79 protein-coding genes, 1 other RNA gene and 1 pseudogene are annotated in these 94,286 nt (G+C 42.6%); 32 read left to right on the plus strand and 49 right to left on the minus strand.

The window, feature by feature from the left end:
• Positions 1-369, plus strand: a 369-nt coding sequence (locus H5185_RS00850; RefSeq protein WP_182741081.1) for a GDYXXLXY domain-containing protein, incomplete at its 5' end; no start/stop codon positions are given.
• Between the two features lie 381 nt (positions 370-750).
• Here the strand turns inward: H5185_RS00850 and H5185_RS00855 are convergent.
• A complete protein-coding gene (locus H5185_RS00855) occupies positions 751-1,500 on the minus strand; it encodes a putative porin (protein ID WP_182697555.1) in 750 nt (249 codons plus the stop codon).
• Between the two features lie 631 nt (positions 1,501-2,131).
• On the opposite strand from H5185_RS00855, the gene H5185_RS00860 reads away from it, so the two are divergent.
• The gene (locus H5185_RS00860; RefSeq protein WP_259396135.1) at positions 2,132-3,325 is read left to right on the plus strand and encodes a serine hydrolase; all 1,194 of its coding nucleotides are present in this window, start codon (positions 2,132-2,134) and stop codon (positions 3,323-3,325) included.
• A gap of 252 nt (positions 3,326-3,577) precedes the next feature.
• On the opposite strand, the gene H5185_RS00865 is transcribed toward H5185_RS00860, so the two are convergent.
• Positions 3,578-4,501 (minus strand): GyrI-like domain-containing protein, encoded by a 924-nt coding sequence (locus H5185_RS00865; RefSeq protein WP_182741082.1) that lies wholly within the window; start codon positions 4,499-4,501, stop codon positions 3,578-3,580.
• Between the two features lie 423 nt (positions 4,502-4,924).
• On the opposite strand from H5185_RS00865, the gene H5185_RS00870 reads away from it, so the two are divergent.
• Positions 4,925-6,286 carry a sensor domain-containing diguanylate cyclase gene (locus tag H5185_RS00870; RefSeq protein WP_182741083.1) on the plus strand — a complete coding sequence of 454 codons (1,362 nt, stop codon included), beginning with the start codon at positions 4,925-4,927 and terminating at the stop codon, positions 6,284-6,286.
• A 198-nt stretch (positions 6,287-6,484) separates the two neighbouring features.
• Here H5185_RS00870 and H5185_RS00875 read toward each other — a convergent pair whose 3' ends face one another.
• Positions 6,485-7,996 carry a S41 family peptidase gene (locus H5185_RS00875; protein WP_182741084.1) on the minus strand — a complete coding sequence of 504 codons (1,512 nt, stop codon included), beginning with the start codon at positions 7,994-7,996 and terminating at the stop codon, positions 6,485-6,487.
• A gap of 377 nt (positions 7,997-8,373) precedes the next feature.
• Between H5185_RS00875 and H5185_RS00880 the strand changes: the two genes are divergently transcribed.
• The 5 genes and pseudogenes from H5185_RS00880 to H5185_RS00900 form a co-directional block, all read left to right on the plus strand.
• The gene (locus H5185_RS00880; protein WP_182741085.1) at positions 8,374-9,276 is read left to right on the plus strand and encodes a nuclease-related domain-containing protein; all 903 of its coding nucleotides are present in this window, start codon (positions 8,374-8,376) and stop codon (positions 9,274-9,276) included.
• A 151-nt stretch (positions 9,277-9,427) separates the two neighbouring features.
• Positions 9,428-10,534: a hypothetical protein gene (locus H5185_RS00885; protein WP_182697560.1), complete on the plus strand. Its 1,107-nt coding sequence runs from the start codon at positions 9,428-9,430 to the stop codon at positions 10,532-10,534.
• A complete protein-coding gene (locus tag H5185_RS00890) occupies positions 10,531-10,881 on the plus strand; it encodes an STAS-like domain-containing protein (RefSeq protein ID WP_182697561.1) in 351 nt (116 codons plus the stop codon). The genes H5185_RS00885 and H5185_RS00890 overlap by 4 nt, the downstream gene beginning before the upstream one ends.
• Positions 10,872-11,336, plus strand: a complete 465-nt coding sequence (locus tag H5185_RS00895; RefSeq protein ID WP_182697562.1) for a hypothetical protein — start codon at positions 10,872-10,874, stop codon at positions 11,334-11,336. The genes H5185_RS00890 and H5185_RS00895 overlap by 10 nt, the downstream gene beginning before the upstream one ends.
• Before the next feature lie 144 nt (positions 11,337-11,480).
• Positions 11,481-11,668 (plus strand): annotated as a pseudogene (locus H5185_RS00900) (IS4 family transposase); the annotation flags it as partial.
• 112 nt (positions 11,669-11,780) lie between these two features.
• Here H5185_RS00900 and H5185_RS00905 read toward each other — a convergent pair.
• From H5185_RS00905 to H5185_RS00935, 7 genes are all read right to left on the minus strand, one after another.
• Positions 11,781-12,437 (minus strand): hypothetical protein, encoded by a 657-nt coding sequence (locus tag H5185_RS00905; protein WP_182697563.1) that lies wholly within the window; start codon positions 12,435-12,437, stop codon positions 11,781-11,783.
• Between the two features lie 349 nt (positions 12,438-12,786).
• The gene (gene gcvP, locus H5185_RS00910; protein ID WP_182741086.1) at positions 12,787-15,675 is read right to left on the minus strand and encodes an aminomethyl-transferring glycine dehydrogenase; all 2,889 of its coding nucleotides are present in this window, start codon (positions 15,673-15,675) and stop codon (positions 12,787-12,789) included.
• Between the two features lie 175 nt (positions 15,676-15,850).
• A complete protein-coding gene (gene gcvH / locus H5185_RS00915) occupies positions 15,851-16,240 on the minus strand; it encodes a glycine cleavage system protein GcvH (RefSeq protein ID WP_124015465.1) in 390 nt (129 codons plus the stop codon).
• 82 nt (positions 16,241-16,322) lie between these two features.
• Positions 16,323-17,417, minus strand: coding sequence for a glycine cleavage system aminomethyltransferase GcvT (gene gcvT / locus H5185_RS00920; RefSeq protein ID WP_124015464.1), 1,095 nt, complete (start codon positions 17,415-17,417; stop codon positions 16,323-16,325).
• Positions 17,418-17,636: 219 nt separating this feature from the next.
• Positions 17,637-18,860 (minus strand): FAD-dependent oxidoreductase, encoded by a 1,224-nt coding sequence (locus H5185_RS00925; protein WP_182722633.1) that lies wholly within the window; start codon positions 18,858-18,860, stop codon positions 17,637-17,639.
• Positions 18,861-18,884: 24 nt separating this feature from the next.
• Positions 18,885-20,171: a 2-octaprenyl-6-methoxyphenyl hydroxylase gene (gene ubiH / locus H5185_RS00930; RefSeq protein ID WP_182741087.1), complete on the minus strand. Its 1,287-nt coding sequence runs from the start codon at positions 20,169-20,171 to the stop codon at positions 18,885-18,887.
• A 28-nt stretch (positions 20,172-20,199) separates the two neighbouring features.
• Positions 20,200-20,775, minus strand: coding sequence for a UPF0149 family protein (locus H5185_RS00935; RefSeq protein WP_124015461.1), 576 nt, complete (start codon positions 20,773-20,775; stop codon positions 20,200-20,202).
• 244 nt (positions 20,776-21,019) lie between these two features.
• Here H5185_RS00935 and H5185_RS00940 point away from each other — a divergent pair, with 244 nt between their 5' ends.
• The 3 genes from H5185_RS00940 (at position 21,020) to H5185_RS00950 (ending at position 22,257) form a co-directional block, all read left to right on the plus strand.
• Positions 21,020-21,319, plus strand: a complete 300-nt coding sequence (locus H5185_RS00940) for a cell division protein ZapA (protein WP_101086040.1) — start codon at positions 21,020-21,022, stop codon at positions 21,317-21,319.
• A 51-nt stretch (positions 21,320-21,370) separates the two neighbouring features.
• Positions 21,371-21,552, plus strand: a non-coding RNA gene (ssrS, locus tag H5185_RS00945) — 6S RNA.
• Positions 21,553-21,561: 9 nt separating this feature from the next.
• Positions 21,562-22,257 carry a 5-formyltetrahydrofolate cyclo-ligase gene (locus H5185_RS00950; RefSeq protein ID WP_182741088.1) on the plus strand — a complete coding sequence of 232 codons (696 nt, stop codon included), beginning with the start codon at positions 21,562-21,564 and terminating at the stop codon, positions 22,255-22,257.
• A 476-nt stretch (positions 22,258-22,733) separates the two neighbouring features.
• Here H5185_RS00950 and H5185_RS00955 read toward each other — a convergent pair whose 3' ends face one another.
• The 4 genes from H5185_RS00955 to folX all read right to left on the minus strand — a co-directional run bounded on the left by H5185_RS00955 (position 22,734) and on the right by folX (position 26,135).
• The gene (locus tag H5185_RS00955; protein ID WP_182741117.1) at positions 22,734-24,026 is read right to left on the minus strand and encodes an O-acetylhomoserine aminocarboxypropyltransferase/cysteine synthase family protein; all 1,293 of its coding nucleotides are present in this window, start codon (positions 24,024-24,026) and stop codon (positions 22,734-22,736) included.
• Positions 24,027-24,161: 135 nt separating this feature from the next.
• A complete protein-coding gene (folM, locus tag H5185_RS00960) occupies positions 24,162-24,890 on the minus strand; it encodes a dihydromonapterin reductase (protein WP_124015459.1) in 729 nt (242 codons plus the stop codon).
• 192 nt (positions 24,891-25,082) lie between these two features.
• Entirely contained in the window at positions 25,083-25,751 is a 669-nt protein-coding gene (folE, locus tag H5185_RS00965; RefSeq protein ID WP_124015458.1) for a GTP cyclohydrolase I FolE, read from the minus strand.
• A 21-nt stretch (positions 25,752-25,772) separates the two neighbouring features.
• Entirely contained in the window at positions 25,773-26,135 is a 363-nt protein-coding gene (gene folX / locus H5185_RS00970; protein WP_124015457.1) for a dihydroneopterin triphosphate 2'-epimerase, read from the minus strand.
• Positions 26,136-26,314: 179 nt separating this feature from the next.
• Between folX and H5185_RS00975 the strand changes: the two genes are divergently transcribed.
• From H5185_RS00975 to H5185_RS00985, 3 genes are all read left to right on the plus strand, one after another.
• Positions 26,315-26,704 carry a thiol-disulfide oxidoreductase DCC family protein gene (locus H5185_RS00975; protein ID WP_124015690.1) on the plus strand — a complete coding sequence of 130 codons (390 nt, stop codon included), beginning with the start codon at positions 26,315-26,317 and terminating at the stop codon, positions 26,702-26,704.
• A 37-nt stretch (positions 26,705-26,741) separates the two neighbouring features.
• Positions 26,742-27,584, plus strand: coding sequence for an SDR family NAD(P)-dependent oxidoreductase (locus H5185_RS00980; protein ID WP_124015456.1), 843 nt, complete (start codon positions 26,742-26,744; stop codon positions 27,582-27,584).
• Between the two features lie 301 nt (positions 27,585-27,885).
• Complete coding sequence (locus H5185_RS00985; protein ID WP_182741089.1) at positions 27,886-28,686, plus strand: 3-hydroxybutyrate dehydrogenase; 801 nt, start codon at positions 27,886-27,888, stop codon at positions 28,684-28,686.
• Positions 28,687-28,862: 176 nt separating this feature from the next.
• Here the strand turns inward: H5185_RS00985 and H5185_RS00990 are convergent, their stop codons facing one another.
• Together H5185_RS00990 and H5185_RS00995 are read right to left on the minus strand one after the other, a co-directional pair.
• Positions 28,863-29,819: an alpha/beta hydrolase gene (locus tag H5185_RS00990; RefSeq protein ID WP_182741090.1), complete on the minus strand. Its 957-nt coding sequence runs from the start codon at positions 29,817-29,819 to the stop codon at positions 28,863-28,865.
• The gene (locus H5185_RS00995) at positions 29,819-30,991 is read right to left on the minus strand and encodes an MFS transporter (RefSeq protein WP_182741091.1); all 1,173 of its coding nucleotides are present in this window, start codon (positions 30,989-30,991) and stop codon (positions 29,819-29,821) included. Before H5185_RS00995 ends, H5185_RS00990 begins: the two co-directional genes overlap by 1 nt.
• A gap of 167 nt (positions 30,992-31,158) precedes the next feature.
• Between H5185_RS00995 and H5185_RS01000 the strand changes: the two genes are divergently transcribed.
• Positions 31,159-34,665 (plus strand): sodium:solute symporter family transporter, encoded by a 3,507-nt coding sequence (locus H5185_RS01000; RefSeq protein WP_182741092.1) that lies wholly within the window; start codon positions 31,159-31,161, stop codon positions 34,663-34,665.
• 190 nt (positions 34,666-34,855) lie between these two features.
• Here the strand turns inward: H5185_RS01000 and H5185_RS01005 are convergent, their stop codons facing one another.
• The 4 genes from H5185_RS01005 to mdh form a co-directional block, all read right to left on the minus strand.
• Entirely contained in the window at positions 34,856-35,527 is a 672-nt protein-coding gene (locus H5185_RS01005) for a response regulator transcription factor (RefSeq protein ID WP_182741093.1), read from the minus strand.
• A 134-nt stretch (positions 35,528-35,661) separates the two neighbouring features.
• Positions 35,662-37,941 (minus strand): TonB-dependent receptor, encoded by a 2,280-nt coding sequence (locus H5185_RS01010; RefSeq protein WP_182741094.1) that lies wholly within the window; start codon positions 37,939-37,941, stop codon positions 35,662-35,664.
• Positions 37,942-38,139: 198 nt separating this feature from the next.
• Entirely contained in the window at positions 38,140-39,102 is a 963-nt protein-coding gene (locus H5185_RS01015) for a PHB depolymerase family esterase (protein WP_182741095.1), read from the minus strand.
• Between the two features lie 253 nt (positions 39,103-39,355).
• Entirely contained in the window at positions 39,356-40,291 is a 936-nt protein-coding gene (gene mdh / locus H5185_RS01020) for a malate dehydrogenase (RefSeq protein ID WP_011638612.1), read from the minus strand.
• Between the two features lie 532 nt (positions 40,292-40,823).
• Here mdh and H5185_RS01025 point away from each other — a divergent pair.
• Positions 40,824-41,273, plus strand: a complete 450-nt coding sequence (locus tag H5185_RS01025) for a GNAT family N-acetyltransferase (RefSeq protein WP_182697576.1) — start codon at positions 40,824-40,826, stop codon at positions 41,271-41,273.
• 119 nt (positions 41,274-41,392) lie between these two features.
• Here the strand turns inward: H5185_RS01025 and H5185_RS01030 are convergent, their stop codons facing one another.
• Positions 41,393-42,181 carry a ribonuclease H family protein gene (locus tag H5185_RS01030; RefSeq protein WP_124015446.1) on the minus strand — a complete coding sequence of 263 codons (789 nt, stop codon included), beginning with the start codon at positions 42,179-42,181 and terminating at the stop codon, positions 41,393-41,395.
• Between the two features lie 173 nt (positions 42,182-42,354).
• A complete protein-coding gene (locus H5185_RS01035) occupies positions 42,355-43,164 on the minus strand; it encodes a hypothetical protein (protein WP_182697578.1) in 810 nt (269 codons plus the stop codon).
• A gap of 272 nt (positions 43,165-43,436) precedes the next feature.
• On the opposite strand from H5185_RS01035, the gene yjjX reads away from it, so the two are divergent.
• From yjjX to H5185_RS01065, 6 genes are all read left to right on the plus strand, one after another.
• On the plus strand, positions 43,437-44,009 hold the full coding sequence (gene yjjX / locus H5185_RS01040; protein ID WP_182741096.1) for an inosine/xanthosine triphosphatase: 573 nt from the start codon (positions 43,437-43,439) through the stop codon (positions 44,007-44,009).
• Entirely contained in the window at positions 44,002-44,523 is a 522-nt protein-coding gene (locus H5185_RS01045) for a GNAT family N-acetyltransferase (protein WP_182741097.1), read from the plus strand. Before yjjX ends, H5185_RS01045 begins: the two co-directional genes overlap by 8 nt.
• 122 nt (positions 44,524-44,645) lie before the next feature.
• Positions 44,646-45,686: an NADP(H)-dependent aldo-keto reductase gene (locus H5185_RS01050; protein ID WP_182741098.1), complete on the plus strand. Its 1,041-nt coding sequence runs from the start codon at positions 44,646-44,648 to the stop codon at positions 45,684-45,686.
• A gap of 117 nt (positions 45,687-45,803) precedes the next feature.
• Entirely contained in the window at positions 45,804-47,042 is a 1,239-nt protein-coding gene (locus H5185_RS01055; protein ID WP_182741099.1) for an aminotransferase class V-fold PLP-dependent enzyme, read from the plus strand.
• Positions 47,043-47,107: 65 nt separating this feature from the next.
• Positions 47,108-47,563, plus strand: a complete 456-nt coding sequence (locus tag H5185_RS01060) for a SufE family protein (protein ID WP_182697582.1) — start codon at positions 47,108-47,110, stop codon at positions 47,561-47,563.
• Between the two features lie 27 nt (positions 47,564-47,590).
• The gene (locus H5185_RS01065) at positions 47,591-48,757 is read left to right on the plus strand and encodes a membrane dipeptidase (protein ID WP_182741100.1); all 1,167 of its coding nucleotides are present in this window, start codon (positions 47,591-47,593) and stop codon (positions 48,755-48,757) included.
• Positions 48,758-48,881: 124 nt separating this feature from the next.
• Here the strand turns inward: H5185_RS01065 and cysC are convergent, their stop codons facing one another.
• The 5 genes from cysC to cobA are packed head-to-tail and all read right to left on the minus strand — an operon-like array spanning position 48,882 to position 54,563.
• Positions 48,882-49,505 carry an adenylyl-sulfate kinase gene (cysC, locus tag H5185_RS01070; RefSeq protein WP_124015435.1) on the minus strand — a complete coding sequence of 208 codons (624 nt, stop codon included), beginning with the start codon at positions 49,503-49,505 and terminating at the stop codon, positions 48,882-48,884.
• A 43-nt stretch (positions 49,506-49,548) separates the two neighbouring features.
• Positions 49,549-51,273 (minus strand): SLC13 family permease, encoded by a 1,725-nt coding sequence (locus tag H5185_RS01075; RefSeq protein WP_182697584.1) that lies wholly within the window; start codon positions 51,271-51,273, stop codon positions 49,549-49,551.
• A gap of 3 nt (positions 51,274-51,276) precedes the next feature.
• Positions 51,277-52,719, minus strand: a complete 1,443-nt coding sequence (gene cysN / locus H5185_RS01080; RefSeq protein ID WP_182741101.1) for a sulfate adenylyltransferase subunit CysN — start codon at positions 52,717-52,719, stop codon at positions 51,277-51,279.
• Positions 52,720-52,779: 60 nt separating this feature from the next.
• Positions 52,780-53,688, minus strand: coding sequence for a sulfate adenylyltransferase subunit CysD (gene cysD / locus H5185_RS01085; RefSeq protein WP_124015432.1), 909 nt, complete (start codon positions 53,686-53,688; stop codon positions 52,780-52,782).
• 56 nt (positions 53,689-53,744) lie between these two features.
• A complete protein-coding gene (gene cobA / locus H5185_RS01090; protein WP_124015431.1) occupies positions 53,745-54,563 on the minus strand; it encodes a uroporphyrinogen-III C-methyltransferase in 819 nt (272 codons plus the stop codon).
• Between the two features lie 282 nt (positions 54,564-54,845).
• On the opposite strand from cobA, the gene H5185_RS01095 reads away from it, so the two are divergent.
• Positions 54,846-55,736 carry a phospholipase A gene (locus H5185_RS01095; protein ID WP_235781606.1) on the plus strand — a complete coding sequence of 297 codons (891 nt, stop codon included), beginning with the start codon at positions 54,846-54,848 and terminating at the stop codon, positions 55,734-55,736.
• A gap of 78 nt (positions 55,737-55,814) precedes the next feature.
• On the opposite strand, the gene H5185_RS01100 is transcribed toward H5185_RS01095, so the two are convergent.
• From H5185_RS01100 to H5185_RS01115, 4 genes are all read right to left on the minus strand, one after another.
• On the minus strand, positions 55,815-57,539 hold the full coding sequence (locus H5185_RS01100) for a hypothetical protein (protein WP_182741102.1): 1,725 nt from the start codon (positions 57,537-57,539) through the stop codon (positions 55,815-55,817).
• An 819-nt stretch (positions 57,540-58,358) separates the two neighbouring features.
• On the minus strand, positions 58,359-59,150 hold the full coding sequence (locus H5185_RS01105) for a phosphoadenylyl-sulfate reductase (protein WP_182741103.1): 792 nt from the start codon (positions 59,148-59,150) through the stop codon (positions 58,359-58,361).
• Complete coding sequence (gene cysI, locus H5185_RS01110) at positions 59,143-60,834, minus strand: assimilatory sulfite reductase (NADPH) hemoprotein subunit (protein ID WP_182741104.1); 1,692 nt, start codon at positions 60,832-60,834, stop codon at positions 59,143-59,145. Before cysI ends, H5185_RS01105 begins: the two co-directional genes overlap by 8 nt.
• A gap of 79 nt (positions 60,835-60,913) precedes the next feature.
• Positions 60,914-62,704: an assimilatory sulfite reductase (NADPH) flavoprotein subunit gene (locus H5185_RS01115; RefSeq protein ID WP_124015426.1), complete on the minus strand. Its 1,791-nt coding sequence runs from the start codon at positions 62,702-62,704 to the stop codon at positions 60,914-60,916.
• 465 nt (positions 62,705-63,169) lie between these two features.
• On the opposite strand from H5185_RS01115, the gene H5185_RS01120 reads away from it, so the two are divergent.
• The 4 genes from H5185_RS01120 to H5185_RS01135 all read left to right on the plus strand — a co-directional run bounded on the left by H5185_RS01120 (position 63,170) and on the right by H5185_RS01135 (position 68,437).
• Entirely contained in the window at positions 63,170-64,699 is a 1,530-nt protein-coding gene (locus H5185_RS01120; RefSeq protein ID WP_124015425.1) for a Re/Si-specific NAD(P)(+) transhydrogenase subunit alpha, read from the plus strand.
• Between the two features lie 11 nt (positions 64,700-64,710).
• Entirely contained in the window at positions 64,711-66,195 is a 1,485-nt protein-coding gene (pntB, locus tag H5185_RS01125; RefSeq protein WP_124015424.1) for a Re/Si-specific NAD(P)(+) transhydrogenase subunit beta, read from the plus strand.
• Positions 66,196-66,290: 95 nt separating this feature from the next.
• A complete protein-coding gene (locus H5185_RS01130; RefSeq protein ID WP_182741105.1) occupies positions 66,291-67,307 on the plus strand; it encodes a sensor domain-containing diguanylate cyclase in 1,017 nt (338 codons plus the stop codon).
• Between the two features lie 428 nt (positions 67,308-67,735).
• The gene (locus tag H5185_RS01135) at positions 67,736-68,437 is read left to right on the plus strand and encodes a DUF3581 domain-containing protein (protein WP_182741106.1); all 702 of its coding nucleotides are present in this window, start codon (positions 67,736-67,738) and stop codon (positions 68,435-68,437) included.
• A gap of 217 nt (positions 68,438-68,654) precedes the next feature.
• Here H5185_RS01135 and H5185_RS01140 read toward each other — a convergent pair whose 3' ends face one another.
• The 3 genes from H5185_RS01140 to hldE all read right to left on the minus strand — a co-directional run bounded on the left by H5185_RS01140 (position 68,655) and on the right by hldE (position 71,776).
• Entirely contained in the window at positions 68,655-69,125 is a 471-nt protein-coding gene (locus tag H5185_RS01140) for a TetR/AcrR family transcriptional regulator (protein ID WP_182722613.1), read from the minus strand.
• A gap of 236 nt (positions 69,126-69,361) precedes the next feature.
• Complete coding sequence (locus H5185_RS01145) at positions 69,362-70,342, minus strand: hypothetical protein (protein ID WP_182741107.1); 981 nt, start codon at positions 70,340-70,342, stop codon at positions 69,362-69,364.
• A 3-nt stretch (positions 70,343-70,345) separates the two neighbouring features.
• A complete protein-coding gene (gene hldE / locus H5185_RS01150; RefSeq protein ID WP_124015419.1) occupies positions 70,346-71,776 on the minus strand; it encodes a bifunctional D-glycero-beta-D-manno-heptose-7-phosphate kinase/D-glycero-beta-D-manno-heptose 1-phosphate adenylyltransferase HldE in 1,431 nt (476 codons plus the stop codon).
• Between the two features lie 103 nt (positions 71,777-71,879).
• Here hldE and H5185_RS01155 point away from each other — a divergent pair, with 103 nt between their 5' ends.
• The 3 genes from H5185_RS01155 to H5185_RS01165 all read left to right on the plus strand — a co-directional run bounded on the left by H5185_RS01155 (position 71,880) and on the right by H5185_RS01165 (position 74,108).
• On the plus strand, positions 71,880-72,806 hold the full coding sequence (locus H5185_RS01155; RefSeq protein ID WP_182741108.1) for an LpxL/LpxP family Kdo(2)-lipid IV(A) lauroyl/palmitoleoyl acyltransferase: 927 nt from the start codon (positions 71,880-71,882) through the stop codon (positions 72,804-72,806).
• A 352-nt stretch (positions 72,807-73,158) separates the two neighbouring features.
• Positions 73,159-73,833: a nucleoside-diphosphate sugar epimerase gene (locus H5185_RS01160; RefSeq protein ID WP_182741109.1), complete on the plus strand. Its 675-nt coding sequence runs from the start codon at positions 73,159-73,161 to the stop codon at positions 73,831-73,833.
• Between the two features lie 104 nt (positions 73,834-73,937).
• The gene (locus H5185_RS01165) at positions 73,938-74,108 is read left to right on the plus strand and encodes a helix-turn-helix domain-containing protein (protein WP_124015416.1); all 171 of its coding nucleotides are present in this window, start codon (positions 73,938-73,940) and stop codon (positions 74,106-74,108) included.
• 201 nt (positions 74,109-74,309) lie between these two features.
• Here the strand turns inward: H5185_RS01165 and nqrF are convergent, their stop codons facing one another.
• The 9 genes from nqrF to H5185_RS01210 form a co-directional block, all read right to left on the minus strand.
• The gene (gene nqrF / locus H5185_RS01170; protein WP_124015415.1) at positions 74,310-75,527 is read right to left on the minus strand and encodes an NADH:ubiquinone reductase (Na(+)-transporting) subunit F; all 1,218 of its coding nucleotides are present in this window, start codon (positions 75,525-75,527) and stop codon (positions 74,310-74,312) included.
• 24 nt (positions 75,528-75,551) lie between these two features.
• Complete coding sequence (nqrE, locus tag H5185_RS01175) at positions 75,552-76,160, minus strand: NADH:ubiquinone reductase (Na(+)-transporting) subunit E (RefSeq protein ID WP_124015414.1); 609 nt, start codon at positions 76,158-76,160, stop codon at positions 75,552-75,554.
• 9 nt (positions 76,161-76,169) lie between these two features.
• A complete protein-coding gene (locus H5185_RS01180) occupies positions 76,170-76,790 on the minus strand; it encodes an NADH:ubiquinone reductase (Na(+)-transporting) subunit D (protein ID WP_124015413.1) in 621 nt (206 codons plus the stop codon).
• A complete protein-coding gene (locus tag H5185_RS01185) occupies positions 76,791-77,558 on the minus strand; it encodes a Na(+)-translocating NADH-quinone reductase subunit C (RefSeq protein WP_182722607.1) in 768 nt (255 codons plus the stop codon).
• Entirely contained in the window at positions 77,548-78,762 is a 1,215-nt protein-coding gene (locus tag H5185_RS01190) for an NADH:ubiquinone reductase (Na(+)-transporting) subunit B (protein ID WP_124015411.1), read from the minus strand. The genes H5185_RS01185 and H5185_RS01190 overlap by 11 nt, the downstream gene beginning before the upstream one ends.
• Positions 78,762-80,141 (minus strand): Na(+)-translocating NADH-quinone reductase subunit A, encoded by a 1,380-nt coding sequence (locus H5185_RS01195; protein ID WP_124015410.1) that lies wholly within the window; start codon positions 80,139-80,141, stop codon positions 78,762-78,764. Before H5185_RS01195 ends, H5185_RS01190 begins: the two co-directional genes overlap by 1 nt.
• A 363-nt stretch (positions 80,142-80,504) precedes the next feature.
• A complete protein-coding gene (locus H5185_RS01200) occupies positions 80,505-82,199 on the minus strand; it encodes a heme ABC transporter ATP-binding protein/permease CydC (protein ID WP_182741118.1) in 1,695 nt (564 codons plus the stop codon).
• Positions 82,200-82,234: 35 nt separating this feature from the next.
• Positions 82,235-84,013, minus strand: coding sequence for a heme ABC transporter permease/ATP-binding protein CydD (locus H5185_RS01205; protein ID WP_182741110.1), 1,779 nt, complete (start codon positions 84,011-84,013; stop codon positions 82,235-82,237).
• Between the two features lie 325 nt (positions 84,014-84,338).
• Entirely contained in the window at positions 84,339-85,397 is a 1,059-nt protein-coding gene (locus H5185_RS01210; protein ID WP_182741111.1) for a DUF3626 domain-containing protein, read from the minus strand.
• Between the two features lie 337 nt (positions 85,398-85,734).
• Between H5185_RS01210 and H5185_RS01215 the strand changes: the two genes are divergently transcribed.
• Positions 85,735-87,165 (plus strand): DEAD/DEAH box helicase, encoded by a 1,431-nt coding sequence (locus H5185_RS01215; protein WP_124015407.1) that lies wholly within the window; start codon positions 85,735-85,737, stop codon positions 87,163-87,165.
• A 162-nt stretch (positions 87,166-87,327) separates the two neighbouring features.
• Here the strand turns inward: H5185_RS01215 and dbpA are convergent, their stop codons facing one another.
• Both dbpA and H5185_RS01225 read right to left on the minus strand, forming a co-directional pair.
• Positions 87,328-88,731: an ATP-dependent RNA helicase DbpA gene (gene dbpA, locus H5185_RS01220; protein WP_182697604.1), complete on the minus strand. Its 1,404-nt coding sequence runs from the start codon at positions 88,729-88,731 to the stop codon at positions 87,328-87,330.
• 324 nt (positions 88,732-89,055) lie between these two features.
• Positions 89,056-89,922 carry a pirin family protein gene (locus tag H5185_RS01225; RefSeq protein ID WP_124015405.1) on the minus strand — a complete coding sequence of 289 codons (867 nt, stop codon included), beginning with the start codon at positions 89,920-89,922 and terminating at the stop codon, positions 89,056-89,058.
• Between the two features lie 409 nt (positions 89,923-90,331).
• Between H5185_RS01225 and H5185_RS01230 the strand changes: the two genes are divergently transcribed.
• The gene (locus H5185_RS01230) at positions 90,332-90,997 is read left to right on the plus strand and encodes a hypothetical protein (protein WP_182741112.1); all 666 of its coding nucleotides are present in this window, start codon (positions 90,332-90,334) and stop codon (positions 90,995-90,997) included.
• 47 nt (positions 90,998-91,044) lie between these two features.
• Here the strand turns inward: H5185_RS01230 and H5185_RS01235 are convergent, their stop codons facing one another.
• From H5185_RS01235 to H5185_RS01250, 4 genes are all read right to left on the minus strand, one after another.
• Positions 91,045-92,595, minus strand: a complete 1,551-nt coding sequence (locus H5185_RS01235) for a PAS domain-containing methyl-accepting chemotaxis protein (RefSeq protein WP_182741113.1) — start codon at positions 92,593-92,595, stop codon at positions 91,045-91,047.
• Positions 92,596-93,110: 515 nt separating this feature from the next.
• Entirely contained in the window at positions 93,111-93,353 is a 243-nt protein-coding gene (locus H5185_RS01240) for a hypothetical protein (protein WP_182741114.1), read from the minus strand.
• A complete protein-coding gene (locus tag H5185_RS01245) occupies positions 93,319-93,801 on the minus strand; it encodes a hypothetical protein (RefSeq protein WP_182741115.1) in 483 nt (160 codons plus the stop codon). Before H5185_RS01245 ends, H5185_RS01240 begins: the two co-directional genes overlap by 35 nt.
• A gap of 24 nt (positions 93,802-93,825) precedes the next feature.
• On the minus strand, positions 93,826-94,074 hold the full coding sequence (locus H5185_RS01250; RefSeq protein ID WP_182697610.1) for a hypothetical protein: 249 nt from the start codon (positions 94,072-94,074) through the stop codon (positions 93,826-93,828).
• Positions 94,075-94,286 lie beyond the last annotated feature (212 nt).

The following is a 94,286-nucleotide window of genomic DNA, read 5'->3' on the forward strand; positions in this document are numbered from 1 at the left end:
GCCCCCGTCGATCCACGCTCCCTAATGCAAGGCGACTATATGGAGCTAAATTATGATATTGCGACTGCGATCAGCTGGTCAGTCGAGCAAGATTCCGATAACCATGATGGCTTTATGATTGTCACTCTCGACCACAATCGCATTGCCCAATTTGACAGCATTTATCGTGGCGCGGTATTAACACCCGCCCAGCGACTGGTTCAGTACCGCATTCGTGACGGCAGAGTAAAACTTGCCGGTAACGCATTTTTCTTTGAAGAAGGCCGAGCAGAGGAATTTGCACAAGCAAAATATAGCGAATGTAGAGTCAATCAAGCAGGACAATTGCTCGTCAGTAATCTGCTCGATAAGGATTTTAAGCGGATTTAAGCGATGGCGAGTAATGCCACAAGACAAGGTTAAGCATCCTGTGTTTCAGACTCAAGGCTAACTTTCGTGGTATCGGAAGGATTAGCATTTTCACTCTTTACAACAATGTGGACCCAAGCAACCGACAAACAAAGTCAAAACCTGGATTCCGGCTCAAATGCATTACCGGAATGACAAAGATGTAAGTATTAGCAGAATGCGTAATGCTAAACGTGACCCAAATGACGTAATACTTATTGCTGCTTAATGCTTTGCATAAGGATTAAAAAATAAATAGCCGCATAACCAAACAATAAAAAAGGAGCCTAAAAGGCTCCTTAATTTTTATATTAATCATCGATGTATATCAACAATTACATATCAATCATTTCTAACTAGCGCTTAGAAACGACCAACAACACCCACACCAACAAACAAACCGTCTACGTCAGAATCAAGTACTTTTCCTAGCTCAAATGTAGCTGAAAAAGCATCTGACATACGTAACCAATAAGCTGTTTTGGCGGTAAAGTTATCGTCTGAACCGTTATCGTCATAACCTAAACCAACAGACCATGATTTAGTTACATACCAATCAGCATTAACGTTGAAAATATCGTCAGCATCGGTATGAGTCCACTTAGCACCTAAATCAACACCAGTAGTGTTTTTTAGATCGATAAAGCTGCGAACTTCAAGACCGTAGATTGAATCAATATCACTACCATCAACATAGAATGCAGCAACTTTTGAGCTGTCGTTGAAGTAGTAACCAAGATCAAGTTGATAAGTGTCAGTATCAAAACTACCAACATCATAACGTTCGATTTTAGCGCCAACAAACCACTTTGAATCGAAAACATAAGTGCCATCAACAGAGAAAATATCAAGGTCGATATCATCTTGCATTTTATAGCTAGCACCAACATTGGTAGATTGTGCTAAAAAGCCATTTAATGCATATGGACCTTTTTCTTGTGATACAGAGTCAAGATAGAAACGGTAGTTAAGGTCCCATAGACCATCACCGAATTCTTCAGTATTAGCAGAATATCCTAAACCCGCTTCGTGGTGAAATGGTGCATCTTGTGCAGCCATAGCTGGTAAAGCCACAAAACCTAATACTAGTGCTAATGCAGTAACGTTTTTCATCAATCATTCCTTTATTTGATTATTTTACGCTAGGAGGTTCAAGCAGATATAAAGCATGGATAAATCATCAAAAGTGGGGGTTATCCATTAACTCAAATGTAGCCTAACCTTACCGTCGGGCTAACCTGCTTTCCTAGCGGCGCATACTCTAAAGTAATGAAGGGCTAAAATAAACAAACAAAATGAAGTTATTGATATTTTTCAACAAAATACATCACACATAATGTATTACGCGCTGCCAACACCTACTTTAGCAATAGAGAAAAACGTAACAAAATCGTCAACTGAACGTTAATTTAAAACACACAGTAAATAATATCATCAATAACCACGAGGATAATCAAACAAAACTTGGACACAACCGCGATTTTAGCTCTGCAACCAAGCGCTGTAATTACGGAGCAAATTGAACCGCTGTGTCTAAATAGAAATAGACAGCTGCAACTTACCATTGCTGCACCACGGTGAGGATATTATTTCTACAGATTCTAAGGATTTAACATTACGATCTATTGCATGGTTCACATCACGTTCAAGGGCGACAACGGCCTGCTTGTTAAGCATTTGATTTATGTCGATAATCGCTATAGGTTATTGTCATTACATCAATTTTATCTACCAGGAAACGTCAATGTCGACTGTGTTTAAGTTCATCAAAGCTGTCTTATTAAGCATTTTTATTATTGTCATCATCCTTGTCGCGTTTAATTGGCAAAGCGTTACTCGCTTATACAGCGTGGTCAGCTTATTTGATGAGGCACTCGTGGTAGATAATTTTTCCAATATGAAGAATGTCTTTTTTAACAAAAAAATCGTCAAACAAGGCGATCCCTATGTGTTCGACGTCGACTTAGCCGCCTTACCTGAATCATTTCGTTATAGAGGTCACGTCACTAATACTGAGGATTTTCTCACTCGTAGGGCAACAACAGCATTACTGGTGCTTAAAGACGACAACATAACCTTTGAGCAGTATTTTCTCGGCACGAAAAGTGATGACAAACGCATCTCGTGGTCAATGGCCAAATCATTTGTATCGATATTGTTCGGTATGCAGGTTGATGCTGGCAAGATTGATATCGAAAAAACCGTCGGCTTTTATCTGCCCGAGCTTGCCACATCTGGTTATGGTAATGTCAAAGTGAAACACGTACTGCAAATGTCATCTGGAGTTAAGTGGAACGAAGACTACCTAGACTTCTACTCTGACATTAATAAAATGGGCCGGGTATTGGCGATTGGCGGCTCGTTAGATCAAATGACCAGCGAACTGGTTAATGAGTCAGCTCCAGGCCAAGCATTTCATTATGTCAGCATGGACACCCACGTTATTGGCATGATACTCAGGCGAGTGAGCGGTAAATCATTAGTCGAGCTTTTACAGCAAAATATTTGGAACACCATTGGCATGGAAAGCGATGCCTATTGGCTTACCGACTCCCAGGGCACTGCCTTTGCCTTAGGCGGCTTAAATGTTACTACCCGTGACTACGCCCGCTTTGGCCGCTTATTACTGAACAATGGTGCATTTAATGGTAAGCAAATCGTGTCAGCAGCCTGGATTAAAGCCGCCACCACACCACAAGCTGATTACCTACAACCTCAAGTCGGCAAATTAGGTTACGGCTATCAAATCTGGCTACCGCCAGAAGCCGAACAAGGTGAATTTTTCTGTGTCGGCGTATACGGGCAATATATTTATGTAAACCAAAAACACAATGTAGTGATAGTTAAAAACAGCGCCGATTTGGGCTTTCTTGATGAGTTGAATTCAAAACAAGAAACCATCGCATTTTTCCGTGAAATTGTAGCGTCATTGCAATAAACATGGTCACTGACTTACCCACGGTTCATTTAAGTGGTTAAGGCTAAAGCTGCATTTTTCAACCAACAAAAAAGCGACCATTCGGTCGCTTTTGTTTTACAGTGATTTAAATTTAAGGATGAAATTATGCTAGGAATGCTTAATAAGTCAGCCATAGAGCTATATTTCACCTATACATGAATACAATCACTGGTAAAACCTAAACGACAAAAAGTGAGGCAGGTTCTGCCCACCCCACTTTTGTAACCACAATTAAATGGTCTTAACTTTGACATGAATTTCCATCTCAACATAACCGTCAACTCTGGCGTCATTCAAATAATGTTCTAACATCGGAAAATTATCAGGTTCAAATCCGCTATTTGGCAACCAATCAGAGTACAGACCCAGTTGAGCCTTGATCGTGTCTTCAGGCATGCCCTTAAAATAAAGTACCGCATACTTACCTTTGGGGATTTCTGATGTGGTAAACGGAGGATTAACTTTTATGTTACTACCAATGACTATCGCAGCATCATAACGGCATTTATCCGCTGGCGTTATCGTTGGATTATCATAAGCAAATGCAAAGCGTTGTTGCGCATCTTGCGTTATGCCATTGCTTGCTGCCCAATCAATCAGTTTGTCCCATGCGGTATATATCGACTCAGGTTCATAACCGCGTTTTGAAGCCAAAATACATACACGTCGGCTATCAAAATCTCTCACTTCCACTTTCATATTGGTATCCTCTAAATTAGGGCTCTTCGTCACCTCATTGGTGATACGACTAGGATACAAATCAGCAGGGCAAAACACTTTTCCATACTTGCTGTATATTTTTCCAATCTTGCTATCTTTTATTTTATCTGGGTTTCTTATTTCAGTCGGGCTAAAGCCAAAATAGAGTTTTACCGCTTTAGAAAAATTAGCACTGGATGAAAAACCACAGTCTAACGCCACCTGAGTGATAGGAAGTTGAGTTTTAAAAATCAATATGTTGACCGCCTTCTCAAGCCTGCGGCGCACAATGTAATCATTAACTGTCTCCCCCATAATGGCAGAGAAAATACGATGAAAATGATAAGGCGAAAAATAGCTGACGTTTGCCACTTCTGTTAGTGAGATCTGATTAGTCAGATTAGCCTCAATATATTGAAGCACCCGATCGATCCGTACTTGGTATTCTTTATTCATGGGTTCCTAATCATTAAGCAGGCAAGTCGTGAACTAAAACCGTCAGGTAAGAAACATAACGCAGCGCTATCGTTAATACAAAGCCAGTACTTCGCTTAACGCCCTACCCGTTTTGATGTTTATTGAGGCATTTTACATAAAACTGGAGACTTGAGTTAATGTTAAAAGTTTACTCTGGCCACGTATTCTAGACAAATGGTTAGGCCGTAAACATGTTTTAATTCAGCCATAGTGGCTTTGCATAATGACACTGATAAACCGAGCACCTAACTAGCATCAACGAGGGGATAAAACGCTTAAAAGCCAAATAGCACTGAGCCACAGATGATCACTTTACTGATGGGTCTTTGGGTACCAATGCTGGTAAATACATGGATATTTTCCTATAGTGGCCACATAAACACATTCGATTAGCGAGCTGTAGTGCCGGGCATTTATCCTTTTGTATCCAAACAACCACATAAACGGGCGGCTTTTTTTGTCGCCTCATTATTACTGATCTCAGCGCTGATAATTAGCCCTTTTATTTCAATACCTTTGGTCGATATTGCCCCTTTTTTGCCGGTATATAGCACTTCAGTGGTATTGCTTGAAAGTATTACGGCCTATTTACTGCTGTCGCAGTTTGCCAGTAACCGGCAGGTTTTCTCTGGTTTTGTTGCTTGTGCTTATTTATTCCTTATCCCTATAGTGACGGTGCAGCTTTTAGTGTTTCCAGGTGTTTTTTCGCCTAGTGGTTTACTGCATGCTGGGGAGCAAAGTGCGGTATGGATTTGGGTATTTTGGCATGCATCGTTTCCGATCTTGCTCTTGCTGGCATTAATTGCCCCGAAAAAAATCATTAACCAAAACCCTGCCGATCTCAATATCAAATATTGGCTGATTGCCTTTGTATTTATTTCCCTACTGGTTAGTTTAGGTTTGGCCTTATTCGCCACATGGGGTAGCCATTTATTACCCGTATTAATTGATAAAGACAGCTACAAGCAGCTATTAAATAGCCCTTATGCCTTAATGGTGTGGGGATTAAATGTGCTGGCATTATTCTTTATGGTAAGACGGGCACGCAGTAACAATGTGCTTTATACATGGCTGAGTGTGGCGTTGCTGGCCAGCCTGATTGATGTCACGTTAACCCTATTGGCTGGCGCCCGCTTCAGTTTAGGTTGGTATGCTGCAAGAGTGAGCAGCTCGGTTTCTTCTATGGCGTTACTGTTCGCCTTGTTATGGGAGGTCAACCGTCTGTATGTCGCAGCCCACAGGGCCAATGAATCCTTATATCAGCAAAGTGTCAAAGATACATTAACAGGCCTATTTAATCGCCGTTATCTAGAAACACAACTGGCAATAGACATAGACCACGCCAAAAGATACCAAGAGCCACTGTGTTTGTTGGTTGTCGATGTTGATCACTTTAAAGCGTTTAACGATAAGCACGGTCATTTGAGTGGCGATCGCTGCTTAGTGGCCGTCGCCAAACAATTGCAACTAAGCTTAAATCGCCCCGCAGATTTTGTTGCCCGTTATGGTGGCGAAGAGTTTGTGGTGGTGTTGCCCCACACTGAGGCAGAAGGCGGCATGCTGATAGCTGAAAAGTTACGCCAGAAAGTCAGTGAGTTAAGAGTTGAAGATAAGGGCCAATTACTTAGCGTCACCATCAGCATAGGTTATGCAATATTACATCATAATGAAGACACCGCCCAAGGCTTGCTGATAGCTGCCGATACCGCCCTATATCAAGCCAAAGCCGCAGGACGCAATTGCGTTGTCGCTGCGATTCAATAACCCTTGTAGGGAATTAACTCATCAACATAATACCGTTTCGCACAAGTCATTATTGTGTAATGACTTGTGCAATCTAAACATCTCAAAAACACTTAAAAGTGATTGATAAAGACTGTGAGCGGATTTAAAGCTATTGCTAATGTGATGGCTTTAAGTGAGGGGAAAATGTTCTCCCCCACTCATAGCAAACCTAAGCCACTATTCCTGAGCGATCAAGCTTAAAACCCAGTGTTGTAATCCCTGTGTATCCGTCATTGAACCATTAAACTGATACTGTGGAACAAAACTTTGGTTATGGCCTCTTTTTCGATCTCGATATACTTTTTGCGCCAGTGAAAAAGCGCCAAGTTTGCTAGGTAAATTAATCCCGCGAACATCCATATACACAGTATCGGCAGAGGTTTCTTGGCCAGCATGAATAAGCTGCGGTATTGATAAACTCAAATCGGCGAAATCTAAACACGCACTGCCGCAAGATTTATCGGTAAGTAAAATCGTACGACCTTGATATAGACTTTTCTCAGCCTGATGGCGATTAACAGCAGCAGCCTGCAAAGCTTGGCTATTGTTAGGTAACGCTTCTTTCACCAATGATTGTTGATTATCTATCGCTTGCTGCATATCTAAAGTGGTTTGTAAAAACGAAGTAGTGATATCGCTGTCAGCGCCAAACTGACGAATTAACATAGGTTTCAAGCTGACAAGATAAGCATGATTATCTTCACTTGCACGCCACATAGCGTAACTATTATCTGGGTTATTTTGCATTACTTGCGCGATATAAGCTTTACCATAAAGGCTACTCATTAAATCTTGGCCCCACTGCGAACTGCCGCCACCATTGCCACGCACATCAAACACCACGAGTTCTGCATCACGCAAACCAGCAAGCGCAAGTACCATCGCTTGCAATTTGGTTTCATCAGCACCCGATGGATAAAAACTGGGCAACCGGACCCAATAATGCTTAGGTGTAAATTCATCAATACTAAATTCTTTGGGTAACGCCACAGGAGTGAGTGTTTGGTATAAATCATTGCGATCAATTTTTTGCCAATGCAATGAAAAGGCAGTTTGCTCACCCTTTGACTCAAACACACAACTATTTGGTCTAGTGAATTCACCAATTTTATCATCGATAAGTAACTTTTTAGCATAAGACACTTTGCGCGCATTCAATTGATTGTTGTTGAATCGATATTTAAGAATATGCTCATTCATCATGGTATCGACGGCAATATTGTCACAAGAAATAAGCTTGGCACCAACCGCAGGAAGCCGCCCGCCCCAATCTTCGGCAGTGTAATAGACTTTATAATCCTGAAATTGTTTTTCAATACCTATGCCAGCCCAAGACTGCATATCAGGGTGTTGATTAAACGCAATGCCAAAATGACCATCAGCAAAACCAGCCACAAAATAGCTCAAACTATTGGTTACATCCTGTAACGATGTCGCTTTTTTTGCCCGTGCTAACCCCTCACGATAACCTTGTTCTAACCACTGTGAAAAATATAGATTTTGATCATCTATGGCACCGGGATGATTAGCCTTAACCGTTTGGTAGATATAGGTTAAGTCCGTTTGAGCAATCTGAGCCCATGGATTGGCTTCAGCCAACACAGGTTTAATGGGTTCTGCTTGAGCATAAACCGCAGAACTAAACACGCTGATGAGTAGAGTTAAAATAACTAAGCTTTTACCGTGCATCTAAATATAAATCCATTTGTTATCTAAAAGTTAAGGCAAAGTCTACCGTATTAGCACTGATTACACAGCATTTTTTGATATTTCAGCAGTAAGCACCAAAGCGTAACGATACATTATTGATGCTTTCGAATCATAAAATAAAGCAAACAGTGGCAGCACTTAATCTCAGCCATAACCACAAAAAGCCCGCATATGTTAGCTAGCATCAACTCGTGCAAACGCGTCATCTCCAGTGACAATTAGAGCTAAAGCACAAAAAATCACATTTCGGCTACTTTTTATTACATTTTTGTAAAACTGGAGTATATTAATCAAGCCATATAATGGATTTATATTAGCAACCAATTGTATAACCACACTAAATTTCAAGGATGACAATGGCAAACCTGTTCACTAATGTACTCGCCACCATCATCTTGCTTTCGGGTATGTTTTTGATGGTGTTGATTATGCACCTAATGCTTAAATACCGTGACCACACGGTAAAACTGCCTGTCGATCGCGAACAACTCCAGCGAATCCCCGCATATGGCTTACAGCAACAAATTCAAGACTTACAGTTTGATCTCGTCGCCGGCCTAACGATGGCAGTTATTGTTGTAACGTTCCCGTTTGCCTACGAAAGTATCGTTAAGCATATTAGCGACAGCTCATTCCCAATCGCTTTCGCACCGATTGTCATCCTTGGTCTAGGATATTGCGGCCACAAAACGCGGAAAAACTTTTCCAAACTCACAAAATTACGTTTAGGCCACACCGCAGAAATCGCAACTGCCAATGAGCTCATCGGCTTACAAGCTTTGGGCTATCAAGTGTTTCACGACATCCAAGCCGACGGCTTTAACATCGATCACTTAGCCATAGGTAAAAATGGCGTATTCGCCATCGAAACCAAAGGCCGCCACAAGCGCAAACGCGACAGTAAAACGACTAGCGCGACCCAAGGTAAAGACTACCAACTATTTTATAAAGACGGCCGCTTATGCTTCCCTTCTTGGACGGAAACCAAACCAATCGAACAAGCCGAACGCCAAGCAAAGTGGGTCAGCCAATGGCTCACCAAAGCCACAGGCCAACCAGTGTTCGCCAGTCCAGTACTGGTCTTCCCCGGCTGGTACGTCAGCAGCCAAACACGGCCACCATTCCCCATTTTAAATCACAAACAGCTGGTCAAAACCTTGCCCTCGATGAGGACTCAAACACTCAGCCAACAACAAGTCGACGCGATTGTGTATCAAGTCGCGCAGCGGTGTTTGAGTAAAAGCGAGGTGGGGAAATGATGGTTAAGTGAACCAAATAAAAACGGGGCGTTGAGTCAATCTTAAAAAAGTTTACCCTGACTTATTTAAAGCATTTCAAGCGAATAAATATCAATAACCATGGGTAGCCATGTTATACATTTAAACTATCTAAAATAGAATAAAGTCCTCAATGAAAAAGATAACGTTTAGAGAAAGACAAAGAATAATTAGTCATAATATACAAATGAGAAACCTTCCTACTAGCAAAAGGGTTATTATTAAACACAAAATAAATCCAGTACTTGCTATAAAAAAATGGGTCAATGACAATCAGGAATTTATTTCTGTTTTGGATTCTAAAAAATATACTTATTCAATTACCTTTCCAAAAAGGCTTAACTTTTCAGATAACTATCAAAAATCAGTACGATCAATTAACTCAATAAGAAAACTTATCGGTTTAAACGGAGTTAGGCATAGATTAAAAAATATTAACCTTAATAATATTGAAAATATTTCCACTTCAGCTAGCTTGGTGTTGACTGCAGAAATAGATAAATGGAATGACAAGGTTGGAAGAAGGTTAGTTCCACAAACTGAGGAATGGAATGACTCAGTAAAAGCTCAACTTTCAGATTTAGGTTTCTTTGAGCTATTCAACTTCGAAAAGTGTAATTTTGAAGCAAAACCGACTAAATTGAATATTGTAAAATTCATAAAAGGTGCTCCTGGTGACGAAAAAAAAGCTAAATACTTAAGAGAGAAAATAGAAGAGATTGTTGGTAATAGGGTAAAACGTCCACCGTTATTTCAAGCATTATCAGAAGCGATTACAAACGTAACTCATCATGCTTATCCTCAAGAAACGAAGATAAATAAACACTGGTATATGACAGCATCATTTTGTGATGACACTAGGGAGTTAAAAGTAGCTTTTTATGATCAAGGTATTGGTATACCGTCAAGTTTACCACGCTCTAAACTTTGGGAAAGAGCAAAAGCTTACATGAGCTCAATTAGTGTATATAATGACCACCCTTCACTTATAGAGGCTGCGGTTGAAATGGGTCGAAGCCAAACAGACCAAGAAAACCGAGGGAAGGGCTTACAAGACTTACTTGAGTTCATCAAACAGTATGGAAATGGCTATATGTCAATTTTAAGCCAAAAAGGGCTATATAAATTCAGCTGCATAGATAGAAATCACCATACAAAAAAAGAAGCCTTAAAATATCCAATACTAGGCACATTGATTGTGTGGAGTGTTAAAATCCCAGAAAAAGGAGGCCGTTCATGAATTATAATATTGGTTTACAGTTTTCTGACACACCAGCAGGAAGGTACTTTGATGATGGTGACTATACCGGTGAGCATTTCAGAGAAAATGTACTTAAGGACTTAGTCAATAACCTTCAAGAAAATGAAAAACTCATAATCACAATTGATGATGTTGAAGGTTTTGGATCATCATTTTTAGATGAAGCATTTGGTGGGATGGTAGGTAAAGGATATATTGAACCTGATGAGTTTTTAGATTTACTAGTCATTGACTATGAGGATAGTGAAGATGTTAGCTCTTTTGCTTTTTTCGCAAAAAAAATAAAAGAATATATATCTAAGGCTAATTCAAAAACATGGAAATAGTCGATAGAGTAATTGCAGGTAGCATCGCTGCAATATTAGGTGCCTTTTCGGCATACTTATTTAATAGATTAAACTGGAAAGAAACCTCAAAAAAAAATTCAATATTATCAATAGAAAGTGAATTAATAGAATCACTAAACTCGTTAGCGGATTCTGCATTAGAGTATTGGTCATATAATCAGGCAGATCTTAAAAACTCAAAGTTATTAGAAGCCAAAATAAAAATGAGATTCTCCAGTTTAAACCCATTATTTCAACAACTTACATTCATTCACGGTTCATTTACATGTGGTGAATCTTTAAAGATAACAAACGAAATAGAACAGCTTTTCGAACATGTTACAGATGGTAATTTTGAATCAAAAAAACGAAATGCATCACCTAAAAAGTGTTTAAAAATCTCAAATTCATGCAACAAAATAAAAATTAATATACGAAAAGTAATACATAGTTAAAATATTTTAATAAATGGGTTAGAGCCTGAGGGGCCCCCACCGAAGAATGAATAAAAATAATGAGATAGATTAACAACTGAGGAACATTCATGGCATTTGGTGATCAAATTTATCGCCAAACGAAAATTATCACGAGTAAATGCCATGAATGCAAAACAAGTTTTATCAAAATGCCTCTCACTTGTCCCCCCCCGTTAACGCAAAAAATGCACAAAACTCGTCGCTTTAGTTTGTTTGCTGCCATTGAAAGCGCAATGTACGGTGGCTCGCTTTCTATCACAGGACTTGGCCGGAATATAACGAATAAAGCAAAGGAAAAACATAAGATTAAATAAATGGGGTCAGAGTCTGAGGGAGCCCCATTTTTCTATGCTTCACTAATACGATAATGGCGTTACTGTGATGATAAGGTAATGAAGTTTAAAGGTTACGTAATTAAAATGGCTACGTCTTAGGCATCCACAGTTCTTTTGATTGATTCAAAGCTGACAACAAAGAGTAGTATTTCACTTTATAAGGCCATTGGTTTGATGGATGCCAAAAATCTACAAAAAAATAACCTTTTGCATAATACAGCCATTCTGCACTAGGATTAGATTTAACTAGTTTGGATTCGATCAAAGGATATGTTGCACCGCAGATGATTAAATCAGGATTAATACTTTGAATTTGCTCCATAAGTAAATCCCAATCGCTGTCTACGTAAGTTGATAAGTCGTCACTGGATGAAGAGCTGTTACCACTACTCTTTTTAATATTTATTATCGCGCAGCTATGGAATGCCTCTTCCATCTTAGGATTCGATTTGTAATCCTTATCGAACGAATTTACCTCACCCGTTTCAACAAGCTTATTGATCCCATCAACCCACTGCGCCATAGACCACCACATGGTCTTACCTAGTTCATTTAGCTTTTTCCCAGCTAAATAATCATTTAGAGCCCACTCTTCAATTACATTCGAAGAACTTTCATAAGCCTCTTTCATCAGAAACAGTACTTTCACAGGAGCCTTATCCCAAAGACTTCTATTAATTATTCCATCAGTAATGAAAAACTTATCTCTGTGTATCTCACGTTCTTTCCATGATACAAAATCCATTTTTATTTCCTTTATTATTACTTAAATCATGATAATTGTTTGTTCATGCCTGGTTAGGAATTGATAATATTTTTATTTTATCAATCATTGAATAAATAAATATTGATATTACAACTAGAGCCCGAGTAAATATTCTCTCGAACAAAAAAGCGACCTTTCGGTCGCTTTTTAATGCTTTAGATTCCCGCTCAAAAACCTTGCGGGAATGACGATTAGTGCATTACCACCATAATTGCGTCGCTGGCGATGATAAGACAATGAAGTTTGAGGTTTTCGCCGCGGAGTTGACTGGTGTCAATGAGCAGCGAAAACCTTAAACTGAAGCAGTATTATCAAGACTAAGCAGCAATTATTCGTAGTCAGATAATGGGACGCAACTACACATCAAATTGCGGTCGCCATACACATCATCAATACGGTTCACCGTTGGCCAAAACTTATTCGCCTTAACCGCAGCGCTTGGGAACACGGCCACTTCACGGCTATACGGACGTGAATCAAACTCGGTGTCCATAATGTCAGCCAGCGTATGCGGTGCATTGTGCAGTGGGTTATTGTCCACTGGCCACTCGCCTGCTTCTACCTTGGTAATTTCACCGCGAATAGAAATCATCGCTTCGATGAAACGATCCAGCTCAACCTTAGACTCAGATTCAGTAGGTTCAATCATCAAGGTTCCCGCTACTGGGAAGCTCATGGTAGGTGAATGGAAACCGTAGTCGTTTAGACGCTTAGCGATGTCCATTTCGGTTACGCCAGAAGTTTCTTTTAATGGGCGTAAGTCGATAATACATTCATGGGCAACGCGCTCATTACGGCCAGTAAATAATACTGGGTAATGTGGGGCGAGCTTTTTCATGATGTAGTTAGCGTTTAATAGCGCAGTTTGGGTAGATTGCTTAACCCCTTTAGTGCCTAACAACTTAATGTACATCCAGCTGATTGGCAGGATGCTGGCACTACCATACGGTGCAGCAGATACGGCGCCGTTATGGTCGCTTTCGCGCCCTGGCTTAACCACTACGTGACCGGCTACAAATGGCGCAAGGTGTGCTTTAACACCAATTGGGCCCATACCTGGACCACCGCCGCCGTGCGGGATAGCAAAGGTTTTGTGTAGGTTTAAATGCGATACGTCAGCACCGATAAAGCCTGGTGATGTTAAACCAACCTGTGCGTTCATGTTCGCGCCGTCTAAGTAAACTTGACCGCCATATTGATGGACGATTTCGCATACTTCGCGGATAGATTCTTCATACACACCGTGAGTCGATGGGTAAGTGATCATGATGCACGATAGGTTACCAGCAAGCTCAGATGCTTTAGCACGTAAGTCTTCTAAATCGATGTTGCCTTGCTTGTCACAAGCAGTCACCACCACTTGCATACCAGCCAGTTGCGCTGATGCAGGGTTAGTACCGTGAGCAGATTGCGGGATTAAGCAGATGTTACGATGCGCGTCGCCGCGAGATTCGTGGTATTTCTTAATCGCTAACAGACCAGCATATTCGCCTTGCGCACCTGAGTTTGGTTGAATACACACAGCGTCATAACCGGTGATTTTCACTAAAAACTCAGACAACTCGTTAATTAACTGGGTATAACCTTGTGCTTGGTCTAGTGGGCAGAATGGGTGCATGTTAGCAAATTCTGGCCAGCTTACCGGTAGCATTTCCACTGCCGCATTGAGCTTCATGGTGCATGAGCCTAACGAGATCATGGAGTGGTTTAGGGCTAAATCTTTGTTTTCGAGACGCTTGATATAACGCATCATCTCGGTTTCGCTTTGGTAGCGATTAAACGTTGGGTGAGTTAATACGGCGTCTTGACGTACTAAGGCTTCAGGGATTGACTGACTGCCGTTAGCAATGATGTCTGCATCGAGTGCTGCTACGTCTAAACCATGGCCTGCGCCTAAGATTACGTCAAACAAGACTGCGATGTCGGCACGGATAGTGATTTCGTCTACGCTGATACCAAATACGCCATCAGCATCGATACGCAAGTTAACTTGTGCCGCTAACGCACGGGCATTAATGGCAGCAAGGTCGGCACCTTTAACACTGATGGTGTCAAACCAAGTAGTGTTAACCAGTGATACGCCTTTAGCGGTTAAGCCTGCTGCTAAAATGTCGGCAAAACGGTTAATGCGTGACGCTATGGTTTTTAAGCCTTGTGGGCCGTGGAATACTGCGTAAAACGACGCCATATTGGCGAGTAAAATTTGCGCAGTACAAATGTTTGAGTTGGCTTTTTCGCGGCGAATATGTTGCTCGCGCGTTTGCATGGCCATACGTAATGCGCTGTTACCACGGCTGTCTTTTGACACACCAATAATACGACCAGGCATTGAACGTTTGTGCTCGTCACGGGCAACGAAGAAAGCTGCGTGTGGTCCGCCGTATCCCATTGGTACGCCAAAACGTTGCGCGCTACCAAATACCACGTCTGCACCCATGGCGCCTGGAGATTTAAGTAACATCAATGACATGATGTCGGCAGCCACAGTCACGATGACTTTGTTGTCACGTAGCTTAGCAAATAGCTCAGTGTAATCGGTAATTTGACCAATACGGTTGGTGTACTGGAACAAGGCACCAAATAATTCGTAATTGACAGACTCGTTTGCTGGACCAACAACCACTTCAAAACCAAAACATTCAGCGCGAGTTTTAACTACGTCTAATGTTTGTGGAAATACATCATCGGCCACAAAGAAGATGTTTGCTTTTTTAGCTTTAGACACCCGTTTGGCTAATGCCATGGCTTCTGCTGCTGCAGTGGCTTCGTCCAGTAATGAGGCTGACGCAAGGTCAAGACCGGTAAGGTCCATTGACACTTGTTGGAAGTTTAAAATCGCTTCTAAACGGCCTTGGGCGATTTCTGGCTGGTATGGCGTGTAAGCCGTGTACCAACCTGGGTTTTCAAATACATTACGCAAAATGACATTAGGGACTTGCACGCCGTAGTAACCCATACCGATATAGCTTTTAAATACGGTGTTTTTGTCAGCTATGTTACGGATATAGGCGATACCTTCGGCTTCGCCACATGAGTCACCTATGGTGAGATCTTGGGGTAAACGAATTTTGCCAGGAACGGTTTGGGCGGTGAGATCTTCTAGTGACTCTGCTCCAATAAAGTTCAACATTTCTTGTTGTTGTGCTTCACTTGGGCCGATGTGGCGAGTCAGGAAAAGTTCGTGCTGTTCTAGTTGTGTCAGGGTTTGCTTGGTCATGTTAAACCTTGTTCCAAATCGACCAGTTTTGGCTGTAGGGCACAGAACTGGATTAGGGTGAAAATGGGTAATACGTGAATAACCTGTTTAGGGTTTATTATGTTGCGCGCTCGTCATTGTTTTTAGCTGCACATAACAAAGAAGCTCCCTAGGGAGCTTCCTGTGTCATTGGCGATTATTCTTCGTCAATCACTTCTTGATAGCCTTCGGCATCAAGCAGTCCATCAACTTCTGATTCGTCAGAAGGCATAACGCGGAAGAACCAGCCTTCACCAAAAGCATCGCTGTTAACAAGCTCTGGTGAATCTTCTAGAGCTTCGTTTACCGCAATCACCTCACCAGAAACCGGTGCGTAAATGTCTGATGCTGCCTTAACTGATTCTGCTACGGCGCAATCTTCACCGGCAGTGACAGTGTCGCCGACTTCTGGCAATTCGACAAATACCATGTCGCCTAGTAACTCTTGAGCATGCTCTGTAATACCCACTGTGTAACTTCCGTCTGTTTCTTTACGGATCCACTCATGTGAAGATGCATATTTCAAGTCTGCTGGAATAGTGCTCATTATTGTTGTTCCTTAATCAGATGTTCTAATACTTAATCAATAAATTCTTTTTGGGTAAACCGCAACTCATTTTATTGAATCTTTAGAAAGCTTGTTTACCGTTACGTACAAAACTTGGGGCGATGACTTTTACGTTAACACGCTTTTTACGCATTTCAACTTCAGCTATCGCACCAATACCATTAGGTACACGGGCCATGGCAATAGAATAGCCTAATGTTGGCGAAAACGACCCGCTGGTGATCACACCTTGATGTTCAACACCCTCAGCGTCGGTAAAAAACACAGCCATATCATGGCGTAATACGCCCTTTTCTTCCATGACTAAACCGACTAATTTGTCAGTGCCAGCCGCTTTAATTGCAGTAAGTGCGTCACGGCCAATAAAGTCACGATCGCTTGGCTCCCACGCTACGGTCCAGCCCATGTTAGCGGCTAATGGATTAATTGACTCGTCCATGTCTTGACCGTATAGGTTCATGCCCGCTTCTAAGCGTAAGGTATCACGCGCACCTAGACCACATGGCTTAACGCCTGTATCTAACAGTGCTTGCCATAAGGCTTCAGCTTCGGCTTCTGGCACTATGATTTCGTAGCCCGCTTCACCAGTGTAACCTGTGGTGGCAATAAATAAGCTGCCAGATTGCACACCAAAGAATGGCTTCATGCCTTCAACGGCAGCATTTTGCTCAGCAGAAAATACGCTAGCCGCTTTGGCTTTAGCATTAGGGCCTTGCACGGCAATCATCGCAAGCTCTGGACGTTCAGTCACCACCACATCAAATGCTGCAGCTTGCTTGTTGATCCAAGCCATGTCTTTGTCGCGGGTTGCGGAGTTAACCACGACACGGTAATGAGTGTCGGTTAAGTAGTAGGTGATAAGGTCGTCGATGATGCCAGCGGTTTCGTCTAGCATTCCGCCGTAAAGGGCTTTACCTGGTACGGTAAGCTTGGCGACATCGTTAGCAAGTAACTTACGTAAAAAGGCACAAGCATCGCTGCCGGTAACGTCAACTACCGTCATGTGAGACACGTCGAACATGCCTGCATCTTGACGAACTGCGTGGTGTTCTTCGATTTGAGAGCCGTAATTAATCGGCATGTCCCAACCGTGGAAATCAACCATTTTGGCTTTAGATTCTAAATGCTTGTTAAAAAGTACGGTTTTGCTAGCCATTATTATCCCTTTTTTTGAGGCCTTTCTTATATAGGTTTTTGATAAAATGCGACCAAAATTATACTCCGCAGACCTACTTTGTATACAAAAAATTTTTCTAATCCGAGTCCTGTCGCATTAGTTTAGCTAATCTATTGTTGTAATTTATTTACATAATTTTTTACAATAAAAACGCCGACTTAGCTGTATAGACTGATATTAAACAAGTTTCTATATTCGCTACGATGAAATTGGCTCACGACAAAGTTTAGGTAATGTCATTTTGTTACCCATAGCCTGTTTGATGAACACTGTTTTCAGCCCAGCGACATTATCAACTAGGGTTAGGCCTATGTCGCGCATGGCTTTCTTAAGCGGATTGCTGCCGGCGAACAATCTTTTGAAGCCTTCCATGGTGGCAATCATCTCCATGGCTTCAGCTTTACGCCAACGTTCAAGGGCGCGCAAATGACTGTATTCGCCTAAATCTTTGCCTTGTTCGTGCAATTGGCTAAAGGTGTCGATAATACTGGCGGCGTCTAAAAAGCCAAGGTTAACCCCTTGGCCAGCAAGCGGATGAATAGTATGGGCAGCATCACCAGCCAGCACTAATCGATGGCGGGCAAAATGGCGCGCATAACGCATACGTAATGGGAATGATTGCCGCTCGCTAATCACCTGGCACAGGCCTAAACGGCCATCGAGCGCGGCGGTTAACGTTTTGCCAAATTCGATATCATCTAATGCTAATAATTGCTCGGCTTGATCGGGCGATACCGACCAGACGATGGAACATAAATTATCGTCATACAAGGGCAACATAGCTAGCGGACCACCGGGTAAAAAGGCTTGTCTGGCGGTCGCATCGTGGGCTAACTCAGTGCGCACAGTAGCCACTATGGCATGGTGGCCGTAGTCCCAGAATGTCAGCGGAATATTGCATTGTTCACGCACCCAAGAATTGGCTCCGTCGGCGGCCACCACCACTGCGGCGCTGATGTTGTCGCCACCGGCTAAGGTTAGCCAGGCTTCACGTTCACCAAAGGCAATGCGTTCAAGGCGTTGACCTTGTAAATGAGTTAGATTGCTGATTTCGCTGGCGCGCTTAGCCAGTGCATAGCTAATGGCATCATTTTCGATAATTGAGCCTAAATAGGCTTCGCTAATACTGTGAGCGTCAAATTCAATTTTGCCTAGACCGTCTTTGTCCCAAACCGACATTTTTTGGTAAGGGCTAACACGGCTGTCATCAAGGTATTGCCACGCTCCGAGATTTTCGAGCAATTGTTGGCTGGCTTTGTTAACGGCACTAACACGCAATTTGGGCTCGCCACTCACGGCTTGGGTTTCGCCAGCATCAATGACCACCACATTAAGGTCGGCATTCGCTAACCCAATTGCCGTTGCCAGCCCGACCATACCACCGCCAACAATAGCAACATCATATGTTTGAGTAGAAAACATGCTCAATCCTTACCTTAAAATGAGTTAACGCCAGCCCATTGCGGTTTGTGCGATGGGACGTTTTAACGGTGGTAGCCAAGACAATAGGCGTAAACCAAGATTGCGACCCGCTACCATCGGCCAATATTGGTTGGAAAAGCCACGTACTAAAAATTCGATATTACTCAGCGTGCTGTCGCGATCCGCTTGGCGCGCGGCTAAATACTGATGCAAGATAGCATTACTGCCGACATCGACCTCGGTTGAGGGATTGGCTAATTGATACGTACTGAAAGCCTGTTTCAGTACATCCAGTAAGCCCACTACATCACGCAGGCCAAGATTAAAACCTTGTCCGGCAATCGGGTGTAGGGTTTGCGCCGCATTACCAATAAAGATGCAGCGATGGTAAATCGGTCTTGGCATGTACGATAACGTCAGTGGATAACTGCTGCGCTGACCGACATCAACGAAGCGACCAACGCGATGGCCAAAGGCTTGTTGTAATACGGCTAAAAACTCGGCTTTGTCGGCATGTTTTAGTTGCTCTGCTTGAGCGGGCGGTAATGCCCACACTACGGAAAAACGCGACTGAGCAGCGCTGGCTGACACGGCAGTATGCGCCGCAGCGGTCATGGGCACTGAACTCATAGGCAGCAGAGCTAATGGCCCTGTTTGGGTAAAGCGTTCGTAAGCCCAATGCTGGTGCGGCTGGTCAGTACTCACATTGGCGACAATGGCCGTTTGATCGAAATTGATTTGTTCTGTGGGTTGGCCAAGATGTTGACGCACCACGGAATTAGCACCATCGGCAGCAACTAATAACTGGCAATGCAATTGCGTGCCGTTATCTAAAGTTAATAAGTGACCATTGGTTTGAGTCTGTAACTCAGTCACGGTAGCCGGACAAAACACCTCAACAGATGATTTAGCCAATTGCTCAAACAACACTTTGCCCACTTGGGCTAACTCAACCACCTGCCCTAATGCTCCTAAGCCAAGCGGTTTAGCGTTAAGTTCGGTCATACCAAAGTGGCCGCGATCAGAAACATGAATATTTTCGATCGCCGTGCCTAGATGCTGCAACTTGGGCCAAATACCTAAACGAGTCAGTTCGAAAATAGAACCGTGCGCAATGGCAATGGAGCGAGCATCAAAACCTGGGTGATTGTTGCTCGCTAGGTGGGCTTCGATTAAGACGATGCGCAGCGGACGCGACAAGGTGGCAGATAACTTAGCTAGCCCGAGGGCTAAAGTGGCTCCGGCCATGGCGCCACCGACAATGGCAATATCAACATTAAGCTGTGCTGTGATGGTGTGTGCTGTGGTCATACGCTGCGTTGCTGCCTATACCAAAATGTTAGTGGAAAGTTGAAGACTCATCAGTGTCATTCAATGGCATGTCTAAGCCAAACTCTGAGTAGCATAAAATAGCTGACATTCTGACAAACTCTTGTAGTTCAAAGTAAGCAACTTCTGACTCTTCGTCATCACCAACATCAAATTCTACTTGAGCAATATCGGCCAGATCTTTAATCACTTCACGTACATCTGGCGATGCTTTGGCTAGCTGTGGTTGAATAATGGCAATGCCGGTTAAAAAGCTTTGAGTCCACAGGGCTAACGCTTCGACGCGATCGCTTAATGACGCTTCTTCTTCTGGCAACAAGAGGGTAAAACCAAATTCGAAATCCACTAAACGATTAACCGTATCTTGATACAATTCGCTGATCAGCAGTTGTAAATTAGGCTCTAACGGTTGCCCATCGTTCATTAACTCAACTAACGGTGTTAACCAGGCTAAATTTTCTTGCTTAACGCCACCACAAATAAGCCCAACCAGTGCGCCGTGCACTTCTACTGGATGCTGGCCAACTTCTGCGTAATCTAGGGCCTGTTTTAGTTTTTCAATACATAATGAAGGTGGGGTTGCCATGGTTAATTCCTAATAGCGCAATATCTGCATCAATGCTAGCAGAGTTAGGATGATGCTCCAAATGCTAGTGTGTAATGTGGTTAAATTTGTGAGCCATAAAGTGACTATAATAATTGACAATGAGTGTATTTGTTCAGACAACCAGCAAATAGTTAAAAAGGCGCGTTGTTGCCTTGCTCTTTTAAATTCAGCCCTATATAGTTCGCCACATGCTTGAGTTTAACTAAGGATCTGTGGCGACATTATGAGTAACAGTGCTGTTGATATCACCCTATTAGGGCGCACCTACTCTATCGCATGTCCAAAAGGACGCGAAGATGCCTTGCGCACGGTAGCCAGAGAAGTTGAAAACCAACTGACAACCTTAAAATCTCGTACTAACAATTTGAGCCGTGAAGAGCTGGCCATTATGGCAGCATTAAACATTGGTAATGAACTGTACGAAGAAAAGCAAAAGAATAAGCAGTACATGGCGCAAATGGATGAGCGTATTTCGTTATTGCAATCAACCTTGGAAACATCGTTGGTTGAACGAAGCCGCTAGGAAGGCTAGACTAAGATTTAAGAATGAAGCAAAGCTTGATTCAACCAGTTTTGCTCCCTGAGATATTCGCCAGTTGGCTAAGTCCCTGTGCCGATAATTACAAACCCAGGGTGAATGCTTTTGTTGACATTGTGCATGCTCGGCTCGTACCGAGAAGCCTTAGGAAATGAACATTTACCCGCCTTGAACCTACGGTTCAAGGGCTACGCCGGCAGCGGTATTTTGGGGAGCATTCTAATTTTATGACCATCACTCGTTTTATGACTAACACAGAAAATCGTCCGGTTACGTCAACATCTTCGGCACGTATTAGCTACTTTGCCACCCCTTCTGAGTTTCAAGAACCGCTGTTCGATAGCACAGACATGAGCCGCGACAACATTCGCCGCCATGTTCGCCAAGAGCGAAATAGCCTTAGTCCTGAAGAACAAAGCCAATTAGCCTTAATTGCTAGCCGCCACATGCTTGCTGAAATTCAAGCTCAGTCGGCTAAGCATGTGGCCCTGTATTTTACCCAAGACGGTGAATTAGCGACTCAAAAGCTGATTGAAGCATTATGGGATCTCGACATTAACCTGTATTTGCCCCGGCTTCATCCGTTCAGTAAAGGCAACCTACTGTTTATTCGTTATGATCGCGATTCTGTGATGCTTGAAAATCAATACGCGATTAAAGAACCACAATTGAATGTGCAGCATGTTATTACTGTCGATAAACTCGATATGATCATCACCCCTTTGGTGGCATTTGATGAACACGGTAACCGTATGGGCATGGGCGGCGGATATTACGACCGCACTTTGGCACAAGTGGTCGATAACAAGCCCTTAGCAGTAGGCTTTGCCCACGATTGTCAGCAAGTGAGCCAAGTTCCTACCGAGTTTTGGGATATACCTTTACCAGTAATTATTACCCCAACGAGACGATTAGCTATTTAAAATAGCTTAATACTATTAAGGTTGTGGCGCTTCGCCCACACCAGACCAAGAAGGGGAAAACTGCTTCCCCTCTTAGATCTCCCCGCCAGCTCCGGCAAAATGTTAGTCCTCATAGCATAATAAAAATCACCTAACGACTCAGATGGTACATCTGATGTGAATGGACTGACGAATGTCGTGATGACATGGATGTCAAAAAACGACCATGCCCCCCGAGCCTGTTACATATCTGCAAAACAGAAGTCTACATACCTTGAAACACAGGCATGTGTGATAAAGGCCATGATGTCACTACGGCATTTTCATCATGCTATTTCAGACACTTTGGACGCAGACACCTTGATACTGCAGGTTCCTCTTATATACCAACTAGACTTTGTAAAAGGTAGGAATTAAACATAACAGAATAAAAAAAGCCCCATCAATAAACGCTATTGATGGGGCTTTTTCATTATATTGCTTAGGTAAAAATAGGCTTACACAATTGCTTTCTCTAATGCTTGGCTAACATCGGCGATGATGTCGTCTATGTGTTCAATACCCACAGATATCCGCACTAAGTCTTCTGATACACCTGCTTTAGCTAACTCTGCGCCGCTCAGTTGGCGATGAGTGGTACTGGCTGGGTGACAAGCCAGCGATTTAGCGTCACCGATATTGACCAAACGAAGCACCATTTGTAATGCATCAATAAACTTACCACCAGCCACTTTACCCGCTTCAGCATTGGCGGCTTTAATGCCAAAACTAATGATACCAGAGGCTTTACCGCCAGTGATTTTTTGGCAAGTTGCATGGTGTGGGCTGTCAGGTAATGCGGCATAGTTTACCCAACTAATGCTTGGGTGTTGCTGCAAGTATTCCGCTAGTGTGAGCGCATTACTGCAGTGACGTTCCATGCGTAAACTTAGGGTTTCTAAACCTTGAAGTAATAAAAATGAACTGTGTGGCGACAATGCTGCGCCAGTATTGCGCAGTGGCACAACTCGACAGCGACCAATAAATGCCGCGGGGCCAAAGGCGTCGGTATAAACTACGCCGTGATAAGACGGATCTGGCTGATTAAGTATCGCAAAGCGTTTTTTATTGGCGACCCAATCAAATTTACCCGAGTCGACAATTACCCCACCAATAGTGGTGCCGTGGCCGCCAATGTATTTAGTTAATGAGTGAATGACAATGTCGGCGCCATGATCAAATGCGCGGCACAACACTGGCGTGGCCACAGTATTATCGACAATTAACGGCACCCCATGTTTGTGGGCAATATCGGCCAAACGCTGTAAATCGACAATATTGCCGGCAGGGTTACCAATTGATTCACAAAATAATGCTTTAGTGTTGTCATCAATTAACACATCGAGGCCATCGAAATCATCAAAGGCTGCCATACGCACTTCAACGCCTTGGCGCGGTAATGTATGGGCAAATAAGTTATAAGTTCCGCCATACAATTGGCTAGTACTGACAATGTTGTCGCCTACTTGAGTTAACGCTTGAATAGCATAAGTAATGGCCGCCATGCCAGAAGCTACAGCCAGTGCACCAATGCCGCCTTCTATCGCCGCTAAGCGCTGTTCCAGTACACTGGTTGTGGGGTTCATTATGCGGGTATAAATATTACCGGCGACTTTTAAGTCGAACAGATCCGCCCCGTGTTGGGTATCGTCAAAGGTGTAAGAGGTGGTTTGGTAAATTGGCACTGCAGCAGCTTTAGTGGTTGCTTCTGACTCGTAACCATAATGTAATGCCAGTGATTCCAGTTTCATGTTTGCTGCAGTCATAGTAACTTCCTTCAGGTAATAGGCTGTGTGATATTGCACTGATATCCACACTAGCAATTAGCCATCTAGAAGTCTATGTTAAATTATCGCTTCACACTTTTTAATGATGATGTTGACTGGCTATTTTAATTGTCTGCCGCCATCAACCGCATAACTGCGACCCGTAACATAATGACTCGCATGCAAATAATCGATTAAGGCGATGATTTCATCATTACCCGCTTCTTTTGGCAAAATCGCTTTGGCTAACGCTTTTACTTTATAAGCATCATCGTCATGGTCGTTAAATAAGATCATCGCTGGGGCAATAGAGTTCACTTTAACGTGCGGTGCTAACAAGCTGGCGAATGACAGTGTCATATTATGCAGTGCAGCTTTACTGGCAGCATAAGCAATATGCTTTTTACTGCCCTTTTCGGCGACATAATCGGTAATATGAATAATGTTACTGGCACCAATACTATCGTGATTGATTTTAGCCGCGCTAATAAGCAATGGCGCTAAAGCAAGGTTGATTTGATAAGGCGCAGTGACGTGAATTTGCATCATTCTCGCCATGGTGTCACTCGGGCTTAAACCGCTGTTGTCGGGCAACCAGTCGGATGCATTATGAATAATGGTATCGAGGCGATCGTGATGCTGATTGATATGGCTAATTAAGCCATCAATGGCGCCTGCATCGGTTAAATCGCATGAATGTAAACTCGCGCCTAACTTACCCAACTGTTCAATACTGTCGTAGTGAGTGCGATAAGTGCCAATAACATGGTGACCTTGAGCCAAATAATACTTAGCCAGTGCATAGCCAATACGCTTACCTACGCCAGTGATCAGTATTGTTCGTTCCATAATGTTGCCTTTATTGGTTGTCGCTCTGATAACGTGTGACTTTATCATAAGCAAAATTAGATGGTTATCTCAAAGTAATGGATAATAAAACATTTACCCTACCGACTAATAATGACAAAAGATAGTCGGTTAAATTATAAAAAAATGACTCCACTAGTGGGAGTCATTCAATCATAATGATACCGTGGTTTACTAGGCTAAAAATTCAGCGCGGCTAGCTGGGTTGGCTTTAAAGCAGCCACCAAGGGCAGTGGTTTGAGTGCTTGATGAGGTATCCATGATGCCACGAGATTTTACGCAATAATGGGTGGCATTAATGCTCACGGCGACATCTTCGGTGGCAAGCAAAGTTTGCAACGCCACTAAAATCTGCTGAGTTAAGCGCTCTTGAACTTGAGGACGCTGCGCAAAAAAACGCACGATACGGTTAATTTTCGATAGGCCAATAATGTTGTCTTTAGGGATGTAGGCCACCTTGGCGAGCCCGTCAATAGTAATAAAGTGATGCTCACAGGTACTGACCACACTGATGTTACTGATCTTAACCATCTCTTCAACACCCATTTTATTATCAATTTGGGTGATTTTAGGGAAGTTAGCATAATCAAGACCTGAAAAAATCTCGTTAACGTACATTTTAGCAATGCGATGTGGCGTTTCAGCCAAACTGTCGTCGGTTAAATCGAGCCCTAAAGTAGACACAACCTCAGTCATTAAACCTTTAATACGCTGATATTTTTGCTCGCTAGTCATGTCACTCGGTACCAAAGGGGTTTCCAGTCCGTGAGCAACTAACGCTTGTTGTACTTTTAATGCTTCTGCAGACAACTCTGCACGGGTTATGTCATTAATGGTCGTCATAATAACATCCTTAATATTGGGTTAGGCTTGATACTCTAAAGATAACGATACAGAATCTGCGAATCGCAATGCATGCGGCTTATCAATAGTGACCCGAGCTAAAGTAACAGTTGGGTGTTCACGGCAAATATCTAACACGTCAGCAACCAATTTTTCCAGTAACAAGAAACGCCCTTCTTCTACATGCTGAATCACTTTTTTGGTGATGATTTTGTAGTTTAGCGCATCGGCAACGTCGTCGGTTTGAAACGATCGATCGGCTGGATAATGGATCTCAATGTTGATCACCACATCTTGCTGTTTTTCGCGCTCGTCTTGGTTAAAACCAATAAAAGTGCGTAAACGTAAATTGGTGACCTTAATAATGGCTTGGCTTAATGGCATTATTTAGCCCTTGTGAATTGTTTTGAATAGATACGCGAGGGTGCAATAAAAAGATCATAAATATTGATTTTGATCGGTTGAACCGCCTGTTGCATTAAGGTGAGAACATAAAGGTAAACTAGCTGGGCCTATTGTGCGTACAATGATTTATATACACATTAGTTCGAACGAGGTTAATGATGGAACTGACAGTTTTTTACGATGGCACTTGCCCGCTTTGCCTCAATGAAATGAAGCAATTGAAGCGTTACGATAGCTTAGATCGCATCAAGCTTGAAGATATTAATGCCGATGATATTAATGATCGTTTTCCTGATTTAGACGTGGCACATGCTAATACCGTATTACATGGATTGCAGGCTGATGGCAGCTGGCTTTATGGTTTAGATGTTACGGCTAAAGCATGGGGCCTAACCGGTAAACATGGTTGGATAAAACTGTTGCGCTTGCCATTGATAAAACCGCTTGCTGATATTGCTTATTTAGCTTTTGCCCGCAATCGCTACCGGATATCTTATTTACTCACTGGCCAAAAGCGCTGTGATAATGGCAATTGTAAGGTTAAATAAGCGCTTCATTTATGAAAAATAAGGTATGAGATTAGCTATGAGTGAGTCAACTTCAACACAGACCTTGGTAGTTATTGGGGCATCATCGGCTATCGCCCAAGCCTTTATCGACCATGCCATTGCTGCTGCTTTGAAGGGGCTTGCTGACATGGCAGAACAAACTGATGATTTAGCCTTAAATGTTATTACTGTTAGCAGACAATCCGAGCTGACATTAGCCAATCTAAGTAACAAGATTACCCACCAGCATTTTTATTGTAATTACCAGCAAGCATCGATTATTGATTGTGTTAACAGTATCGGCAAGGTCGCAGGCAAAATCAGTCGCATTGTGATGTGTAATGGTATTTTGCATTCACAAACAGCTGACGTGCAAATTCAGGCTCAACAACCTAGCTTGATGCCAGAAAAACGCATTGAAGATATTAATGCTAATGCCCTAGAGCAATTATTTTATGCCAACAGCATTGTGCCCATGCTGTGGCTGAGTGCATTGACGCCGTTATTATCGCAAGCCCGTCATAAGGTAGACGCTGACAATAAGTGTGTGATCAGTATATTGAGTGCTCGGGTCGGCAGTATTTCTGACAATCGTTTGGGTGGTTGGTATGGGTATCGCGCTTCAAAAGCGGCGTTAAACATGCTGATTAAAACCACAGCCGTAGAATATGCAAGACGACTTAAGCGAGTTAAGTTAATTGCGTTTCATCCAGGCACCACTGACACACCATTATCAAAACCTTTTCAAGCCAATGTACCTCAAGGTAAATTATTTACCCCAGAGTTTGTCGCCAGCCAGTTGTATCACATTATGGCCAATATTGAGCCAAACGGTGAAGCCAGTTACTTGGATTGGCAAGGGCAACAGATTAGTTGGTAAATGAGTTGCTAGCGGACTCATTAAGGAGTCGGTTAGCCTCTTGCTCATGGCCAGTATTCAACAATCTCTGCTGTCTATAAGCAAACTGTCATCAACACGATTAACCCACCATCTGTAACAAATGACGTTTCCCTATGGTACTAAGGTGCCAAATAAATAGTGCTGTAATTGCTTTATTCTGAGAGTACTGACTCGGATTGTAGTGAAACCATGTCGTTGACATCACTTTGCTATGAAACATCACACTATGGGCGATCACATATGCTGTCATTGCCGCTATTGAATTGAGGAAACCGATATTATGTCGACGTTACAAACAGGACTACAAGGCAAAGTGGCGCTTATTACTGGCTCAACTAGCGGTATTGGTCTAGCGACTGCACATGTGCTGGCTGAGCAAGGTTGCCATATCGTATTGCATGGCCTGATGGATCATGATGAAGGGCAAACTTTAGCTGCTGAGTTTCGGGCACAATACCAAATCAACACCTTTTTTAGCAATGCTGACTTAAGAGAGGCTAACTGCATACATGAGTTTATCGACAATGCGGTTAATGCCCTAGGCAGTATTGATATTTTAGTGAACAACGCCGGCATTCAACATACACAAGATGTGGCTCATTTTCCGATAGAAAAGTGGAATGACATCATTGCGATTAACTTGTCTGCTGCTTTTCATACTATTAAACAAGTTATCCCTGCTATGGCTGAAAAAGGCTGGGGCCGGATCATCAATATTGCCTCAGTGCATGGTTTAGTCGCCTCAGCAAATAAAGTGGCTTATTGCGCGGCAAAGCATGGGATTGTGGGCTTAACAAAAGTGGTCGCGATTGAATGTGCTGAACAAGGCATTACCGTTAATGCAATTTGCCCTGGTTGGGTTGATACCCCGCTTATCGGTAAACAAATTGACAGCATTGCAAGCGATAAAAGCTTGAGTTATGACGAGGCTAAATACCAACTGGTAACCTCAAAACAGCCATTACCAGAAATGTTAGCTCCCAGACAAATCGGCGAGTTTGTTTTATTTCTTTGTGGTGGTGCAGCAAGAGGCATTACAGGATCAGCGCTGCCGATGGACGGTGCCTGGACGGCGCAATAAGCTTAACTAACCTTAGCTTTAACTATTAGCATTCGGTTTAGCCTTAGCCTTATATAATCACGTCAACCCGCACTCACTGTCTGTGAGTGCGGGTTGTTTTTATTAGCAGAGAAGACTTGGCCAACTGAGCCACTAGCCAAGATAATGGTGCAGTTAACAGACTAATATGAGATCAATTAGGCCTTGGCCATAAACGCAGCTATGTGTTGATAGGTTGCCATACATTCCTCTTTGACTAAGTCGTGCAGCAACATATAGGCATGGATCATGCCGTCGAACGCATGGTGCTCAACCTCCACACCCGCAGCAGTTAAGGCATTAGCATACGCTATGCCCTCATCCCTAAGCGGATCGCAACCTGCGGTAAAAATTAATGTTTTCGGTAAGTGAGCGTTAATGGGACCAAGCAAAGGTGAAGCCTGTTTAACTTGCTCTATCTGTTGCTTTGACAATGATTCGGGCAGTTGAAAATACTGCTCAAAATACCACTTTATACGAGGTGTTTCGAGTAAGAAGCCGGTGCCATTACTATCAAGTGATGGGCTGCTTAATGTGTAATCGACGCTGGGATAGATCAAAATTTGTTGATCTATCTTAATCTGTTTATCAGTTAGACTTTTCATGCTTAAGCTAGTGCAAATAGCACCACCAGCACTGTCACCAATAATGGTGACTGAGTCTTGATGGTTAACATCATCGAGTAACTCGGCATAATGGATCAGTGCATGTTCACAGTCATCAAGCCCTGCAGGGTATGGAAATTCAGGCGCGAGTCGGTATTCAACCGATATCACCACGCACTGCACAATACTGGCTAGATGACGGCAAATCGGATCGTACAGCGCCACACTGCTACACATATGACCGCCACCATGAAAGTGCACCAACACAGGCAAAGGCTGCTCTGGTGCAGGGCTATACACTCTGATCGGAATAGCTCGGTCGGTTAACGTAAACGCCTTATCGGCAATATAGTTCACTGAGGGGGAGTCACTCATTAGAGCGCCAAGTTTATTGAGATTTTCGCGTAATATTGCTGGGGTAAATTGGACATTATTTTGTTTAGCCAAGGCAATATTGCTGTTAGCTAACGCTAGAAAATCAGTCAGCTTAGGGGAAACGGTTCCTCGCATTAGATTAACTCCTTTGGTTTGCCTGTTTCTGGTAGAAAATAACTGCCCACAAACACAGTGCCGCTGAGTATGGTAATCATCACAAATGAGCCAAAATAACTGCCATCGCCTAAATCAACCAGCTTACCAAATACCCACAACACGATAGTAGAAACCAGATAACTGATTGACCAAAATAGGCTAAACACCACGGTGATTTTTTGGCCGGTCATCATAGGCAGTTCGTGAGGGATAGACACTAAAGCTGTCACGGGGAAAAAGATAAAAAAGCCCAAGACTATGGCACATAAAACCTGTAACCAAGGCTGAGTACTAAAGGATAATCCCAAAACGGTGATAACAATAATCAAGCCACTCCAGCGAATAATCGGCAGGCGTAACGGATTTTTGCGACTATAAAGCATCCCCGCAATCGTGCCGACAATCCCAAAACCAATCACCCATTTGCTTTGACTTATTCCCGCTTGAGGATAAAAAGTAAATAAACAGATGTAAAACGACAATAATCCTGAATAAGTAAACGCATAAGCCCAATTAAATTGATCTTTTAATCCCTCAAGGTAACCGTATATTGCGGGCTCTGCACCTGCTGAATGACCAGTGGGTGCTGGAGTATCAAACTTAACCAGTAACCAGAGTATGGCTAATATCAGGCTAGCGGCAGAAAATAACACTAAACTGCTTTGCCAACTGCCCGTAATAGCGTTAATACCTGTCATGCCCCATAAAATAATCGCCGTGCCGACGTTAAATGCCACCGCATTTAGACCATTAATGACTGGGCGATCTTCTGGTGCAAACCACAGCATCACAATGGGGTTAAAGTACACAATCATAAAGGCTCCGCCTAAGCCCATCAAAAAGCGGCTCACCAGCAGTAATTCATAATTGGTCGCAAAAGGAGTCACTATACCGACGACAATTAATAGCGCCGCGAGTAAAAAGGCATACTTTATACCAAACTTTACTGCCACATAAGCGGCGCTAAAGGTGCCGACAATTTTAGCCAAAGTGACGGCACCACTGATAAAACTTGCTGAAGCTAAACTATCTATGTGCATCGATGCCATGATGCTGCCCATACTCGCGGTGCCGCCAACCCATGCCATGGCAAAGAGAACATAACTCGTAAAAACCAGACCTTCAACCAAATATCTATGGGTTATTTTCATAGGCGTAATGTAAACCTTCAATGACACAAATGTAGGTTAATCATGTTATCTGATGGGTATGGATAAATAAGTACTACCTTAGTTCACCGCGATATTAAAAATCTTTATCAAACAGGACGTCTAGTGTAGTTTCGCTAACATATAAGAAAAAATGATTGGGGAATCACTTGCAGGCTTGGTTATCTATTGACACTTGGTTGATCAGTTCCATTTCGATTGCTTATCTTGCAATGCTTTTTGTGGTGGCGCAGTGGGGACAAAATCGCGCCATAAAAAAGTTAAGTCAGAAGCCATGGGTCTATAGCCTATCCTTAGGCGTGTGCTGCACTTCATGGGCATTTTATGGCACTGTGGGTCAAGCAGCAACGACAGGGGCTTGGCTTGCTCCCATTTACATTGGTTCGATAATTTGTTTAGTGCTTGCTTGGCCAATGTTAATGCGCACTTTGCATATCATTAAAAGCCAAAACCTGACCTCAATTGCTGACTTTATTGCTTGCCGTTTTGACCGTTCACCTAAAATTGCTGCCAGCGTCGCCATAGTGTCACTGCTAGGAACGATTCCTTATATCGCCTTGCAGTTAAGGGCTATCAGTACCAGTTTCGACTTACTGACAGGCACCTTCCAGTCGGGCATTAGTACCGCATTTGTGGTCACTATCGTATTAATTATTTTCAGTATTTTATTCGGCACACGTCAATTATCGGCCAGTAAACATAACCAAGGCTTAGTTCTGGCGATCGCGTTCAGCTCTATCGTGAAATTGTTTGCCCTTACCGCTGTCGGTATATTTGCCACGTTTTATGTTTTCGATGGCTTTAGCGACCTACTCAGCCAAAGCCAAAACATTACCGAAACCACCCATGCAGACTCTACTTACCTTGTTATTTCTCAGGTGATTTTAGGCGCGATTACTATCTATGCATTGCCGCAAGAATTCCACATGATGATGATAGAAAATAATCATCACCAGGAGCTTAAATCCGCTCGTTGGATGGTGCCGCTATATCTGTTACTGATCAATATTTTTGTATTACCTATCGCCTTGGCTGGGCAGCTTAGCTTCCCCGGTGGTAGCGTGGGCGCCGATACCTATGTACTCACACTGCCGCTATTTTATCAGCAAGCTTGGTTAGGCATATTGGTTTATATCGGTGGACTTGCCGCCGCAACGGCAATGGTTATTGTGGCCGCTATTGTGCTAAGCACCATGATTTCGACAGAAATCCTCACGCCATTATTATTACGTCTGCCGAAGTTTAATTCCCAGCAAAAAACCCCACAACTGGCGGGAATGTTATTAAATTTAAGGCGCATATCTATCGCGGTCATCTTGCTATCAGCCTTTGCATTTGAACGTTTTATTAATCAGCAAAATCATTTAGCCAGTATCGGCTTACTATCGTTTGTATTGTTATCGCAGTTTGCACCAGCCGCAGTTGGCGCCTTGTATTGGCGCAGTGCAACCACTCAAGGCGCATTTGTAGGGTTAATTATGGGCAGTATTGTTTGGCTCTATACCCTACTCTTACCGGTTACGTTCCCTGATGCCCAATGGGTTCACCTTGGCTTATTTGGTATCACTTGGTTAACACCGACAGCATTGTTTGGCTTAACGGATTTAGACAACATCAGCCACGGGGTGTTTTACAGTTTAGCGGCTAACATCGGCTGCTTTGTGATCATTTCACTGGTTAAAGAGCAAAGCATTGGCGAGGTGCTGCAAGCCGATTTATTTGTTAATCGAAAACCCGTTCAGTCAGAGCGTCACTTGTCTGTAGATGATTTAGCCAGTTTGCTAAATCGGTTTATTAATAAAGATGAAGCTGATGCCCTGCTCGCCGAATCCAAAAAAATCGCTGGTAAAGATCAACAGCAACAGCTAGTTGATTACACGCGTTTGAAACTGTCTGGGGTGCTCGGTTCTGCCTCAACACGCATGGTAATGAGCGCTGCATCTCGCACCCAACATGTTCCCTTAGAAGATGTGGTGAGCATTGTCGATGAAGCCAGCCAAATATTTGAGTTTAACCGTGAACTACTGCAATCTGGCGTTGAAAATATTGAGCAAGGCATTAGCGTTGTCGATGCTGATATGCGCTTAGTTGCATGGAATCAACGCTATATTGAACTGCTTAATTACCCTAAACACTTTGTCAAAGCGGGGCTTCATGTTGAACAGCTGATTCGATTTAACATCGACAGAGGCATTATCGTGGGTAACGAAGCCCAGGAACTCATCGAAAAGCGCTTAGAGCATATGCGCGGGGGTAGCCCGCATCATTTTCAGCGAACTATGCTCGATGGAAAAGTATTAGAAATTCGCGGTCAAGCCATGCCTGGCGGTGGATTTGTGAGTACTTTCACGGATATTACCGCGCATATTGAAGCAGAAAAAGCCTTACAACTGGCGAATGAAACATTAGAAAAACGGGTAGAAAGCCGCACCAAGGAACTGGAAAAAGCCAAAGCAGAAGCCGAAGCGGCCAATAGCAGTAAAACCCGCTTTTTAGCCGCAGCAAGCCACGATTTAATGCAACCTTTTAACGCATTAACCTTGTTTACTGAGATGTTAAAACAAAGAGTTAAGTCGACTGAACTGCATGATTTAGCAACTAATATTGAAGATTCTCTAAACGTAGTAGAAAGTTTACTATCGGATCTGGTTGAGATTTCACGCTTAGACAGCAATTCGTTAAAAACCGAAAAAAGCCAATTTGCCATTGATGATTTACTGTCCACACTGGTTAATGAATTTAAAGCATTATCGGTGCAGCAGGGTATAGATTTTAACTATCAAGTCTCTTCCTGCTTTGTACACAGCGATCAAAGGCTATTACGGCGTATTATTCAGAACTTTTTGTCGAATGCATTTCATTATTCACCTTCAGGCAAAACGCATCATCAAGTCATGCCAGATGATGCTAAACCACACCATAAAACAAAAAATCCCCATAAGCACAGTGAGTTTGTGCCTAAGGTGTTATTAGGTGTGCGGCGGACTGAGAACGCCTTGTTGATACAAGTTTGGGACAATGGTCCGGGGATCCCTGTTGATAAGCGCCAAGCCATTTTTTGTGAATTTGAACGCTTAGAGCTGACTCGCGAAATTCCGGGATTAGGCCTAGGTTTGGCGATATGTGACCGTATCTCCAAATTACTCAATGTTAAAATATCACTGCATTCAGAAGTGGGAAAAGGGACTTGCTTTAGCGTTGAAATACCGCGAGTGTCGCAGCAGAAAAAGCCGGTGCATTTATTAGACATTGCCGAAGAGGAGATCAGTCGCGACAACCTAAATATGACTGTACTGGTTATCGACAATGATGACCTTATGTTGAAAGCGATTTCTTCATTACTCAGTGGCTGGGGATGCCATGTGATTACCGCTAAAGATCAACCCAGTGCTATACAGCAGCTGGCCGATAATCCACAGCCAAAATTAATTATTGCAGATTATCACTTAGAAGATGACAAAAATGGCGTTGATTTGGTGCAGTACTTATTAGCTCAGCATACCGATAGCATTAACAAGCAAACCACCTGTGTTATTTGCTCTGCAGACCCTTCAGAAGCGGTTAGACAACATACTAGCAGCGCTCAATTTAGTTTTGTACGCAAACCGCTTAAGGCGATTGCCTTAAAACGGATTATTAAACAACTTATGCCTTAGAATTGATGACCTAGATTTGATGACATAGATTTGATGACATTGTATTGATGAAATTGTATCGACAGCATAATGCTCACGACATGTTTAAAGTCGGTTGATTAGATCCTGTCATTGTAGATGCCGATTAGCTAAAAAACGCCTCAAATTGAGGCGTTTTTTTATGTTGGTATTTGACAATATCTACTTGATATTAAGCATTTAGCTGCTGGTTTTCGCTGGACGTTATCATGAGTTGTTGGAACACCAGTCCTGCCTGAGTGCGGTTGTACACCTCAAGCTTTAGCAAAATAGCCGAGACATGCTTTTTAACCGTGGTTTCTTTAATGTTTAAGTCATAGGCTATTTGCTTGTTTAAGCGACCATTAGCAATATTAGCAAGTACAGTGTATTGCTGAGGAGTTAACTGGGCGAGTTGTTTCGCTAAGCGTTGATGCTCAGCAGCTGTATGCTGATCGGCAGTGATATTAGTGTGTTCTGGTAACCAAACATCTCCTTCAAGCACTGTGGCTATGGCGGTCGAGATTTGGGTTAAATTAGCAGACTTGGGAATAAAAGCACTGGCGCCAAAATTGATGGCTTTGCGAATAATTTCTGGTTGATCGTCAGACGACACCATAATAACGACAATATCGGGGAAATGATTTTGTAGTAAGGTTAATCCTGTAAATCCATCGTTTCCAGGCATGTGCAAATCGATAAAGATAATTTCGATGTCGGAATGCTGTTCCACTATGCTGATTAACTCTTGGAAGTTTTCCGCCTCTAACACTTCAGCATCATTGAAATTTTTAAGCACCGCTTGTGTTAAGGCGGCACGAAATAGCGGGTGATCATCTGCAATTGCCACTTTTATTTGAGACATACTCGGCTCCTAAAAAATTGCGCGGGTTTTGTTTATTATTTTTTAAATCGCGCAAACTTCATTCTCTATAAAAAAGAATAACCGGTTCTATAGGGAGCCGGCTATCCTTTAATAGACAATTGATTCATTAATGCTTAGAACTGGTAGCCAACCGTTAACGAAATCGTTTCTGGATCGCCATAATAGCCAATTAAAGTATTATCCCCACCAAGCCCTGGAGTAAAATCTCCGTTGCCTGTCGGCGTCACAAAAGCGTAGTTACCGACTAAATACTCCTCGTCAGTGACGTTTTTCCAATGTAATCCAGCATTCCAATGGCCGTCATTACTATACCAATTGACACCAAAGTTGAGTAACCCGTATCCATCTTGACTCAGTAAGTTATCCACTACCGCTAAGTCATAATCACCACGGTAATAGTAATTACCATTAATGATAAAGCTGCCAATATCAGCTTCAATATTATAGCTGAAACCAAGGTTTGCAGTGGTATCTGGCGTATTAGTAATAGTGTAAGTGTCACTGATATCAATTTTGTTGCCAAGTTCATCATAAGAAATTACTTCATCGAACGTAGCATCTATTAAGCCCAGATTGGCGAACAAGTTAAGTGAATCTGTTGCAGCATATTCAACTTCAAGCTCTAGTCCGCTGGCGGTAGACTTACCTATGTTACCTAAACGCTGATTTAGGTCTGAATTATCTTCACCAGGTAACACGGAGACGAATTGTCGGTCTTTGTGGTTGAGATAAAATAGCGTTGCATTAACGCGAAGATTATCATTCCACTCACTCTTGATACCCACTTCATATGAGTCGACGGTTTCAGGTTCAACAGCAGGTTCAGCACCGGTCGCCCTAGGATTGAATGTGCCCGATTTGAATCCCTGTGAATAACTGGTAAAGAGCATCATGTCGTCGTTAACTTGATACTCTAAACCCACACGAGGATTGAATTTAGACCATGTTTCTTCATCATCAAGCACTTTAGGGACTTGCGCTTCAATTAACGCTTCATCACGCACAAACCCAGGATACCATCCGGTTTCAGGATAAATACTGTCAAATATAACGCCGTTATAAACCGTAGCGTCTTTCGTTTCACGAGTATAACGACCGCCTAATGTCATCGATAATTTTTCAGTAAAGTCATAAGAACCTTGCACGTAAGCGGCATAACTTTCGCTATTATTACACCCACTAATCTCACGAGTAAGGCCGCCGAATGCTTTAAAGGCTTCTTCTAAAATAGCATCGAAAAGCCCACAGGAATCACCTTTAAAATAGTAAAGGCCAGAGACTAACGTAAGATTGTCACCAACATAGTTTGCTTGAAACTCTTGGCTAAATTGTTCATCTTCATAAATGGCGGGCACGTCAAAAATACGTAAACTGGTGTTATCAAAGTCGATGTTTGTTGGTGAGTAACCTTCACGTTTAGCTGTGACAGACTTTACACTCCAATTTTCATTGAGGTTATACTCAATTGTTGCTCCCCACCCTTCTGTTTCGACCTTATTCCAAGTAGGCATACTGGTATAAGAATCATATTTACTGTCTGGCACTGGGGCATCGGTTAATAAACTAGGCAGTAGACGGTAGCCCCCCTTTGAATTTGATTCATCTTGAGTTTTGTCATAAGTAAAACGCATAAACAGGTCATCAGTAGGCGTATATTCAACGCTTAAGCGACCGGCCATAACATCCTTATTATAGTTTTCAGTGTCTTGGCCATCTAATGCAGAAGTTTTAAATTCACCAAAACCATCGCGATTTAAGCTAGCAAAGGCAAAACCAACATAGAGTTTGTCATCGATAAGCGGTAATTGTCCTGCAACTTTAACATCCTTTTGGCCATAAGTGCCGACAGTACCTTTAAGGCTCAACTCTCCGTCACCAGTCATTTTCTTCGTAACGTATTTAATCGCTCCACCGATAGTATTTTTGCCGTATAAAGTACCTTGTGGCCCGCGCAGCACTTCAATGCGTTGCACATCAAGAATGTCTAATACCGCGCCTTGTGGGCGTGCAATGTACACATCATCTATGTATATCCCCACACCTGGCTCATAACCCCATAGCGGATCTTCTTGACCCACGCCGCGAATAAACGCGGTTAGCGTAGAGTTAGTACCTCGGCTAGATTGTAATGTCGTGTTGGGAGAGAATTGTTGCACTTCAGTCATCACACTGATGCCGTTTTCTGACAGCTCTTTTTCACTAACAGACGTCACTGCAACAGGCACATTTTGTAAACTTTCAACTGTTTTACGTGCGGTTACTTCAATGCGTTCTAAAACTGCGGGCTTATCAGCGCTGCTATTTTCTGTATCTGCGGCATTGGCAAACGAAGCGGTTAACGCAGACGAAATTGCTAGGGCAATACAACTCATTTTAATAGTATTCTGTTTCATACAGATCCCCGTTGTAATATTTATTATTAATGGTTTTTACTGCTTATTTTGGTTTACAACAAACTGTTCACATATTGACTTTATAGTATTTTCAAGTGCATTGAATCGGTACTATAGTAGTATGTGCTTTGGTCTATAGGTGTTGAAAATAAACCTGGTATTACATATTAAAAACAAAAAGTTATGTGAAGACCTTGATTAAAGCCCCCAAAGCTTAATTATCTCAGTGACACTACTTATTGGTGCTTTGAGTAGAAAGTCACTTTCTACTCCGCCATTTTTAATATCTGGATTAACGGCAATTCCATGGCCGAAATTTTTAAGAGTGACTAGCTCTATTACTGTGTTATTTTGAGGGTCTTTCCAGCGCGAAATACTGTAGCCAGACTGAGTGTTGACTTCTGGTTTGGCGCCAGATTGAGTCAATATTTGCCATTGAGAAGCAAGCATCTGCGCATTTTTCGCGTCGACGACAGTGTCACTGTCACCGGTCCAAATGGACAGTGAAGGCCAACTTTTTTGCTGTGGGTGTACGGCTTGAGCAAATTGAGCTAACTCTTCGGCAGACTGAGCTGGGCCACGCTTCATGCACGATATCGCTTTAATTAAATTATCAGCACATGGATATGGCAACCCAGCAATGACAGCACCGCGTTGAAATAGATCAGGGTAATTGACCAAGGCTGCACTGGCCATAGCCCCACCCGCGGATAACCCAATCACGTAGACATGCTTTATCCCAAGCTTTGCTTGAGTGGCTAAGATCATGTTTTTTATTGACAGTATTTCACCGCTATCGAGTTGTGTATCTTGACTAGCAAACCAGTTAAAACACCGTTTTACGTTATTGTCATAACTTTGTTGTGGCACTAATACCGCAAAATGATGCTCTAACGCTAAAGCGGTTAATCCACTCTTGTTAGCCAGTTCGACGCCATCTTGAATACAACCATGAAGTAACACAATTAACGACGAATTAGCGCTATCAGAGGTATCTAGGTCTTCCGTTAGCGGAAGATAAAAGCTGGTTAACGCACCAGGATTATCACCAAAATCGGTTAGTGGAAGATAAGGTGTTTCATTAGCTTGAATAGGTTGGATTAAAAAAATCCACCACAGTAAAAACACAGATTTAATTAAGCTGTATGGTTTATTGCTCATTTCAGCGGTTTCCAAATTTAACATAACCATAACTTGCTCAATTTTACTGCAAACAGCAATGGCACTTTAGATCCACATAGGGCATTTGGGGCGAATATGTCGTCATGGATTGGGATGATAGCGCGGGAAACTCACATAGGTTGACACGGCGGGATGCTGGAAATAAAGGCGGTATTGATTGCGGTACTAGTCATGTTAAATAAAAAAAACGCGAAGCCTTAGCTTCGCGTTTTTAGATCATTGATAGTGTTAATTACTTAACAAATTCAACGCCTAATTTGATATCACCTTTAAGGGTATCTAACATTGCATCACGAGCGTTAGCTTCAAATGCACTGATTTCACCGTAAGGTAATACTTTTTCTACGCCATTTTTGCCAAGTAAAATTGGCTGGGCGAAGAATGTCGCGTGCTCACTGCCGCCGTCAACATAGGCACATTCAACAACGTTAGCTTCACCTTGAAGACCACGTACCAATGATAAACCAAAGCGACATGCCGCTTGGCCCATTGATAATGTTGCGCTACCGCCACCGGCTTTAGCTTCAACAACTTCAGTACCTGCGTTTTGAATGCGAGTCGTCATTGCTGCCACTTCTTCGTCAGTGAAAGTCACGCCTTCAACTTGAGAAAGTAATGGAAGAATGGTCACACCGCTGTGTCCGCCAATAACGTTAACTTTAACGTCAGCAACATTTAAGCCTTTAAGCTCAGCAATGAAGGTTTCGCTACGGATAACGTCAAGTGTTGTGATACCGAATAAACGGTTTTTATCATAAACACCGGCATTCTTTAATACTTCAGCAGCAATCGCAACGGTAGTGTTAACTGGGTTAGTAATAATACCCACTAATGCTTTAGGACAAGTTACTGCCACTTTTTCCATTAGGTTACGTACAATACCTGCGTTGATATTGAATAGATCAGAACGATCCATGCCTGGTTTACGCGCAACACCAGCAGACATTAATACGACATCAGCACCAACCAATGCATCTGTTGGGTCTTGACCAGCAAAACCTTTTACTTCTACGTCTGTTGGGATGTGACTTAAGTCTACCGCAACACCAGGAGTAACAGGTGCGATGTCATACAGAGACAACTTTGAGCCCGCAGGCAGTTGAGTTTTTAACAGTAAAGCTAGCGCCTGGCCGATACCACCAGCAGCACCTAATACAGCAACTTTCATAATTATCTCCATCAATTTATGCAGTTTGTGACATTCATCTAAATTGTCGTGGCGTCACATTACTGCATCGTCACAATAATTTCAATTATACGTTAGTGGACAATCTTAAATAAATCAGCCCTAATCCATGCATAGACTGGCGTGTCGCCGTACATTATGAGTATTAACACACGTAAAAATGGTCCCATGAACAGCTTAAGTGGATTATTTTTCAACATGCCAATGTCGCTATCTTTTTATATTATGGACAATCTCATGTTGCACAAAATTAATTCAGCTGTTTTATTACCGGCCTGTAAACATGCTATCAAGCGGATTGAACAATAGTTGAATGTTTATATTAAGGGTTGAAACCTAGAGCTAATGCAGAGAGAGCTCGACGAGACCACACTCAAGCATTGACGCTGTAAACATGCGCTAGATATTATGTCACCCGTTATTGGCGTACACATTTACTGACGCAACAGGCCAATACATTTATTAAGTGGAAAGGTATGATATCCACAGAACATCCTATAAAAACGAGAAATTCATGACAATAAGAATAGGCCAACATGCCGACCTACAAGCTCTAGTTCAGTTTAATCAAGCTATGGCAATGGAAACCGAAAACCTTTCATTAGACACTGAGCAATTAACCCGCGGGGTTGAAGGCTTGCTGAACCATCCAGAGCGCGGAGTATATTTAGTCGCTGAAGTTGATGGTGAAATAACTGGTTCTTTGATGGTCACTTACGAGTGGAGCGACTGGCGCGCAAGTAATTATTATTGGATCCAAAGCGTCTATATACGCCCGCAAAATCGTCGTCAGGGTATTTACGCCAAACTGTATCAAGCAGTAAAAGACTTAGCGGCAGAAAATGGCGGCACTGCGAGCTTCCGCCTATATGTTGAACATGACAATGAGATTGCTCAAAAAACCTATGAGTCACTGGGTATGCAGCAAAGCCATTACTTAATGTACGAAGAAAATACTAAGTAACGCTGAGAAATCATAAGATAAATGCAAAAAGCCGGAATTATCCGGCTTTTTTGTTTTTTGTTTTGTTTTTTTTGGGGGGTCAATAAACCGCTGTTATTGAGAAATTATCGCGACAATCGCTAACCAGTGCGTAACCCTAGAATCTTGCTGATATCCATTGGCGCAGGATATTGGCTAAAGCTTTTATGTTGTTGATCGATAGCATGGATCGACATTCTGTCTGCCAACTCATTCCCTTCAATGCCAATATGGGCTGCAACATGCTGTAATACCAAATCCGCTTTCATTGCATCATATAGCTCATGTGCTTGCTTGATAATTTCAAGGTTCGCTATTTCGCCGGTTTTTCGCGTCCAGTTTTTAGCTTTCCAACCATATGCCCACTCACAAACACATTTAATTGAATACTGTGAGTCACTCATAATTTGCACAGTTTCACCCGCAGCTATGACCTTTTTAGCGACAATTAATGCTTGGTGTAACGCATTCAGTTCAGCGGTATTATTGGTACCATTTGGATTATATAAACCAAACCATAATTCGGCTAACTCGCCTTTGCGATATATCGCCATTCCCGACCCGGCTTTACCTGGGTTAGGTTCACAACCGCCGTCGGTATAAATGACCACATCAAATTGGCTTAACACTGCTTGATTGGCACCTTGAGTTTTGGTTGATACAGATCCAGCAGATGTCACTGTTGCTGAGCCTGCCGCTTTTTTAGCGGGTGCACTTTTACCAATACTGTTTGCCGGTGATTGAGCAAACGCAGTTTTGGCTTCCGCTTCGGTGGCAAAGGATTTGTATTTGGCTTGTGGATATTTATCCACTGCACGCTTAGTGACATCCCAGCTGGTAAAAATGCCCGTTTCTCGGCCGGCCCATACTACATAAAACTTCTTTGCCATGATGAACTCTTACTTATCTAATGCTAATTGACTCATATCGGAGAGACATGATGCCATGATTAAACTTGGCGTTAAAACAAAAATGCACCTGAGCCGGTTTGATTAGCGTTAATGTGAATATCTTGAGCTAAAAACCTTATCTACGCTCATCTCAATTAAATATTAAGGGCGAATTAGTCGAGTATCAATGGGCCATCGATGTCATGATAATTAACACTGCCAGAACCGGCATTATGTATGGTTAAGCCTTTAGTGTTAGCAACATTAATGCTACCGGAACCATCTTCAATTTCAACCTGTCCCAATACTTGATTAACCTTGATTGAACCAGAGCCATCATTGATAGCAACATCGCCAACAACATCACTAATACGAATAGATCCCGAGCCATCTTGCAACCTAATAGCGCCTTTAGCATCGGTAATATCAATCGACCCAGAGCCATCAACTAATACCAATTTACCAATACGGTTGATGACAATACTCCCAGAACCATCGGTTAAATCAATATCGGCACTGATATCATCTATTTGAATGGCACCTGAGCCATCATTTATTTTAAGGGCTAGTGTGGGTGGCACTTTAACTAATAAATCGATAAAAGGTGATTCACCTATAACATGATCACTGTGGATTTCTGATAGTAAATAGGCTTGGTTACCTTTGCGGGTCAAACTGAGTTTAATTTCAACATCATCTTGATCTAATGACGGACTATAAATATCGGCATGCACCACGACTTCGTTTAAACCTTTTACGCCAACAACCGTTAACTTACCCGCTCCCGTGTTGGCTACTAGCTCAGTTAACGACCCAGCATCAAGATTCAATTGTTGCTGTACCAAATTAAGATCCGTATGAGTGACTAGCGACGGTTTTAATGATGAAAATACAGACTCAGCTTCACTTTGCGACGCACCAAAGATTGTTGCCCCTAAAATAAGTCCGGCCGTGACACTAATGGTTGCGATACGTATAGACATATGACTAATTCCTTTTATAAGAATAAAAATAAGCTTGGCCGCTACACAAATGTGATTAACAGAGTTAACTGTTACAGGCATGGCTAGCAGCAATTAATCATTAATTAGCAGGTTTCATACCAACTAAACAAAACCATTATTTACAATGGCTTACAATTATCAGTAATAAAATTCACTCATCCATCAAACCAAAAAGCACGAAAATCCAATACAATGTGGTTAATTTCACTAGCGTGAACATCACGATTAACTCAAAAAAAAGAACTCTCCCTATGCCGATATCACTTGCAGTACCGCAAACGTTAGAGATTATTGTTGGTTCAACCAACCCAGTTAAAATCAGTGCAGCACAACAGGCGATTAAATTATATTTTCCTGATGCTCAAATCCGTTGTCATGGCATGCATGCCCCATCATTAGTAGCAGAACAGCCCATGACCGAAGCAGAAACTAAATTGGGGGCGATTAATCGAGCTAAGTTTTGCCAAGACAACGCCCATATCACCAACCAAAATGCGGACTTTTATGTGGCGATGGAAGGTGGGGTTGATCAGTTTGATCACGGCCCCGCCACTTTTGCGTATATGGCCATTATTCATAACGATAAATTATCTGTCGGTCGCAGCGCCAACTTACCGCTACCAAAGAATATTTTTAACGCTTTACAAGCGGGTGAAGAACTGGGCAAAGTAATGGACCGAGTATTTAATACCCATAATATTAAGCAAAAAGGTGGCGCGATTGGCTTGTTAACTCGAGGTTTAGCCACCCGAGAAAGCATTTATACCCAAGCTTTAGTGCTGGCAATGGCTCCTTTTATCAATGCGGAATTATTTAATGACTAACAATGACCCAAAAAATGCAATCAGTGCCAACGCTCAGCCTCCCATAATTCGCGCGCTACACGCTGACGACAATGCTGCCCTAGCCGCAGTGATCCGTGAAGTATCAGCAGAATATGGTTTAACACCAGATAAAGGCTTTAGCGTAGCAGACAAAACCCTCGACTGTTTAAGCGAGGTTTATGACGCACAAGGCTCACAATACTGGGTGATTGAATACCAAGGCAAAGTGGTCGGCGGCGCTGGTGTAGCCCCGTTACCTGGCAATGATGGTGTATGTGAATTACAGAAAATGTATTTTGCCCGCACTATTCGCGGCCAAGGTATAGCGAAGGCAATAACAGGCCAATGTATTGAATTTGCTAAACAGCAAGGCTATCAATCAATGTATTTGGAAACCACGGCGGTATTAGTTGAAGCATTGGCCCTGTATGAAAAGCTTGGGTTTAGTCATTGTCAGCATTTAGGCGAAACTGGCCACGATGCCTGTGAGATCGCTATGATAAAACCAATTTAGTGATTTAAAACACTCATATTGCACATTTTTTACTCACTCTTTCTCTCTGCTAAATGATAGCGCTTTGCAAGGACACAAAAGCTTGTTAGCCTCAGATTAAGCACATTCCATAGGAGGATGAAATGGAATATCAACGTATCGCACATTCTAGCCTTGAGGTCAGTAAGATCTGTCTCGGCACCATGACTTGGGGTGAACAAAATACTCAAGCAGAAGCTTTTGCTCAACTCGATTATGCTATTGGACAAGGCATTAACTTTATTGATACCGCAGAAATGTACCCTGTACCGCCTAAAGCTGAAACTCAGGGCGACACTGAACGAATTTTAGGTAACTACCTCAAAGCCCAGGGCAACCGTGATAATTTAGTGATTGCGACTAAAATAGCCGCACCAGGTGGTAAAAGTGATTATATCCGCAGTGATATGGCACTCGATTGGCGCAATATTCATCAAGCTGTTGATGATTCATTATCACGCTTGCAAATCGACACTATCGATTTATATCAACTACATTGGCCGGATAGAAACACTAATTTTTTCGGCGAAATGATGTATGAGCATGACAAAGAAGAACATTACACTCCTATTTTAAACACCCTTGAAGCCTTAGCTGAAATAATTAAGCAAGGTAAAGTGCGTTATATCGGTATTTCAAATGAAACCCCTTGGGGGTTTATGAAATACCTAAAATTAGCCGAAAAGCATGATTTACCCCGTATTATCAGCGTGCAAAACCCTTATAACTTGCTTAATCGTAGTTACGAAATCGCGATGTCTGAAATTAGTCATCGTGAAGATGTGCCGTTATTAGCCTATTCACCTTTAGCCTTTGGCGCATTAACCGGTAAATATGAAAATAATCAGTGGCCAGAAGGTGCACGCCTGACTTTATTTAAACGTTTTGCCCGCTATAACAGCACCCCTATGGCGCTAGAAGCCACACAGGCTTATATCGATTTAGCTCGTGAGTTTGGGTTAACACCTACCGAGATGGCCTTGGCATTTGTGAATAGCCGCAAATTTGTCGCCTCTAATATTATTGGCGCCACTGATTTACATCAGCTAAAGCAAAATATCGACAGCCACAAGGTGAGCTTATCGGCAGAGTTGATGGGCAGAATTAATGAACTATCGGCTTTATATCGCTTCCCTTGCCCTTAAGTTTATTAGCCTACGCGCAAATGCGATATTGAGCTTATTGCCACAAAACCTTGCATTAGGCATCAAGATCACTGAAGATCTTGATGCCTTTTATTTTCAATATAGAAACCCCTATTTATGAAGCTTGCCTCGTCTGTTGTTTTATTTGATCATCAAGCGTTACGCGATCAATTCCCAGCGCTAAAACAGACCATTGGCGATCATCCTTTGTGCTACTTAGACACAGCGGCAACCAGTCAAAAACCCCAAGTGGTGATTGACGCGATGAACGAGTATTACCAATTCAATAATGCCAATGTGCACCGCGCGGCTCATCAATTGTCGACAAGAGCGACTCAGCAATATGAAGCCGTACGTTTGCAAGTAACCGACTTCATTAATGCATCGCAATCTCAAGAAGTTATTTTCACCCACGGCACCACTGAATCGATCAATATGGTGGCCTTTGGGCTGACGTCACAGATAAAAGCGAATGATGTCATTTTAATTGATACTGCAGCTCACCACGCCAATATCGTGCCTTGGCAAGAACTAGCAAAGCGCACAGGTGCAGTAATTAAACCGATACCACTCACCGCAGATGCCCAACTTGATATGACAGCATTTGAGCAACTATTGCTGCTTAAGCCTAAAGTCGTCGCCATCTGCCATGTATCAAATGCATTAGGCACAGTAAATCCGATCAATGAGCTCGTCGCCAAAGCCAAAGCTGTTGGTGCCTTAACCTTAGTGGATGGCGCTCAGGCAGTTGCCCATTTATCGGTGGATGTACAACAGATTGATTGTGACTTTTATGTGTTTTCTGGCCATAAAATGTATGGTCCAACTGGTGTGGGGATTTTATATGGTCGCTATAAACAACTCGATCAACTAACTCCAATGCTCACTGGTGGCGAAATGATCAAAACAGTGAGCTTTAATCGTACTGTATTTGGTGCACTACCTAATCGCCTTGAAGCTGGCACTCCAGCCATTGCTGAAGTGATTGGTCTCGGCGCCGCCATCAGCTTTTTGCTCCAATTGCCGCGCGAACAACTGCTCGCACATGAACAACAATTGATGCAATACTTACAGCAACAATTACAAAAGCTGGGCGATATTGAATTGTATGGTATTGCCCCTATCAATGTGGGTGCTGTGGCCTTTAATTTACAAGGTGAACACCATCAAGATGTGGGGATTTTACTCGATCAACAAGCTGTTGCGGTTCGCTGTGGTCATCATTGTGCCATGCCACTAATGGCGAGCCTTAATTTAAATGGATGTTGCCGAGCATCGATTGGCATCTATACTAATAAGCAGGATGTTGATCAATTTATTCATGCACTTAATGCTGTAAAAGAGTTATTGTTATAGCCATAAGGCACAACACGCTGATCCTAACGCATCTTTTATCTACAGCCGAGGTTAATTGAATTACCATGTTAAACCCAAGCACCACACCTTCAGCGCAGTTATTTTTACCATTATCAGATGAATTAGTTGATGCTGTTAACCTCATTGAGCAAGCGAATAACTGGCAAGATAAATATCGCCAAATTATGTTACTCGGTAAATTAATACCGCCACTAGCGGCAGAATTTAAGCACCAAGACGCACAAGTAAAAGGCTGTGAAAGCCAAGCTTGGTTGTACCATTACAGGTTAAACGAGCAGCATTTTTATATCGCCGATAGCGATGCTCGTATCGTAAAAGGCTTAATGGGATTATTACTGGTTGCTTGCCAAGGTAAAACCGCAGAGCAAATACAACAATTTGATGTAAACCAGTATTTTGCCCACCTTGGACTCAGTGGCCAATTAAGTCCATCTCGTACTAATGGTTTAACAGCATTAGCGCAGGCCATCGTGGCCTATACACACGATGTTGGCACCTGAAACACTCGCCAGCACTAAGGAATAATAATGCCTCAAAAAGTCTGTAACCAAGCTCGCCGTCATATCTTAAAAGGCCTTGGAGCAGCCACATTATTAAGCCCTTTAAGCTCCTTTCCAGCATGGGCAGCTAAACCACACCGTTTATACGTAGATGGGTTATCTTTTTTACCTACCGACATCAATGATGTAAAGGCCTCAAAACTCGATGCCTTTATTGCCGATATTTCAGCAGTAGAAACCATTGAACAAGCCGATGGCACTAAAAACTATAAACGCACTTATCAAGCCTGCATCAACAGCATTAAACAAGCGGCTGACTCAGTCATAGCCAATCCTGATGTGTATCTGCAAGGACTTACAGGGACAGATATAAGTAAAGCCAGAACGCAACAAAAAACAGCGGTGTTTTTTCAAATTCAAGGGGCTGATTGTGTTGAAGATGATGGTTTAAGCAATGAATGGCGGCAATTAGACAATTTACATCAACAGGGTTTACGGGTACTGCAACTGACACACCATTATGGTAATCGTTATGCTGGTGGTGCCTTAGATAATAACGGCTTAAATAGTTTAAATATGCCATTAACATCTGCAGGCAAAGAGCTGATAACAGAGCTGAATCGTAAAAATATTCTTATCGATGTCAGTCACTCTAGTGCTCAAACAGCCCTTGATACTGTTAAAGCCAGTCAATCTCCTATTATCCAAAGCCATGGTGCTGCGCGCGCGATTGTAAACAATGCCCGCTGCTCACCTGATGAAGTGATCCGCGCTATTGGCGATAGCGGTGGTGTTTTTGGGGTGTTTATGATGAGCTTTTGGCTGACGAACAAGCCTGTACCCACGATTGAAGACTATATCAATCAACTGGCTTATATTGCTAAAGTTGGCGGATTCGACAGTGTCGCCATTGCCAATGATTTTCCACTTCGCGGCCAAGAAAATTTATTAGCGTTAGACAACGATAACAGCGAAGGAATAAAAGAATACTTAGAATGGTGGCACAGCCTAGAAGACAAAAATGTATTAGGGTTTGATGTTGAGCCAAAGCATGTGGTTATCCCCGAGCTCAATAATATTGACCGCATGAGCCGTATCGACGACGCCTTGAAAAAAGCCCGTTTTAAAGCCACTGATCGCGATCGTTTTATGGGTGGAAACTGGCAAAGAGTATTAAAGCAAGTACTGGTTTAGAGCGGCAAAGTTTAAGGCGTGACTGCTGAGATTAACTGCAACTCAACAATAAAAAGGGCTGAATAATTAGCCCTTTTTTTGTCGATTGATTAGGTTATCAATTTAATTGTCGATTTAGTGCAGTTTAAATACCAGCTCCCGCGATTTGTCTTGCTGGGTTGAGCACTTCAATGGCTTTTAAATAAGCCAATAAACCATTCACTTGCGTGCTTAAATCACCTTTACTGGTATCTATGGTTAGCTCCGCAGATACTGGTACTTCGTAAGGTGATGAAATACCAGTAAAGTTACTAATTTCCCCCTTACGAGCTTTAGCATATAACCCTTTAGGGTCTCGTGACTCACACACGCTCAATGGAGTAGATACATGCACTTCAACAAATTGGCCTTGGGGAAATAACGCCCGGACACGATCACGCTCTTCACGGGTAGGCGAGATAAATGCCGATAGCACTACTAGGCCTGAATCCACCATCAATTTAGCGACTTCGCCGACACGACGTAAATTCTCATCGCGATCATCAAGGCTAAAACCTAAGTCTTTACAAAGACCATGACGAACATTATCACCATCGAGCAAATAGGTATGAAAACCGTGTTCAAATAACGCTCGCTCTAATGCGCCTGCAAGGGTTGATTTTCCTGAGCCAGATAATCCAGTAAACCATAATAGCACTGGATTTTGGCCCTTTTGGGCTCCACGGGCAGCTTGGTCAATGGCATGTTGATGCCAAACAATATTGCTCATCACTACTCCTATCGAGTGGTTGTGACACCACACTAAATACTTTTTAAAACGGAAAGAAATATGGGATCGAAAAGATAACCACTAGGGAATATACAATTGATAACGGTAAACCTAAGCGAACAAAATCACTGAATTTATAATTACCAGCATTAAATACCATAAGATTGGTTTGATAACCGTAAGGCGAAATAAAGCTCGCACTGGCGCCAAATACCACTGCCATAATAAAGGGTCGGGTATCGACACCAAAACTGGTTGCAACAGCAAAGGCGACTGGGAACACGAGTGCAGCGGCGGCATTATTGGTAATTAACTCTGTAACAATTAAGGTGATCAGATAAATGCCCACAAAAGCGGCAAACACACCATAACCATTAAACACACTTAACATCGCTTGCGCCATGACATCTGCTAAGCCTGTGGTAATCATCAAGTTAGCTAAGCCCAAGGCACTGCCTACAATCACCACGAGTTCTAATGGGAAACGACGTTTAAGCTCAGTTAAGGTTATTGCGCCAATCGCCACGTAGCTAAGTAACAATAAGACTAAACCTTTAGCTAAAGGCAATACTTCTAAAATACTCGCCGTAATGGTGAGTGCAAACCCGATCAAGACCCAATTACCGCGCTTACTATCTAAACGGACGCTTAACTCTAAGCCACTGATAGCAGCAAAGTCGGTGGTCAAATTAGGACATTTAGAAAAACGGTCACCAGGGGTTAAGAGTAATACATCACCCGGTTGTAATACTATGTCGCCAAGCCCACCTTTTAACGGCAAATGTCCACGACGAATAGCCATTACGGCTGCATCAAACACTTCACGAAAACGCGAATCTTTTAAGGTTGTGCCAACTAGGCTCGATGATGGCGCTAATACGGCTTCAACCAGATTTTGGCCTTTTGCATGCTGCTTACCGAACCATTCTAAACCATCAAACTGATGCAATAACTCAACCGACTCAACCGCACCACTAAAACGTAAAACGTCATCAGCTTGCAGCACCATTTGTGGTGGCACAGGGCAAATACGTATACCGCTACGTTCTAATTCAACTAAATAGAGCTTTTTCAGCGCCCGTAGACGATTTTCGAGTACGCTCTTACCCACTAAACTCGACGTTTTAGCCACATGCGCTTCCAACAGATAAGGCAGAGACTCATCTTCGTTTTCTTCACGTCTGTCAGGTAAAAAGTTGGCCATAATGGTCAGCACTATTAAGCCACTGATGACCACTAATGAGCCGACTTGTGAAAACTCAAAAAAACCTAGAGGCTCAAGGCCAGCATTTTCAACAAAGGAGTTAACAATCAAATTGGTGGAAGTACCAATGAGCGTAAGCGTACCGCCCAAAATGGCGGCGTAGTTTAACGGCAGTAACAACTTAGATGGCGCATGCGCTTGATTACGGCGCACCACACCAATTAACGAGGCGACTACTGCAGTGTTGTTAGTAAACGATGACAACAGGGCTGTCGATACACCTAACTTAGCTAGAGTAGAAAATAACGAACCTTTACCTATCACATGGCTTAATTTGCCTAATAATGAGGTTTTTTCCAGTGCTGTAGCGGCAAGCACCAACAGCACTAAAGTGATCAGTCCGTTATTGGTAAAACTACCCAATGCGACCGTTAAATCAACAAGCCCGAGCAGATAACAAAGTAATGAAGCGAAGAAAAACATGGCAGCCGGTTTTGCAAGCCCAGCAAGAAGCCCACCGACCAGTGCTAACAAGATAATCGCTAACAACCACATTTCGCTCATTATTTATTTTCCAAGTACGCTAATATCGCGCGCGTTCCAATGTGGATAATGCTTACGTACTAACGCATTAAATTCGACTTCAAATGCACTAAACTCAGTATGACTTTGCTTGTCACCTTGATGACCACTCACAACCATAGCGGCGGCTACAGTGGCATTAGATAGGCGATCAATTAAAATCATGCCACCTGTATCACGCACTAGGCTATAAGCATCTAACACTATTGATTCAGTTAGATCTAACTTAACTCGTGCAATGGTGTTTAAGCTTAATGTCGATGCTGCACTGCGTTCAAGGGTATTCACATCGGTGATGTATTCAATCTCACTCACCACGGCTTGAGTTTTCTTACCCGCGACTTTCACATCATATAACTGACCGATTTGTAATGGTTTTTCATCCATCCAGACTAAGTCTGCCACAATATGGTTAGCAATGTCTGGCGCAGTTGCTGGATGAGCCAGTAAATCACCACGAGAGATATCAATCTCATCTTCAAGGGTAATGGTAATGGCTTGGCCTGCTACCGCTTCTGGTAAATCACCGTCAAACGTCACAATACGCGCAATTTTACTGCGCTTGCCCGATGGCAGAGCGACCAGCTCGTCACCCACTGTAATAATGCCTGACGCTAAGGTGCCCGAGAAACCACGAAAATCGAGATTAGGACGCAGCACGTATTGCACTGGGAAACGAACCGGTAATTCGCTCAGTTCACGCTGGGTATCAATAGTTTCAAGTAACTCAAGTAATGTGCCACCTTGATACCAATCACACTGAGTGCTGCGATTAACCACGTTGTCACCATTCAAGGCGGATAACGGCACGTAGTGAATATCTAAATCACCAAAATCTTTTACAAAGTCAGTAAAGTCAGCTTGAATTTTTTCAAACACAGTTTGATCAAAGCCAACCAGGTCCATTTTATTTACCGCAACGACAAAGTGACGTAATCCTAATAAAGAGGCAATAAAGGCATGGCGTTTAGTTTGGGTTTGCACCCCATAACGTGCATCAACCAAAATAACCGCTAGGTCACAGGTAGATGCACCCGTTGCCATGTTACGCGTGTACTGTTCATGACCTGGAGTGTCAGCAATAATGAACTTACGTTTTTCACTGGAAAAATAGCGATAAGCGACGTCGATAGTAATGCCTTGCTCACGCTCAGCCTGTAATCCGTCTACCAATAACGCGAGATCAATAGCTTCACCAGTAGTGCCCATTTTAGCGCTATCACTTTTCAGGCTTGCAAGTTGATCTTCATAAATCTGGGCGCTGTCATGCAGTAAACGGCCAATTAAGGTACTTTTACCATCATCGACACTGCCACAAGTTAAAAAACGCAGTAAGCCTTTATTCTGCTGTAATGCTAAATATTCTTTTACACCGTGTAGTTGGATCTCTGCCGCCATGCGGTCAGTATTAGTTTTTGCTTGGTCCATAATCTTTCTCACTCAAATTCGTTCGCATGCTGGATAGGTAAAATAACCCTGTTCAATGACTTAGAAATAGCCTTGACGCTTTTTCTGCTCCATTGATGCACTTTGGTCTGAATCAATTAAGCGCCCTTGACGTTCACTTGAGCGAGTTAACAGCATCTCTTCAATAATTTTCTCTAAGGTATCAGCTTCTGATGGCATCGCCGCGGTTAACGGATAACAACCTAAGGTTCTAAAACGAACTCGTTCAACCGATTCAACATCACCCTCTTCAATAGGCATACGATCGTCATCTTTATAAATGAGCTGACCGCCTTTGTTCACTACGGTACGAGGCGCAGCAAAATATAACGGCACAATTTCGATGTTCTCTTGATAGATGTATTGCCAAATATCCAGCTCGGTCCAGTTTGATAATGGGAACACACGAATACTTTCGCCCTTATTTACCGCGCCGTTATAAGTGCGCCATAACTCTGGACGTTGGTTTTTTGGATCCCAGCGGTGGTGTTTGTCACGGAACGAATACACCCGCTCTTTCGCGCGAGACTTTTCTTCATCACGACGAGCACCGCCAAAAGCAGCATCAAATCCATACTGATTTAACGCTTGCTTTAAACTTTGAGTTTTCATGATATCTGTATGTTTAGCACTGCCATGGGTAAATGGGCCCACGCCTTGTTCAACGCCTTCTTGGTTGGTGTGAGTCAACAACTCAAAACCAAATGCTTTAGCTTGCGCGTCACGAAACGCGATCATCTCTTTAAATTTCCAACCGGTATCAACATGCAGTAATGGAAATGGAATTTTACCTGGGTAAAATGCCTTACGCGCAAGATGCAACATAACCGATGAATCTTTACCAATAGAATAAAGCATCACAGGGTTACCAAACTCAGCTGCAACTTCACGAATAATCTGGATGCTTTCAGCTTCCAGTTGTTGTAAATGGCTTAACGAACGGCCTGCCATGATGATTCTCCATTACCTAAATATGCTGCAAAAAAGCAGCGGGTTAAATTATTTGACTACAGCGCCTTGGCGACTGAGTCTAAATCTGTTTTTTGTTGCGCTGTAAGTGGGTCAAACCAATTCAAACTGTCAGCTAATTCAACGACTTCACCAATAATCATCAGTGCAGGCATCTGCAAGGCAGGATCGGCGGCTAGTCGTGCCAGCTCACCTAATTTACCGATAAACCGCTGTTGTGATGAGGTGGTGGCGTTAGACACTATCGCTACTGGCGTATCAGCACTGCGGCCAGCATTAATCAAACCATCACTGATAATATTAGCGTTTAATATACCCATATATACCACTAAGGTGTTGTTAGAGTTAGCATAACCTTGCCAATCCATCGGGCGGCTCGCTAACTGGCAGTGACCCGTAATAAAGGTAACGCCTTGAGCATAGTCACGATGTGTTAGGGGAATACCGGCGTAAGCTGCAGTGCCGCTGGCCGCAGTAATGCCAGGAACCACCTCAAAAGCAATACCCGCTGCCACTAAGGTTTGTAACTCTTCGCCACCGCGGCCAAAAATAAACGGATCGCCACCTTTCAAGCGCACAACATTTTTACGGGTAAACGCTTTCGTCACTAATAGCTGATTAATGTCTCCTTGAGCAGCACTGTGTTTACCTGCGCGCTTACCCACAGCGATTTTTTCAGCATCACCAGGGATTAAATCTAAAATATCTTGGCTCACTAATGCGTCATACAGCACAGCATCAGCATTCTTTAGGATGCGATAGGCTTTTAGCGTTAGCAGTTCAACGTCACCAGGACCTGCACCAACTAACCACACTTTGCCTTTGGCTTTTTGCCCCAGCATAGATACTAATTCCATCACATTTACCTCAAGATATTTGACCATGATCGAATATAGCGTTTTCTATATTCCATATACAATAGTTAATAGTTAGTTTTTATAACTAAATAGAATATGAGATTATTTGTTTGCTGTTTAATCGATGTCATATGCAAAAATGTATAAAATGATCTACTAGAATCAAAACAATTGTTAACTTAATTCGACAAATCTCTAGCAATTGATGACAATGAACTTCGAAAGATACTCATACTAAGAATCACATTAAAATTACTATTAATTATGCTTATGGATGATGCAATGATAAAAAGCACACAATATCTTGGACTCTCGTTGTTGTTATGGGGTTATAGCTCGATAGCCCTTGCAGAAGATTCTTTAGTCGACGAACGTGTAAAAGGAGAGCTGGCAACATCTGAAAAGCCGTTTGTGATCACTCCGCACAAAGCTAATTATCTACTTCCTGTTACCTACCAAACCAGAACCAACTCATTGCCATTTGAAATTAAATACCCAGATGAAGATTTCAGCATTGATAACTTAGAAGCAAAGTTCCAAATCAGTTTTAAGTTTCCGATTATGTATAACGTTTTTGGTGATAATGGCCATTTGTTCTTTGCCTACACCAATCAATCATATTGGCAAGTTTACAATGAAGAAGCTTCATCGCCATTTCGTGAAACCAATCATGAACCTGAAGTATTTATGTTATTTAATAATGATTGGAAAATTGCTGGCTTTACCAACTCATTTTTAGGTGTGGGGGCTGTGCATCAGTCTAATGGTCAAACCAATCAATTATCGCGCAGCTGGAACCGAATATACGGCAGCGCAATATTCGACCGTGGTCCTTTCGCTCTCGGACTTAGAGTGTGGTGGCGTATCCCTGAAGATGCAAAAGAAGACATTAATTCAGCTAAAGGCGATGACAATCCAGACATCGGCAGTTACATGGGTAACTTCGAACTGACGGGAGTATACGGCTTAGATGAGCACCGCTTTACCATGCTACTGCGTAACAACTTACGCGATAATAATCGCGGTGCAGTTGAATTGACCTGGAGCTACCCGATTATTGGTACTTTGCGTGTTTATACTCAATATTTTAATGGTTACGGTGAAAGCTTAATTGATTATAACCATCATAATCAGCGAATTGGTATCGGTATTGCGTTAAACGATTTGTTGTAACACAGCCACTCAATATCAAAAAGGTGACCACATGGGTCACCTTTTTTATTACTAATTTGTTGAAATCACCAAGTGACCTTATTTTGTATTGGCTTTACTGTTGACCTTAGAACCAATGACTAAGCCTTTATCAGTAAAGTCTACCGACATCTGTAAACGCATGTTGTAGTCTTTTAACATAAGCATTTCTTCTGGCATTGGTTCGCCACTCATTTCGACCATATCAACTAACGGGGCAAACATTTTCTGATAATCAACCGCCATGTTAAAGAATCCGTTAGACTCAAGCGATTGCTTATACATTAAATCAGCAAGTTCTGTGCCTCTGTCGCCAGTGTAAGCCACTAAATGATTGCCCTTGATGGCTAATTTAGCGCTCACACCAAGTTCAGGAGGTAACATCAGCATTGGGGTAATATCAACCGGATCGCCGTTATCTTTTAAGTCGATATTCGCAAGAGGCGGATAAAATGGCTTAAGCATGTCGACTAACATCATCGGTTTTTCAGCCGAGACACTGATTAATGCATCTAACGTTTCAAAGCTAGGTTGGCCATTATTGTCAGCTAACTTGTAATCGGCAAGTGTCACACTAATGCCTTTAACGCCATTAGCCATACCTGTCATCATTCCCAACATAGCAGGATTTAACTCACTCAACTGTAATTGCATTTGAGCCAACGCAGCACACTGATATTGCGGAGTTTGTAAATCGGTCCACACCTCATTCAATGCTGGTGCCAGTTGATTAACATCAACCCCCAGCGCAACCGATAAGATGTTGTCATGACCTTTAGTGGTAAATGATGGCACAAAGCCACGCATTTTATTTAATGCCGACAGGATGACTTGGTTGTTACTCTCAAACACCATAGAGGCATCAATGTTGCTTTCTTCACGACTAATCGAATATGAGTTTAATCCCATGACACTGCGCGGCCAGTTAGCTGCTATGCCATTTAACTCAGTTTGACACACAGGTGTTTTCAGTTCAGCAAATGGATCTTCGCCCTCAATTTCAATCATTTTGGTCATTTGCTTGGCTAGCATGTTACCGTCTGTTGATGTCAGACCTTTAACCAGTTCAACATGGTTAATAAAGCTTATGCTGTCTTGCATAAAACCATGTGCATTCGCGATGTCTTGCAATATGGTAGTTGCACTAATTGGATGTTCAACTTTCTTTTCACCCAATGCAGTTTCAAGTAATTCAGCTTGGTTAAATGACGTATTCAATGTCACGGTTAACCAGTTATCTTTAACAGCAAAGACGATATCTATGTGTTCTTCATCATCTGCATTGGTTAATGCATACCCACGATACTCAACAGAACCAGACTGACCTACAGTGTGAGTTAAGCCACTTTCCTGCTCGGCGCGATCAAGTTCCGCCCAAAATGCTGCAGGATTACTCAACTCAATTTTCATTACCGGCAATGCGCCTAAGGTATAAAAATAACTCTGAATGGTATCGGGTAAACCGTAAGTCGATAGCAAGGTTTCTGGTTCAGACAATACGCTCATGTATTGCTTGTATAAACTGACAAAAAAGCGCTCTTTTGCTGATGAATTCTCATCTAAAGGCAGCATTTTATCAACGTCATAAGCTTGATAATTACCTGCAATGCTATACAAATAATCTTTTAACGGAAATGGAACCAGCTGCGCAGAAAACGCTAATGTATCAGCAGGGATATAGTCCAACATGGGGTCGTTTTTAACCACTGACGTCCCTTGTTGTGACAAAAGATATCCACCAGCACCAACAGCCAATACCACAGCAGCAATTGCCATTTTATTCATTTATAAACTCCAATTTATATTATTGTTAACTCTTCCTTGAAATGAGTTAGCATTTGAAAATTTGTTATCTTTTGAGATAAGTATTATCGATTCCACCGATAAACTGCGGAATAATTTAGCACTAAATGTTAACAAACGCATTAAACCTTACCTTATTGCATACGACTTATGCAGCAAAAACGAATATCGCACTATCAAAGCACGACATTATGCTGCCAAGTTTAGAAGTCAATAGCACAAGTTTATTCATGGCGAGGGGGCGTAAAAAACAGTAAGCAGATGATAAATTAAAAGTCGGTTTTCCCGATAACTCTTCAATAGAGAGTTATCGGGAACAACCTAATCGATTGCTTATACGCTAACAAGTCAATCAATGTGCTCGAGGATGCGAGCGAAGCTTTTGAAGGTACGTGGATTGCAAAAACAATCCCAAAACGTCAACAAAAACCATCTACGGGGACTTCTAAATCTAGACTACTATCGGCGCGGATGCATGAAAATTTAAATAAAATTTAATTCTTTTTTATTCATGCTAAGTAAATTAATCAATTAGCGAAAATACTGTGTATACCATCGCCCAAAACAGCATCAATCGCACCAGTCATATTGTGGCGATAACCTATTACCATGTGATGAAATAAGAGTAGATTGCAACAAAGTTCAATCTTATAAATGATTGAAAATCGGCTTACGAAATACGCCTTATTAAACAGAAGCTCATTAACAGAAATAGTAACCTAGCAGCACAGCAAAGAGTAAACACATTCATCTGCATTTGACTGCGGATGAATGCAATACTTTACGGTAAATAGCTTAAGCCTAAATATCGAAATGCAAACCACATTCACGCTGTAAACCATTAAAGCGCGTGTCTTCTTCAGACATGCCTAACTCCAGCGGCTTACTTGAGTGAGTATCTCCAACCGACACATAGCCTTGCTCCCACAATGGATGATATGGCAAGTCATGCTCGGTTAAATATAGGTGCACATCTTTATTGCTCCACTCAATAATAGGCAATAACTTAAAGCGTTTACCGCTAATGGCCAAAATCGGCAAGGCTTCACGGGTACTAGACTGACTACGACGTAAACCCGCAAACCAAGTGCCAACATTGAGTTCAGCTAATGCACGCTGCATTGGCTCAACTTTATTGATGCGGTTATATTTCTCCAACCCATCAATCCCCTGCTGCCACAGCTTACCAAAACGCGCTTCTTGCCACGCCTGGGTTTGGCCCGCTTGGTACACTTTAAGATTCAGGTTTAAGCGCTCAGTTAACTGGTCAATAAATTGATAAGTCTCAGCAAATAAATAACCCGTGTCAGTTAAAATTACTGGAATATCACTTTGCGCCTGAGTCACCATGTGCAGCATCACTGCACCTTGAATACCAAAGCTAGACGATAGCGCATGCTCACCAGGTAGGTAGGCTAAGCCCCAAGCCACTCGCTGCTGCGCCGTTAAGCCTGCTAAAAACTGGTTAATCCTTTCTAGCGCTGCAGTTTGCTCAGCTTTAGGCGCTGATAACAACGCCTGCAATTGAGCCGGAGTGATAGAATGATCGACGGCTGCACTTGTTGATGCAGTCGTTACCACGTCATTACGCATGAAAATCCTTAGCGGCGTCATTAACCGCCTTCACTACGCCAATGCGCACAGTGAAGTTACCAAAGGTTTCGCCAGCATCACGTTCGGTGGCGTAACGGCCAAACAAGCCATCCAATTCAGCTAAAATTTCAGCTTCTTGAATGTTTTCTTTATGCATTTTATTTAACCGCGTACCTTCAAAGCTGGCACCTAAATACAAGTTATAACGTCCTGGAGCTTTACCCACTAAGCCAATTTCGGCGGCAAATGGACGAGCACAACCGTTTGGACAGCCCGTCATACGCACCACAATTGATTGCTCACTAATGCCATGTTTCGCCTGTAGTGCATCGATATGATCAATAAACTCAGGGAAGTAACGCTCAGCTTCAGCCATCGCTAATGGGCAAGTTGGTAATGCCACACAGGCAATTGAATGACCGCGTGTACCACTTAACACTTGACCTAATAAGCCGTGCTTGCGCGCTAGACCTTCAATTTCGGCTTTATCTTCTGCCGCAACACCCGCAATAATCATGTTTTGATTAGATGTCATGCGAAAATCGCCTTTATGGATTTTAGCAATTTCACGTAAACCCGTTTGCAAGGTTTGGCCAGGCATGTCTTTAATACGGCCGCTTTCAATAAATAAAGTTAAGTGGAACTTGTTATCGATACCTTCAACCCAGCCATAACGATCGCCGCGATCACCAATGATCACATCACGCTTTGGCTCAAAGTTAACCCCAGCACGCTTTTCCACTTCCGCTTTAAAGGCATCATATCCGTGGTCAACAATGGTGTACTTCAAACGCGCACGTTTACGGACAACACGGTTACCCCAGTCACGCTGAACTGTCATTACGGCTTCGGCAAACTTAGTCACATCCTCAGTTTTAATAAAACCAAAATCGTCAGCTAAGCGTGGGAAGGTTTCAACTTCACCGTGGGTAGAGCCCATGCCGCCGCCAGCAACCAAGTTGAAACCAACCAATTCACCCGCTTCTGCTACCGCAATAAAACCAAGGTCGTTGGTGTATACATCAACATCATTATGTGGCGGAACGGCGACAGCCATTTTAAATTTACGTGGCAAATAGGTTTTGCCGTAAACAGGTTCAACGGTTTCGGTACCTAATAGCTTCTCTTCATCTAACCAAATTTCAGCATAAGCGCGAGTGTGTGGTAATAGATGATCCGATAAATGCTTTGCCACCGCATATGCTTGCTCATGCAGTTTAGACTCAACCGGGTTTGGGTTACACATCACGTTACGGTTTACATCACCACAAGCAGCAATAGAATCAAGTGCTGCGCGATCAAGACCTTGGATCAAGTTTTTTAGATTACGCTTAGGAATGCCGTGGTACTGAAACGTTTGACGCGTGGTTAAACGAATGCTGTTTGAGGTGGTTAGCGTAGATGAAATTTTATCCACTTCTAACCATTGTGCTGGGGTACAGATACCACCAGGTACCCGTGCTCGAAGCATAAAGCTATGCAATGGCTCTAACTTTTGCTCTTTACGTTCATTACGTAAATCGCGATCGTCTTGCTGATAAAAACCGTGGAATTTGATCAACTGCTGATCGCCATCACTAAACGATCCTGTTACTTGGGTATCTAAACCCTCTTGGATATCACCGCGTAAATAATCACTGTCGATTTTTAAGTATTCGTTTAACGCTAACTTTTGCTCACTCATGGCCTAGGCCTCTCTTAATTCTGTTCAATTCAGTAGTGCGATTGGGTTGCTAGATTTGTGCTAACAACCGAGGTCGAATTTAGTACACGTCTTTTTGGTAGCGTTTTTCACTACGTAGTGTTTCAAAGTAAGCTTCTGCGTCATCAGCACTTAAGCCCCCCTGTTCAACCGCAATATTGACTAATGCTTGATGGACATCTTTTGCCATACGTTCTGCGTCACCACAGATATACACATGGGCGCCATTTTGTAGCCACTGCCACAACGTTTCGGCTTGTTCTGCAATGCGATGCTGAACATACACTTTATGAGCTTGATCGCGTGAGAAAGCCACATCTAAACGCGATAAATCGCCATTTTTAAGATACTGCTGCCACTCAACTTGGTACAAGAAATCTTGTTCAAAATGCGGGTTACCAAAGAATAACCAGCTATCACCCGAGGTGCCGTCAGCAGCACGTTGCTGCATAAAGGCGCGGAAAGGCGCAACACCAGTACCAGGACCCACCATGATCACCGGTGTGTTTGGATTTTCGGGTAAACGGAAATGGTTATTAGACTCAACATAGACCTTAACGTGTTGGCCTTCTTCAGCCGAGGCTAAGAAATGCGATGCACCACCAAAACGAGCTTGGCCTTGACGTTCGTCTTCAACCAACGCGACCGTTAAGTGTACTTCTGCTTCCACTTCGGCTTGGCTAGAGGCAATTGAATATAAGCGTGGCGTGATTGGGCGCAACATATCAACTAACTGTGTCGCGCTTACCTTTGCCGGATAAGCAGCCACTAAATCGGCAAATTGATGTTTAATAATAAACTGTCTGATGTGTTCTTTGTCTTCACAAATGGCAGCAAGTTGTGCATTACCACTCAACTCAGCCCATGTTTTCACTAGGCCTGGGTATAACTGAGTTAATTCTTTCTTATCGGTTAACGCAGCTTTTAATGATAGTGACTCTTTCGACACTGTGACATTATCGTCTGCAGCTAAACCGAGCGCGGCGATCACTTCATCAACAAGTACTTCGTTATTGCTAAACCACACACCTAACGCATCGCCGACTTGATAAGTTAATCCCGACTCGCCTAAGTCAATTTCAACATGGCGTACATCACGATCAGAACCTCGACCAGTAATTTTTTGGCTTACCAATACTTCAGCGGTATAGGGATTTTGCTTGGTGTATTCACTTTCACCCGTAACAGATGCGGCACCAATTGACACCACATTTGCACTTGAGGCTTGAATGTACGGCTTAACAGTTTCGACAACACTGTCCTGCCATTGTTGTGAAATATCTTCATAGTCAACATCACATTCTACCAAAGGTAATAATGATGTTGCCCCTAATGCACTTAAACGCGCATCAAAGTCTTTACCTGTTTGGCAGAAAAACTCATAGCTTGAATCACCTAGCGCTAACACAGAATAATGTAGTTTATCTAGTTTAGGGGCACGCTTTGAAGCTAAAAACTTGTGTAACTCAATGGCATCATCAGGCGCTTCACCTTCACCATGGGTGCTGACAACTAATAGCAAGATGGTTTCTTGCTTTAACTGACGCACATTGTATTCACCCATTGATGTCAAATTAACCGCATAACCTTGCGCCTGCGCTTTAGCCGCTAACTCTTTGGCAACACCACGGCCGTTACCCGTTTGGCTACCGTATAAAATTGTAACTGTTGGGGCTGTACTTGTCTCTGCTGTCGTCTCGACACCGCTTTGACCATGATTAGCACTCGCCGCTAGATAACCGCTGACCCATGCGAGCTGAACTGAAGATAATTCTGATGTGAGTTGTTTTAGCTTATCGATTTGTCCTTGAGACAAAGGCGAAGCTAAAGCTGAAAGTTCTTTTAACAACATAAGACGGCCTTATAACAGTGTAATGTGGAACAGCTTACTCCTGAGTATCAAAACAAAAAAAGAATAAAAGATAATTTTTTATTCCATTTAGGAATATGCAAAGTTGTTTTTTTAAGCTACAAAAGTGTGGCGCAGTTAAAAGTTTTTAAATTACCTCTATTTAAAACCAAGTAATTAGCCCAAAGGCACTTGTACCGAACACGCTTCCTGTCGCAAGCTAGGAGGTTCAATTAACTGATGAATAATGTTCAGCTTGATTGTTCTCTGAGTAAAACGACGTGCAAATACAATGTAACTATGTCAGCGTAAAGCCATTGATTAAATAGTTTACCCGACTTCAATGTTTACATGCTGCACTTTTTCTATCATTAAAGTGTCCATGTTAGGCTGTAATACTCAAACGGAATGGTCTATTGGTGGGGAACAACAATAGACGGTCTTTTTATCAACCATCAGGAAACAGTCATGCAGATTGGAATACCGAGAGAAAGTATCGAAGGTGAAACTCGAGTCGCCGCGACTCCAGCCACTGTGATACAACTAATAAAACTCGGCTTTAGTGTGGCAATTGAAGCACAGGCAGGTGTGAAATCAAGCTTCGATAATGCTGCATTTGAAGCCGCTGGGGCAGATGTTGTCGACAGCGTCTATCAAGCGGACTTTATTTTTAAAGTCAATGCGCCAAGTGATGAAGAAATCGCTCAAATGAAGCCAGGCACTACCCTGGTAAGTTTTATTTGGCCAGCACAAAACCCTGAGCTTGTTGAAAAACTGTCAAGTCACAATATTACTGTGATGGCGATGGACATGGTGCCGCGTATCTCACGCGCACAATCACTCGATGCTTTATCATCGATGGCCAACATTGGTGGTTATCGCGCGGTGATCGAAGCAGCTCACGAGTTTGGTCGTTTCTTTACTGGGCAAATTACCGCCGCAGGTAAAGTCCCACCAGCCAAAGTATTAGTTATTGGTGCTGGTGTAGCCGGTCTTGCCGCTATTGGCACAGCAGGCTCGCTAGGCGCCATAGTTCGCGCATTTGACACCCGCCTTGAAGTGGCGGAGCAAATTGAGTCAATGGGCGGCAGTTTCTTAAAGCTTGAATTTGAAAATAAAGAAGGCGGATCGTCAGACGGCTACGCAAAAGTGATGTCAGAAGAATTTATAGCCGCTGAAATGGCGCTCTTTGCCGAACAAGCTAAAGATGTCGATATTATTATCACCACCGCATTAATTCCGGGTCGCCCGGCGCCAAAACTGATCACCAAAGACATGGTCGATACCATGAAACCTGGCTCAGTGATTGTTGATTTAGCGGCAGCCACGGGCGGTAACTGTGAATATACCGTCACTGGTGAGCGCTTTATTACTGACAACGGCGTCAAGGTATTAGGTTATACCGACCTGCCAGGTCGTTTACCGGCGCAATCGTCACAACTTTATGGCACTAACTTAGTCAACTTGATGAAGCTAATGTGTAAAGCCAAAGACGGTAACGCAGTACTCGATTTTGATGATGTAGTAATGCGCAATATGACCGTGACCCGTGGCGGCGAAATTACTTTCCCACCACCAGCGATTTCAGTGTCTGCCGCGCCGCAAAAACCAGCGGCCAGCATCGAGCCTAAAGCGGCGAAAGTCGATAAGGCACCGTCAAAACTTAAATACATTTTAGGTGTGTTAGGTCTTGCCGGCTTTGCAGCTGTCGCTTCGGTTGCCCCCGCTGAGTTCTTGTCGCATTTCACCGTGTTCATCCTAGCCTGTGTGGTGGGTTATTACGTGGTGTGGAATGTGTCGCACTCATTGCATACGCCGTTAATGTCGGTCACTAATGCGATTTCAGGCATTATTGTGGTCGGGGCGTTATTGCAAATAGGTCAAGGTTCAGCATTAGTCACGGCGCTTGCGTTTGTCGCGGTGCTTATTGCCAGTATCAACATCTTTGGCGGGTTTACCGTCACTCAGCGTATGCTGAAGATGTTCCGTAAAGATTAAGGAGTCATATCGTGTCTCAAGGACTGGTTACAGCATCTTATATCATTGCCGCGGTGTTTTTTATTCTCAGCTTAGCTGGATTATCAAAACAAGAAACCGCCAAGAATGGTAATTTATTTGGCATTATCGGGATGGCGATTGCACTCATTGCCACCATCCTCAATCCTGCTACAAGTGGCGTAGAATGGATTATTCTTGCCATGGTTATTGGTGGATCGATTGGTATTCGCTTAGCATTAAAAGTTGAAATGACTGAAATGCCAGAGCTAGTGGCTATTTTGCACAGCTTTGTGGGCTTAGCAGCAGTATTAGTTGGCTTTAATAGCTTTATTGATATTCAGCCACATGAAGTGTCGGAAATTGTCGTCGTTATGGGACAAGATCTCAACACTACGCTCGAAACCGCAAAAGCGGCATTTGCCCAAGCAAGTCAAGCTCAACAAACACAGCATTTAACCGGCGCCATGCTTAACATTCACTTGGTCGAAGTGTTTTTAGGCATCTTTATTGGTGCAGTTACCTTCACAGGTTCGATTGTGGCTTTTGCTAAGCTACGTGGTTTGGTGTCATCAAAAGCATTAATGCTGCCGCATCGTCATAAATTAAATTTATTGGCTGTTGTGGTGTCGTTTATTCTGATGGTGCTATTTGTTCAAGCTGGCGGTGCAATCACACCACTGATTCTGATGACATTAATTGCGTTTGCATTTGGTTGGCATTTAGTCGCATCAATTGGCGGTGCAGACATGCCAGTTGTGGTGTCTATGCTGAACTCATATTCAGGTTGGGCAGCAGCAGCGGCCGGTTTCATGCTATCAAATGACTTACTGATTGTCGTCGGTGCACTTGTGGGCTCGTCGGGTGCAATTCTGTCTTACATTATGTGTAAAGCAATGAACCGCTCGTTTATTTCAGTTATTGCCGGTGGTTTTGGTAATGACAGTGTTGCCTCTTCAGGCGATGACACTGTTGGCGAATACCGTGAAACAACCGCTGAAGATGTCGCTGATATGCTAAAAGCATCTGATACCGTCGTTATCACCCCTGGCTATGGCATGGCTGTGGCTCAAGCTCAGTACCCTGTCGCTGAAATCACTAAAAAGCTGCGAGCGTTAGGTATAAAAGTGCGCTTTGGTATTCACCCTGTCGCAGGTCGTTTACCTGGTCATATGAACGTACTTCTTGCAGAAGCTAAAGTGCCTTATGACATAGTGCTGGAAATGGACGAAATCAACGAAGACTTTAGCAGTACTGATACCGTGCTAGTCATAGGTGCCAACGATACGGTTAACCCCGCAGCGATGGAAGATCCAACTAGCCCTATCGCGGGCATGCCAGTATTAGAAGTATGGAAAGCACAAAATGTCATTGGCTTTAAACGTTCAATGAATACGGGTTATGCCGGTGTACAAAATCCATTGTTCTTCAAAGACAATACGCAAATGTTGTTTGGTGATGCTAAGGACAGTGTTGAGGCGATTCTTAAAGCCTTATAAGGTTATCTTTTAATGCTAAAATACCAGCAGCTTGCTGGTATTTTTTTGTTTAAGAACCCGCTAAACTAGAACGATTAGACTCTATAGGATTATTGATGACACCGCAGGACGTCATTACTCAATTACAGCTTGAACTTGCGCAACAAGAGCAAAAAATCAAGCAATTAGAGTATGAAAATAATCGGCTTACTCTATTGAATAAACGAGTAAACGAACAACTCAGTGCCACGCTAGATCGCACTGGCTTATGTTTGTGGGAGCAACATATTCCCACAGGCAATTTAACTATTTTTAATCAACAATGGGGACACCTCCTCGGTTTTACTCGCGAAGAGCTACCCGCCCATATCGACAGCTGGAAAAACAATCTCCACCCTGAAGATAAAAACTGGGTTATCCAGGCCTTTGACAACCATGTTGCAGGTAAAGCCGAAACCTATCACGCCGTGCACCGAATGATACACAAAGATGGCAGTGTTTCTTGGGTTTCTGATCGTGGCCGTATTGTTGAATATGACATTGACGGTAAACCGCTGCGCATTATGGGCACCCATATTGATGTCACTAAAGAAAAACGTTACGAGGAAGACCTCGCTAAGCGAGCTCATCGTGATCAGTTAACTCATCTCCTCAATCGAAATGCTCTCATCGAAGTATTTGAGCAAGGAAGAAAAGCTACCCCTCCCCATAAGGGCGCCCTTTGCTTCATCGATTTAGACGGTTTTAAGATGATTAATGATCGCTTAGGACACAGATATGGCGATAGCATATTAATCCATGTCGCAGATCATATTTGCCAGGTATGTGAGCAGGTTTTTAGTACTACTGATAGCGCCCAGTTTCAACATCACTATGTGGCTCGATTTGGTGGTGATGAGTTTGTTATTTTAGCCCATTCCAATAACGTTGAATTATTAACAACCATGGCTAAAACATTGTTATCACATTATCAACACCCCATAGAATTAGAGGGAGAAACCATTAAAATTGGCCTCAGTATTGGTATCAGTCTGTTTGATGAGTTAGACCATTTTTCGAATGTTTGCGAGCAGGCTGATAAAGCCATGTACAGTATTAAAAAAGATGGCAAACATAACTTCTTATTTTGGTAAATACGACTCTCAAAGTAGCGAGCCTTGGTAACTTAAGCCTTAACATGACGATGATTAATCTCAATTCGCTTAAGCGTGCAAGTTAATTAAATAAGCCAATCTTATGCGACTAGGATATGCTGCAGACTTAAAAGATGAGTTCAACGCTAAAGCCTAACTGGACAAAATAGGTAAGGAATTGATATATATGGAAATGCATTATTATCTGTCACTAAAAGCCATCTTAAACCGTTACCATGCTTAGCCTAATCTGGCTATCGACATAGTCATCGGGTGAGTGTATTTGGCGTTTTACAGTAAACTCTCGCTCAACTACTGATTTTATTAATTACTTTGTTTGCCCTACGCTTTCGCTTTCTTGTTACTGAATGTTGAGTAACAAATACCATATGCGACAGCAGGCAACTGACCAATAAGAATTATTGTTTATGTTTTTATCACCTTATTTTACCAAGCAAGATCAAAGCGTATTTATTTCGGCTCAACAAGCCAGTGACTTCGCAAAAAAAATCGCTGGCGATTTTAATCCTATCCATGATGTGGGCGCTAAACGTTTTTGCGTACCGGGCGATTTATTGTTTGCCCTCGTGCTGACCCAATATGGCTTAAGCCAAAATATGCAATTTAAGTTTGCTGGCATGGTAGGTGACAATGTTGAACTTCACGTTGATAAGAGTGTTGGCGAAAAATTTAGTATTAGTGACACCAAAGGTAAAGAATATCTGCATATTCAACGTCAAGGTGAAGTGTGTAAATGCGATATACAAACTGCCGCATTCATTCAAAGCTATGTGGCTTTTTCAGGCTTAAATTTTATTCATGTACTTGTGCCAATGATGAAGCAACACAAAGTAATGATTAATCCTGATCGTCCATTAGTCATTTATGAAAGTATGTCTTTTCATTTAGATAACTTTGATTTCAGTACTATCAGTTTGCATTTGGTTAAGCAAAACTTAGTCATTGATGGTAAGCGTGGTGATGTTACCCTTACCTTTGAACTGCAAAGCGAAGGCAAGGTTATCGGTAGCGGCGTAAAAACATTAGTATTAAGTGGATTACGTGAGTTTGATGACGAGAAAGCACAAGACATGTGTGACAGATACGAAAGCAGAAGCTGGCATAAATAAACAGTAACTTCATCGTAGAAGAAATACCATACCGTAATGATATCTGCTCGATTCAGTATATTGAAGGCTCAGATGCCAATACGGGATGGTTGTTTCGATGCGGTATTGATCATAATGTCAATTTGAACATCGATTTGTTACTAACAGGGTAAAAATTTAAATAGCCAAACGTTTGGTGCATATAACAACTTAGTCAAATATTGTGTATGACTTATTGTTAATCTACGCTGCCATCTTGCAACAAAACCAATGCACTACTGCCGATAAGTTGTTCAACGCATTGGCGTCCTTTCTCAGCAAAATGACTCATAGCAACCTCACTCACAACATTAAGCGAATTTAGCTTTTTGATGTTTTGATCAGTACTGGCACATAAACTGAAAAACAGTTGTAAAACTGCTTTTCGATCAGGTTGTTGCATCACTTCTCCCCATGATTGCTCTAATACCTCTAGCGAAGAGAAATCGAGTCCTTCAATAAAAAACTGCCCAATACGTTGATCTAAACGCACTAGGAATTCTGTTTTACGAGGAAAGTGATGACTAATACCCGTACGACTGATCCCGGTGGCAGCAGACAACGTGGTATACGACATCGCCTCAAAACCAATCGTGAGTATTTGTTTAAAGGCTTCATCTAAAATTTGGTTAACGGTTAACTCAGTTTCAACTCGCGAACGTTTGGCCATAAACTTGGTCTCTCTAATTATTTTTGGTGCAAGAGCTTACCAGACCAAACTAGAAAATTCTGCTATGAATTAGCAAATTTACAACATATTTAACCGTACAATATCCAGATAGACAGGACAAAACAGAACATTATCGCGATAACGATTTATTTACCTCTTTAAAATCAAAGGTTATTAGAAAACACTATAGAATGAACTGCATACGGTAAAAAATAGGCGCAATAAGCGTTTACAAACTACTTTACCGTTGAGAATTGATTTTTCAACCATCGCTGTGATTCAGCCTTACCCATTAAACGATCCAAAGTCGGTGACAACACTTGGATGAGTTCGGGCTGACGCCAAAATATATACCCAGGTAGAGACTGAACTGCGCTAAAAGTACGTTGGACTAAGCTAGAAAACTCGCCCATGTCACGCGTAGACCATAGCGGCATTAATGGATAAACTGCGGTGATAAAATCTTCATAGCGAGTAAAATCGAGCAATTGCTGGGCATTATAATGGCTGAGCACTATTTGAAGTTGTGGTGCACTCCAATGTGACAAATTACCGCTGTCATTAATAAGTGCCAGATTACGTCGATGAAACTGCTGCCAAGCTAAATCGAGCTGATGATAATGCTGCGCAATCTGCCACAGAAGGTACAAATCGGCTAGCCACTCATGCTGATATTCGCTTAAAGAGGAAGGTAAAATAGTGCCTTGCAAGGTAATATTATATAAATGACCTATTTCATGCCACAAGGTTAATTGGGCTTGTTTCACTAATGGCAACTGATAAGTGACTAGACCAATAGAGCCACTCTGCTCGAGCATGTCTCTAGCTCGATTAATCACAATAACCCCTGCTACAGTGTCATGTTCAGCAACCAGTACCATCGCACTTTTACGCCCAATCGCGCGGCGAATATTGGCAACAGAAAAAGCCGTTTGTTGTTGTAATGAAGCAGGCAGTAACCCGACACACAGCTCAAGAGCAGGTAAATAACACACGAGTGCTTGTTTGGAGGCGACGGGGGTAAAATAAGCTTGGCGAATCGTCTGATCCGCCAAACTATCTACTGCACGGATCTGAGTGGTGATGACAGGGTCTATCGCCACAGATTGACTGACACTTAGCTGGCCGGCATTAACAAAGTGACAAACCAATAACATTGCGCAAGCAAGGCTACAGCTTAATAACTTGAGTAATGCCCCTTGCCAGTATCTAAGCATCGACTACTTTTGTGACATAATATTTTGAATAATGGCAGTAGTGGACACCCCATCTTCAAATCCAAGCACCTCAACCTTACCGCCAGCGGCAATGACTTCCGCCCCGCCCGCAATGTCTTCCACTTTATAATCGCCACCTTTAACCAATGCATCGGGTAACAAGCGCGCAATAATCCGTTGTGGTGTATCTTCAGAGAATGGCACAACCCAATCTGCCGATGCGAGTCCCGCCAACACAGCCATGCGACGATCAACAGGGTTAACCGGACGTCCAGGGCCTTTTAAGCGTGTTACCGAGCTATCATCATTCACAGCCACGATAAGACGATCGCCCAAGGCTTTGGCTTGTTGTAAATAGCTTACATGGCCAGCATGGAGAATATCAAAACACCCATTGGTCATGACAATGCGCTCACCGCGTAAACGGGCCTGATCCATGGCATAAGCTAATTGATCTTCAGTCATTACGCCAAAGCCAGACTCGCCATGATTAAGCGCCAGTGCCTGAATCAGTTCAATACGGCTTACCGTTGATGTACCTAACTTACCCACAACCACACCTGCGGCAGTATTGGCAATCGCGCAAGCTTGCGCCAAAGTTGCACCTGCGGCAATCGAAGTTGCTAAAGCAGAAATCACCGTATCACCAGCCCCCGTAACATCGTGAACCTCACGGGCAACGGTTGGGATGTGCAATTCTGGTTGGTCTTGCGACACTAACGTCATCCCCTTTTCTGAACGAGTGACTAAAATCGCGCCAAAATCGTGTAACTTAATCAGTTTTTGGGCTTTTTCGATTAAATCATCTTCGCTAGTAACGCTACCAACAACCGCTTCAAACTCACTCATATTGGGGGTTATTAATGATGCACCATGATAACGGGCAAAATCATGTCCCTTAGGGTCAACTAAAACGGTTACCCCTTTAGCACGAGCTTTAGCGATAAACTCTTTCGGTTCATCGATAGCACCTTTGGCGTAATCTGACAGCACCAATACGTCAATATTATCTAAAATGGCTTCGCTTTGGGCGAATAATGCTTGGCTCGTGGCTTTATCAAATTGCTCTTCAAAATCTAAGCGGATCAACTGCTGATTACGTGACAATACCCGCAATTTAGTAATCGTCGGCTTGTCTGCTACCGTTAACCACTGCGGTTCAACGCCAAACACTTTAACCCCTTGGGTTAATGCTTGTGCGGTTTCATCTTGACCGACAATGCCCGCTAACTGGACATGTCCACCTAATGTCGCAATGTTTAATGCCACGTTGGCGGCGCCGCCGGGTCTATCTTCAATTTGGTTAATTTTAACAACAGGTACAGGGGCTTCGGGGGAAATGCGTCCCGTAGGGCCTACCCAATAGCGATCTAACATCACATCGCCAATCACTAAAACGCGCGCATTTTCAAAAGCTGGGAGAGAAACCTTCATGGTGTATTCGCTGTCTTGTAAAATTTAACCGTGATTGTACCTAATTTTCATCAAAATATGAGGTAGAATAACAAATAATTTTTGTGAACTAGACGAGTTGTCCGTGGTCGAGAAAGCCGAATTTTCTTCTGATTTATATCATCCTAAACACTGGCCTATGTGGTTTGGCGTCGGTTTAATGCGTTTAACTTTGCTATTACCTCTGTCTTGGCAAATGAAAATCGGCCGTGGTATTGGTCGATTAGTCATGAAAGTGGCAGCCGGAAGAACCCACACCGCTAAGCGTAATATCGATTTATGCTTTCCAGATATGAGCGATGCTGACAAACAGCAACTGCTTGAACGGACTTTTGAAGAAACCGGTAAAGCGGTATTTGACACCATTAACGCATGGTGGTGGTCAAACGAACGCGTGCAACAACACATGACTATTAAAGGCACTGAGTATGTTAGCCAAAGTTTAGACAATGGCAAAGGGGTGATTTTATTTGCAGTGCATTGTTTACCACTTGAAATGGGCGCGCGAATATTTGGCCAGTTTGCTCCGGGAATTGGCGTGTATCGTCCACATAACAATCCGGTGATGGAATACTTACAAGTTAAAGGTCGCTTACGTTCAAACAAAGGCTTAGTGCCTAAACGTGACGTTCGACAAATGATCCGCAGTTTGCGCAGTCCTGATGTTATTTGGTACACCGCCGATCAAGATTTTGGTCGTTCGAGCGCCGTATTTATCCCCTTTTTTGGCGTACCCGATGCCGCCACAATTACAGGCGCAACATCACTGGCAAGACTCGGTAAAGCCAATGTGGTGCCTTTTTTTGTTGAACGTAATAGCGATGATAAAGGCTATACCCTTGAAATCATGCCGCCTTTAGAGAATTTTCCTGGCGACAATGAAACAGACGACGCCATTCGTGGTAACCAGATTGTTGAACAGCTGATTAGCCGCAACAAAGCTCAATATATGTGGCTACATCGTCGTTTTAAAACTCGTCCAACCGAAGACACCCCATCGTTATATGACTGATGTGAGTTAATTGAGTGAGATGTTTGCTTATAAAGCGCCTTTGGGCGCTTTTTTTATCGACTCATTATGCCATGGGTTATCTCAAGGCCATCTTAATAACCGCACTTAGGCACAATGAGCACTCCCCCCAGACAAATAGCCCTCAAAGCATCACGCCCATAAAATCAATCTAGATTTTGTCGTGCAGCTAAATAGGCTAAAAATCTTAACCCTCTCAAGTCAACGCTCACGTTTAGGGGGCTAATATTGTGTGAGCAAACCGAACAATAATAACGATTAAAATATTCTTATTGAAACCGTTAAGACGACAGATTAGAGTTTAGCCAGTGTGTTTAGCTTTCTAAAGGATTATATGATTGCAGCAATTATAGGTGCGACGGGGTTAGTGGGTAATGCCTTGTTAACTCGCATCATTGAAAGTGAACAGTACAGTAAAGTCTTGGTCATTGGCCGTTCGGAACCTAATTTAGTAGAACACCAATTTGGTGAGCAAAAGGTGCAGTTTATTGGCTGCCAACTTGATGAGTTACATGAGCTTACCTTGGACGAAAAAGTTGATCATGCATTTTGCTGTTTGGGCACCACAATCAAACAAGCTGGCAGTGAAGAGGCCTTTATACAAGTCGACAAATTAGCCGTAGTAGCGTTTGCGAAACTCTGCCAAGCACAAGCGAATCCTGCGCTTAAATTTATGGTGGTAACCGCATTGGGCGCGAACGCTAAATCAACTGTGTTTTATAATCGAATTAAAGGTGAAGTAGAGCAAGTACTGAAGGCATTATCTTTACCCGTTCTGAATATTTTTCAACCGAGCTTATTATTAGGACCGCGAACGAATAGGCGTTTACTGGAAGATATTGGCCAAACCATTTTTGGTGGCCTATCATTTTTATTTATCGGACCTCTTCGTCAATATCAACCCATTGATGCGCAAATGGTCGCAGAGTCGATGTATCAGGTCGCGTTAAAGCCTCAGGTCGCCCCTGCGACTCAGATCATCAATAATGCCATGATGCATCGTTATTAAGACTACTCTCGACAACTAGGTACGTTTGTGACAAGTTAATACACATGTTGTTCAATGTTAATAACGTAACGGGTAAAGATAACCATAACGTAAGGAGAATGAGCATGAGTGATGATAACGATTTAACCTTAAATGAAGTCTGTGAAATACTCGACAAAAGCCCTACTACGATTAAGCGTTATGCTCGCGAAAATTTACTACTTACTGAACAAAACGGTAACGTTCTTAGTTTTAGCAAAGCCGAGGTGATGCGTTTAGCATGTTCTGAACGATAATCCTTTGTTTACCTCTATGACTAAAAATCCCCAAACTGTTAAAACAGTATGGGGATTTTTATTAGCGCGTTAATATGAGCACTCTGTGACTAACGAGATGGTGATTGACGAGTGCGTTATTAAACCAGTTGATTATTAAACCAGCCTTTTACGCCACAAGCCTGCACAGGATTGCCCCATAAGGCACGCATCAAACAACAACTAATCGCCAAAGTCATCAAGTAAGATATTTTCCGACTCAACCCCTAAACTTTCTAGCATGGCTATCACTGATGCGTTCATAATCGGAGGACCACACATATAAAATTCGCAGTCTTCTGGCGCTTTATGCTGCTTTAAGTAGTTTTCGAATAACACATTATGAATAAAGCCGGTATACCCCGTCCAGTTATCTTCAGGAAGTGGATCAGACAAAGCAACATGCCATACAAAGTTGTCGTTTTCAGCGGCTAGTTGATCAAAATCTTGCTGATAGAACACTTCACGAGTTGAACGAGCACCATACCAAAAGCTCATTTTGCGCTTGGTTTTGACACTTTTTAGCTGATTAAAAATATGCGACCGCATCGGTGCCATACCAGCACCACCACCAACAAACACCATTTCAGCATCGGTTTCTTTGACAAAAAACTCACCAAATGGGCCAGAAATGGTCACCTTATCGCCCGCTTTTAAATTAAAAATATACGACGACATTTTACCTGGTGCCATACCTGCTTTAGGCGGCGTTGCAATACGCACGTTTAGCATTATCATCCCCTTTTCATCGGGGTAATTGGCCATTGAATAAGCCCGTAATACGTCTTCATCAACGGTAGACACTAAATCAAACAAACCGTACTTAACCCAGTCACCACGATACTCCTCTGGAATATCAAAATCGGCATAACGTACTTCATGGGCCGGAGCTTCAATTTGAATGTAGCCACCTGCTTTAAATAATACCTCTTCACCGTCGGGGATTTTTAATAACAGTTCTTTAATAAATGTCGCTTGGTTATTATTTGAAATAACCTCACATTGCCATTTTTTAACCCCAAAAATTTCTTCATCAACTTCAAGATCCATGTCGGTTCGCACTGTGACTTGGCAAGCCAATCGGCAACCATCTTTGGCTTCTTTTTTAGTAATATGATCAAGTTCAGTCGCTAAAATATCACCACCGCCGGATTTCACTTTCACGCGGCATTGGCCACAAGTACCACCACCACCGCAAGCCGATGGAATAAAAATATTCTGCCCAGATAATGCGCCCAATAGCTTGTCACCCGCAGGAGTTCGTACACTTTTGCTGGCATCACCATTAATGCTGATTGTAATATCATCAGTGTTCACTAACTTACTTTTGGCAGCTAAAATTACCACCACTAGCAAACTTACCACTATGGTAAACATGCCAATACCTATTGCCATTTCCATTAAATAACCCTTCTCTTTACTGCGTTATAACGTAATGCCCGCAAATGACATAAAGCCCAGAGCCATCAAGCCGGTGGTAATAAAGGTGATACCAATACCTTGTAACCCATCAGGAATAGCATGAAACTTCATTCGCTCACGCAATCCCGCTAATAACACAATCGCCATCGCCCAACCCACAGCTGAACCCGCCGCAAATACCACAGACTCAGTAAAGTTATAGTCACGGTTAGCCATAAAAATGACCCCAGCGAAAATGGCACAATTCACCGTTAATAACGGCAAAAAGATCCCCAATGACTGATATAACGTTGGAATATAACGGTCTAAAAACATTTCTAAAATTTGCACCAACGCAGCGATTACCCCAATAAAGGTAATCAACTGTAAATAGCTTAAATTCAGCTCAGGAAACCCAGCCCAAGCTAATGCGCCTGGGGCTAAGATATTGACGTAGATAATTTGGTTTAATGGCACAGCCAGCACCATGACCACAATCACTGCAACGCCTAAACCAAATGCAGTAGAAACCTTTTTCGACACGGCTAAAAAAGTGCACATACCCAAGAAAAATGACAGCGCCATATTGTCGATAAACGCCGCTTGGATAAATAAATTAAGATAGTGTTCCATGCTGTTTCCTTATCCGCGCTTACGCTGAATGATTTTAATGACCCAAATCATCACGCCAATTAAAAAGAACGCGCTGGGTGGTAAAGTGAACATCTCATTGGCAAGATACCAACCGCCATTTTCAATAGTGGTAAATATGCTGTGACCAAACAAACTGCCACGCCCCAGAAGCTCACGAATAAACGCTACTCCCATTAAAATTAAGCCATAACCCAAGGCATTGCCCAAGGCATCAAATACGGCTAAGTGAGGAGGATGTTTCATGGCAAAGGCTTCTGCGCGGCCCATAATGATACAGTTAGTGATGATCAAACTGACAAACACCGACAGCTGTTTTGACAATTCATACGCCACGTCTTGTAACACCATATCGACAATAATCACCAACGAGGCAATCACCGTCATTTGCGCAATGATCCGTACACTATTAGGAATAAAATTGCGGATACTGGAGATAATCAAGTTAGAAAATACCAACACAAAGGTCACAGCAAGTGTCATGACGAATGCGGTTTGCATCGAATTACTGACCGCTAAAGCCGAACAGACACCTAATACTTGCATTGCCACTGGATTATTAGCAAAAATAGGTGATGTCAGGATCTCGCGAGTTGAAGTGGTATTACTCATTTACTTACCCTCCGCAGCTAACGTGTGTAGATAGGTTTGGTATCCTTCTACGCCAAACCAAAACTCGACTAAGCGCTGAATACCAACACCTGAACGAGTAGCACCACTTACGCCATCAATACCGTGAATGTCACCGTCTTTGGCGCCGCCTTTAATCACTTTAATGGCAATTTTACCTTTATCATCAAATAGCTTTTTACCTTGCCACAAAGCTAACCACTGTGGGTCGGTAATGAAATCTGCAATACCAGGGGTTTCACCATGTTCATAAAACACAATATTTTCGATAGTGTTTAAGTCGGGTTTTATCGCCATATAACCGTAAATAATCGACCATAAACCTTTGCCATAAATCGGCATAACAATGCTGGCAAGTTGACCATTAGTGTCATACACCTCAAAAATACGAATGTCAGTCGCCATGGTTTTAATTTTGGCGATATCCTTTTTCGGCTTGATAGACGTTTCTGGGTTAATCGATGCCATGCGTTCGTCAAAATCGAGTAAATTGGCTTTTTCAGTGACCTTGCCGGTCGCTAAGTTAACCATCTTAGGTTTCACTCGTTGAGCAAATAACTCACTAAAGTCACCTTGGCTGATGTCGATATCCGCTGCCTTTAACACAAACTGCTGCACTTCTTCACGCTTTTTAGCCAACTTACGCTCTTTTAAAATCTCAACGGTACCTGTGATCATAAATGAGCAAACTAGGCTTAAAATGATGATAAAAACCATTGTTCCAGCGATGCTATCTTTCTTAAAGGCCATGACGTTTTAGTCTCCGTTTAATATTGGCACGTGCGACTAAGTAGTCGAATAACGGTGCCCATAAATTAGTAAACAAAATAGCCAACATAATGCCCTCGGGCATTTTTGTATTCAGTAAGCGAATAATAATGGTCATAAAACCAATCATAAAACCATAAGCAAACTTGGCTTTACGGGTATATGATGCCGTTACTGGATCGGTGGCCATAAACATCATTCCCAATGCAAAACCGCCAGTGACTAAGTGCCATGTCCACGGCATTGCCGCCATCGGATTTCGGCTAGAACCAAAGTAGTTAAACAACACCACGGTAATGATCATTCCCAGCATCACACCAGCTACCACACGCCAATCAGCTACGCGAGTCAGTAATAAAATACCGCCACCAATTAAAATGGCTAAGGTGCTGGTTTCACCAACCGCACCTGGAGTAAAGCCTAAAAAGGCATTCCACCAGCTGGTGTCGGTCAACACACTAAACCAACTCACATCGATAAAGCTTAATTTTTTTGCCGCGGTAAGGGTTAATGTGGTGGCACCAGAAAAGCCATCAACGGCCACAAACTGACCTAACGCCACCACCTCTGTTGGATATGCAAAATAAATAAACGCATAGCCTGCTAACGCAGGGTTTAAAAAGTTATACCCCATGCCACCAAACATTTCTTTGGCCACGACCACCCCAAAACTAAGACCTAAAGCCACAATCCATAAAGGTGTTGATATCGGTAAAATGAGTGAGAACAATAACGCAGTGATAAAGAAGCCTTCGTGGAGTTCTTGGCGGCGCACTTTGGCAAACACCACTTCCCACATCAAACTGACCACCAACGCCGTTAAGTAAAATGGCACATAAAAACTGGCACCATAGGCGAACAAACTGATCAAGCCTGCGCTTTCTGTGAGTGGGCCAAACAATAAGTTATAAAAGGCAAGTTGCCATACATCCGGCTGTGTTGCCCCGGCAATAATAGCCATTTGAGCTTGCAGGCCAATGTTGTACATACCCACTAACATGGCAGGGAATAAACACATGCCCACAATGTGCATAGTACGTTTAACATCAATAGCATCACGAATATGCACATCACCTTTGGTGCTGCGGCCATTGGCGATCCACAATGAGCGTAAATAGCTGCGCATCGAGTCGCCATGAGCGTAATAGCTGTCTTGTTTGCTGGGCTTTTTCTGTTGCTGACTCATTAACCTTCCCTCTCGATAATATCTAGGCAAGCACGAAGTTCTTTGCCAAAGTCATATTTTCCTGGGCACACAAAGGTACACAAGGCTAAATCTTCTTCGTCGAGTTCTAATGCGCCAAGCAATTGCGCTTCATCGGTATCTCGCACCACTAAATCGCGTACTAATAAGATGGGTAAAATATCTAATGGCATTACGCGGGCGAGTTGGCCATAGGCCATCATTGCGCGCGGTGATCCACCAGCATGGGTGGTAAAATCGAAGAGTTTTTTGGTATGACTAAAACCTGACATCATGATGCCGGTAAGGGAAAACTTACTGCTATCATGGCGAACCCAAGGCAACAATTCTTGACGTTCATTTTCAGTCAAGACACTGATTTGATTATGGAATCGGCCAAGATAATCATAAACGTCTACCGCGGTATGGCCAGACAAAACTGAACCCGACACTATCCGTGATTGTTGTTGATTAATTTCATCTGTAACCCATTCACTGAGTTTGGCGCCCATTTGGGTGCGCACTAGTCGTGGTTTTAACACGTTAGGGCCAGCTAATGCCACGATGCGATCGGTATACAGCTCGCCAGTTAAAAACAGTTTTCCAAAGGCGATCACGTCTTGATAACCCACATGCCATACTTGGCGTTCAATACTGGCGGGTAACAAATAATGAATGTGGGTGCCGACTAATCCGGCCGGATGCACGCCGTTAAAGCGGTGCACACTCACTTTTGATAAGTCGTATTCGCTAGCTGCATCAGCTAATAATGAGGCACCATCGTCTTGGCATAAATACACTTGACCGCTTGTCAAAAACGTTAAGGCAAATAATCCTGCTTGAAAAGCCTGTGCTTGAGTGGCAATGATGACCCGTGGGTCTGGCGCCAGAGGATTAGTATCAACAGCGGTAACAAATATACCTGCAGGAGCGACATCTAATTGAGGTACGCGAGAAAAAGGACGTGTCCGCAACGCGGTCCATAAACCACTGCGAACTAAACCGTCTTTAACGGTTTGATTTGATAGCGCATGAATATCGACTGAGCCAAGAATAATGGCAGGATCTTGCTTAGCATCGCAATCAATCACCACCGACTGCAGTACGCGACGGTCTCCGCGATTAATCGCGCAAACAACTCCGCTTGCAGGCGCGGTAAATAATACGCCAGGGGTTTTCTTGTCTTCAAACAGCACTTGGCCTTTGACGACCTTATCGCCGACTTCAACCAACATCGTTGGTTTTAAACCCACATATTCCTCACCAATTAACGCAACTTGGGTTGTTTTAGGGGCGTCATCGATTTGCTGCAGCGGTTCTCCAGCAATCGGGATATCAAGTCCGCGCTTAATAGTTATTACTGGATTGGTAACACCAGCCATCACATTCACCATCTAAAAATATTCGATAGCTAATGTTATATGTTTGCAACTACTAATATAGTAACTAAGATCACACTCCGGGCGAGGACTGTAATTTTGAAACATAACTGAATAGCAAAAATGTGAACCCGGTCAATTTATCATTCAGGATAAAACAATTTATGTAATTTTAATGTCAAAATGGTTTGTACATTCAAACTTGGTCACGCGGCTTGGTGGCCACAATCCTAGGCACAAATACTCACCTTAAATCTATGGTCAATTAAGGTATTCCCCTTAACATATCCGCGCAAAACACCAGTAAAATGAAAGAGTATAGTGAATGCCGAATAACATTTAAGCCCAACAATAACCTAACGTGAATCAGTTAGATTGCCGTATCAATCGGCCTTGTTCTAACAGGTACACGGCATCCATTTGCTCTAAAGCCGTTAAACGGTGGCTGATCATTAATAGCGTTTTGTGCTGAGCAAAATCGAGTAACACTTTAAGAATCTCACGCTCAGTTCGCTTATCAAGTCCTTCTGTCGGCTCATCTAGCAGTAACAAAGGTGCATCACGTAATAGTGCTCGAGCTACGCCAATTCTGCGCTGTTCGCCACCGGATAATTGCCGGCCGCCTTCACCTATCCAGCAATCTAATGGTGTATCACCTTGCAACAAGGTTTGCAGGCCCACTTTATCTAATACTTCAATAAAACGTTGATCATGGGCTTTTTTGGCTTCGCCTTGTAAGTACGGCAACGCCAAAGCTAAATTGTCACGTAAGGTACCGGAAAACAGATAAATACGTTGGCTTACAACAGTCATTGCTGCCCGTAAATTAATATCGCTATAGTCACTTATTGGTTGACCATCAAGCGTAATCGCTCCCTGCTGCGCCGCCCAATCACGGGTAATCAATCCCAATAAACTTGATTTACCACACCCTGTAGGGCCCAAAATAGCAACTTTCTCACCGGCATGAATGCTCAAATCTAAGCCTTGCAACACCGGAGAATGGCTATGATAACCAAAGTGAATATCAGTGATCTGCAAGGCCCCATGATAGGCTTGCAAATCACTATTAAGATTAAATACTACACTCGGTGTTTGCTCAGTAATTTCAGTCACCCTTCGCGCGGCAAGTACTGTGCTTGATAAATGTTGAAATGCACCCGCTATCGGCATCATCATTTCAAGGCTGGCCATAGTGGCAAATACCATAAGAGCCATCAAAGGTCCTGGAGGCGAGAGCTCACCCACACCTTGACCTGCAAAATACAACATAAGCACAACGGCAGTGCCATTGATTAATATCAATAACGCTTGGCTTAGGCCAGTGATATTGGCCATCGTCGTTTGCTGGCTAAATAAACTGTGCTGTGCTTGCTCAAGCTTAGCCAAATAGCGCTGATTTGCGCCAAATATACTTAGCTCAGCTTGCCCCTGAATAACATCAAGCAACTCTATTCGATATTGCCTTTGTGCCTGCATTAGTACTTGTCCTGGTGCCTTACCTAAATAATAAAATACCAGTGGTAAGATAAGCCAAGCGGCCAGTAATAAAGCACATAAACTTAAGGCTAAATGGCTATCAAACCATCCAAGAAATACCAACAAAGTGCCAATCATCATCAAGGACGCGGCCATTGGAGTGAGCAGGCGTAAATAGAGGTGATCTAAGGTATCAATATCCGCCACTAAACGATTGAGTAAATCTCCGCGGCGTAAACCTTGTAAGTTAGCCGCACTCAAAGGCAACAATTTATTCCATGCCCAAACACGCAATTGGGTCAACAATTTAAAGGTTGCTTCATGGGTGGCTAAGCGCTCACCATAACGGCTTGCCGTGCGGGCGATAGAGAAAAATCGCACCCCTCCGGCAGGAGTAAAAAAGTTAAACGTTTGTGCGGTTACTACCGTCAACCCCGCTACAGCACTGGCAGATAAAAACCAGCCAGATAATGACAATAAACCAATCCCTGTCAGTAAAGTGATAAATGTGAGTAACAGTCCGACTAACATCATCAACCACTGGCGGCGAAACAAAGCAACAAAAGGGCGTAATACTTGGATAATACTGCGCGGGGTGGCGTCAACGGGTTGCGACATTAGCACACCTCCTGTTGTTGATTAATCATTTGCGACAATAAGCCGTCAACCTGTTGTAAATCATTAACATGGCCTTGTTGCACAACGCATCCTTTCTCCATCACCAAAACACAATTCATACTGTGTAAATCGTCTAATTTATGGGTCACAGTTAATGCCGTTACCGACTGCATCGCGGTATTTAAGGCGGCCAGCACCGATTGCTCACTTTGAGTATCTAAACTGGCTGTCGGTTCATCTAATAAAAATAACTTTGCTGGTTGCGCTAACGCCCGAGCTAAAGCAAAACGCTGCGCTTGGCCTACCGATACGCCAGCACTTTGATCACTAATAACTAAATCGAGCCCTAATGGATGTTGGATAACAAACTCACTGATATTAGCCTGTTCAAGCAACGCCATAATCTGTTCATCGTTCAATTGTGGGTTGGCCAAAGCAACGTTTTCTCTCACAGTGCCATGAAATAATTGTGGGTCTTGGCCTAACCAAGCCAGATGTTGACGCCATTGCGCCACATTAAGCTGTGATAACTCATGACCATTAATCAGTAATGAGCCTTGATAAGGTAAAAAGCCTAGTAAGGCATTAAGCAAACTGGTTTTGCCTGCGCCACTGGGGCCAACTATCGCCCACTGCTCACCAGCTGGTAACGTAAAGGATATCGGCCCAGCTAAACGCTGGCCATCTAGGCTAAACACTTCAACGCCAATAGCTTGAATACTGATACTGCTAGCAGAAAAAGCCATAGTTTCTGAGGTAGATTCGACATTAGTAGGTGTACTGACTTGATAATCAAGCAACTCGACCAGCGCTTCAGCAGCACCTATGGCTTGAGCTTTGGCATGATAATGAGTGCCTAAATCACGCAGTGGTTGATAAAACTCTGGCGCTAAAATGAGCACAAACATACCGGTAAATAAACTAATGGGTACGCCATAATGACCAAAATCTAAATGGTCTAAATAACTAAAGCCAAAATACACCGCCAATACCGCAATCGACACCGCAGCAAAGAACTCTAAAACCGCTGAACTAAGAAAAGCCAAGCGTAATACCGACATCGTTCTCGCTCGAAAATCTTCCGAGGCGTGTTCAATATTAACTAACTCAGCCTCACCACGATTAAACAGCTTTAAGGTTTGCAGCCCTTTTAATCGATCCATAAAGTAGCCACTTAAACGCGACAACGCCTGCATATTTTTACGATTGGCATCAGCCGCCCCCATGCCAACTAAAATCATAAACAGCGGAATTAATGGCGCGGTAACCAACAAAATGATCCCCGCAGCCCAATTTAGCGGAAACACGCACACTAATATTAATAAAGGAATAAACCCGGCTAACATCATCTGCGGTAGATATTTAGCATAAAAGTCATGTAAATCTTCAACCTGTTCAAACACTAAGGTTGCCCAAGCACCAGCAGGTTTTCCTTTAATAAATACTGGCCCTAAGGCAACTAACTTGTTAAGTACGGCTTGGCGTATGTCTTCACGTAAACGTTTACCGGCCTCAAAGCTTATCCGTTCACGTACTTGTGCTAACAATGCGCGTATTAATAACAAAGCGATAAGTGCAAAGAACTCACGACTCAGTGCTGCGGGAGCGACCATATCAATAATCACCCCCTGCAAAATTTGCGCAATAAACAAGGCTTGCCCCACTATTGCGATGCCATTTAGCACGCCACACAACACAGATAATTTGAGGAAAATACCACAAGAGGATTGCTGACTTTTGAGCCATTTGGCTAATGACTTTTCTAACGACTTGTCCATGAAACTCCGGTAGCGTTATCGATGACCACTTTAAGCACGCAGTATCGCAGTACTGGCGTTGAGTTAACACTTAAAGCAGTGTAAATGTTATCTGATTCACATTTTGCTAATAAAGGCTTATGTAAAGATTAAATTTAGCGACATTGTGGCTAAAACGTATTCCATTCAATAAAGTATATCGTTTAAAAAGAGTCCGATGGATTGCAAGTCAACATAACTATGCTCATCACAAGCATGAGCAATAACATGACACGGCTTACGAGCAAACAGAAAGACTAAATGGTGACGGTAAGTTACTGTGGGTAACCCCGTTTATTGAGCACGACTATTGATCACGACTCTGGCCATATTTTACTAATACGTGCCAAAGTAACTTTAGGTCTTGTCGCTTTTTTGAATGTGCTCCACGCTCACTCCAGGAAGCTGGTTTTTTTTGCAATTGATAGGCCGCGCGACCAATAATTTCTGCATTAATTAACTCATCTTCAGCAATGCTTTGAGCCAAAATAGGCATAGCAGCACCACGGAAATCATCGGGTACTTGCGCAACATTGATTTGCCGCCCTTGATGCCAATACAATTCAATTTCGTATTCATGGCACAAAGCAATCAATGAATCACCAATAGCCGTCCCTTTATAGGAGGGATCCGCCACTAGCATAGCAATATCTTGATCCAGCGATACAGTGCCGTGAATTTGAGCTTCAATATAATGGTCTAAATTCCCACTTGGCACCTTGTCAAAACGGTGGCTCATGTCATCAGTCAAATGCTGACTAAAATAGTCAATCAGCTTACTCGGCTTAAGTCCTGAAATCCCCAAGGCATATTGACGCTCAAAACTTTCGCTGAGTAATGCCGCTAGAATCGCGTCAAAACACTTTATGGTGCCTTTTTCTTTAGGCAATCGATAAGAGTCCATGTAACTAAAAGTACATCGCGATAAGACTTGAGGATGAGTGACTAAATAGCAGCTGCCAAAGCGAGGTGCTGGGCCTAGCGGACATAAACCAAAATCTAACGCACCATATTTAGGTCGATTCTTAATGCCAGAATAACAGTGCCCAAATAATTGGTTTTCCCAATGGTCACGAGACCCACCTAACTCGGGTGATAAATGACCATTAGACACGTGGGTTTCAAACTGGCTTTTATACACGCCATCACGTAATAAGCCATCAACGACAGTGAGACCTCGGTTATCTATTTGATCGGGATGAAAATGCAATGAGACTCGACTATGTTGCGCCAGCTCACGCATAGCTAGCTGGAGTGATAAGGTTGAAATATTAGACATTAACAGCACATTTTTGATCACGGCATGAGCATGATCTCGCAGCTCATATGCCATTTTCTCTATGTGGGTTTGAGCCGTTAATTTCATCAGTAAAAGACACCTTATGGTAAACCAGCTCAGCTAAGTCGCTGAATATATTTAATACAAAACGAGTGATGATTTTATTGTATGTAATAAGTCGACTTTTAGCACTGATCCAAGTGTGAAGATTAACACGATTTCATTAAATCGCTGTATTTCGGCATCAAAATCGACGTGTTTTAACGATTAAATAGCCCATTATGAGTCGCTTTATGAGGGGATATATCGCTGGCCACGCAGGGATTTGATAGCACTTATAACGGTTTTCAGGTAAGCTTCACGGCCGCCGTTAATGGCTACCTTTTATTCAAAGCAACAATGCGTTGCCCAAAGAGATTTTTCTATGAGTTTTTCCTCACTTGGTCTGAATGCTGCTATTTTAAAAGCGGTTGAAAAACAAGGTTACGACACCCCCTCTCCAATTCAAGCACAAGCAATACCAGCAGTTTTAGCCGGCCAAGATGTTATGGCAGCAGCACAAACAGGGACAGGAAAAACAGCTGGTTTTACCCTGCCAATTTTAGAACTATTATCTAAAGGTGAACGCGCGCAACGTGGTCAAGTCCGTGCATTAGTGTTAACACCTACCCGCGAGCTTGCCGCACAAGTACAAGAAAGCGTCGCAACTTACGGCATCAACTTACCGCTCAAATCGGCGGTAGTATTTGGTGGTGTGTCTATCGTGCCACAATTAGCTGCGCTCAGAAACGGAGTTGACATTTTAGTGGCAACGCCAGGTCGTTTACTCGACTTATGCCAGCAAAAAGCCATTAGCTTCAGCAAATTAGAAATTTTGGTGTTAGACGAAGCAGACCGCATGCTCGACATGGGCTTTATTCGCGATATCAAAAAGGTATTGGCACTATTACCTGCCAAACGCCAAAACTTAATGTTTTCAGCTACATTTTCGAATGAAATTCGTGAGTTGGCGAAAGGTCTAGTTAACAATCCAGTCGAAATTTCAGTCACGCCGCGTAATGCCACGGCAAACACTGTGACTCAATGTGTGTATCCAGTAGATAAAACGCGTAAATCACTGGCACTAATTGAACTGATTAAAACCAATGATTGGAAACAAGTGTTAGTGTTTTCTCGTACCAAACATGGTGCTAACCGTTTAGCCAAAAGCCTGGACGCTGCGGGCATTAAAGCCGCTGCCATACATGGTAATAAAAGCCAAACAGCACGCACTAAAGCCTTGGCTGATTTTAAAGCCGGCGCGGTGCAAGTGATGGTCGCGACCGATATTGCTGCCCGTGGTATAGATATCGATCAACTGCCATTTGTGGTTAACTTTGACTTACCGAACGTACCTGAAGATTATGTGCATCGCATTGGCCGTACTGGCCGTGCAGGTTCAACAGGTCAAGCAGTATCATTAGTCGGTCTTGAAGAAGTTAAGCTACTGCATGATATCGAACGATTAATTAATCGTGTCATTGAGCGTAAGCAACTTGCTGGTTTTGAAGCACCATTTACTATCCCAGAAGCAGGTAGCAGATCTGGCGGCAGTGGAGCCAAAAAGCCCAACCCGAACCGCAGTAAGCATGCTCAACAACATGCCAATGACGGCACTCAAGCTGAAAAACCTGCCCGTAACCACGATTCTCGCCAGCAATCTCGTGGACAAGATAAGCCTGTAGATCCTAAAGCTGCAGCAAGAGCCAATGGTAATAAGCCACCACAGCGTAATCGTCCACCACGTCGCAGTGGTACTGCACCAGTCACATCTGCAAGCAGTAATCCTTATGCCAACGCTAAAGTAAAAAGCTAATTAGTTAACCGCTAACTTGTGATAAACATAAAAAAACCGGTGAACATTGTTCACCGGTTTTTTTATTATTCATTGATAACCCAATTGAGTCTCACGGATAGCAATTACACAAAATTGGGTTATCAGTTGTACGTTTTAAGCGATTCGTTTTAAGTGCAGCCGTTACATAAACCAAGCTCGGTAACTACGGCCTTTTAACTTACCTTTACTGATAATGTTTAATGCTTGCTTAGACACATTACTTTTTACAGCAAAGTACGCACGAATGTCAGTCACTTTAATTTTACCGATATCGTTAAAATCTAACCCATTACCACCAGTTAATGCACCAACAATGTCACCTGGACGAATTTTTTGCTTTTTGCCGGCTTCAATTTGAATTGTAACCATTTCAGCAGCAAGCGGTTGCTTGTTTAACGCACTCATTGGCGGTAAAGGCTCGCTGACCACATCTTTATTCATGGCTTCTTCAATCATCGCCATTTTGTAACCATCTTCTTCACCAAAGAAAGTATAAGCGCTGCCCGAACTGCCTGCACGGCCAGTACGACCAATACGGTGAATATGCACTTCGGTATCGTAGGCAATATGATAATTAAATACCGCATCTAATTCATCAATGTCTAAACCACGTGCCGCGACGTCAGTAGCCACTAAAATACGCGCACTACGATTAGCAAATTGGAGTAACATTTGATCACGATCCCGTTGCTCTAAGTCGCCATGCAATGCTAATACACTAAAGCCAAACTCATGTAATGAGTCAGCCACTTGTTGGGTTTCACGCTTGGTATTACAAAACACCACAGAGCTTTCTGGCTGCTTATCCAGTAACAATAAACGCAATGCTTCAAGACGACCTTGGCTATCTTCAATACGGTAGAAATGCTGATCAATCGTTAAGTTGTCGTGCTTAGCCTCAACTTTAACCATTACTGGGTTATACATAATTTGATCGGCAATCGACTTAATTTGATCAGGGAAAGTCGCGCTAAACAATAACGTTTGACGCTCACGCGGCGCGGCAGCAATAATTTGATCAATATGCTGTTGAAACCCCATTTCTAGCATGCGATCAGCTTCATCTAAAATCAGCGTATCCATGTTGCTTAAATCTAAACGGTTACGATCTAAATGATCGACAATACGCCCCGGCGTGCCGACAATAATATGCGCGCCATGTTCTAGTGAACCCACTTGCGGCCCCATTGGAACACCACCACAAAGCGTAAGCACTTTTACGTTATGAATACCACGAGCTAAGGTACGGATTTCTTTAGCGACTTGATCGGCTAATTCGCGTGTTGGACACAACACCATAGTTTGGATACGAAAGCGTTTTACATCCAACTTATTCAAAAGCCCTAAACCAAAAGCGGCAGTTTTACCCGAGCCAGTCATCGCTTGACCAATAACATCTTCACCAGCCAAAATCGGCGGTAAGCTCTCGGCTTGGATCTGAGTCATCGATTCAAAACCCATAGTTTGGAGGTTTTCAAGCAATTCAGGTTTTAAATTAAGTGATGCGAAAGCCGGGTTAACGACTTGTTCTGTAGACTGACTCAAGGCAAATATCCTCTGATATCGAAAGGTAAAAAGCAGACAAAAGCTGCAAAAAAATATACCAATACCATTACATAAATGAGCCATTATCATGCAAAAACCCGTTAATAGCGAAACAAAATGAACCTATACAATGATGTATATGAAAAAAATGCTTACTGCTATTTTTGAACGATTTATCTTGCCAGAAGGAACAGATAATAAATAAGATTGGTGTTAGCACAGGTATTAAAACAAACCCGAGCCAGATGTCAGCTATTGTAGCAATTTTATTGCTAGTTCGCAGACAAATATTTACCTAGAGCTCTACTTATGGTGCACCTAAGACTACACAATTTGGCCAAAATGACCTTGCTGATAATCGCGAACTGCTTGCTCTATCTCAGCTCGGGTATTCATTACGAACGGGCCCATCTGGACAATTTTTTCATTAATAGGCTTGCCCGCTAATATTAACAGCCCGGCACCAGTCGCCTCAGTTTGAAAACAGCATACTTCTTGTGCGTCCAACACTAACAACTGCCCTGCTCCTGCGGTTTCACGTAGACCTTGTGAATCAATATAGTTAAGTTCACCTGCATACACATAAACGCATACGGTTTGGTGCTCAGCAAGGCTCAAGGTGCCATGACCATATGCAGTTAAGGTTAAATCGGCAATGGCCCCTTGACCAGCTAACCCCTGAATAGCTGACGTAATCTTATGTGGTTGATTAATAAACCCCCAACTCCCCGCCAAGGCAACAAGTGATGCACCGTGTTCGTTATCTAAACGTGGGTTAGCCTGTTGGCTGGTGTCTTGGTAAATCGGCGGGCGCATTTTGTGTTTTGCTGGCATATTGATCCAAATTTGGAACCCATGCAGCCCTTCTTTGGCATCGGCTAATGGCATTTCAGAATGCACCACGCCACTGCCAGTACTCATCCACTGTACGTCACCAGCACGGATAGGTTTAACATTGCCCATTTGATCGCGATGTTCAAAGCCACCTTTACGAATATAAGTAAAGGTTTCTACACCTCTGTGTGGATGCGGCGGAAAACCACCAATAAAATCTTGTTCATCATCAGACTTAATCTCATCAATCATTAAATATGGATCGAAACGAAGCTTGTCAAAGTCAGCAACACGATTGATGTTCACACCATCACCGTCCATTGCGGGCAAGGCGCTAATACGCTGTAATACTTTCATGAAAACCTCGGCGACTAAAAAATAATCTTCAATCATAGCAGCCATCTAACTGAATAAATATTGCATAATAGTGTCGTTTCCTTTCGAAAAAATCGACTAATAAAAGGACTTATGTCTTTTGCTCAAACACATTAATGAACTTTACGCCCTATTAACAATCAAAAAAACTGATAATACTGCGATAAAGTGATTGATATAAATGGAAGTAATAACGGTTGGCAGGGAGCCACAACACTCTCTATCTTCAACACACGCGCATAAAATATATTGGCTTAAGCCTGTGCTAACGGCATTAATCATCCATGTTTTATTGATTTATATGCTGATTGCGTTTTGGTATCAAGACACAACGCAGCGAACGTCTACTTTAATGGTTAAACCTTCAACAACCGCAATAAAAAGCTATCTCATGACTTCAACGCAATACCAATCAATGATCCACGCAAATTTACCACCAAAGCTTAATGAGCAAAGAGATATCGAATACGTAAATCGTAACCCATCCATTATCGATGTTAGCCAATCGACGTCCATAACAACAGATACGCAAGCCTCATTAGATGAAGACGCAGTCATAGATGAAGTGGTGCCATCAAACAACAAACGCAACACTATACAATCGATTTCGAGTGCAAAAATACCTAATGCTTTGCCAAGTCAAATAAAACCAGAGACTACCACTAACCTAAACAAGTCCGTGCCTTCATTAACATCAATACAGCAAGCATCAAGCCAGTATATTCAACGAGATAACATTAATGAACTAGAGCTACTCATCAGTTCACAGACCGCATTACCCAAAAAAAACGTTGGCACCATGAGCGAAATGGATCCTCAATTAGATTTCATTGAGTTAACCCCCAAAGTCGATACAAGCCAGCCCAACACCTTAAATCACCGATTAGACCCTAATAGAATTGTAAAACAAGGAGATTATTGCTACCGAGTAGTCGATCTCGCTACCCAGGTTAACCCCCATGGTTGGGGATTAGGTTTCGCAGAATATTGTGGCGAAGATGAATCTAAAAAGCAGCTAACAGAAGCGATTAACAACAGGATAAGCAAAGTAAAATGATCTCAGCCTTAGCTAAGTCATCAGATCCAAATCGATGATAGTACAATCTAATTAAATTGATTTACCAACTCAGTTTGACGGTTTCCCTGACCGCTAATTTCTTGACTATGTATTGCTGCATGATGACAATTCTGTTCGAATTGATTAATGCCATCTTGTAATATCATAGCATTAGTATAAATTTGATTAACAACAGCAGCTTGCTCTTCTGCAGCAACTGAAATTTGCTCGCCATTACTTTCGATAATTCCCATCACTTCGCTCACCGAAATCAGGCTTTGCTCGAGCATTTTACTGGAATCGATACTCCTATTGGTCAAAATATCACTTCGTTCCATTTGCGCAACCGCCTTTGCGGTTGTCTGACTCAGTGTATTGATAATAGCGTGTATTTCATGTGCAGAAGTTGCCGAGCGACTGGCCAAGTTACGTACCTCGTCTGCGACCACCGCAAATCCTCTGCCCGACTCTCCAGCTCTCGCAGCTTCAATAGCAGCATTGAGTGAAAGTAAGTTTGTTTGCTGCGCAATACTCTCGATCACATCGACCACTTGGTTTACGTTTTGACATTGCTGATCCAATGAAGAAATAGCAAGACGAGACTCCTCCAATAAGTTATTAATTTCCGTAGTCGCGATTTGGCTGCTAGCTAATGCCGCCTTAGTTGACTGTATTTGGTTAACTAAGTGATGAATTTCTGTTGTTGAATTTGTGGTATTTTTAGCGATATCGGTAACCGAAGAGCTCATTTGGCCGATGGCTGTGACAACTTGCTCCAGGTTTTGCGACTGCGTCACCAACTGGTTTTGATTTGCTTGATTTTGTTGTTGATGCTCTTCTAAACCTTGCTGCAATTCCTCGCCACTGTCTTTTATACGTCCAACCACCGCCAGCGTTTCAGCTTTTTGCATCCGTAGACTTAACTCGATATGGGAAAGCTCATCGGTATAACCTGTGTAAACAAATTGATTTAGCGGATTATCGTGTATTTTTTCACTCAACATCAGGATTTGGCTAAAACGCTGCTTAAGAACATAAAGCGGCCGACAAAAACAGATAATGGCCACAATAAATGCGAGTACCGTGAAAAAACCATTGGAGTAAGGTAAGGACATCAATAACCCTACTGATAACAACCAAGCCAATAAGAGTTTGGTAATAATACTGGCGCCAAACTTTGGCTTGGCGGCTTTTCCAGCATTAATGGCATCGTAACAGGCTTGGGCGCGTTCAGTCAGCTCTGCTTCAGGCTGAGTTCTTACCGACTGGTACTCGCAAATAATCCCATTACGTTTAATCGGGGTGACATAAGCATTAACCCAATAATATTGACCGTTTTTGCAGCGATTCTTCACCAATCCCATCCAGCTTTTCCCCTGCTTAATAGTGTCCCATAGGTCACTAAATGCAGCTTTAGGCATATCAGGATGACGAACTGTACAGTGGGGATGATTGATAAGTTCATCTTCTTTATAACCACTGACAGTCATAAAGTCATCGTTAACATGAGTAATAATACTGTCTAAATCGGTTGTCGAAAGAATCATATAATCCGACGGATAAGTGACTTCCTCATCGATGATATCTTTTATGGTCATGTTGATATATTAAACGTCATTAAGTAAATAAGTGAGCCGATTATTAAACAATCAGTATTACTTGTATGTGATGACTCACGACTTTAATCAGTAAATAATTAACATCTTTAAAATATATGCGATAAGTCACATTGATAACAACCAAAATCAATGTGGTATCAAAGTTTACGTTGCGAAGTATTGATTAATCATATAAATGATTATAGCGCTAGAGGTAGATTTTTGATGCCAGTCGCTACCATAAGACAATCAACAGTGACGCAATAACAGCTATTATGCCAATGAGTAGAATCACTCTTGATTATTTGATATCAAAGAAACAAGCAATATTAAAATACTGTGACACGCTTATTACCAACAGTGCCAAAAACAATACGCCTTGACACCTTATAGCACCAAGCGGAAACCTAGGTATAGGAGTAACCACTATTCAGACTCACTACAATGCAAACAATTAACTTGATAATATGATGAGCAAGATAATGACTATTATCATTATTTATTCGGTTTTAATTTTACTTAAAGTAATTAAAACCTAAAGATGCCATAGGATAAAGTGATTTAATATTGCGTCTATATTTAGCAAAGATAATAGTGGCTATGGTGACAACAATAGTGACCCCAAAAGGATGCTTTTGGGTTTGTTTTTTAACAGAGTAAAGTAATAAATTGATCGATAATTCACTCTGTCTAGCTGATACGTTACCTTGCATACGCTTTAGCTTAATCGAGTGATTGAGATGCTTTAGAGATGACATCCATACCCTCCTTTAATTGCGAGATAGTGTCTTTAAAGCCAAAAAACTGCATTAGGTATTTTTGCCAGTAAACTAAACCGACTAAAACCACACTCATTGTGAATAAAAATAGTCCTACTCCGATAAGCATGTTGTGAGTAATGCTATATGAAACAATTCCTACACTGACACATATACTGAAAATAAAAAGTACCAATAAAGGAATAAACAAAAGTTGGCAAACAAGAAATTTTTTCGCCACAACAACATTTCTAGAGACTTCCATAAAGAAAAGTTGGACAGTAGATTCTGACCACTGCCCAATATCTTGCGCGACTTTTGATACCTTATTAAAAATATCAGTTATTTCGTCAACATTAGCATTAACCTCATCTGAATTAGATAACGGATCGGCTTGCGTACCGTCAGAGATCTTATTGTTACTCGACACTGTCTTGGTGTTTTCCATAATAAAATCTCTCCGGTTACCTTTTTACTTTGTAATTTTCGAAATTGCCCAGCCAGCTAAAAATGCACACCCAACACTGAGTAAAGGATGTTCCTTTATCATGTTTCCAGCTTGATGGGTTGCAGACTTAACTTTTGCAGAGCCTTCATTGAGTGATTCTTTGGCGTGATCTTTTAAAGAACTAACGGCTTCTGATGTTGCCTCTTCAGCCAAATGATAAGCATCTTTGACTTTTTCTTGAGAGTCTTGATTTTTTTCTTTTGTTGTAGCCATTTTAATCTCCTTAAATAATCTTTCGAGTTCTATTATTACGAATAAATAGCAATAATAAATGATTACATCCAAACATTACTATCTAACATAAAATAGGTAAATCAATACAATATCAATTTAAAAACGATAAAGTATCGATTGTTATTAGTTATGATGCGAATGACATGCCACAATGATAATATTAACTATAAAAATCATAGATGAATGATATA

Origin of the sequence: Shewanella sp. SG44-6, assembly GCF_014164185.1 — a bacterium.
Lineage (GTDB): Bacteria > Pseudomonadota > Gammaproteobacteria > Enterobacterales > Shewanellaceae > Shewanella > Shewanella vesiculosa.

What these genes read in the sequence shown, in the direction of transcription:
- folX (WP_124015457.1), bottom strand. Translation starts at nt 26,135, where the DNA reads ATGCCATTAAGCCAAGCCATTATTAAGGTCACCAATTTACGTTTACGC.
- H5185_RS01205 (WP_182741110.1), bottom strand. Translation starts at nt 84,013, where the DNA reads ATGGACAAGTCGTTAGAAAAGTCATTAGCCAAATGGCTCAAAAGTCAG.
- H5185_RS01045 (WP_182741097.1), top strand. Translation starts at nt 44,002, where the DNA reads ATGACTAACAATGACCCAAAAAATGCAATCAGTGCCAACGCTCAGCCT.
- H5185_RS00975 (WP_124015690.1), top strand. Translation starts at nt 26,315, where the DNA reads ATGGAACTGACAGTTTTTTACGATGGCACTTGCCCGCTTTGCCTCAAT.
- H5185_RS01215 (WP_124015407.1), top strand. Translation starts at nt 85,735, where the DNA reads ATGAGTTTTTCCTCACTTGGTCTGAATGCTGCTATTTTAAAAGCGGTT.
- H5185_RS01135 (WP_182741106.1), top strand. Translation starts at nt 67,736, where the DNA reads ATGTTTTTATCACCTTATTTTACCAAGCAAGATCAAAGCGTATTTATT.
- H5185_RS00950 (WP_182741088.1), top strand. Translation starts at nt 21,562, where the DNA reads ATGACCATCACTCGTTTTATGACTAACACAGAAAATCGTCCGGTTACG.
- H5185_RS01230 (WP_182741112.1), top strand. Translation starts at nt 90,332, where the DNA reads ATGACTTCAACGCAATACCAATCAATGATCCACGCAAATTTACCACCA.
- H5185_RS00860 (WP_259396135.1), top strand. Translation starts at nt 2,132, where the DNA reads ATGTCGACTGTGTTTAAGTTCATCAAAGCTGTCTTATTAAGCATTTTT.
- H5185_RS01190 (WP_124015411.1), bottom strand. Translation starts at nt 78,762, where the DNA reads ATGAGTCAGCAACAGAAAAAGCCCAGCAAACAAGACAGCTATTACGCT.
- H5185_RS01250 (WP_182697610.1), bottom strand. Translation starts at nt 94,074, where the DNA reads ATGGCTACAACAAAAGAAAAAAATCAAGACTCTCAAGAAAAAGTCAAA.
- H5185_RS00925 (WP_182722633.1), bottom strand. Translation starts at nt 18,860, where the DNA reads ATGTTTTCTACTCAAACATATGATGTTGCTATTGTTGGCGGTGGTATG.
- H5185_RS00935 (WP_124015461.1), bottom strand. Translation starts at nt 20,775, where the DNA reads ATGGCAACCCCACCTTCATTATGTATTGAAAAACTAAAACAGGCCCTA.
- folM (WP_124015459.1), bottom strand. Translation starts at nt 24,890, where the DNA reads ATGGAACGAACAATACTGATCACTGGCGTAGGTAAGCGTATTGGCTAT.
- H5185_RS00955 (WP_182741117.1), bottom strand. Translation starts at nt 24,026, where the DNA reads ATGAAACTGGAATCACTGGCATTACATTATGGTTACGAGTCAGAAGCA.
- folE (WP_124015458.1), bottom strand. Translation starts at nt 25,751, where the DNA reads ATGACGACCATTAATGACATAACCCGTGCAGAGTTGTCTGCAGAAGCA.
- H5185_RS00995 (WP_182741091.1), bottom strand. Translation starts at nt 30,991, where the DNA reads ATGAAAATAACCCATAGATATTTGGTTGAAGGTCTGGTTTTTACGAGT.
- H5185_RS01075 (WP_182697584.1), bottom strand. Translation starts at nt 51,273, where the DNA reads ATGAGCGAAATGTGGTTGTTAGCGATTATCTTGTTAGCACTGGTCGGT.
- H5185_RS00990 (WP_182741090.1), bottom strand. Translation starts at nt 29,819, where the DNA reads ATGCGAGGAACCGTTTCCCCTAAGCTGACTGATTTTCTAGCGTTAGCT.
- H5185_RS01225 (WP_124015405.1), bottom strand. Translation starts at nt 89,922, where the DNA reads ATGAAAGTATTACAGCGTATTAGCGCCTTGCCCGCAATGGACGGTGAT.
- H5185_RS01195 (WP_124015410.1), bottom strand. Translation starts at nt 80,141, where the DNA reads ATGGCTGGTGTTACCAATCCAGTAATAACTATTAAGCGCGGACTTGAT.
- H5185_RS01165 (WP_124015416.1), top strand. Translation starts at nt 73,938, where the DNA reads ATGAGTGATGATAACGATTTAACCTTAAATGAAGTCTGTGAAATACTC.
- H5185_RS01245 (WP_182741115.1), bottom strand. Translation starts at nt 93,801, where the DNA reads ATGGAAAACACCAAGACAGTGTCGAGTAACAATAAGATCTCTGACGGT.
- H5185_RS00875 (WP_182741084.1), bottom strand. Translation starts at nt 7,996, where the DNA reads ATGCACGGTAAAAGCTTAGTTATTTTAACTCTACTCATCAGCGTGTTT.
- H5185_RS00855 (WP_182697555.1), bottom strand. Translation starts at nt 1,500, where the DNA reads ATGAAAAACGTTACTGCATTAGCACTAGTATTAGGTTTTGTGGCTTTA.
- H5185_RS01065 (WP_182741100.1), top strand. Translation starts at nt 47,591, where the DNA reads ATGCCTCAAAAAGTCTGTAACCAAGCTCGCCGTCATATCTTAAAAGGC.
- H5185_RS01140 (WP_182722613.1), bottom strand. Translation starts at nt 69,125, where the DNA reads ATGGCCAAACGTTCGCGAGTTGAAACTGAGTTAACCGTTAACCAAATT.
- gcvH (WP_124015465.1), bottom strand. Translation starts at nt 16,240, where the DNA reads ATGAGCACTATTCCAGCAGACTTGAAATATGCATCTTCACATGAGTGG.
- H5185_RS01005 (WP_182741093.1), bottom strand. Translation starts at nt 35,527, where the DNA reads ATGTCTCAAATAAAAGTGGCAATTGCAGATGATCACCCGCTATTTCGT.
- H5185_RS01160 (WP_182741109.1), top strand. Translation starts at nt 73,159, where the DNA reads ATGATTGCAGCAATTATAGGTGCGACGGGGTTAGTGGGTAATGCCTTG.
- H5185_RS01185 (WP_182722607.1), bottom strand. Translation starts at nt 77,558, where the DNA reads ATGGCCTTTAAGAAAGATAGCATCGCTGGAACAATGGTTTTTATCATC.
- H5185_RS00890 (WP_182697561.1), top strand. Translation starts at nt 10,531, where the DNA reads ATGAATTATAATATTGGTTTACAGTTTTCTGACACACCAGCAGGAAGG.
- H5185_RS01105 (WP_182741103.1), bottom strand. Translation starts at nt 59,150, where the DNA reads ATGCGTAATGACGTGGTAACGACTGCATCAACAAGTGCAGCCGTCGAT.
- cysN (WP_182741101.1), bottom strand. Translation starts at nt 52,719, where the DNA reads ATGGACCAAGCAAAAACTAATACTGACCGCATGGCGGCAGAGATCCAA.
- H5185_RS01060 (WP_182697582.1), top strand. Translation starts at nt 47,108, where the DNA reads ATGTTAAACCCAAGCACCACACCTTCAGCGCAGTTATTTTTACCATTA.
- nqrF (WP_124015415.1), bottom strand. Translation starts at nt 75,527, where the DNA reads ATGGAAATGGCAATAGGTATTGGCATGTTTACCATAGTGGTAAGTTTG.
- H5185_RS01210 (WP_182741111.1), bottom strand. Translation starts at nt 85,397, where the DNA reads ATGAAATTAACGGCTCAAACCCACATAGAGAAAATGGCATATGAGCTG.
- H5185_RS00865 (WP_182741082.1), bottom strand. Translation starts at nt 4,501, where the DNA reads ATGAATAAAGAATACCAAGTACGGATCGATCGGGTGCTTCAATATATT.
- H5185_RS01100 (WP_182741102.1), bottom strand. Translation starts at nt 57,539, where the DNA reads ATGAATAAAATGGCAATTGCTGCTGTGGTATTGGCTGTTGGTGCTGGT.
- cysI (WP_182741104.1), bottom strand. Translation starts at nt 60,834, where the DNA reads ATGAGTGAGCAAAAGTTAGCGTTAAACGAATACTTAAAAATCGACAGT.
- ubiH (WP_182741087.1), bottom strand. Translation starts at nt 20,171, where the DNA reads ATGACCACAGCACACACCATCACAGCACAGCTTAATGTTGATATTGCC.
- nqrE (WP_124015414.1), bottom strand. Translation starts at nt 76,160, where the DNA reads ATGGAACACTATCTTAATTTATTTATCCAAGCGGCGTTTATCGACAAT.
- H5185_RS01010 (WP_182741094.1), bottom strand. Translation starts at nt 37,941, where the DNA reads ATGAAACAGAATACTATTAAAATGAGTTGTATTGCCCTAGCAATTTCG.
- H5185_RS01015 (WP_182741095.1), bottom strand. Translation starts at nt 39,102, where the DNA reads ATGAGCAATAAACCATACAGCTTAATTAAATCTGTGTTTTTACTGTGG.
- H5185_RS01130 (WP_182741105.1), top strand. Translation starts at nt 66,291, where the DNA reads ATGACACCGCAGGACGTCATTACTCAATTACAGCTTGAACTTGCGCAA.
- H5185_RS00940 (WP_101086040.1), top strand. Translation starts at nt 21,020, where the DNA reads ATGAGTAACAGTGCTGTTGATATCACCCTATTAGGGCGCACCTACTCT.
- cysD (WP_124015432.1), bottom strand. Translation starts at nt 53,688, where the DNA reads ATGGCAGGCCGTTCGTTAAGCCATTTACAACAACTGGAAGCTGAAAGC.
- H5185_RS00880 (WP_182741085.1), top strand. Translation starts at nt 8,374, where the DNA reads ATGGCAAACCTGTTCACTAATGTACTCGCCACCATCATCTTGCTTTCG.
- H5185_RS01235 (WP_182741113.1), bottom strand. Translation starts at nt 92,595, where the DNA reads ATGACCATAAAAGATATCATCGATGAGGAAGTCACTTATCCGTCGGAT.
- H5185_RS01055 (WP_182741099.1), top strand. Translation starts at nt 45,804, where the DNA reads ATGAAGCTTGCCTCGTCTGTTGTTTTATTTGATCATCAAGCGTTACGC.
- H5185_RS00985 (WP_182741089.1), top strand. Translation starts at nt 27,886, where the DNA reads ATGTCGACGTTACAAACAGGACTACAAGGCAAAGTGGCGCTTATTACT.
- H5185_RS01240 (WP_182741114.1), bottom strand. Translation starts at nt 93,353, where the DNA reads ATGTCATCTCTAAAGCATCTCAATCACTCGATTAAGCTAAAGCGTATG.
- H5185_RS00895 (WP_182697562.1), top strand. Translation starts at nt 10,872, where the DNA reads ATGGAAATAGTCGATAGAGTAATTGCAGGTAGCATCGCTGCAATATTA.
- H5185_RS01030 (WP_124015446.1), bottom strand. Translation starts at nt 42,181, where the DNA reads ATGGCAAAGAAGTTTTATGTAGTATGGGCCGGCCGAGAAACGGGCATT.
- H5185_RS00980 (WP_124015456.1), top strand. Translation starts at nt 26,742, where the DNA reads ATGAGTGAGTCAACTTCAACACAGACCTTGGTAGTTATTGGGGCATCA.
- H5185_RS01035 (WP_182697578.1), bottom strand. Translation starts at nt 43,164, where the DNA reads ATGTCTATACGTATCGCAACCATTAGTGTCACGGCCGGACTTATTTTA.
- H5185_RS01180 (WP_124015413.1), bottom strand. Translation starts at nt 76,790, where the DNA reads ATGAGTAATACCACTTCAACTCGCGAGATCCTGACATCACCTATTTTT.
- H5185_RS01050 (WP_182741098.1), top strand. Translation starts at nt 44,646, where the DNA reads ATGGAATATCAACGTATCGCACATTCTAGCCTTGAGGTCAGTAAGATC.
- yjjX (WP_182741096.1), top strand. Translation starts at nt 43,437, where the DNA reads ATGCCGATATCACTTGCAGTACCGCAAACGTTAGAGATTATTGTTGGT.
- H5185_RS01120 (WP_124015425.1), top strand. Translation starts at nt 63,170, where the DNA reads ATGCAGATTGGAATACCGAGAGAAAGTATCGAAGGTGAAACTCGAGTC.
- cobA (WP_124015431.1), bottom strand. Translation starts at nt 54,563, where the DNA reads ATGGAATTAGTATCTATGCTGGGGCAAAAAGCCAAAGGCAAAGTGTGG.
- H5185_RS01095 (WP_235781606.1), top strand. Translation starts at nt 54,846, where the DNA reads ATGATAAAAAGCACACAATATCTTGGACTCTCGTTGTTGTTATGGGGT.
- H5185_RS01115 (WP_124015426.1), bottom strand. Translation starts at nt 62,704, where the DNA reads ATGTTGTTAAAAGAACTTTCAGCTTTAGCTTCGCCTTTGTCTCAAGGA.
- gcvT (WP_124015464.1), bottom strand. Translation starts at nt 17,417, where the DNA reads ATGGCTAGCAAAACCGTACTTTTTAACAAGCATTTAGAATCTAAAGCC.
- H5185_RS00885 (WP_182697560.1), top strand. Translation starts at nt 9,428, where the DNA reads ATGAAAAAGATAACGTTTAGAGAAAGACAAAGAATAATTAGTCATAAT.
- H5185_RS01145 (WP_182741107.1), bottom strand. Translation starts at nt 70,342, where the DNA reads ATGCTTAGATACTGGCAAGGGGCATTACTCAAGTTATTAAGCTGTAGC.
- H5185_RS00905 (WP_182697563.1), bottom strand. Translation starts at nt 12,437, where the DNA reads ATGGATTTTGTATCATGGAAAGAACGTGAGATACACAGAGATAAGTTT.
- cysC (WP_124015435.1), bottom strand. Translation starts at nt 49,505, where the DNA reads ATGAGCAATATTGTTTGGCATCAACATGCCATTGACCAAGCTGCCCGT.
- gcvP (WP_182741086.1), bottom strand. Translation starts at nt 15,675, where the DNA reads ATGACCAAGCAAACCCTGACACAACTAGAACAGCACGAACTTTTCCTG.
- mdh (WP_011638612.1), bottom strand. Translation starts at nt 40,291, where the DNA reads ATGAAAGTTGCTGTATTAGGTGCTGCTGGTGGTATCGGCCAGGCGCTA.
- hldE (WP_124015419.1), bottom strand. Translation starts at nt 71,776, where the DNA reads ATGAAGGTTTCTCTCCCAGCTTTTGAAAATGCGCGCGTTTTAGTGATT.
- H5185_RS01025 (WP_182697576.1), top strand. Translation starts at nt 40,824, where the DNA reads ATGACAATAAGAATAGGCCAACATGCCGACCTACAAGCTCTAGTTCAG.